At 67.2% G+C, this 102,472-nt stretch carries 100 protein-coding genes, 1 tRNA gene and 1 other RNA gene; 50 read left to right on the forward strand and 52 right to left on the reverse strand.

What is annotated here, in order from left to right; genetic code table 11:
* From QZX62_RS05140 to QZX62_RS05155, 4 genes are all read left to right on the forward strand, one after another.
* Positions 1-206: hypothetical protein (locus QZX62_RS05140; protein ID WP_294172688.1), on the forward strand; the 206-nt coding region annotated here is incomplete at its 5' end.
* Positions 207-720: 514 nt separating this feature from the next.
* Positions 721-1,749, forward strand: a complete 1,029-nt coding sequence (locus QZX62_RS05145; RefSeq protein ID WP_294172689.1) for an SDR family NAD(P)-dependent oxidoreductase — start codon at positions 721-723, stop codon at positions 1,747-1,749.
* Positions 1,750-1,888: 139 nt separating this feature from the next.
* Positions 1,889-2,557, forward strand: coding sequence for a hypothetical protein (locus tag QZX62_RS05150; protein ID WP_294172690.1), 669 nt, complete (start codon positions 1,889-1,891; stop codon positions 2,555-2,557).
* Between the two features lie 29 nt (positions 2,558-2,586).
* Positions 2,587-3,429 (forward strand): MoxR family ATPase, encoded by an 843-nt coding sequence (locus QZX62_RS05155; RefSeq protein WP_294172691.1) that lies wholly within the window; start codon positions 2,587-2,589, stop codon positions 3,427-3,429.
* 20 nt (positions 3,430-3,449) lie between these two features.
* Here the strand turns inward: QZX62_RS05155 and QZX62_RS05160 are convergent, their stop codons facing one another.
* A complete protein-coding gene (locus QZX62_RS05160) occupies positions 3,450-4,844 on the reverse strand; it encodes a methyl-accepting chemotaxis protein (protein ID WP_294172692.1) in 1,395 nt (464 codons plus the stop codon).
* 95 nt (positions 4,845-4,939) lie between these two features.
* On the opposite strand from QZX62_RS05160, the gene QZX62_RS05165 reads away from it, so the two are divergent.
* Positions 4,940-6,118 carry a VWA domain-containing protein gene (locus QZX62_RS05165; RefSeq protein WP_294172693.1) on the forward strand — a complete coding sequence of 393 codons (1,179 nt, stop codon included), beginning with the start codon at positions 4,940-4,942 and terminating at the stop codon, positions 6,116-6,118.
* A gap of 2 nt (positions 6,119-6,120) precedes the next feature.
* On the opposite strand, the gene QZX62_RS05170 is transcribed toward QZX62_RS05165, so the two are convergent.
* From QZX62_RS05170 to QZX62_RS05180, 3 genes are all read right to left on the reverse strand, one after another.
* Entirely contained in the window at positions 6,121-7,389 is a 1,269-nt protein-coding gene (locus QZX62_RS05170) for an HD domain-containing phosphohydrolase (protein WP_294172695.1), read from the reverse strand.
* 192 nt (positions 7,390-7,581) lie between these two features.
* The gene (locus tag QZX62_RS05175) at positions 7,582-8,784 is read right to left on the reverse strand and encodes a DUF1343 domain-containing protein (protein ID WP_294172698.1); all 1,203 of its coding nucleotides are present in this window, start codon (positions 8,782-8,784) and stop codon (positions 7,582-7,584) included.
* A complete protein-coding gene (locus QZX62_RS05180) occupies positions 8,781-9,308 on the reverse strand; it encodes a DOMON-like domain-containing protein (protein WP_294172700.1) in 528 nt (175 codons plus the stop codon). The genes QZX62_RS05175 and QZX62_RS05180 overlap by 4 nt, the downstream gene beginning before the upstream one ends.
* 72 nt (positions 9,309-9,380) lie before the next feature.
* Here QZX62_RS05180 and tyrS point away from each other — a divergent pair, with 72 nt between their 5' ends.
* Positions 9,381-10,619, forward strand: a complete 1,239-nt coding sequence (gene tyrS, locus QZX62_RS05185; protein ID WP_294172702.1) for a tyrosine--tRNA ligase — start codon at positions 9,381-9,383, stop codon at positions 10,617-10,619.
* Here tyrS and recG read toward each other — a convergent pair.
* A complete protein-coding gene (recG, locus tag QZX62_RS05190; protein ID WP_294172704.1) occupies positions 10,611-12,665 on the reverse strand; it encodes an ATP-dependent DNA helicase RecG in 2,055 nt (684 codons plus the stop codon). The genes tyrS and recG overlap by 9 nt on opposite strands.
* 112 nt (positions 12,666-12,777) lie before the next feature.
* Between recG and QZX62_RS05195 the strand changes: the two genes are divergently transcribed.
* The 6 genes from QZX62_RS05195 to QZX62_RS05220 all read left to right on the forward strand — a co-directional run bounded on the left by QZX62_RS05195 (position 12,778) and on the right by QZX62_RS05220 (position 21,368).
* Complete coding sequence (locus QZX62_RS05195) at positions 12,778-13,044, forward strand: succinate dehydrogenase assembly factor 2 (protein WP_294172705.1); 267 nt, start codon at positions 12,778-12,780, stop codon at positions 13,042-13,044.
* 5 nt (positions 13,045-13,049) lie between these two features.
* Positions 13,050-16,559, forward strand: coding sequence for a transcription-repair coupling factor (gene mfd / locus QZX62_RS05200; RefSeq protein ID WP_294172707.1), 3,510 nt, complete (start codon positions 13,050-13,052; stop codon positions 16,557-16,559).
* A gap of 296 nt (positions 16,560-16,855) precedes the next feature.
* Positions 16,856-17,584 (forward strand): ThuA domain-containing protein, encoded by a 729-nt coding sequence (locus tag QZX62_RS05205; protein WP_294172709.1) that lies wholly within the window; start codon positions 16,856-16,858, stop codon positions 17,582-17,584.
* A 17-nt stretch (positions 17,585-17,601) separates the two neighbouring features.
* Positions 17,602-18,786: a cystathionine beta-lyase gene (gene metC / locus QZX62_RS05210; protein ID WP_294172711.1), complete on the forward strand. Its 1,185-nt coding sequence runs from the start codon at positions 17,602-17,604 to the stop codon at positions 18,784-18,786.
* Between the two features lie 284 nt (positions 18,787-19,070).
* The gene (locus QZX62_RS05215) at positions 19,071-19,850 is read left to right on the forward strand and encodes a dimethylarginine dimethylaminohydrolase family protein (protein ID WP_294172712.1); all 780 of its coding nucleotides are present in this window, start codon (positions 19,071-19,073) and stop codon (positions 19,848-19,850) included.
* 60 nt (positions 19,851-19,910) lie between these two features.
* Entirely contained in the window at positions 19,911-21,368 is a 1,458-nt protein-coding gene (locus tag QZX62_RS05220; protein ID WP_294172713.1) for an AMP nucleosidase, read from the forward strand.
* A gap of 3 nt (positions 21,369-21,371) precedes the next feature.
* Here QZX62_RS05220 and QZX62_RS05225 read toward each other — a convergent pair whose 3' ends face one another.
* Both QZX62_RS05225 and QZX62_RS05230 read right to left on the reverse strand, forming a co-directional pair.
* A complete protein-coding gene (locus tag QZX62_RS05225; RefSeq protein WP_294172714.1) occupies positions 21,372-23,111 on the reverse strand; it encodes a bifunctional UDP-sugar hydrolase/5'-nucleotidase in 1,740 nt (579 codons plus the stop codon).
* Positions 23,108-23,908, reverse strand: coding sequence for a S1/P1 nuclease (locus tag QZX62_RS05230; protein WP_294172715.1), 801 nt, complete (start codon positions 23,906-23,908; stop codon positions 23,108-23,110). The genes QZX62_RS05225 and QZX62_RS05230 overlap by 4 nt, the downstream gene beginning before the upstream one ends.
* A gap of 52 nt (positions 23,909-23,960) precedes the next feature.
* Between QZX62_RS05230 and QZX62_RS05235 the strand changes: the two genes are divergently transcribed.
* The gene (locus QZX62_RS05235) at positions 23,961-24,404 is read left to right on the forward strand and encodes a cytidine deaminase (RefSeq protein WP_294172717.1); all 444 of its coding nucleotides are present in this window, start codon (positions 23,961-23,963) and stop codon (positions 24,402-24,404) included.
* On the opposite strand, the gene QZX62_RS05240 is transcribed toward QZX62_RS05235, so the two are convergent.
* Genes QZX62_RS05240 through QZX62_RS05260 form a run of 5 tightly spaced genes read right to left on the reverse strand, consistent with a single transcriptional unit; the run spans position 24,388 to position 29,376 of the window.
* Positions 24,388-25,536 carry a glycosyltransferase gene (locus QZX62_RS05240; protein ID WP_294172718.1) on the reverse strand — a complete coding sequence of 383 codons (1,149 nt, stop codon included), beginning with the start codon at positions 25,534-25,536 and terminating at the stop codon, positions 24,388-24,390. The genes QZX62_RS05235 and QZX62_RS05240 overlap by 17 nt on opposite strands.
* The gene (locus tag QZX62_RS05245; RefSeq protein ID WP_294172720.1) at positions 25,533-26,480 is read right to left on the reverse strand and encodes a 2-oxoglutarate and iron-dependent oxygenase domain-containing protein; all 948 of its coding nucleotides are present in this window, start codon (positions 26,478-26,480) and stop codon (positions 25,533-25,535) included. Before QZX62_RS05245 ends, QZX62_RS05240 begins: the two co-directional genes overlap by 4 nt.
* A gap of 31 nt (positions 26,481-26,511) precedes the next feature.
* Entirely contained in the window at positions 26,512-27,801 is a 1,290-nt protein-coding gene (locus QZX62_RS05250) for a nucleoside transporter C-terminal domain-containing protein (protein ID WP_294172722.1), read from the reverse strand.
* 19 nt (positions 27,802-27,820) lie between these two features.
* A complete protein-coding gene (locus tag QZX62_RS05255) occupies positions 27,821-28,390 on the reverse strand; it encodes a TIGR00730 family Rossman fold protein (RefSeq protein ID WP_294172823.1) in 570 nt (189 codons plus the stop codon).
* Positions 28,390-29,376, reverse strand: coding sequence for an adenosine kinase (locus QZX62_RS05260; RefSeq protein ID WP_294172724.1), 987 nt, complete (start codon positions 29,374-29,376; stop codon positions 28,390-28,392). The genes QZX62_RS05255 and QZX62_RS05260 overlap by 1 nt, the downstream gene beginning before the upstream one ends.
* 57 nt (positions 29,377-29,433) lie before the next feature.
* Between QZX62_RS05260 and QZX62_RS05265 the strand changes: the two genes are divergently transcribed.
* The 4 genes from QZX62_RS05265 to QZX62_RS05280 all read left to right on the forward strand — a co-directional run bounded on the left by QZX62_RS05265 (position 29,434) and on the right by QZX62_RS05280 (position 33,598).
* Positions 29,434-30,093, forward strand: a complete 660-nt coding sequence (locus QZX62_RS05265; RefSeq protein ID WP_294172726.1) for a queuosine precursor transporter — start codon at positions 29,434-29,436, stop codon at positions 30,091-30,093.
* A 189-nt stretch (positions 30,094-30,282) separates the two neighbouring features.
* Entirely contained in the window at positions 30,283-32,889 is a 2,607-nt protein-coding gene (locus QZX62_RS05270; protein ID WP_294172728.1) for a TonB-dependent receptor, read from the forward strand.
* A gap of 91 nt (positions 32,890-32,980) precedes the next feature.
* Positions 32,981-33,054, forward strand: a tRNA-Gly gene (locus QZX62_RS05275).
* 163 nt (positions 33,055-33,217) lie between these two features.
* Positions 33,218-33,598 carry a DUF4440 domain-containing protein gene (locus QZX62_RS05280; protein ID WP_294172730.1) on the forward strand — a complete coding sequence of 127 codons (381 nt, stop codon included), beginning with the start codon at positions 33,218-33,220 and terminating at the stop codon, positions 33,596-33,598.
* Positions 33,599-33,602: 4 nt separating this feature from the next.
* Here the strand turns inward: QZX62_RS05280 and QZX62_RS05285 are convergent, their stop codons facing one another.
* Entirely contained in the window at positions 33,603-34,367 is a 765-nt protein-coding gene (locus QZX62_RS05285) for a molybdopterin-binding protein (RefSeq protein ID WP_294172732.1), read from the reverse strand.
* Positions 34,368-34,430: 63 nt separating this feature from the next.
* Between QZX62_RS05285 and map the strand changes: the two genes are divergently transcribed.
* Positions 34,431-35,258 (forward strand): type I methionyl aminopeptidase, encoded by an 828-nt coding sequence (gene map / locus QZX62_RS05290; RefSeq protein ID WP_294172734.1) that lies wholly within the window; start codon positions 34,431-34,433, stop codon positions 35,256-35,258.
* Here map and QZX62_RS05295 read toward each other — a convergent pair.
* Positions 35,252-35,995 carry a phosphocholine cytidylyltransferase family protein gene (locus QZX62_RS05295; RefSeq protein ID WP_294172736.1) on the reverse strand — a complete coding sequence of 248 codons (744 nt, stop codon included), beginning with the start codon at positions 35,993-35,995 and terminating at the stop codon, positions 35,252-35,254. The two genes, map and QZX62_RS05295, sit on opposite strands and share 7 nt — an antisense overlap.
* Positions 35,996-36,072: 77 nt before the next feature.
* Here QZX62_RS05295 and QZX62_RS05300 point away from each other — a divergent pair, with 77 nt between their 5' ends.
* Both QZX62_RS05300 and QZX62_RS05305 read left to right on the forward strand, forming a co-directional pair.
* Positions 36,073-36,411 carry a P-II family nitrogen regulator gene (locus QZX62_RS05300; RefSeq protein ID WP_294172737.1) on the forward strand — a complete coding sequence of 113 codons (339 nt, stop codon included), beginning with the start codon at positions 36,073-36,075 and terminating at the stop codon, positions 36,409-36,411.
* Positions 36,412-36,515: 104 nt separating this feature from the next.
* Entirely contained in the window at positions 36,516-36,728 is a 213-nt protein-coding gene (locus QZX62_RS05305; protein WP_294172738.1) for a helix-turn-helix domain-containing protein, read from the forward strand.
* Positions 36,729-36,747: 19 nt separating this feature from the next.
* On the opposite strand, the gene rplS is transcribed toward QZX62_RS05305, so the two are convergent.
* Entirely contained in the window at positions 36,748-37,179 is a 432-nt protein-coding gene (gene rplS, locus QZX62_RS05310) for a 50S ribosomal protein L19 (RefSeq protein WP_294172739.1), read from the reverse strand.
* Complete coding sequence (gene trmD / locus QZX62_RS05315; RefSeq protein WP_294172740.1) at positions 37,176-37,913, reverse strand: tRNA (guanosine(37)-N1)-methyltransferase TrmD; 738 nt, start codon at positions 37,911-37,913, stop codon at positions 37,176-37,178. The genes rplS and trmD overlap by 4 nt, the downstream gene beginning before the upstream one ends.
* Positions 37,914-37,962: 49 nt before the next feature.
* Between trmD and QZX62_RS05320 the strand changes: the two genes are divergently transcribed.
* Positions 37,963-38,949 carry an NAD(P)/FAD-dependent oxidoreductase gene (locus QZX62_RS05320; RefSeq protein ID WP_294172741.1) on the forward strand — a complete coding sequence of 329 codons (987 nt, stop codon included), beginning with the start codon at positions 37,963-37,965 and terminating at the stop codon, positions 38,947-38,949.
* On the opposite strand, the gene rimM is transcribed toward QZX62_RS05320, so the two are convergent.
* The 4 genes from rimM to QZX62_RS05340 form a co-directional block, all read right to left on the reverse strand.
* A complete protein-coding gene (rimM, locus tag QZX62_RS05325) occupies positions 38,946-39,434 on the reverse strand; it encodes a ribosome maturation factor RimM (RefSeq protein ID WP_294172742.1) in 489 nt (162 codons plus the stop codon). The two genes, QZX62_RS05320 and rimM, sit on opposite strands and share 4 nt — an antisense overlap.
* A gap of 115 nt (positions 39,435-39,549) precedes the next feature.
* On the reverse strand, positions 39,550-40,152 hold the full coding sequence (gene rpsP / locus QZX62_RS05330; protein ID WP_294172743.1) for a 30S ribosomal protein S16: 603 nt from the start codon (positions 40,150-40,152) through the stop codon (positions 39,550-39,552).
* A gap of 25 nt (positions 40,153-40,177) precedes the next feature.
* Positions 40,178-41,665 (reverse strand): signal recognition particle protein, encoded by a 1,488-nt coding sequence (gene ffh, locus QZX62_RS05335; protein ID WP_294172744.1) that lies wholly within the window; start codon positions 41,663-41,665, stop codon positions 40,178-40,180.
* 235 nt (positions 41,666-41,900) lie between these two features.
* Positions 41,901-42,320: a hypothetical protein gene (locus QZX62_RS05340; RefSeq protein WP_294172745.1), complete on the reverse strand. Its 420-nt coding sequence runs from the start codon at positions 42,318-42,320 to the stop codon at positions 41,901-41,903.
* Between the two features lie 58 nt (positions 42,321-42,378).
* On the opposite strand from QZX62_RS05340, the gene dapF reads away from it, so the two are divergent.
* The 5 genes from dapF to QZX62_RS05365 are packed head-to-tail and all read left to right on the forward strand — an operon-like array spanning position 42,379 to position 46,409.
* Positions 42,379-43,182, forward strand: coding sequence for a diaminopimelate epimerase (dapF, locus tag QZX62_RS05345; RefSeq protein ID WP_294172746.1), 804 nt, complete (start codon positions 42,379-42,381; stop codon positions 43,180-43,182).
* A complete protein-coding gene (gene ftsY, locus QZX62_RS05350; protein WP_294172824.1) occupies positions 43,173-44,093 on the forward strand; it encodes a signal recognition particle-docking protein FtsY in 921 nt (306 codons plus the stop codon). The genes dapF and ftsY overlap by 10 nt, the downstream gene beginning before the upstream one ends.
* Positions 44,090-44,710 (forward strand): septation protein A, encoded by a 621-nt coding sequence (locus QZX62_RS05355; protein WP_294172747.1) that lies wholly within the window; start codon positions 44,090-44,092, stop codon positions 44,708-44,710. The genes ftsY and QZX62_RS05355 overlap by 4 nt, the downstream gene beginning before the upstream one ends.
* Positions 44,707-45,651, forward strand: coding sequence for an ABC transporter ATP-binding protein (locus QZX62_RS05360; protein WP_294172748.1), 945 nt, complete (start codon positions 44,707-44,709; stop codon positions 45,649-45,651). The genes QZX62_RS05355 and QZX62_RS05360 overlap by 4 nt, the downstream gene beginning before the upstream one ends.
* Complete coding sequence (locus QZX62_RS05365) at positions 45,648-46,409, forward strand: ABC transporter permease (RefSeq protein ID WP_294172750.1); 762 nt, start codon at positions 45,648-45,650, stop codon at positions 46,407-46,409. Before QZX62_RS05360 ends, QZX62_RS05365 begins: the two co-directional genes overlap by 4 nt.
* A gap of 33 nt (positions 46,410-46,442) precedes the next feature.
* Here QZX62_RS05365 and QZX62_RS05370 read toward each other — a convergent pair whose 3' ends face one another.
* From QZX62_RS05370 to pspF, 3 genes are all read right to left on the reverse strand, one after another.
* Positions 46,443-47,069, reverse strand: coding sequence for a superoxide dismutase (locus QZX62_RS05370; RefSeq protein WP_294172752.1), 627 nt, complete (start codon positions 47,067-47,069; stop codon positions 46,443-46,445).
* A 102-nt stretch (positions 47,070-47,171) separates the two neighbouring features.
* Positions 47,172-47,714, reverse strand: coding sequence for a tetratricopeptide repeat protein (locus QZX62_RS05375; RefSeq protein ID WP_294172754.1), 543 nt, complete (start codon positions 47,712-47,714; stop codon positions 47,172-47,174).
* 79 nt (positions 47,715-47,793) lie between these two features.
* The gene (gene pspF / locus QZX62_RS05380) at positions 47,794-48,852 is read right to left on the reverse strand and encodes a phage shock protein operon transcriptional activator (RefSeq protein WP_294172757.1); all 1,059 of its coding nucleotides are present in this window, start codon (positions 48,850-48,852) and stop codon (positions 47,794-47,796) included.
* Positions 48,853-49,015: 163 nt separating this feature from the next.
* On the opposite strand from pspF, the gene pspA reads away from it, so the two are divergent.
* The 7 genes from pspA to QZX62_RS05415 are packed head-to-tail and all read left to right on the forward strand — an operon-like array spanning position 49,016 to position 51,875.
* Positions 49,016-49,684 (forward strand): phage shock protein PspA, encoded by a 669-nt coding sequence (gene pspA, locus QZX62_RS05385; protein WP_294172760.1) that lies wholly within the window; start codon positions 49,016-49,018, stop codon positions 49,682-49,684.
* A gap of 3 nt (positions 49,685-49,687) precedes the next feature.
* Positions 49,688-50,020: an envelope stress response membrane protein PspB gene (gene pspB, locus QZX62_RS05390; RefSeq protein ID WP_294172761.1), complete on the forward strand. Its 333-nt coding sequence runs from the start codon at positions 49,688-49,690 to the stop codon at positions 50,018-50,020.
* Entirely contained in the window at positions 50,020-50,409 is a 390-nt protein-coding gene (gene pspC / locus QZX62_RS05395; RefSeq protein ID WP_294172762.1) for an envelope stress response membrane protein PspC, read from the forward strand. The genes pspB and pspC overlap by 1 nt, the downstream gene beginning before the upstream one ends.
* A 22-nt stretch (positions 50,410-50,431) precedes the next feature.
* Positions 50,432-50,722, forward strand: a complete 291-nt coding sequence (locus tag QZX62_RS05400; protein WP_294172763.1) for a hypothetical protein — start codon at positions 50,432-50,434, stop codon at positions 50,720-50,722.
* A complete protein-coding gene (locus QZX62_RS05405; protein WP_294172765.1) occupies positions 50,722-50,976 on the forward strand; it encodes a hypothetical protein in 255 nt (84 codons plus the stop codon). The genes QZX62_RS05400 and QZX62_RS05405 overlap by 1 nt, the downstream gene beginning before the upstream one ends.
* A gap of 57 nt (positions 50,977-51,033) precedes the next feature.
* Complete coding sequence (locus QZX62_RS05410; RefSeq protein ID WP_294172766.1) at positions 51,034-51,447, forward strand: SufE family protein; 414 nt, start codon at positions 51,034-51,036, stop codon at positions 51,445-51,447.
* Positions 51,444-51,875: a PaaI family thioesterase gene (locus QZX62_RS05415; protein ID WP_294172767.1), complete on the forward strand. Its 432-nt coding sequence runs from the start codon at positions 51,444-51,446 to the stop codon at positions 51,873-51,875. Before QZX62_RS05410 ends, QZX62_RS05415 begins: the two co-directional genes overlap by 4 nt.
* Here QZX62_RS05415 and QZX62_RS05420 read toward each other — a convergent pair.
* The 9 genes from QZX62_RS05420 to QZX62_RS05460 form a co-directional block, all read right to left on the reverse strand.
* Entirely contained in the window at positions 51,856-52,410 is a 555-nt protein-coding gene (locus QZX62_RS05420; protein WP_294172768.1) for a J domain-containing protein, read from the reverse strand. The two genes, QZX62_RS05415 and QZX62_RS05420, sit on opposite strands and share 20 nt — an antisense overlap.
* Positions 52,411-52,444: 34 nt before the next feature.
* An RNA gene (rnpB, locus tag QZX62_RS05425) (RNase P RNA component class A) lies at positions 52,445-52,841 on the reverse strand.
* A 116-nt stretch (positions 52,842-52,957) separates the two neighbouring features.
* Positions 52,958-53,590, reverse strand: a complete 633-nt coding sequence (locus tag QZX62_RS05430) for an N-acetylmuramoyl-L-alanine amidase (protein WP_294172826.1) — start codon at positions 53,588-53,590, stop codon at positions 52,958-52,960.
* A 99-nt stretch (positions 53,591-53,689) separates the two neighbouring features.
* Positions 53,690-54,538 carry a protein-glutamate O-methyltransferase CheR gene (locus QZX62_RS05435; RefSeq protein ID WP_294172769.1) on the reverse strand — a complete coding sequence of 283 codons (849 nt, stop codon included), beginning with the start codon at positions 54,536-54,538 and terminating at the stop codon, positions 53,690-53,692.
* Positions 54,532-55,608: a chemotaxis-specific protein-glutamate methyltransferase CheB gene (gene cheB, locus QZX62_RS05440; RefSeq protein WP_294172770.1), complete on the reverse strand. Its 1,077-nt coding sequence runs from the start codon at positions 55,606-55,608 to the stop codon at positions 54,532-54,534. Before cheB ends, QZX62_RS05435 begins: the two co-directional genes overlap by 7 nt.
* Before the next feature lie 10 nt (positions 55,609-55,618).
* A complete protein-coding gene (locus QZX62_RS05445; RefSeq protein ID WP_294172771.1) occupies positions 55,619-55,984 on the reverse strand; it encodes a response regulator in 366 nt (121 codons plus the stop codon).
* Between the two features lie 59 nt (positions 55,985-56,043).
* Entirely contained in the window at positions 56,044-56,481 is a 438-nt protein-coding gene (locus QZX62_RS05450) for a chemotaxis protein CheW (RefSeq protein ID WP_294172772.1), read from the reverse strand.
* On the reverse strand, positions 56,478-58,820 hold the full coding sequence (locus QZX62_RS05455) for a chemotaxis protein CheA (protein ID WP_294172773.1): 2,343 nt from the start codon (positions 58,818-58,820) through the stop codon (positions 56,478-56,480). Before QZX62_RS05455 ends, QZX62_RS05450 begins: the two co-directional genes overlap by 4 nt.
* A gap of 74 nt (positions 58,821-58,894) precedes the next feature.
* A complete protein-coding gene (locus QZX62_RS05460) occupies positions 58,895-59,545 on the reverse strand; it encodes a histidine phosphotransferase family protein (protein ID WP_294172775.1) in 651 nt (216 codons plus the stop codon).
* A gap of 80 nt (positions 59,546-59,625) precedes the next feature.
* On the opposite strand from QZX62_RS05460, the gene QZX62_RS05465 reads away from it, so the two are divergent.
* Complete coding sequence (locus QZX62_RS05465) at positions 59,626-60,582, forward strand: RluA family pseudouridine synthase (RefSeq protein WP_294172776.1); 957 nt, start codon at positions 59,626-59,628, stop codon at positions 60,580-60,582.
* Positions 60,583-60,642: 60 nt separating this feature from the next.
* Positions 60,643-61,545: an RNA polymerase sigma factor RpoH gene (gene rpoH / locus QZX62_RS05470; protein WP_294172777.1), complete on the forward strand. Its 903-nt coding sequence runs from the start codon at positions 60,643-60,645 to the stop codon at positions 61,543-61,545.
* Between the two features lie 79 nt (positions 61,546-61,624).
* Here the strand turns inward: rpoH and QZX62_RS05475 are convergent, their stop codons facing one another.
* Complete coding sequence (locus QZX62_RS05475; protein ID WP_294172778.1) at positions 61,625-62,932, reverse strand: YihY/virulence factor BrkB family protein; 1,308 nt, start codon at positions 62,930-62,932, stop codon at positions 61,625-61,627.
* Positions 62,933-63,093: 161 nt separating this feature from the next.
* Here QZX62_RS05475 and QZX62_RS05480 point away from each other — a divergent pair, with 161 nt between their 5' ends.
* From QZX62_RS05480 to QZX62_RS05490, 3 genes are read left to right on the forward strand one after another with little or no spacing between them, the layout of a single operon-like run.
* Entirely contained in the window at positions 63,094-65,124 is a 2,031-nt protein-coding gene (locus QZX62_RS05480; RefSeq protein ID WP_294172779.1) for an elongation factor G, read from the forward strand.
* Positions 65,125-65,177: 53 nt separating this feature from the next.
* The gene (locus tag QZX62_RS05485; protein WP_294172780.1) at positions 65,178-66,506 is read left to right on the forward strand and encodes a dicarboxylate/amino acid:cation symporter; all 1,329 of its coding nucleotides are present in this window, start codon (positions 65,178-65,180) and stop codon (positions 66,504-66,506) included.
* The gene (locus QZX62_RS05490) at positions 66,503-67,276 is read left to right on the forward strand and encodes an HAD hydrolase-like protein (protein WP_294172781.1); all 774 of its coding nucleotides are present in this window, start codon (positions 66,503-66,505) and stop codon (positions 67,274-67,276) included. The genes QZX62_RS05485 and QZX62_RS05490 overlap by 4 nt, the downstream gene beginning before the upstream one ends.
* On the opposite strand, the gene QZX62_RS05495 is transcribed toward QZX62_RS05490, so the two are convergent.
* Entirely contained in the window at positions 67,273-68,514 is a 1,242-nt protein-coding gene (locus QZX62_RS05495) for a Xaa-Pro peptidase family protein (protein ID WP_294172828.1), read from the reverse strand. The two genes, QZX62_RS05490 and QZX62_RS05495, sit on opposite strands and share 4 nt — an antisense overlap.
* Positions 68,507-69,133 (reverse strand): glutathione S-transferase family protein, encoded by a 627-nt coding sequence (locus QZX62_RS05500; RefSeq protein ID WP_294172782.1) that lies wholly within the window; start codon positions 69,131-69,133, stop codon positions 68,507-68,509. Before QZX62_RS05500 ends, QZX62_RS05495 begins: the two co-directional genes overlap by 8 nt.
* 325 nt (positions 69,134-69,458) lie before the next feature.
* On the opposite strand from QZX62_RS05500, the gene QZX62_RS05505 reads away from it, so the two are divergent.
* Positions 69,459-70,721, forward strand: a complete 1,263-nt coding sequence (locus QZX62_RS05505) for a multidrug effflux MFS transporter (protein WP_294172783.1) — start codon at positions 69,459-69,461, stop codon at positions 70,719-70,721.
* A 160-nt stretch (positions 70,722-70,881) separates the two neighbouring features.
* Here QZX62_RS05505 and recA read toward each other — a convergent pair whose 3' ends face one another.
* From recA to dapA, 8 genes are all read right to left on the reverse strand, one after another.
* Complete coding sequence (gene recA / locus QZX62_RS05510) at positions 70,882-71,928, reverse strand: recombinase RecA (protein WP_294172829.1); 1,047 nt, start codon at positions 71,926-71,928, stop codon at positions 70,882-70,884.
* Positions 71,929-72,126: 198 nt separating this feature from the next.
* Positions 72,127-72,672: an RNA 2'-phosphotransferase gene (locus QZX62_RS05515; RefSeq protein WP_294172784.1), complete on the reverse strand. Its 546-nt coding sequence runs from the start codon at positions 72,670-72,672 to the stop codon at positions 72,127-72,129.
* A 15-nt stretch (positions 72,673-72,687) separates the two neighbouring features.
* A complete protein-coding gene (locus QZX62_RS05520) occupies positions 72,688-73,041 on the reverse strand; it encodes a response regulator (RefSeq protein WP_294172785.1) in 354 nt (117 codons plus the stop codon).
* A 40-nt stretch (positions 73,042-73,081) separates the two neighbouring features.
* Positions 73,082-75,463, reverse strand: a complete 2,382-nt coding sequence (locus QZX62_RS05525; RefSeq protein ID WP_294172786.1) for a response regulator — start codon at positions 75,461-75,463, stop codon at positions 73,082-73,084.
* A 5-nt stretch (positions 75,464-75,468) separates the two neighbouring features.
* Complete coding sequence (locus tag QZX62_RS05530) at positions 75,469-77,556, reverse strand: M13-type metalloendopeptidase (RefSeq protein ID WP_294172787.1); 2,088 nt, start codon at positions 77,554-77,556, stop codon at positions 75,469-75,471.
* A gap of 4 nt (positions 77,557-77,560) precedes the next feature.
* Positions 77,561-78,148, reverse strand: a complete 588-nt coding sequence (locus QZX62_RS05535) for a DUF2062 domain-containing protein (RefSeq protein ID WP_294172789.1) — start codon at positions 78,146-78,148, stop codon at positions 77,561-77,563.
* Complete coding sequence (gene smpB, locus QZX62_RS05540; RefSeq protein ID WP_294172790.1) at positions 78,141-78,623, reverse strand: SsrA-binding protein SmpB; 483 nt, start codon at positions 78,621-78,623, stop codon at positions 78,141-78,143. Before smpB ends, QZX62_RS05535 begins: the two co-directional genes overlap by 8 nt.
* A gap of 52 nt (positions 78,624-78,675) precedes the next feature.
* Entirely contained in the window at positions 78,676-79,548 is an 873-nt protein-coding gene (gene dapA, locus QZX62_RS05545; protein ID WP_294172792.1) for a 4-hydroxy-tetrahydrodipicolinate synthase, read from the reverse strand.
* Positions 79,549-79,643: 95 nt separating this feature from the next.
* Between dapA and QZX62_RS05550 the strand changes: the two genes are divergently transcribed.
* Both QZX62_RS05550 and greB read left to right on the forward strand, forming a co-directional pair.
* Positions 79,644-81,608 carry a lytic transglycosylase domain-containing protein gene (locus QZX62_RS05550; protein WP_294172794.1) on the forward strand — a complete coding sequence of 655 codons (1,965 nt, stop codon included), beginning with the start codon at positions 79,644-79,646 and terminating at the stop codon, positions 81,606-81,608.
* Positions 81,609-81,616: 8 nt separating this feature from the next.
* The gene (gene greB / locus QZX62_RS05555; RefSeq protein ID WP_294172796.1) at positions 81,617-82,132 is read left to right on the forward strand and encodes a transcription elongation factor GreB; all 516 of its coding nucleotides are present in this window, start codon (positions 81,617-81,619) and stop codon (positions 82,130-82,132) included.
* Between the two features lie 56 nt (positions 82,133-82,188).
* Here the strand turns inward: greB and aspS are convergent, their stop codons facing one another.
* Positions 82,189-83,985 (reverse strand): aspartate--tRNA ligase, encoded by a 1,797-nt coding sequence (gene aspS, locus QZX62_RS05560; RefSeq protein ID WP_294172831.1) that lies wholly within the window; start codon positions 83,983-83,985, stop codon positions 82,189-82,191.
* 170 nt (positions 83,986-84,155) lie between these two features.
* Between aspS and rnd the strand changes: the two genes are divergently transcribed.
* Together rnd and QZX62_RS05570 are read left to right on the forward strand one after the other, a co-directional pair.
* A complete protein-coding gene (gene rnd / locus QZX62_RS05565; protein ID WP_294172797.1) occupies positions 84,156-85,334 on the forward strand; it encodes a ribonuclease D in 1,179 nt (392 codons plus the stop codon).
* A complete protein-coding gene (locus QZX62_RS05570; protein WP_294172799.1) occupies positions 85,331-85,633 on the forward strand; it encodes an I78 family peptidase inhibitor in 303 nt (100 codons plus the stop codon). Before rnd ends, QZX62_RS05570 begins: the two co-directional genes overlap by 4 nt.
* On the opposite strand, the gene QZX62_RS05575 is transcribed toward QZX62_RS05570, so the two are convergent.
* The 4 genes from QZX62_RS05575 to QZX62_RS05590 are packed head-to-tail and all read right to left on the reverse strand — an operon-like array spanning position 85,630 to position 91,122.
* Positions 85,630-87,096, reverse strand: coding sequence for a Ppx/GppA family phosphatase (locus QZX62_RS05575; protein ID WP_294172801.1), 1,467 nt, complete (start codon positions 87,094-87,096; stop codon positions 85,630-85,632). The genes QZX62_RS05570 and QZX62_RS05575 overlap by 4 nt on opposite strands.
* Entirely contained in the window at positions 87,093-89,243 is a 2,151-nt protein-coding gene (locus QZX62_RS05580) for an RNA degradosome polyphosphate kinase (protein ID WP_294172802.1), read from the reverse strand. Before QZX62_RS05580 ends, QZX62_RS05575 begins: the two co-directional genes overlap by 4 nt.
* Entirely contained in the window at positions 89,240-89,863 is a 624-nt protein-coding gene (locus QZX62_RS05585) for a DnaA/Hda family protein (RefSeq protein ID WP_294172804.1), read from the reverse strand. The genes QZX62_RS05580 and QZX62_RS05585 overlap by 4 nt, the downstream gene beginning before the upstream one ends.
* A complete protein-coding gene (locus QZX62_RS05590; protein ID WP_294172805.1) occupies positions 89,863-91,122 on the reverse strand; it encodes a heavy-metal-associated domain-containing protein in 1,260 nt (419 codons plus the stop codon). The genes QZX62_RS05585 and QZX62_RS05590 overlap by 1 nt, the downstream gene beginning before the upstream one ends.
* A 65-nt stretch (positions 91,123-91,187) precedes the next feature.
* Here QZX62_RS05590 and purM point away from each other — a divergent pair, with 65 nt between their 5' ends.
* The 3 genes from purM to QZX62_RS05605 are packed head-to-tail and all read left to right on the forward strand — an operon-like array spanning position 91,188 to position 93,722.
* The gene (gene purM, locus QZX62_RS05595; protein ID WP_294172806.1) at positions 91,188-92,273 is read left to right on the forward strand and encodes a phosphoribosylformylglycinamidine cyclo-ligase; all 1,086 of its coding nucleotides are present in this window, start codon (positions 91,188-91,190) and stop codon (positions 92,271-92,273) included.
* Positions 92,266-93,234, forward strand: a complete 969-nt coding sequence (gene purN / locus QZX62_RS05600) for a phosphoribosylglycinamide formyltransferase (RefSeq protein ID WP_294172807.1) — start codon at positions 92,266-92,268, stop codon at positions 93,232-93,234. Before purM ends, purN begins: the two co-directional genes overlap by 8 nt.
* A 50-nt stretch (positions 93,235-93,284) precedes the next feature.
* Complete coding sequence (locus QZX62_RS05605; RefSeq protein WP_294172808.1) at positions 93,285-93,722, forward strand: DUF6265 family protein; 438 nt, start codon at positions 93,285-93,287, stop codon at positions 93,720-93,722.
* Here the strand turns inward: QZX62_RS05605 and ndk are convergent, their stop codons facing one another.
* The 3 genes from ndk to QZX62_RS05620 form a co-directional block, all read right to left on the reverse strand.
* Positions 93,723-94,145 carry a nucleoside-diphosphate kinase gene (gene ndk, locus QZX62_RS05610; RefSeq protein ID WP_294172809.1) on the reverse strand — a complete coding sequence of 141 codons (423 nt, stop codon included), beginning with the start codon at positions 94,143-94,145 and terminating at the stop codon, positions 93,723-93,725.
* 76 nt (positions 94,146-94,221) lie between these two features.
* Positions 94,222-94,659, reverse strand: a complete 438-nt coding sequence (locus tag QZX62_RS05615; RefSeq protein ID WP_294172811.1) for a DNA polymerase III subunit chi — start codon at positions 94,657-94,659, stop codon at positions 94,222-94,224.
* A 70-nt stretch (positions 94,660-94,729) separates the two neighbouring features.
* Positions 94,730-96,187 carry a leucyl aminopeptidase gene (locus tag QZX62_RS05620; protein ID WP_294172812.1) on the reverse strand — a complete coding sequence of 486 codons (1,458 nt, stop codon included), beginning with the start codon at positions 96,185-96,187 and terminating at the stop codon, positions 94,730-94,732.
* 111 nt (positions 96,188-96,298) lie between these two features.
* Between QZX62_RS05620 and lptD the strand changes: the two genes are divergently transcribed.
* From lptD to rsmA, 4 genes are all read left to right on the forward strand, one after another.
* Positions 96,299-98,545, forward strand: a complete 2,247-nt coding sequence (gene lptD, locus QZX62_RS05625) for an LPS assembly protein LptD (protein ID WP_294172814.1) — start codon at positions 96,299-96,301, stop codon at positions 98,543-98,545.
* An 86-nt stretch (positions 98,546-98,631) separates the two neighbouring features.
* Positions 98,632-100,014, forward strand: a complete 1,383-nt coding sequence (locus QZX62_RS05630) for a peptidylprolyl isomerase (protein ID WP_294172816.1) — start codon at positions 98,632-98,634, stop codon at positions 100,012-100,014.
* A 33-nt stretch (positions 100,015-100,047) separates the two neighbouring features.
* On the forward strand, positions 100,048-101,061 hold the full coding sequence (gene pdxA / locus QZX62_RS05635) for a 4-hydroxythreonine-4-phosphate dehydrogenase PdxA (protein WP_294172818.1): 1,014 nt from the start codon (positions 100,048-100,050) through the stop codon (positions 101,059-101,061).
* A complete protein-coding gene (gene rsmA, locus QZX62_RS05640; RefSeq protein WP_294172821.1) occupies positions 101,058-101,870 on the forward strand; it encodes a 16S rRNA (adenine(1518)-N(6)/adenine(1519)-N(6))-dimethyltransferase RsmA in 813 nt (270 codons plus the stop codon). Before pdxA ends, rsmA begins: the two co-directional genes overlap by 4 nt.
* A gap of 51 nt (positions 101,871-101,921) precedes the next feature.
* Here the strand turns inward: rsmA and QZX62_RS05645 are convergent.
* Positions 101,922-102,472, reverse strand: a 551-nt coding sequence (locus QZX62_RS05645) for a tetratricopeptide repeat protein (protein WP_366926183.1), incomplete at its 5' end; no start/stop codon positions are given.

A 102,472-nucleotide genomic window follows, 5' to 3' on the forward strand; every position in this document is an offset into this window, starting at 1 on the left:
GCCGGGTCATTGCCGTGGGATCGATGAAGCCGTCGGACCTGCTCGTGCTGCGTGGCTCGCTGGACCAGCTCTGGCCGGTCGACGAATCGCCTTGCTTTGGCAGCTTGCTGCAAGCGATCGACAGTGCCGAAGGTGAAGCGCGCGGCGGCCGAGAAGTCGAGGAAAGTCCCGATCGGCCAACCCTGAGCATCAAGTCTTCCGGATAACCCGCCCAAGCATTTCACTTCGCCCCGGCGCGCTTTGTTCGGCCTGCTCCTGTTTGTATTTGATCAAACGGGCACAAATATTTCGCCATCATCAGCGACTTTCTAACCATGGTTAATTTCAACGTCGCTGCTGCTCCCTAGCTCTCTCCTTGCAAGAGGGTGAAGACGATGAGCGAACATCAGAGATTGCATGGCGTTCCGTATCACCGGGTCAGCAGCGAGGACTCGGTCCGGCGAGTAGTTCGCCGACCGCGGGAGACCGACTCCGCCTATTACTCGCGCCGGGCGTCCGAGGAATTGGCCTTGGCAACAGGGCGGGATGATGAAGTCGCGGCATCATTGCACCGCGACTTGGCGGCCCGTTATGAGCGACTCGCGGCTGCGAAGCGGGACGCACAAGAAGGTTTCTGATCTGCCTCCCGTCGTGAAGAGCAACGCCTGCCAACCCATGTTGTGGAACAGCCACTCGCGCGCTTCGTAGTCCTCTTCTCACCTTAAGTCGGAGAGGCCTTCCATGCAGGCTGTCCTGATGCGCGGCATCCTCGCCCTCCTTGCGGCGCTCGCCCTTCCCGCCTGCGCCACCACCGGCCGGCTCAGCGCGTCGGACCAGCGGCAGCTTTCCGGGCGCACCTTTGTGGTGCTCGGCGCCTCCAGCGGATTCGGACGAGGGGCCGCGGTCAAGCTTGGACAGAGCGGCGCCAATGTGGTTGTTGCGGCGCGCCGGGCGGAGCTGCTGGAGGAGGTCGCGGCCGAGATCCGCCGGGGTGGCGGCCAGGCACTGGTCGTGCCGACCGATGCGAGCCGGCCTGAGCAGGTGGAAGCGCTAGCGGACGCCGCGACCCGGCGGTTCGGCCGGATCGACGTCTGGATGAACATCGCAGGCGGGCTGGCGGTCGGCCGCTTTTGGGAGATCCCGGTCGCCGACTATTCCCGGCTGATCGACACCAATGTCAAGGGCGTGGTCCATGGCACGCACGCTGCGCTGCGCCGCTTCGTTCCGCAAGGCCATGGAACGATCGTCAACATGGGCTCGGTCGAAAGCGAGGTGCCGCTGGCCTACCACTCCGTCTACGCCGGCACCAAGGCGGCGGTGCTCAGCATGGGGCGCTCGCTCAATCAGGAGCTGCGTCATGCCGGGGTCGGACGGCGGGTCAAGGTGGCGACAGTCATGCCCTACGCAGTCGACACGCCCTTGTGGCACCACGCCGCGAATTACAGCGGGCGGACCCTGCGCATGGTGATGATCGACGATCCGTCCGTGGTGGTGAACACGCTGGTCCGCGCTTCCCTTCGCCCGCGTGAGGAGATGCCGGCCGGGTGGAAGGCCCGCGGCGCGCTGATCGCGCACGACCTGCTGCCCGACCTGGTCGAGCGGATCTCCGCGGACGTGCAGCGGTCGGAGCTGGCGGAGGGCCTGCCCGAGCCCGCCACCGCGGGCAACCTCTACCAGCCGATGCGCGGCACTGGAACGGTCAGCGGCGGCGTTCGGGAGCGGATCAAGGCGGAGGATGCGGCCAAGAAGCGCATGCAGGGACCGCGCTAAACGTCTGAGCCGTCCCGCTGCGGCACGGATCGTAACCTCTCCGAACAAGAGCTTACCGCCGCATAAACCGGCTCTTTACGCGCGGCGAGTAGGAGTGGCGCTCAACACTGTCGGCGGTTCGACGGAGGAAGGAGCAGGCATGGCGGCGGACTTACTGGCGGAGCGGGTGCTCCCATCAGCCGCCGACTCGCATGCCGCCCGGCTCGCCGCGGCCGGCAGTGGCTGCCATCCCTGGGTCGAGGACCTGGGCGCCGTTCCCGTGATCGTGGAGCCGCGCGACTTGGCGGACGCCGTTCATCTGCTAAGCAGCCTCCACGGCCGCCCTCCGGGGCTGGTCGAGCTTGCGGTTGCGGGCTCGCCTCTGTCCGCGCATGGCTGGCTGTCCACCGCGGCGGAGGGTTGGGAGCGCGAACGGCTGTACCTCCTTCGCCTCACCGCGGCGGTCGGCCCGCTGCCGTCGACCCACGGCAATGCGGAAACCGAGGCCGCCATCCTGGCCCAGCGCCACGCGCTCGAGACCCTCGCCCGCTCCGAACGGTGCGGATGCGCCCTTGGCGCGGCCGCCGCGCTGGTGAGCGACTGGCGGAGCATCCGCCCGCTGCTCGACCGCGCTGCGCTGCGCGCTGGAACCGACGTCCCGCCCAGCGAGCTCCCCGACGAACGCTCGATCGAAACGGTGCTGACTTCGGCCGCGACAGCCGTCGCCACCGAGCGCGCGATCCGCTTCGGCGCCGAGCAGATCCTGTTGCAGCATCGCGCGCTGTGGGACCTGCTGGAGGCGCGCAGCGAGGCACGCGAGGGCTTCTAAAGCCACGGCGTCCCCTCTAGGGCCGCCGCATGCGTTTCGAAGGCACATCCTCTTACGTCGCGACCGAGGACCTCAAGGTCGCCGTCAACGCCGCGGTGAAGCTCCGCCGCCCGCTCCTCGTCAAGGGCGAGCCCGGCACCGGCAAGACCGTGCTCGCGCATGAGATCGCCGATGCGCTGGGGGCGCCGCTGATCGAATGGCACGTCAAAAGCACCACCAAGGCGCATCAGGGCTTGTACGAATATGACGCGGTCGCCCGGCTTCGCGACGGACAGCTCGGCGACCCGCGGGTGCACGACATCGCCAACTACATTCGCCGCGGCAAGCTGTGGGACGCCTTCACCTCGCCGCAGCTGCCGGTGCTGCTGATCGACGAGATCGACAAGGCCGACATCGAGTTCCCCAACGACCTGCTCCAGGAACTCGACCGCATGGAGTTTCACGTCTACGAAACCGGTGAGACGGTGGCGGCGGCCGAGCGCCCGGTGCTGGTGATCACCTCCAATAACGAAAAGGAGCTGCCAGACGCGTTCCTCCGTCGCTGCTTCTTCCATTACATCGCCTTCCCCGACCGCCACACCATGGAACGGATCGTTGAAGTGCACTTTCCCGGCATCCAGCGAATCCTGGTCGGCAAGGCGCTCGACCTGTTCTACGACGTGCGCGACGTACCCGGCCTCAAGAAGAAGCCGTCAACCAGCGAGCTGCTCGACTGGTTGAAGCTCCTGCTGCACGAGGACATGCCGCTGGACGTGCTGCAGAACCGCGACCCGACCAAGGCCATCCCGCCGCTCCACGGCGCGCTGCTCAAGAACGAACAGGACGTGATGCTGTTCGAACGGCTGGCATTCATGGCGCGGCGCAAAAGCTAGGGTTGGGCTGCCGCCCAGGACTAGTCGTCGCGGTAGGCGACCTCGAAATTGCCCCACCGCCGTCCCTTGATGAACAGGGGGATGTAGAGGCTCTTGACCGGGATCTTCTCCTGGCCGCGCATCAGTCGGTAGGTCATCAAGGTCGGTTCTTTGCTGTTGAGAGCAAAGCGGGTCTGGTCGTCGATCATCACCCGCCGATTGCGGCAGTGCGCATCGTTCCACACCGGGTCGCTGCCCTGCGGCTGCGAGCGTTCGGACATGTGGGTGGGCAGGTACCCGTTCATGTCGCCGATGCTGGTCCCGAGCACTCGGCTGTCGCCGCGCTGAACCCGGTCCAGCACCGGGCGGATCGCGCGGTCGGCATAGTCGCAGAACGCAGTGTCGAACTGCTTGGGGTTGCTGCCCGGCCGCTCGCGGTAGTTGCGGTCGAACACCTCCTCGAGGCCGACCTCGCCTCGGTCGAGCGCCTGCTCGACGGTCGACGCGATCTCCCGTGCATATTCTTGCGACCTGGCCAGCAGCGGGGTGTCGTCAATCTCGGCGCCTGAGTTCGCCAGCGTATTCAGCATGACGTTGGACATCATCTCGAGCGAAGTCAGCCGCTTGTGCGCTTTCACCAGCGCGCCGCCATTTTCCCGTGCGTCTGCGGAGAAGTCGGTCAGACTCGCCTTGACCCGGTCGACGCTGGTCTGGATGAGGCTGGTCGAGTGGGCGATGCCTTCGGTTTGGCGATCCACCATGCCGACGATCTCGCTGACTTCGCGGACGGTCTCGCCGATCTGGCTGAAGCCCTGCTGGGCCGCCCGGCTCCGCTCCACGCCCGACTTGATCTCGGTCGTGACGGCGCCCGCTTCCCGGGTGAGCTCGCCCACGGTAAGCGCAATCTGGCTGGTCGCAGCGCGGGTATCGTGGGCCAGCTTTTTGACCTCGGCCGCGACCACCGCGAAGCTCCGCCCGGCGTCGCCCGCGCGGGCCGCCTCGATGGTCGCGTTCAGCGCCAGCATATTGGTCTTGCGCGCGATGGTCTCGATGGTCGAGGAGACGGCCTGCACCTGGTGCATTGCGGTGGCGAAGCTGGCCATCCGCTCGCCGAGCTGGACCACCAATTCGGTCAGGCCCTTGAACCCTGCAATCGTATCCTCGATGGCGAAGCGTCCGGCGTCGAGCTTGGCCTTGGCCTGCTCGGACAACAGCCGCGCTTCGTCCGTGCTGTCGGACACCCGGGCCTGGTCCGCCAGCAGGCGCGTGGTCACCTCCTCCAGCGTGTCCAGCGTTTTCAGGTGATCGCCGATCCGTGCCGAAACGTCCTCGACGTAGCCGGCCACATCCGAACACTCGATTGACAGGGAGCCGCAATCGCGCGCCACCGCCCTGATCGCTTTTTCCGTAACCTGATCCAAACCGGCAGTCGCCATCTCAATAACCCACGTTATGCTGTTCTTACAGGGAGGGTCTGCCGGTCAGGCCCTACTCTTTCGTTAACCGTGGCGGATCGCTACGGATTACACCCATGTTCATCAACTTCGTCGAAGCGCTGCGCCGCGGCGGCATCCCGGCCAGCCTCAAGGAACATCTGCTGTTATTGGAAGCGCTCGACGCCGAGGTGATCGGGCAGGAACCCGAGCAGTTCTACTATCTTGCCCGGTCCGTCTTCGTTCACGACGAGAGTCAACTCGACAAGTTCGACCGGGTGTTCGGCGAGGTCTTCAAAGGCCTGATCCCCGACCTTGACGACCCCATCGCCGAGATCCCGGAGGAGTGGCTGAAGCTCGTCGCCGAGAAGTATCTCACCCCCGAGCAGATGGAGGAGATAAAATCGCTCGGCTCCTGGGACGAGATCATGGAAACGCTCAAGAAGCGGCTGGAGGAGCAGAAGGAACGGCACCAGGGCGGCAGCAAGTGGATCGGCACCGGCGGCACCTCGCCCTTCGGGCACGGCGGCTACAATCCCGCAGGCGTACGCATCGGCGGCCCGGGCCGGCACGGCCGCGCGGTCAAGGTGTGGGAGAAGCGCGAATTCAAGGACCTGGACGGCACCCGCGAACTCGGCACGCGCAACATCAAGGTCGCGCTTCGCCGCCTGCGCCGCTTCGCCCGTGAGGGCGCCGCCGACGAGCTCGACCTAGACGCCACGGTAGACGGCACTGCGCGCAAGGGCTGGCTCGACGTCCACATGCGCCCCGAGCGGCACAACGCGGTCAAGCTGCTGCTCTTCCTGGACATCGGCGGCTCAATGGATGGGCACGTCCGCCAAGCCGAGGAGCTGTTCTCCGCCTGCCGCACCGAGTTCAAGCATCTGGAGCATTTCTATTTCCACAACTGCATCTACGAAGGCGTCTGGAAGGAAAACCGCCGCCGCTTCACCGACCGCACGCCGACTTGGGACATCCTTCACAAGTTCGGCCACGACCATAGACTGGTGATCGTCGGCGACGCGGCGATGAGCCCGTACGAAATCAGCCACCCAGGCGGATCGATCGAGCATATGAACGAGGAAGCCGGCGCGGTGTGGCTGCAGCGGCTGACGAATACCTATCCGAGCGCCGCGTGGATCAATCCCACGCCCGAAGCCTATTGGGGGCACTCCGCCAGCACGGCGATGATCCGCCAGCTGATGGACGACCGCATGTACTCGCTGACGCTTGAGGGTCTCGACGAGGCGATGCGGGAACTCAGCCGGAAGCGCTGACCTCAGTCGGTGCCTATGACGCTGGCGAGTGCTTCGTAACAATTCGGATCGATGGCGCCGCCCACCTCGGACCTGATGATGGCCATGGCTTTCTCGATCGGCAGGGCGGCGCGGTACGGCCGATCCGATGTCAGCGCGTCGAAATAGTCGCAGGTGGTGATGACCCGCGTGTCCCGGCCGATCGCCGCCTGTTGCAGCCCGAGCGGATAGCCCCGTCCATCGAGCCGCTCACGGTGCGCGGCGGCGACATCCGCGAACTCGGCCAATGCGCCGACCCGCTGGAGGATCGTCCGGGTGTGCGTGGCATGTTCGCGCATCTCCACCCACTCACGATCGTCCAACGTTGATGGCTTCTCCAAGATCGAACTCGACACACCCAGCTTGCCGACGTCGTGGAGCGCCGCGGCCCGCTGCAGCCAGCGGGTACGCGCCGGATCGATGCCCAGCGACCGTGCGATCTTGCCCGCGTACCCAGCCACCCGGGCCGAATGATTGGCAGTGTAGGGGCTCTTGGCGTCGACTACTCGGCCGAACGCATGGACGATGTCGTCGAGATAATCTTCGTCGAGACCCAAGCCTTGATCTGGCGGTGCCATACGGACGATCCGTTGTTCCAAGGTCGGTGAGCCAAGCGCCGACCAGAAGCTCGGTTCAGCGGAGACCTTCTCAAGGGTCCTCACCAAGCATGGATCGAACCAGCTGCCTGCCCGGCGCTGCGCTTCGTCCAAGGCAGCCGTCGGACCGGCATGCGTATGGAAGACATCTACAACCTGCGCCAGCAGCGCGAGCTGCGACCCGAGCGGTACTGCAGCCCCGCGCAAAGCCCCGGGTCGGCCCGACCCATCCCAATGCTCGTCGAGATGGTAGATGCCGTCGCAGCCCGACCCATCCCAATGCTCGTCGAGATGGTAGATGCCGTCGCAGACCACCTGAGAGAACCGCAGCATGCGAGCAACCTCGGCGCCGCGGGTGCACCGCGATACGATCAGCTCCTGCGCGATTTCGCGTCCATTCAGCAGGATGTTGCCGACAGCGCTTACGCGCCGGGGGAACCTACGTTCGCGCGCCGTTTGGCTGAACACGAAGTAGAGCGTCGACGCCAAGCTCGTGCCAACGGTCTTGTAGCCGTGCTTGAACGCCCTGTCGTCGGTTGCATACAGCTCGCAGATTCGCGCGGCGTTGCTGCTGCAGCCGAGGTCCTTCAGCAGCACCGTATAATAAAGGTCGCGGAGTTCCGGCCCGTTCAGCTGGAGTGCCTGCCCGACCCGCATCGCGATCCAGCACGAGCGCAGCGAATGGCCGGCCGGCTGGCCTTCCGTCAGGTCCAGGGCATAGCTGAATGCCGCCAGCAGCTCGGCCCGGCTTACCTAGGCGGCGAAGATCGGTTGGTGCAGCAAGCGCGGCTCCTCTACCCGCCGCAGCTACATAAGGTTGTTTAACGAAACTTTTCGCATCGGTGCTAATCAGTACATAAGCAGTGGGGCGATTTGGTCGCGCCACTCCGCTTCGTCCGCACCGACCGGCCGCTCCAGGTCGCCCGGCTCCGCCGCAGCATCGTCCACCCACTCGCGCAGGCCCGGGCCGCCGTTGATCACGTCTATGGCGAGCTTGTCGAACTCATATTCGTACGGGAACTCGCGCCACAGCGGGTAGTCGGGATGGAGACGGCGGATCGCTTTGAACGCCAGCGCCTGCAGCCGCCACGGCCGAAACGCCGCGTGATCGTAGAACGGCCCTTCCGCGTGGATCATCAGGCCGGCACAGAGCTGGTGCACGTGCTTGTGGAAGGTTGGCTCAAAATGAACCTCCCGGAGCTTGCAGCCGGCGAGCCACTCAGGCGCCATTCGGTTCATCTCGGCGAGCACCGCGCGCACGTTCAGGTCCGGCGCTCCGAAAAGCACCTCCAGCGGCCTTGTCGTGCCCCTGCCTTCACTCAGCGTTGCGCCTTCCAACATCACCGTCCCGGCATAAGCCCGCGCCATGTTGAGGCTGGCAGCGTTGGGGCTGGGATTAATCCACACCCGGTCCTCGGGCCAGCCGAGGCCCGGCCCCTCGTCCGGTCCCCAGCCCTCCATCTCGATCACGCGATAATCGACGTCGAGGTTGAAGTGGCGGATGAACCAATGCCCCATCTCGCCCATGGTCAGACCGTGACGCATGACCATCGGCCCCGCCCCGACGAAGCTCTCCCAGCCGGGCTGAAGCAGCGTGCCCTCGACCGGGCGGCCGGCGGGGTTGGGCCGGTCGAGCACCCATACGCTCTTGCCGTGCTCCGCCGCGGCCTCAAGCACGTAGAGCAGGGTCGTCACAAAGGTATAGATGCGGCAGCCGAGGTCCTGCAGGTCGATGAGGATGGTGTCAAAGGTCGACATCATCTGCCCCGACGGCCGCCGCACCTCGCCGTACAGGCTGAACACCGGGATGCCGAGGCGGGCGTCCACCTCGTCCGTTGTTTCCATCATATTGTCCTGCTTGTCGCCCTTCAGCCCATGCTGCGGGCCGAAGGCGGCCGATAGCCGAAGTCCGGTCGCGGTGAGCGCGTCGAGGCTGTGGAACAGATCCTGCGTGACGGACGCGGGGTGCGCGAGCAATGCGACGCGCTTGCCCTCGAGCGGGCGGCGGAGGTCGGGGTCGGCGAGGAGGCGGTCGATACCGAAGAGGGTCATGGCTGCTCGATTGGCGGCAGGGTCGCGGCGAAGCAAGCGTCATGGTGGAAGTCCGGTCTGCCGGGCGGGTGCGCGAGCGCCCAGTAGCTTTTGGTTCCGGAGACTTCCTCGATCACGGCGGAAAGGCCGAAGCGGCGCTCCCCAGCAAGGTCGATGATCACATCCACGATGAGGCTGTCGCCCAAATCATCTGCCCCGATCTGCGGGTGGTGCTCAGGCTCAAGCGCCCCCAGGCCGGAGCGATAGCCGTCGAAAGCATAGGCCGCCCACGCTCCGGACGGAGCGAAGTTGTACTCGCGGTACCCCCTGGTGTCCTGGAGGAAGAGTTCGAAGCAGGTCGTCCGCCATAGCTCATCCGCGCGGCCGCGGGCTGGTCCGCTCGGGAGCAAAATCCGGCCGGTATCTGCATGAAGATGATAGCTCAGCTCCGCCCGCCCGTCCGGCCAGCGGTCCAGCCATACTTCGATCGTCATCTCCCGGTCGTCGGGGGGGCTCTCCGGGTGGGGCTTCAATTGGAAGTGCATGGCTCCTTATGCCCGATCGGTTCTCCGCGAGAAGGGATGACGAACCGCATGTGCGTTGATAGGCACCGGCCGATGCCAGAACACCGCTCCACCCTCCTTCGCTTGCTCGATGAGCGCGGGTACATCCACCAGGCGACGGACATTGCGGCGCTAGACGCGCTGGCGGAGCGGGAAGTCGTGAGCGGCTACATTGGCTTCGACGCGACCGCGCCGAGCCTGCACGTCGGCTCCCTCGTGCAGATCATGATGCTGCGGCGGCTGCAGCAGGCCGGGCACAAGCCGGTGGTGCTGATGGGCGGCGGTACGTCCAAGATCGGCGATCCGAGCTTCAAGGACGAGGCTCGCAAGCTGCTTGGCGACGAGCAGATCGCAGCCAATGTGGCTGGTATTCGCCGGGTGTTCGAGCGCTTGCTCCACTTCGGCGACGGTCCGAGCGACGCCATGCTGCTGGACAACGCGGAATGGCTCGACCGGCTCGAGTACATCCCGTTCCTGCGGGAGATCGGCCAGCATTTCTCCGTCAACCGGATGCTGAGCTTCGACAGCGTGCGCCTGCGCCTCGATCGGGAGCAGTCGCTGAGCTTTCTCGAGTTCAATTACATGATCCTGCAGGGCTACGACTTTCTGGAGCTCAATCGCCGCGCGGGCGTGCGTTTGCAGCTTGGCGGGTCGGACCAGTGGGGCAATATTGTCAACGGCATCGAGCTGACCCGGCGTGTCGCGGGCGCCGAGGTGTTTGGGGTGACGACGCCGCTGCTCACCACGGCCGATGGGCGCAAGATGGGCAAGACGGAGAGCGGGGCAGTCTGGCTCAACGCCGACGGGCCCGAAGGCTACCGGCTGAGCCCGTATGACTATTGGCAGTTCTGGCGGAACACGGGGGACGGTGACGTCGGCCGCTTCCTGCGGCTGTTCACCGACTTGCCGCTGGAGGAGGTCGCGCGACTCGAAGCCCTGCCCGGCGCCGAGATCAACGCGGCCAAGGAGGTACTAGCGACTGAGGCAACAGCCTTGCTGCATGGGCGCGAGGCAGCTGCAGCCGCAGCCGCCACCGCACGGCAGACGTTTATGGCCGGCGGTGCGGGAGCCGACCTCCCGCGGCTGGAAGTGACCGGTGAGATCGGCATCCTGGCGGCGCTTACCGGCCTCGGCTTCTCCGCCTCGAATGGCGAGGCCAAGCGCAAGATCGCTGAAGGCGCAGTGCGGGTTGACGATCGGCCCGTGAGCGATCCTGCTCTGACCGTCCCGGTCACCGGCGAAGTGAAGGTCAGCCTGGGTAAGAAGAAGCACGGGCTGCTGGTCTCAGCCTGAGCGCAGCAGATCCACGGCCTGGTCCCGCTCGAACAGGTACAGGCACAATCGCGCCGCCTGCCCCCGCTCGCCCGCGAGCCCACCGTCCCGGTCGAGCAGCAGGCGAGCGTCGTCGGTCGCCAGCGGCGCCAGCTCGCCCAGCATTTCGGGCGTGGCCAGCCGGAAGGCCGCCTCGCCGCTCTGTCGCGTGCCCAGGATCTCGCCCGGCCCGCGCAGCTTCAGATCCTCCTCCGCAATGCGGAAGCCGTCGCTGGTCTCCCGCATCAGCGCCAGCCGCGCCCGCCCCGTCTCGCTAAGTGTCTGGCCGCGGATCAGCAGGCAGGTCGATTTGCCCTCGCCCCGCCCCACGCGACCGCGGAGCTGGTGCAGCTGGGCGAGCCCAAACCGCTCAGCGCCTTCTACGATCATCAGCGTCGCATTGGGTACGTCCACCCCGACCTCGATCACGGTGGTAGCGACCAGTACCGCCAGCTGGTTCGCCGCGAATGCCGCCATGACGGCATCCTTGTCCGGCCCCTTCATCCGCCCGTGCACCAAGCCGACCTGACCGTGAAAGCGCTGGCGCAGCACCGCTGCTCGTTCCTCAGCCGCCGCGGCGTCGCTGCCTTCGCTTTCCTCCACCAGCGGGCACACCCAATAGGCCTGTCCGCCTGCCGCCACATGCCGCTCCAGCCCGTCGATGACGTCGCCGAGCCGTTCGTCGCTAATCACCCGCGTCTCCACCGGCGAGCGCCCGGGCGGCATCTCGTCGATGCGGCTGACGTCCATCTCGCCATACTGTGTCAGGGTCAGCGTCCGCGGGATCGGGGTGGCGGTCATCACCAGCAGGTGCGGCGGCCGCTCGGCCTTGGCCGACAACAGCAGCCGCTGCGACACACCGAAGCGATGCTGCTCGTCGATCACCGCCAGGCCGAGGTTCCGGTAGCCGACCTTCTCCTGGAAGATCGCGTGGGTGCCGACGAGGATGTCGATCTCGCCCGAAGCGAGGCCCATCAGCACGCTGTCCCGTGCCCGCCCCTTCTCCCGCCCCGTCAGGATCGCGACCCGCACCCCAATTTGGTCAAGCTGCCGCAGCAGGGTCGCATGATGCTGCCGCGCCAGGATCTCCGTCGGCGCCAGCAAGGCCGCCTGCGCGCCCGCCTCCACCGCGTTCAGCATGGCAAGCAGCGCCACCAGCGTCTTGCCCGACCCGACGTCGCCCTGCAGCAGCCGCAGCATCGGCGCGGCCTGGGCCATGTCGCCGCGAACCTCCTCCACTACCCGCCGCTGCGCACCGGTGAGCTCGTACGGCAGGTTGAGCCGAGCGGACAGGCGACCGTCGCCCTGCAGCGGCAACCCGCGCTTGCGCCGGCTGACCTGCCGCAGCAGCTGCAACGCAAGCTGGTTGGCAAAGATCTCGTCGTACGCCAGCCGCTTGCGCGACGACCCTGCCTCCGGGTCGGCGTGCGCCTCGGCCAGCGCGGAGCGCCACGGCCGCCACCGCTCGCGGCCTAGCACGGACGGCTCGACCCACTCCGCCACTTCCGGCGCGCGCTCCAGCGCCGCCGCGACGAGCTCCCGCAAGCGCTTGTTGGTCAGCCCTTCGGTCAGCGGGTAGACCGCCTCCCGCAGCGGTGGCTCCGCTCCTTTACCCGGCTCCAGCACCTCCGGATGCACCATCTGCCACTGGTCGCCGTACGCCTCGAGCTTCCCCGACACGATCCGCGGCTCGCCCAGCGGCAGCTGCTTCTTGGCCCAGCCGCCCGCGTTGAAGAACGCGAGGGTGATTACATTACCCTCGCCGTCAGCAGCATAGATACGCGTCGGCCCGCGCCCGCTGCTCTGCCGCGCCTCGAACGGTTTCACCTCCAGCACCACGTTGCGCCCGAGCAGCACGGGGCTCGCCGCCGGCGCCCGGATCCGCTCGATCGCGCCGGTCGGCAGGTGGAATAGCAGATCGACGGCCCGCTCCAGCCCAAGCCGGCGCAGCGCCTTGGCCAGCTGCGGCCCGACACCCTTCAGAGCTTCCACTTCGGTGAACAGCGGATTGAGCAGTTCGGGGCGCATGTCTCCGTCATTGCGAGGAGGGAAGCGACGAAGCAATCCAGTGTTCTGCCGAAGTGACCTGGATTGCGTCGCTCCGCTCGCAATGACAAAGAAATCTCCCTATCTCGCCGCTATGCAATCAGACCACGAATTGAAGCGTCTGCATTGGCGCGCGCACCATCGCGGCACGCGTGAGGCGGACAAGATGATCGGCGGCTTTTTCGACCGGCACAGCGCCGGCTGGGACGCGGACGAGCGCGCCTGGTTTGCGGCGCTGCTGGAGGAGCAGGACGTCGATATCATGGCCTGGGCGATCGGAACGCAACCTGTTCCCGAGCGCTTCGCCGGCAAGCAGATGGGCGCAATGCAGCAACTCGATTTTATCCTCATCGCGCGGTGACCTGAGTGGCCGACCTAAACCGTATCCTTTCCGCCTCAGAACCGCTGACGCTCGCGGGCGCCCCCACCGGCTTCCTGCCGTGGCTCGCCGCAGATTTCGCGCGCGCCGCGCACGGCAGCGGCAAGGGCGCCCGCGCGGTCCTCATCGTGCCCGACGAGGCGGCCATGCGCGCGTTGGCCGACACCGCGCCGGTGTTCGCGCCCGAGCTGCAGGTCGTGACCTTCCCTGCCTGGGACTGCCTGCCCTACGATCGCGCATCCCCGTCGCTGCGGGTCATGGCCGAGCGGCTGGCCGCGCTCCAAGCGCTGCAGGCTAAACGGGATGGACCGCAGCTGTTCATCGCCACGGCTAACGCGGTCACGCAGCACACCCTTACGCCGTTCCGCATTCGCCAGCTCACCCGCCGCCTGGCGCCCGGCGAGCGGATAGAGCGCGACAAGCTGGTACAGCTGCTCAGCGCCAACGGCTATCAGCGCACCGAGGCGGTGGCGGACGCGGGCGACTTCGCGGTTCGCGGCAGCCTGGTCGACCTATTCCCCGCCGGGCAAGGCCACGCGATCCGCCTCGACTTTCTCGGCGACGAGATCGAGACCATGCGCGCCTTCGATCCCGCCGACCAGCGCACCACCGGGGCGGCAGACGCGTTTACGCTGATGCCTGCGTCCGAAGCGCTGATCGACGAGGACAGCATCAAGCGTTTCCGCACCCGCTACCGGGAGCAGTTCGGCGCAACCGCCACTGGCGATCCCGTCTACCAGGCGGTCAGCGACGGCCGTCGGCTTGCCGGCATGGAGCACTGGCTGCCCTTGTTCGAGGAGCGACTCGGCACGCTGGTCGACCACCTCAGCGAGGACGACATCATCGTCCGCGACGGCGGCGTCGATGGCGCGGTGGAGAGCCGCTACGAGTCGATCCACGATTACTATGGCAATCGCGAGCGGGCGATGGTCGCGGAGCCGGGTAGCTACCGCCCGCTCAAGCCCAAGGCGCTTTACCTCGGTCGCAAGGAATGGGCGGGGGTGCTTGCCGATCGCCCGGTGCACCTCGCGTCCGCCTTCCCCGAACCGGCCAGCGATCGGATCGTCGACTTCGGCGTCACCCCCGCCCGCGACTTCGCGCCCGAGCGCGCGCAGAATGAGAACATCTACGAAGCGGTCGTAGATCACGTACGCAAGCTTAGGAAAAGCAAGCACAAGGTCGTGCTAGCCAGCTATACCGGCGGCGGCCGCGAGCGGCTCGCCGGACTGCTCAAGGACCATGGCCTCACCAGCCTGAAGCTGGCCGACGGCTGGCAGGCTGCGCTAGGCGCGAGCAGCGACGCCACCCTGCTGGTGCTGCCCCTCGACCATGGCTTCACCACGCCGCAGGTAGCGGTGCTGACCGAGCAGGACATGCTCGGAGACCGGCTGGTCCGCCGCCGCAAGCGCAAGAAGAGCGCCGACGCCTTCCTGTCCGAGCTGGCGACGCTCACGCCGGGCGACCTCGTCGTCCACATGGAGCACGGCATCGGCCGCTACGAAGGGCTGACCCAAGTCCAGGTCGGCCGTTCGCCCCATGATTGCGTCGCACTCGAGTACGCCGGCGGCAACAAGCTCTACGTGCCGGTGGAGAACATCGACGTCCTCTCCCGCTACGGCTCGGGCGAGGAAGGCGTACTGCTCGACCGCCTCGGCGGCGAGGCGTGGCAGCGGCGCAAGGCGCGGATGAAGGAGCGCATCCGGGAGATCGCGAACGAGCTGATCGCCACTGCCGCCCTCCGCGCCACCCGCGCCGGAGTGGTCGCCGAGCCCGACAGCGCCTACCCCGCCATGGTCGACCGCTTTCCCTACGAGGAGACCGATGACCAGCAGCGCGCCATCACCGACGTGCTCGACGACCTGGAAGCGGGCAAGCCGATGGACCGGCTGGTCTGCGGCGACGTCGGCTTCGGCAAGACGGAGGTTGCGCTGCGGGCGGCGTTCGTGGCGGCTATGGCCGGCTATCAGGTGGCGCTGGTCTGCCCCACCACCCTGCTCGCACGCCAACACTACAGCAACTTCGTCGAGCGCATGAAGGGCTTCCCGATTGAAGTCGGCCGCCTGTCGCGGCTGGTGCCTGCGAACGAGGCCAGACAAGTCCGCGACGGCCTCGAAAGCGGCCACGTCGACATCGTTATCGGCACCCACGCGATTCTGGCGAAGGGTGTCAAGTTCAAGAAGCTGGGACTGGTCATCGTTGACGAGGAGCAGCGCTTCGGAGTCACTCACAAGGAGCGGCTCAAGGCGCTCAAGCACGATGTCCACATGCTGACCCTGACCGCGACCCCGATCCCGCGGACGCTGCAGATGGCGATGTCGGGCCTGCGCGAGCTGTCGGTCATCCAGACTCCGCCAGTCGACCGGCTGGCAACGCGCACCTACGTCACGCCTTGGGACCCGATCGTGGTCCGTGAGGCGCTGCTCCGCGAGCATTACCGGGGCGGGCAAAGCTACTTCGTCGTGCCGCGCGTCGCCGACCTTCCCGACATGGAGGATTGGTTGCGCGAGGAGGTGCCGGAGGTAAAGTTCATCTCCGCCCACGGCCAGCTCTCACCGACCGAGGTCGAGGAGCGGATGAGCGCCTTCTACGACCGCAAATATGACGTGCTGCTGTCGACCACGATCGTTGAGAGCGGGCTCGATATCCCCTCGGCCAATACGCTGATCGTGCACCGCGCCGACCGCTTCGGCCTGGCCCAGCTCTACCAGCTGCGCGGGCGCGTCGGCCGCTCCAAGACCCGCGCCTACGCCTATCTTACCACCCCGCCCGACCGGCAGATCACCGAGACTGCCGAGAAGCGGTTGCAGGTCCTCGCCAACCTCGACAGCCTTGGCGCCGGGTTCCAGCTCGCCAGCCACGACCTCGACATCCGCGGCGCCGGCAACCTGCTCGGCGACGAGCAGTCGGGGCACATCAAGGAGGTCGGCTTCGAACTCTACCAGTCGATGCTGGAAGAGGCGATCATGGACGTGAAGAGCGGCGGGACGGAGAAGCGCGAGGAGGAGTTCTCGCCGCAGATCAATGTCGAGGCGCCGATCATGATTCCCGAGGACTACGTCCCCGACCTCGACCTCCGCATGGGCCTCTACCGCCGGCTCGGCGAGCTGGAAGACGCCCGCGGCGTGGAGGAGTTCGCGGCCGAGCTGATCGACCGCTTCGGGCCGCTCCCCGATGAAACGCAGAACCTGCTGCAGGTGGTCGAGACCAAGATCAACTGCCGCCGGGCCCGCATCGCCAAGCTCGACGCCGGCGTCCGCGGCGCGGTGGTGACCTTTGCCGAGGGCGGCTTCCCCGACCTTCCCGGCCTGCTCGGCTACGTCGACCGGCTGAAAGGCACGGCCAAGCTGCGCCCCGACAGCAAGCTCCTCGTCAGCCGTGATTGGGCCGCGCCGAGCGCACGGCTCAACGGCGCACTGCAGATCTCGCGCGGTTTGGCGCGGGTGGTGGCTGCGGGTGAGAAGAGGGTTGAGCCCGCGCGGGAGAAGGTGGTGGCCTGACCGATCATTGGCTTTGCCACAGCTCTCCCAAGGGCGCCGCCAAGATGGCATGATGGAGCGGCTCTTCTCGATTGAAAGATGGCAGCGCGTCAGGGCTGACGGAGTGGTCTGAGGCGCGCCGTCGCCAAGATGTGCCGCAGCCTCCTCCAAGCTCTTCAGCGTTTCCGACGCCGGAGCACGGCCGGTGCGAGTGCCTATCTCTTCGAGAATCGCGTCGCTCGTCTCCATGACGGCTGCGGAAAGGGAGAAGCGCTTCGGACTTCCGGAGCGCCCTTTTCCCCTTTAGCGTTGCCGCCATGCGCGTTTTCGCTCCCCTCGCCATGCTGCTGCTCGGTGCCGCTCCCCTGCCCAGGGGCGAGGTGCTGATCTTCTCCCATACGACCGGCTACCGCCACGACTCGATTCCGGCGGGGATCACGGCGATGCGGCGGATCGGCCAACGCCAGGGCTTCTCAGTCCGCGCGAGCGAGGATCCGGCGATCTTCACGCCCCGCAGCCTGCGCGGCGTCCGCACGATCGTCTTCCTGAGCTCGACCACCGACCCTAAGGCGCCCTCATCCGAATGGCTGACGGGTGACCGCCGGGCGGCGCTCCAGACCTTTGTCCGATCAGGCGGCGGCATCATGGCGGTTCATGCCGCCGCGGACTCGCATTACCATTGGCCGTGGTACGGGCGCCTGATCGGCGGCCGCTTTGCCCGTCATCCGGAGGGCACGCCGACCGGCACCTTGGCCTTGGCCGACCGCAGCCATCCGGTAACCGCCGGCATGGCGGCGACCATCCGCCGCAGCGACGAATGGTACGACTTCGCCGACTACGACCCGACTTCCCGCCTGCTCGTCACGCTGGACCCCACCTCCATCGGCGAGGCGGACGTCAACCCGAACCCGATCAGCTGGGTGCGGCAGGTCGACGGCGGCCGGGTGTTCTACACCGCCATGGGGCACACAACCGAAAGCTACGCCGACCCGTACGTTCTTCGCCATCTGAGCAATGGTCTGGCCTGGGTGACCCGCCGCCGGTGACGGACTAGAGCGGCCCCATGACCGATCAGGACCGCCGCCCAGCTACCCGCCTCGTGACCGCCGGCCGCCGCGGCGAGTGGCTCGGCGGAATGGTCAACGTACCTCCCGCGCGCACCTCCACCGTGCTGTTCGACAGCGTCGCCGACCTCCACGCCGCCTATCCGCCACGCGACGGAACGCTCAACTACGGCCGCAACGGGACTGCGGTGCATTGGGGACTGGCCGAGGCGCTGACCGAGCTGGAGCCCGGCGCAACTGGAACCAAGCTCTTCTCGTCCGGTGCGGCCGCGGTCGCCATGGCCCTGACCAGCGTGCTGGAGCCCGGCGACGAGCTGCTGATGGTCGACAGCGCCTACGGCCCCACCCGGGCGTTCTGCGACGGAGAGCTCACCCGCTGTGGTGTCAGCACCCGCTACTACGACCCGCTGATCACGCCCGCCCAGCTCTACGCGCTCATCGCCGAGCGCACCCGGGCGCTGTTCTTCGAGAGCCCCGGCTCCCTCACATTCGAAGTGCAGGACGTGCCCGGCCTGTGCGGCGTGGCCAGGGAGCGCGGCCTGGTAACGCTGATGGACAACACCTGGGCAACGCCGCTCTTCTTCTCCGCGATCGCTGCGGGCGTCGACCTCAGCATCGTCGCGTGCACCAAGTACATCGCCGGGCACTCGGATGCCATGCTGGGCGCAGTCACCGCGCGCCCGGAGCGGTGGGACGCGCTCGACCGGACGGCTCGCCTGTACGGCACTGCGGTGGGGCCCGATGAGGCTTACCTCGCCGCGCGCGGCCTGCGCACGCTCCACGTTCGCCTCGCCCAGCATCAGACGAACGGCTTAACCGTAGCGCACTGGCTGGCGGAGCATCCGAAGGTCGCGCGGGTGCTCCATCCGGCCTTGGCCTCCTGCCTGGGGCACGAGCAGTGGCGATGCGACTTCCGCGGGTCCACCAGCCTGTTCTCTGTCGTCCTGGACGGGGGCACGGAAGCGGGTCGCGATGCTCTCGTGGACAGTCTGGACCTGTTCGGCATCGGCTACAGCTGGGGCGGGTTCGAGAGCCTGGCGGTGCCGGTCAGCCTGCGAGGCATGCGCACGGCGGGCGAGCGGACCTTCGCAGGCCCACTTGTCCGCCTGCACATCGGGCTGGAGGATCCGGCCGATCTGATCGAAGATCTCGACCGCGCCCTCGCCAGCTATCCGGGGCCCTGAAGCCTAGGAGTCCTGGACCATGATGCCGTCCTTGGCACCCGCCGGCACCAGCCGCCGCGTGCCATAAAGTCGGGGTCCAATGATTGCCGTTGCTGTCGGATGCGGTCGCACCGCCGCCCGAGACGATGGCATGGTGCGGGTTCTAGCTTGCTCGTTCCTACTGCCCGTTTGCAGTGTTTCGGCTGCCCGAGGCGTGCACCAATGCTCATCTTATTTCGGAACCGTGGCGGCGCCTGGCCATTAACAATAATGATCCCATCGAACGGTTGTTAAAGGAGACCAACTTGGCCGTTGCCTTCACCAGGCCGCTGAGCCCGCGCATAGCGGATTGCGAACTGACTCACCTTGGGCGCCAGCCGATTTCCGCCGAACGTGCGATCGAGCAGCACCGCGCCTATGAACAGGCGATCGCAAAGGCAGGGCTGGACGTGTTCCGTCTGCCGGAACTCGCACATCATCCCGACTCGGTGTTCGTGGAGGATACGGCGATCCTGCTCGGCGAGCATGCGGTGATTACCCGGCCGGGCGCCTCCTCGCGCCGGGCGGAAGCCGACAGCACGGCGGAGGCGCTGGCCGAGCGCTTCACCATCCACCGGGTTCGGCGCGGACGGCTGGACGGCGGAGATGTGCTGCGCATCGGTCGCACCATCTATGTCGGGCAGTCGCGCCGCTCCGACTGCGCCGGGGTAGTCGCGCTGGCCAATATCGCGGCACCGCTCGGCTATGAGGTCGTGCCCGTGCCGCACGAGCGCTGCCTCCATCTCAAAACGGGCGCCACTTATGCCGGCCATGACGAGGCCGGGCGGCCGACCGTTCTGATCAACCCCGACTGGATCGATCCTTCGGTGTTTACGGGTGTGGCGCTGCTTCCGTCCCATCCTGCCGAGGCCTTTGCCGCGAATGCGCTGCGCGTGGGCGAGCGCCTGCTCTATCCGTCGGCCTACCCGCGCACAGCCGAACGGCTCCGGGCGGTCGGCTTCGATGTCGAGGAATTGGACGTTAGCGAGCTGGAGAAGGCGGAAGCGGGATTAACCTGCATGAGCCTGATCGCCGAGGAGCTTTAGGTCCCGGTCGGGGATGAAGGACTTGCCAGCCGATGTCGCCTCCCGCATCGGCGGGCGGGCATGACCGAGCAGTCCTCCATCCCCGACATCATCGAACAACTCTGCCGCATCTACGACGAGTCCGTCGCCAACCTCCGCCGGGCACTGGGCGCTTACGTGAATGAGGGCATCCGTCCGGAGGCTAGCGCCCGCGCAGATGGCTGCTTCGCCTATCCCGAGCTGCGCATCAGCTACGATCCCGACAGCCCGCCCAAGGTGACCGCACGGGCCTTCGCCCGGCTCAACCAACCCGGCGTATACACCGCCAGCATCGCCCGGCCCGCCCTGTTCCGCGAGTACCTCAGCAATCAGCTGGAGCATCTGCTGCGGGATTACCCGGTGAAGGTCAGCGTCGGCCGCTCGGCCAGCGAGGTCCCCTACCCTTACGTCCTCGACGGCAGCGAGGACCTGCAGCTCAATGGCGTTGCCTCAGCCGAGCTCGGGCGCTGGTTTCCGACCACGGAGCTGGTCCACATCGGCGACGAGATAGCCGACGGGCTGTGGGACTCGGCGCTGCACAGCGGCCGCCCGCTGGCGCTGTTCGACGCGCCGCGGACCGACTTCAGCCTGGCGCGCCTCCGCCACTACACGGGCACCCCGCCCGCCCATTTCCAGCGTTACGTCCTGTTCACCAACTACGTCCGCTACGTCGACGAGTTCGTCCGCTTCTCCACGGACACGCTGCGGCGGCCGGGCACGCCGTACCAGGCGCTGTCGGTGCCGGGGGGATTGTACGACCGCGGCGTGCTGGAGAATGCGGAGGCGGAGATCGCCTCAGGCTCGTGGCGGCGCTATCAGATGCCGGCCTATCACCTTATCGGGCCGCATGGGGATGATGGCATAACGCTGGTCAACATCGGCGTCGGTCCCTCCAACGCGAAGACCATCTGCGACCATATCGCGGTGCTCCGACCCGAGGTGTGGATCATGATAGGCCACTGCGGCGGCCTTCGTCCAAGCCAGACGATTGGCGACTATGTCCTCGCCCACGCCTATCTGCGCGACGACCATGTGCTCGACGACGTCCTTCCGGTCGAAATCCCGTTGCCGGCGATCGCGGAGGTCCAGAATGCGCTGTTCAACGCTGCCGCCGCGGTGACGGAAGAGGACGAGGACGGGCTCAAGCAGCGGCTTCGCACGGGCACGGTGATCACCACCGACGACCGCAATTGGGAGTTGCGCTACACCCAGTCGGCGCTGCGCTTCAACCAGAGCCGCGCGGTCGCCATCGATATGGAGAGCGCCACCGTCGCCGCCCAGGGCTACCGCTTCCGCGTGCCCTACGGCACCCTGCTGTGCGTGTCCGACAAGCCGTTGCATGGTGAGCTCAAGCTGCCCGGTCAGGCCAACGCCTTCTACGAGCGCGCGATCAGCCAGCACCTGCGAATCGGGATCGAGACGCTGACACTCCTCCGCGAGGAGGGCGATGCCCTGCACAGCCGCAAGCTCCGCAGCTTCGACGAGCCGCCGTTTCGTTGATCTTCAGCGGCGCCCGGCGGCGTTCACGTCTTTGATCCGTCCGAGCCCCGGAGCTTCCGCGCCAGCCTTGAGGTAAGCCTCCAGTGCATCCACGTCGACATCCGCATCCACGGTGTTGGTACCCTCCGGCAGCACGGTGAACCCGTCCCCTCCCGAAGCAAGGAAGTTATTGGTCGTCACGCGGTAGCGCGTTGAGGGGACGATCGGTCGGCCGTCGAGCGTCGCTCCAACGATGCGCTGCCCGGCCAGGCGCTCGAGGTCGTAGCGGAATGTGAAGCCTGCGCTGGGCAGCAGGATCGCCGCGTCATCGGCTGAGTTCGCGCCGGCGAACTGCTGCTCCAGCAGCCGCAGCAGCTGCGCTCCGTCAAGCGTCTTCACCACCAGATTGTTGCCGAACGGCTGCATGGCGAAGATCTGGCCGAAGGTGACGGTCCCGTCCCGTCCCGGCACCAGGTCTGTCCTTACGCCGCCGGAATTGATGAAGGCCACTTGCGCCCCATGCCGGCGAGTTGCCGCAAGCTGCGCGTCCGCAACCAGGTTGCCGGCCGTAAACTCGCGGTCGGGAGATGCGTCCTTGGTAACGGGCGCTGACAATCGCCCGACCACTCGCTGCGCCTCGGCCTGGCTCGCCTGGACGTAGCGTGCGACTAGGGCGGCGGCCGCGGGGTCCGGATCGAACCGGCGGAAGGCCGGGCTGATCGCCACCTGCTTGCCGCCTGCCGTGAAGCCCTCGCCTTGCACGAGCACGTTGTCGACAGAACGCACCTCCGGCACCTGCCCGCCGGCACGCAGGCCGAGCCGGATGTCGGTGATCATCATTCCACTGCGCCCGGCGCTGGTCAGCAACACGTTGGTGCCGTCCGGCTTGCGGTAGGTGCAAACGTAGGACGCGTGGGTGTGCCCGCTGATCACCACCCGGATCGCGGGATCGAGCCGGTCGACGATCGGCAGCAGATCGCCTGACAGCTCCGGGCAGCTCTTGTCGTTGTACCCACCCTTCTGCCGTGCGCCCTGGTGGATGAGCAGCACGATTGCGTCGGCACCCGCCGCCCTGAGCGGCGCCACCGCTGCGTTCGCCGCAGCGGCCTCGTCGGCGAAAACCAGGCCTTTAACCCCGGCCGGAGTGACCAGAGTGGCGGTTTCCTTCAGCGTCATGCCCACGAAGCCGAGCTGCACCTGCCCGAAATCCTTGATTCCCGTGCCCGGGAACAGCGTCCGTCCGTCAGCGGTCAACACATTGGCCGCGAGCATCCGAAAGCCGGCGCCATCAAACGGCTGCACCCGGCATGGCTGGCGGCTGGTGTGTTTCTCGCACCCGCCCATCTGCATGCGCCGGAGTTCGTCCGAGCCCTTGTCGAACTCATGGTTGCCGATCGCGTTGAACTCGACCCCGACCAAGTCCAGCGCATCGATCGCGGGCTCGTCCAGGAACAGCGCGGAGGGCAGCGGCGTCGCACCGATGGTGTCGCCGGCCGACACGGTGACGCTATGCGCCTGCGCGGCCCGGAGTGCCTTGGCGGCGCCGGCGAGGTAGGCCGCGCCGCCGACCGGCACTTCCACGTCGCGCCCATCCAGGGACTTGGCCGCAACCAATAGCTTGGGCGGCTCGAGTGCGCCATGGAAATCGTTGATCGCCAGGATCTGCACCTCGACTGGGCCTGACGTTCCCTGCCGAATGGGCGTGGTCGCACAAGCGCTGGCAAGAAGCGCAACCGCCGCGGCGAAGAAGCGGCCCACAGTCATGGGGCAGGCGCTATTGGTGCCGTCGGGATCTCCAGCAGCTGGTTGAGGTAGGCCGCCAATCGGATGCCCGCGAGTTGCAGCCGGCGCTTAACCGTTGGCGTATGGCGGTAGACGTAATCGTACCCAAGCTCCGGCTTGTCCGGATAGATGGTGTCGCGGATCTGGGCGCTTTCGCTGATCCAGACCTGCGGGTTGGCGGCCCAATTCGCGATCGTATCCTCAGGAGTGCTGTGCCGCCGCAGCCGCTCCGCCCACTCGCTGAAGGAGAGCGCCTCTTCGTCGACCAGCGCTGAGTCCCATACCGCATGAAGGTTGGTCGAGCGTCCGAACCAGGTCACCTCCACGTCGTTGCCGCCGCGGTCGTCGCCCTTGCCGACGTGGAGCGGCTGGTGGAGGTCGGTGACGATATGAACGATGAAGCGCAGCGCGAGCTGCTGCTGCTCCCTGCTCGACGCCGGATCGCGCAGCACCGCGCTGAAGCGTCGAAGCGCGGTCACTGCGTCGCCCTCGGATGGAGCGCGATCGTAGGTGAAGCCGCCCACCGTCACATAATGCCAGGGAGAGGCGGTCTTCTGCCAGAACGGATCCGGGTTGGAGCGCTGCTCGTCCGGCCAAGTCGAGGCTTCGTCCAGGCTCTCGGCACCCAGGATCTGCTGCACCCGCGCCCGGGCAAGGCCGCTAAGATGGGTGTCGGCTACCGCCGCGGCGGCCCGGTGCCCGGTCTTGCCCCAGGCCAACGCAGGCGTGGGTGCGGCCAGCAGCATGGCGGCCAGGCCCGCGATCTTCCAGACGGTCATGGTCGTTCCTTGAAGGTGATTTCGCTTTGGAGACCGCCTAAGCGAAATCTCTATGACAGATGAAGAGCTAATCGCGCTCGCCCGCGCTGCCGCGCTCAAGGCCTATGCGCCCTACTCGGGCTTTCACGTCGGCTGCGCAGTTGTGAGCACCCGTGGCGAGGTCGTCTCCGGCGCCAACCTGGAAAACGCCTGCTACCGCCTCGGCATCTGCGCGGAGCAGAGCGCGCTGGCCGCGGCGCAGCATGCATTCGGCCTCGATCAGATCGCGCGTATCGTGGTTGCAGGCGGAACTCCCGGTGCGCATGGCTTGGCCGGACAGCAGCCGGTGACGCCGTGTGGGGGTTGCCGCCAGGCGCTGCTGGAAGCCGCGCAGCTGTCGGGCCACGACATCGAGATCCTGTCGGCGAGCGGCGATGGCCGTGCCATGCGGCGCGATACGATCCGAGGCTTGCTGCCTCATGGCTTCGGACCGGAAGACCTCAAGGATGCGGATTGAGCCGGCCGCACTCGTCTAACAAGGCAAGGTAGGAAGCCAGTGCGGCCTGGCGCGAGAAACGGTCTGCCCGGTCGGCGGGAAGCACCCGCTCGGTGCTGAGCTGGCGCAGGATGGCGTCGGCCCATTCCGCAGGATCAGCCGGATACGCCAGCAAGCCGAAGCGGCCCCTGTCCAGGATCAGCTCGGCATCGCCGGCAGTCCGGGAGGCTACGATCGGCGTTCCACAGGCCAGCGCCTCCAGCAACACGTTAGACGACCCTTCCCACAGCGAAGGCAGGGCGAACAAGCTTGCCTCACGCATGAAAGGAAAGGGATTGGATACAGGCGGCACAAAGCCGACATCGTGTTCCACGCCGAGCGCGGTAGCACGGGTTTGAAGTGGCGCGATCGCTTCTCTTATTCCCTCGCCCAGGAACAGCAGGCGCATGGCGCGTTGCTGCCGGGCGATGGCGAAGCCCTCCAGCAATAGCGCGAAGTTCTTCTGCGCGACATGCCGGCCGACCGCGAGCACCACCGGCGCTTGCCCGGCACCCAACCACGGGTGCGGGCACTCGGCCGCGGCTTCGCGCCGCACCCGCTCGACATCCACACCGTTCGGGATCACGACCGCCTTGCCGCTGGCGACCAAGGGCGCGAGCAGCGGGTCGCGGGCGAGGGCATGGGAGACCAGGACCAGCCGATCGGCGCGTGCGACCATGGCCTGAAACTTCCACCGCCGCAGCGGCCCGCTCGTCCTGCCTTTGCTCTCCAGGGCGTTGCTGATCCGCAGGACCTTGCACCCCGGCGCGCCGTGCCACGCCAGCGTGCTGAGCAGGTGCCCATGGTTGCCTGCAGAAAAGAGCACATCCGGCCGCCACCTGCCGAGCTGCCGCCGGTAGGGCAGCAGTGCGCGTCGTTGCCGGTGCTTGCGTTGCTGCCCGGACCCGGTGCCGAGCAGGGCGATCACTTCGACCCGGGCGTCGACCTCGCCTCGCAACGCCCCATCGTCGCGGGACGTCAGCAGCCGAACCGCCCAGCCCCGCTCCGCCGCGGCGTTGGCGATGCCGAGCGCGTTGCGGACTACCCCGGTGGCACCGAGATCGCCGACGTAGATCTGTAGCTTTAGCGGTCCGGGCTCGCTCGGCCCGGTCAAGCGAGCTTGATCTCGCGCAGGCGCTCGGCGAGGTAGTCGTGGCTGCTGATCGGCGGCCACTTCGGCTGCTCGCCCTGCGGCACCGTCCCGGGCAGCGCTTCGATTATGAAGTCCGGCCGGAAGTGCAGAAAGAACGGCATGGAATAGCGGGCATGGCTCGCCCGGTCCGGCGCGGGATTGACCACGCGGTGGGAGGTCGAGCGCAGCTTGCCATTGGTCAGCCGCTGCAGCATGTCCCCGATGTTGATGACCAACTCGCCCGCTCTCGGGGATACGGGTCTCCACCGCCCGTCCCTGGTCAGCAGCTCCAGCCCCGCCTCCTCTGCGCCGAGCAGCAGAGTGATCGTGTTGATGTCCTCGTGTGCGCCGGCGCGGATATGCTCGCCGGTCGGCTCCTGTTGCGGCGGGTAGTGGAGCAGGCGCATCACGGAGTTACCGTCGCGCACAGTATCGGCGAAGTAGTTCGCGTCGACCCCGAGGTAGCGAGCGGTCGCGGCCAGGATCTTCAGGCCGGTCCGGTCGAAGGTGTCGTAGAGCTCGAGGAAAGTTTCACGGAAGCCCGGCACCTCTTCAGGCCAGACGTTGTCGGCCATCACCTCGCGAAAGCGATGCCCCTCCGGCAGCTCGCGTCCGACGTGCCAGAATTCCTTGAGGTCGTGCGCCTTGTGGCCCTTGGCGGTCTCGATCCCGAACGGCGTGTAGCCGCGCGCGCCGCCCTGCCCCAGCGCGTACTTGCGCTTCACGACTTCCGGCAGCGCGAAGAATGCCTTCGCCTTCTCCTCCGCCCGCGCGATCAGCTCAGGCGGGATGCCGTGGTCGGCGATCACCGCGAAGCCATATTTCTCGAAACTGCGCCCGAGCTTGTCGGAGAACGCCTGGAGCGCGCGGTCGGCTTCGGTGAGCGAAACGGACGCGATGTTGTCGGCGGCAAGCGTGTCGATCATGCGCCGTTCGCTACGCCCGACCTCAGGAAAATCAACCCGGCAGCATGATTCCGGCCAGCGCCGCGCTCATCAGGTTGGCGAGACTGCCGGCGATCAGGGCGCGGATGCCGAGCCGGGCAATCACCGGCCGCTGGTTCGGGGCCAACCCGCCGGTCACCGCCATCTGAATCGCGATGGAGCTGAAGTTCGCAAAGCCGCACAGCGCGAAGGTAACGATCGCCCGGCTGCGCTCACTCAGGGCTGCGGCCGCACCCTGCGCGTTGCCGAGATCGATGAAGGCGACGAATTCATTGAGCACGATCTTGGTCCCGAACAGCCCGCCTGCGACGCCGGCCTCGTTCCATGGCACCCCGATCAGGAACATGAACGGCTGGAAGAGGAAGCCGACCAGCCGCTGGAAGGTCAGGCCCTCGATCCCGACCCAGCTACCAAGGCCGGAAAGCAGCCCGTTGGCGAGCGCCACCAGCGCCACGAACGCCAGCACCATGGCCCCGACCGCGACCGCCAGCTTCACCCCGGTCTGAGCCCCCTGCGCCGCGGCCATGATGATGTTGGCCGGCCGCTCACCCTCCTCAAAGGTCTCGGCGATCTCGACGGTTTCGGCTGGCGGTCCTGCTTCAACGACGGCCATCTCCGGGCTCGGCGCAGTCTCGGGCTCACGCGGGTCGGGCATGATGATCTTGGCCATCAGGATGCCGCCTGGTGCCGACATGAAGGCCGCCGCAAGGAGGAAGGGCAGGTAGCGTTCCCCAAGCAGGCTGGCGTAGGCCGCGAGGATCGTGCCCGCGACCCCCGCCATGCCTACGACCATCAGGGTGAACAGCTTGGCCGGGGGCAGCGCCGCCAGGTAAGGCCGCACCACCAGGGGGCTCTCGGACTGGCCAACGAAGATGTTGGCCGCGCTGCCCAGCGCCTCGACCCGGCCGACACCCGTGATCCAACCGATCGCGCCGCCGACCCAGCGGACGATCCGCTGCATGATGCCCAGATAGTAGAGGATCGAAACCAGCGCGGCGAAGAAGATGATCACCGGCAGGGCGCCAAGGGCGAAGGTGTTCCACAGCGCCGGGTTGGCCTCCCTGGGACCGAACAGAAAGGCCGTTCCCTGGCCCGCATAGCCGAGCAGGTTGGAGACGCCCGTAGCCATCCCGTTGATCGTTGCGCGCCCCCAACTCGTGTACAGCACCAGAAATGCAATTGCGGCCTGCATGGCGAACGCCGCGCCGACCACCCGCGGGCGAATGGCGCGTCGGTCGCTCGACAGCAAAAAGGCAAACAGCAGGATGGCGGCGACGCCGATCAGGCCGAACAGCTGATTCATGTGCGCGCGGTCTCCACCCCTACCAGACCATGCCCTGCGTAGCGCGCGCGAGGGCGGCGTCCACCCGGTCCAGCGCCGCGGCGGGCGAATGCGCCAGCAGCAATTGCTCGCGCCGTGCTGGGGACAGGAAGCCGCTGGCAGAAACATGGTCCATGAACCGGTCGAGCCCGCTCCAGAACCCGTTCACGTCCATCAGGCAGAACGGCTTTGCATGGTAGCCGAGCGCGTTCCAGGTCCAGGCCTCGAACAGCTCGTCGAGTGTGCCAATCCCGCCGGGCAGCGCGACGAACGCGTCGCACAGCTCGGTCATCTTGGCCTTGCGCTCGTGCATGCCCGCGACCTGATGGAGTTCCGTGCAGCCCGGGTGGGCGACCTCCTTGTCGACCAGCGCCGTGGGAATGACGCCGTAAACGCGCCCACCCCCTGCCAGCACCGCATTGGCGACCACGCCCATCAGCCCCAAGCGACCGCCGCCGTAAACCAGGTCAATGCCGCGGCCCACCATCTCGCGGGCGAGCTCCCGCGCCGCGTCCGCGAAGACCGGATCGGCCCCCATCGCGGAACCGCAATAGACCGCAAGGCGCCGGATCACAGCCTGACCAGCTCCGCAAGGTCCGCGATCGGCCGCGCGCCGAAGTGCGAGATGACCTCCGCGGCGGCGATCCCGCCCGTCATGAGCTGCCGCTCGATCCCATGCCCCTTGCAGCGGGCGGCAAGAAAGCCGGCGGCGAACAGGTCGCCCGCCCCGGTGGTGTCAACCACTTGCTGCACCGGCACTGCGGGTACATCGGTGCGCGCGCCGTTCTCCAGGGCCAGCGCCCCGGCCGCGCCGCGGGTCAGCACCAGCGTGGGCACCTTTAGTTGCAATGCCCGGACGGCGCCGTCCAAGTCCGCGGCTCCCGTCAGCTGGACCGCCTCCTCCTCGTTGGCGAACAGGAGGTCGATCCCGCCCCGGTCGATCATCGCTTGGAACCCTTCCCGCCGCCCGGCGATGCAGACGCTTTCCGACAGGGTGAAGGCGACCCTGTTTCCGGCGGATCGGGCGATCTCCACGGCGTGAAATAGCGTCTGCCGTGGCAGCTCGGGACCGAACAGATAGCCTTCCAGCATCAGGAGAGGCGCCGAGCGGATCAGCGCCTCGTCCAATGCGTCCGGCCGCAGCTGGTGGGAGGCACCCGGGCAGGTGTTCATGGTCCGCTGCGCGTCCGGCGTGACCAGGATGAGGCATCGCCCGGTCGGCAGCTCGCTTTGCAGCGGAGCGGTGTCGAACTGAACGCCGAGCGCCCGGATATCGTGGGCGAAGATGCTGCCGAGCTGGTCGGCCGCCACCTGGCCGACGAACGCCGCGCGGCCGCCCATCGCCGCAATGCCGGCCATAGTGTTGGCCGCCGACCCGCCGCTGGTCTCGCGCGCGGAGCCCATGGCATCGTACAGCCGGTCCGCAGCTTCCGGCCCCAGCAGCTGCATGGAGCCTTTGGGCAGGCCATGACGCGCCAGAAAGTCGTCATCGCAGGTCGCAATGACGTCGACGATCGCATCGCCGATGGCGACAATGTCGAGTTCTCGGGAAGTCACGAGGCAGCGCGCCTAGCCGTTGCCCGGGCGGACGGCAACCGTTACGGCCCGCTGCCCATGACCACCGCCTCCGCCGTGCAAGCAACGCCCCCGCTTTCCCGCTCGCTGTTCGCTTTCTCCGTCTTCTACGGCGGCATGGTGTGCATCGCGGGCGTGCTCGGCAACAAGCAGGTGGCGCTTGGCCCGCTGGCGGTCGAGGCTGGCATTTTCGCTTTTCTATTGCTGGTCGTCACCTCCAGCGCGGTGGCGGAGCTGCACGGGCGTACCACCGCCAACCGGCTCGTCCTGTTCGGCTTCGTGCCATTGCTGGCGAGCCTGGCTTTAACCCTGTTGGTGCTTGCCACGCCCGCAGCGGCCGCCATGGACCCGGCGCGCTTGTCGGCATTCGACACGATCATGACCGGCACGCCACGCATCTGGCTCGCGGGGATCGTGGCTTACGGCATTTCCACCTTCCTCAACGTATCCATCTTCAGCCGCCTCAAGGGCCGCGAGGGCAGCCGCCTGCTGTGGCTCCGGTCGGGCGTGGCCAGCGTGCTCAGCCAGATCGTCGATACGTTGCTCTTCATCTCGGTTGCCTTCTACGGCGTGTTCCCCATTGGCGAGCTGATGCTCGGGCAGATGATCGCCAAGGTCGTGCTGTCGATCGTGCTGGTTCCGCCACTCATTTACATCTTTGTGAGCCTGGGCCGCCGATTGAACGCCCCCGCCGGTTGAAACGGCAGAGTTAAGCTGCTGTACGCTCCGCCCGAGTCGCGGGGTGGCGACCGGCAAGTTGTTATTCTGCAACACGGATCCAGGCATCGGGTGAGCTCCTCGAGGTTGTCACCCGCGTGTCGCATTCCGGCCTTAGCGGCCCCGATGCTCGCATCTGACGAGACACTCATTCCAGCTCCGGGGATATCTGTGAAAAAGTCGCTTCTGCTTACCTCCTGCGCGCTGTTCGCCTGTCCAACAACGGCGTTCGCCCAGTCGACCGGCACCGTCGATTTCGAGAACGAGGCCATCGTCGTGACCGGGACGCGCGCCCGCGACGTAGGCGGCGTGCAGGCTCCCGATACGCCCAAGGCGAAGGCGGTGATCACCCAGGAACTGATCTCCCGCAGCAACCCTGGTCAGACCGTGCTTGACGTCATCAACGCCGTTCCCGGGGTCAGCTTTCAGAACAACGACGCTTATGGCAACTCCGGCGGACGCCTGACCATTCGCGGCTTCGACCAGACCCGCGTCAGCTACACGCTGGACGGCGTCCAGCTGAATGATAGCGGCAACTACGAGGTTTATTCCAACTTCTCCATCGACCCGGAGTTGATTGACCAGGTCAACGTCGGCCTCGGCTCCACCGACGTCGACAGCCCGACCGCCTCCGCCACCGGCGGCACCGTTAATCAGCGCACCCGCAACCCGGGCCGCGAGTTCGGCGGCCGTTTCGTGGGTTCGCTCGGGCAATTCGACTACCGCCGCCTATTCGGCCTGATCGACACTGGCGAGTTCACCAGCCTGGGTACCCGCGCCTTCATCTCGGGCAGCGTGTCGCAGTACGACAACCCTTACAACAACTACGGCAAGCTCGACCGCAAGCAGGTCAACGCCAAGGTCTACCAGCCGGTTGGCAGCAACGGCGACTTCGTCAGCGTCGCCGGCCGGTACAACCGCGATCGCAACAACTTCTTCGGATCCGTGGCACTGCGCAACGACCTGGACGCGCCGAGCGGCTTTCCTCAATCTCGGGACGGGCGCGAGTACGACATCAATTATCCCTGCACCATCGATCAGCCGGAAGCGGGTACTGCAAATCAGCCAAACGCCTGCGGGATCGAGTTCGACCGCCGCTTGAACCCGTCCAACAGCTACAACGTCCGCGGCAACTCGCGCTTTACGCTTGCGCCCAACCTCGTCCTCACGGTCGACCCCAGCTTCCAGTATACGAAGGCGAACGGTGGCGGTGTCACCACTTCGCTTCGGTCGGGCCTGCCTAGTGGCAGTGCGAACGAAGGCTTCACCACCGTGGGCGGTCAGCCCGCCACCGGCTTTGTCGGCGGGAGCTACTTCTTCGGCCGCGACCTCAACGGTGACGGCGACATCCTGGATCGCGTGACGCTCGCCAATCCGAGCCAGACCCGCACGCGCCGCTATGGCTTCATCTCCGGCCTGCGCTGGGACATCAACGAACAGCATAGCGCCCGCGTCACCTACACGCTTGACCGCGCCAACCACCGACAGACCGGGCAACTCGGTTTCCTGGAGATCGACGGCGAGAACGAGAATGCCTTCCCGATCGACGATCCGATCGAGGACGCGAACGGCAATGTCGTGCAGAAGCGTGACCGCAAATCGTACGCGATCCTCAACCAGGTCGCGGGTGAATATCGCGGCGAGTTCGGCGCGCTGACGCTGAACGCCGGGCTCCGCTTGCCCTTCTTCAAGCGCGACCTGGAGAATTATTGCTTCACCACCAGTGCCAACGGCTTCGTTGACTGCTTCGGTCAGGACGCCGAGCTGGAAGACCAATATGCCGGCGCGAACCCGACGGTCCAGGGCCCGCAGCAGCGAGTTCTGAAGTACAACAAGCTGCTCCCGAATGTCGGAGCGATCTACGACTTCACGCCACAGATCTCCGGGTTTGCCAGCTACGCCAAAGGATTGTCGGTGCCGAGCACGGATAACCTCTACAATGCGTTTTTCTTCCCTGCCGATGTGGATGAAGCTGAGCCAGACCCCGAAACGACCGACACGTTCGATGCCGGTGTTCGCTTCCGCAACTCGCGTATTCAAGCGCAGGTCGCCGGCTGGTTCACCAAGTTCAACGATCGCCTCGCTTCAGCCTACGATCCGGTGCTTGAGCGGTCGGTTTATCGTAACCTGGGCCGCGTGAACAAATATGGCATCGATGCTTCCGTGGCGTTCCAGGCTACCCGCAATCTGTTCCTGTACGCCTTCGGCTCGCTCAACGAGTCGAAGATCAAGGACAATCTGCAGATCGGCGGCCCCGCCGACTTCAGCTGCGACGATGCCACGGACGATGCGACCGGCCTGCGTAACTGCGCCTTCACCAAGGGCCAGCGGGAGTCGGGCGCTCCGCGCTACACCTTCGGCGGCTCGGCCCTTGCCACCATCGGCCTGTTCGATGTTGGCCTCACGGCCAAGCGCACGGGCCCGCGCTATGTCTACGACACCAACCTGCCGACCTTCCTTGGCGATGTGGACAATCTCGGAACAGCCGCCGCTCCGACGGTTATCTATGGTGCCAAGGCCCCGGCCTATTGGCTGGTGAACCTGGATGCCCGCTTCAACCTCAAGATGCTGCGCGGGCTCGAGACTAGCTATGTCCAGTTCAACGTCTACAACCTGTTCGACAAGTTGTACGTCGGCGGTTTCGGCGGCAACCTCAATCAGGGTGTTTCAGTCGACACGAGGAATCCGGTGCCCGCAGGCGGCGCTTACGCGAGCCCCGGCTTTGTTCAGATTGGTGCTCCGCGTACCGCGTCCGTGTCGCTGAACATCGGCTTCTAAGTCGCGCAGGAGCCAGGATAGGGGGCGTCGGCTTGGATTGGCGCCCCTTCCTTTTGCCGGCACGCTGGCGTAATCGCCGCCCACTGCCCGAGCGGGTATGATGTAATGGTAGCCTGTCAGCTTCCCAAGCTGAACGCGCGGGTTCGATTCCCGCTACCCGCTCCAACAAGCAGCCATAGCTGATTGTTGGAGCGCGCCGGGTAAGCAACATGCCGGCGGCATGTTGCCCGGCCGCGACCTTCCGCAGACTTCCTGTGCGCTCGGTGCGGAACCTGGAAACCTCTGCCCTCCCCTTCCGTTTCCCCCTGCAACCCACAGGAGGACCGCAATGGAAGACGCCCGCATCTGGGAGATGGAAGAAAAGCTCTGGCACGGCGGCGCCGAGGTCTACGAGTCCTTGGTCGATGAAGAAGTCGTCATGGCCCTGCCGGCCGAGCCCTTCATCTTCTCGCGCGACGCTGCCATCAACGCGGTCAAGAACACCCCGCGCTGGGAGGAAGTGCGCTTCTCCGACCAGAAGGTCTCGCGGCCGCAGGAAGGCATAATCGTGATCGGCTACCGGGTGGAGGCCAGCCGCGGGGAGGAGACCTACACCTGCTATGCCAGTTCGACCATGCGACGCCGCGAGCATGACGATTGGACGGTGGTGCAGCACAGCCAGGTCGTGCCGCCCAAGATCGGAATGACCGCGCAGGCAAGCGGCCGCTGACGGCCTAGATACCCCCGGGCACGGCGGGGTAGCCGGCGCTTTCCAGGCTTGCGGCGAGCAGGTCGGCACAGACCTGCGCCAGCTCCTGATCTTCCGAGCGGACGACGAAGTTGGCGCCGACCCGGCCTTCGCGGAAGAAGGGGTAGCTGCCGATGCTGACCCCGTCGTGCGCCCGCTCGGTTTCGCGCAACAGGTCAGCCACCTCGCTCTCCGGAACGAGAGCGCCGACCGTTGCAGAAATCAGCGGCCGCCCACCCTCCAGCGTGCCGGTGAGCGCGTCGAGCATGCCGGCTGTGATGTGCGGCACGCCGGCCAGAATGAAGATATCGTCCAGCTTGATGCCTGGCGCGCCGCTGACCTTGTTCACGATCAGTTCCGCGCCGTCGGGTACGCGCGCCATGCGGAGCCGCGCTTCGTTCACCCCGCCCCGCTCCGCGTAATAGCGTTCCAGCGCCGCCTGCGCATCGGGATGGACCACCACGTCGACGCCGAGCGCTCGGGCGATCGCATCCACGGTGATGTCGTCGTGGGTCGGCCCGATCCCACCGGTAGTGAACAGATAATCGTTCGCCTGGCGCAGGGCGCTGACCGCTGCCACGATCCGCTCCTCCACGTCCGGCACGATCCGCACCTCGGCCAGGCGGATCCCCTGAACGTTCAGCCAGCTGCCGATCTGGGCAACGTTCTTGTCCTGAGTCCGCCCGGACAGGATTTCGTCCCCGATAACCAGCAGGGCCGCGGTCCATATACGCGTGTCGCCTTCGCTCATGACCTTCCTTCACGGCCCCCACCGCCGCTTTGTTCAACGCAGCTCTACCCCTATATGGATGCCATGACTCAGTACATCACCGTCGCGCCGGGCGACATGAGCGAAGCGCGCAGCGGCGTCATCAAGCTGCACGGCCCCGACGACTTCGCCGGCATGCGACGCGCGGGCCGGCTTGCGGCGGAAGTGCTCGATGCGCTGGTGCCGCACGTCGTGCCCGGGGTGACCACGGCCGAGCTCGACCGGCTGATCCGCGAGCACATGCTGCGTGCGGGCGCCGTACCGGCGACCTTAGGCTACCGCGGCTACACGCACAGCTGCTGCATCTCGATTAACCATGTCGTGTGCCACGGCATCCCGTCCGACAAGCCGCTCAAGGACGGCGACATCGTCAACATCGACGTGACTCCGATCCTCGACGGGTGGCACGGCGATAGCAGCCGCATGTACTTGGTCGGCGACGTCTCGGTGAAAGCGCGGCGGTTGGTGGACGTCACCTACGAGTGCCTGATGATCGGGCTGGAGCAGGCCCGGCCCGGCAACCGCCTGGGCGACATCAGCGCCGCCATTCAGCACCATGCCGAGAAGCAGCGCTACTCGGTCGTCCGCGACTTCTGCGGCCATGGGCTCGGCCGGCTGTTCCACGACAGCCCGGAGGTGGTTCATGCGGGCCGTCCCGGCACCGGGCCCGAGCTCAAGCCCGGCATGTTTTTCACGGTGGAGCCGATGATCAACATTGGCCGTGCCGACTGCAAGATCCTTGAGGACGGCTGGACGGCGGTCACCCGCGACCGGTCACTCTCCGCTCAGTTCGAGCATTCGATCGGGATCACGGAAACGGGCTGCGAGATCTTCACGAAGAGCCCGGCCGGGCTGCAAAAGTCGCCCTACTGAGCGTCCCAGCCCCGGACCAGCTCAAGGCCACGCTGCACGTCCTCAGGGAAGTCCACCTCCCCCCAAGCCTCGCCTCGAATGTCTAGCGTCCAGACCGGGGTATGTTGGGCGAGATGGTGAATGACCCGCAGGTACCAGATGGTGGTGCCCTCCGGCGTGCGCATCGCCTGCTCGATCGCCTCGCAAAACAGCTCGGCGCCGCCCGCCCGGAATGCCAGCAAGCCGATCGACTCGGCGTTCACTCCCTGGTCTAGCCGCTTGCCGATCGCGCGCAGCCGGCCCTCGGAGTCCGCGACAACCTTCATATCGTCAGCGTCATACGTCTCCTTGCGGTCGATGGTGACGCAGACTCCAGGCTGCACGTTGCCCACCACTCGCGCCATCAACGCGGCAGAAACCATGGTATCGCCGTTCCAGACCAGCGTGTCACCGGTGAGATGCTCCCGCGCCATGTACAGGGAGCCCGTGTTGTCCGCGACCTTGAAGAAGGGGTTGAACACAGTCTTCACTTGCGGCCCGTCGCCGGCCGCCCGCCGCCGCTCCAGCGCCGCTTCGATCTGGTCGTCGCGAAAGCCGGTCACGACCACCACCTGCTCCACGCCGTTCGCCGCCAGCGTGTCGAGCTGCCGGTCGAGTAGGCTCCGGTTCCCGAACTCGATCAGGCATTTGGGCCGATCATGGGTCAGCGGTCCGAGCCTGGAGCCCTGGCCCGCGGACAAGATAATCGCCTTTTTCATGGGCGCGCGGGTTGCCGAGCAATTGCGGCAATCCGGTGACGCGCCTTAAGGTGCCGCCTGCAGGAGGGACTCAACCAGTGAAGAAGGTGGAAGCCATCATCAAGCCCTTCAAGCTCGACGACGTGAAGGACGCGCTACACGAGGTTGGCGTATCGGGCATGACGGTGACCGAAGTGAAGGGCTTCGGCCGTCAGAAGGGCCACACCGAACTTTACCGCGGCGCCGAGTATGTCATTGACTTCTTGCCCAAGGTTAAGATCGAGGTGGTGGTGGAGAATAGCCTGCTCGACAATGTGGTTGAGGCGGTCGCCGCCGCCGCACGGACGGGGCGGATCGGCGACGGCAAGATCTTCGTGTCGGATGTCGCGGAGGCGATCCGCATCCGCACAGGCGACCGGGGAACGGATGCTATCTGAGCTCCCGACGTCACCCCGGACTTCATCCGGAGTCCGCCTGCCTTTTAGCACGACCAGGAAGGAGAAGGCGGGTGCCGGGTCCAGCCCGGCATGACGCAGAACGAATGCCCCAGGACCCCCGCCTCGCCTCCATGTCGCCGGAAGAGCTGCGCTCCGCCATGCGCGCGCTCGGCTACCGGACGCAGGCCGACCTCGCCAACGCCATCGGTGTGAGCCGTTCGGCCGTCAGCCTATGGCTGGAGGGCAAGGTCGGGGTACCCCGGCCGGTGGCGATGCTGCTGCGGATGCTGCTCGCGGCGCAGCGGCGCGCCTTCTAGCGCCCGGCCGCCTACCCGCTTAGCCCTCGGCGGTCTCCGTGGCCGGCGTAGCGGTGTCCGCGACCGGCTTCTGCTGCGCCGCGCCGACCCGCGGGTCGCGGCGCTCGGCGATGCGGGCCGACTTACCGGTCCGGCCGCGCAGATAGTAGAGCTTGGCGCGACGAACGGCCCCGCGGCGGACGACTTCGATCGAGTCCACGGTCGGCGAGTAGAGTGGGAAGACGCGCTCGACGCCCTCGCCGAAGCTGATCTTCCGAACCGTGAAGTTCGAGTTGATGCCTTTGTTGGCGCGGGCGATGCACACGCCCTCGAAGTTCTGCACGCGGGCGCGATCGCCTTCGATCACCTTGACCCCGACGCGCAGCGTGTCGCCAGGCCGGAACTCGGGGATGGCGCGCTGGCCGGTCAGTTCGGCGATCTGCTCGCGCTCGATGGTCTCGATCAGGTTCACTTGGTCTTACCTTCGTTTCGTTGCCGCGCGCCAGAGGGCGGTGCCTGCGATGCGCCCCCATGGCGCTCGATCAGGTCCGGCCGCCGTAGCCGTGTGTCGTTGACTGCCTGTTCGTGTCGCCACGCAGCAATCCTCGCATGATCCCCCGATCGCAGCACTTCGGGGATCGTGCGCCCTTCCCACTCGAAAGGTCGGGTATAATGCGGATATTCGAGGAGCCCCTGTTCGAAGCTCTCCTCCTCTCCGCTGGAGGCCGCGCCCATTACCCCGGGGAGCAGCCGGACGCAAGCATCCAGCAGCACCATCGCGCCGAGTTCGCCGCCGGACAGCACATAGTCACCGATGCTGACCGGCTCGACTTCCCGGGCCTCGAAGATGCGCTCGTCGAAACCCTCGAACCGGCCGCACAGGACGATCGCGCCCTCACCCGCCGCCAGTTCCCGTACCCGCGCCTGGATCAGCGGCCTGCCCCGCGGAGTCATCGCCAGCATCGGCCGGCCGTCCGCCACGCTGTCCAGCGCCGCCGCGAGCACGTCCGCCCGCAGCACCATTCCTGCGCCCCCGCCGGCCGGGGTGTCGTCCACGCTGCGGTGCTTGTCGGTAGCGGAGGCGCGGATGTTCTGCGCCTGCAGGCTCCATACGCCCTCTACCAGCGCCCGACCGGCCAAACTCATGCCGAGCGGCCCCGGAAACATTTCCGGGTAGAGGGTCAGCACTGTCGCTTGAAAGGTCATCCCCGCGCGCTAGTCGGGAACAAGCGTAGCGCCAAGCCATTGGCGCTACATGGCTTCCGACGCACCTTACGACTGTTTGATCGTTGGCGGCGGCCCCGCCGGGCTGACCGCCGCCATCTATCTCTCCCGCTTCCTTCTCGACATCTACGTGGTGGATGGGGGCAACAGCCGCGCGGGCTGGATCCCGTGCAGCCACAATCATGCCGGCTACCCCGACGGGATAAACGGCAAGGAGCTGCTGCGGCTGATGCGCGAGCAAGCTCAGAAATATGGCGCGAAGATCGAGAACGGCCGCGTGACGCGCCTCGACAAGGAGGAGGACGGGCTGTTCACCGCCGAGTGGGGCGCGGGTCCCAAGCGCGCCCGCACCGTGCTGCTCTGCACCGGCGTCACCAATCGGCGACCGCCGATGGATCCGGAGCTGCACGATGACGCCATGGCCCGGGGACTGATTCGCTACTGCCCGATTTGCGACGGCTACGAAGTGACCGACAAGAAGGTCGGGATTATCGGCTCAGGCAAGGGCGGCGTGGGAGAGGCGATCTTCCTGCGCAGCTACACAGGCGATGTCACCCTGATTGCACCCGACAGCGCGCTGGAGTTAACCCCGGAAGAGCAGGAGCGGTTGAAGGCGGCCGGAGTGAAGGCCGTGGACGGCCCTGCCGAGGCGGTCGGGGTTGCAGGCGACTGCATCACGGTCGACACAGCGGAGGGTTTGCTGACCTTCGACAGCGTCTACCCCGCCCTCGGCTCCGACACGCACACGCAGCTGGCCGAAATGGTCGACGCGAAGCTGGCGGAAGACGGCTGCATCCTGTGCGACGAGAAGATGCGGACCACGGTGGAAGGACTGTATGCGGCCGGCGACGTAGTCCACGGCTTGGACCAGATCAGCCACGCGATGGGCGAAGGCGGCCAGGCCGCGACGACCATCCGCAACGACCTGGCTGCCAGTTCGCCGCTGTTCCGGCAGCCGCTCGAGGTGTCCGCCACCGGCGAAACGGAGCGGGAGACGGTTGAGGTTGGAGACTATTAGGCCAGGAAAGCCGGGTCGATCACCACCTGGCCGTTTTCCAGGTCCGCGATCCCCGGCTTGAACGGCACCAGCGCGCGCTTGCCGGCCGCATCTTCCACCTCCAGCAAGTCGCCCGCGCCGAAGTTCTCAACCGCCGAGATCGTGCCTAGCGCAGTGCCTTTCAGGTCGATGCAAGGCATGCCGGTGAGGTCGGCGTGATAGTATTCGCCTTCGTCCAGTGGCGGCAGGGAACCGCGGTCCACCTCAATCAAGCTGCCGCGGAGCGACTCGGCCGCGGCGCGGTCGTTCACCCCCTCCAGCCGGGCTGTCGCGCCCTTGCCGGCCGCCTTGGCGGAGAGCAGCCGACGCTCCCGGCCGCCGACGAACACCGCCGCATGCTGCGCGAGGCTCTCGGCGGTGTCCGTGAAAAGCTTCAGCCGGAGTTCCCCGCTGACGCCATGCGCGCCTGCGACCGCGGCAAGGGCGACGCGTCTTGCACCTCCCACTTGGGGGAGGTGGGCCGAAGGTCCGGAGGGGTCAGGGACAGAGCTATCGCTCACGCCTCCGACCCCTCAGTCAGCCGCGCTGACAGCTCCCCCAGGGGGGAGCAGCGGGGATGCACTACTCCGCCTTCTCGGCGCCTTCGGCCGGCGCAGCGTCCTCGGCCCCCTCAGCCGGCTGAGGCTGGGTCGGCGCGGACACGTCCTCAGCCGGAGCCGCCTCCGCAGCGCCCTCGGCCGGCTCAGGTTGCGTCGGCGCGCTCGCCTCTTCCGCGACCGGAGCCGCCGGTGCGGTCACCTCCTCCGTCGCAGGCTCAGGCGCGCTCGCCTCTTCGGCCACAGGCGCTTGCGGCTCAGGAGCGGCCGCCGCCGCGGCTTCGGCCAGTTCCGCCTGCTTTGTTGCACGCTCCTCGGCGCGCTCCTTGGCCTTGTCGCCCGGCTGACCCTTGTTGGGGTTATTCCGCGCGGCACGCTCCTTGAGGCCGGCGGCGTCGAGGAAGCGGGCAACACGGTCCGACGGCTGCGCGCCGACCTTCAGCCAATGCGAAACGCGCTCGGCGTCCAGTTTCACCCGCTCGGGCGAGTCCTTTGCCAGCAGCGGGTTGTAGGTGCCGACCTTCTCGATGAAGCGGCCATCGCGAGCGTTGCGGCTGTCGGCCACCACGATCCGGTAATAGGGACGCTTCTTGGACCCGCCGCGGGCCAGACGAATTGCAACTGCCATACTGAGTTCCTCTTCTAAGCTTCTGTTATCGCTTGCCAAACTTGTTGAAACCCGGCGGCATGCCGAACGGCGCCGCGCCGCCACCGGGCAGGCCCGGCAGCCCGCCGCCACCTGGACCGCCGATGCCTGGCGGCACCGCGCCCGGACCCATCAGCCCGCCCATGGCGCCCTCAAGCCCGCCCTTGCCGAACAGCGCCGCGAGTTTGCCGAGACCGCCCATCTTCTTGAGGCGCTTCATCGCGCCTTCCATCTCCTGGTGCATCTTCAGCAGCTTGTTGACCTCCTGAACGGTGGTGCCGCTGCCTTTGGCGATGCGAATCTTACGCTTGGCGTTGATGAGGGCCGGCTTTTGCCTCTCCGTCGAGGTCATCGACGACAGCATCGCCTCCAGGTGGACCAGCGCCTTCCCGTCCTGCGCCTTGTCCATCGCGCCCTTCATGCCCTTGAGGCCCGGCAGCATGCCCGCGAGCGCCCCGAGCCCGCCCATGCGCTTCATCTGGTCGAGTTGCATGCGCAGATCGTCGAGGTCGAACTTGCCTTTGGCCATCTTGGCCGCGAGCTTCTCCGCCTCGTCCATCTTGATGGTCTCGGCCGCGCGCTCGACCAAGCTGACCACGTCGCCCATGCCGAGGATGCGCCCCGCGACCCGCTGCGGGTGGAAGGGCTCGATCGCGTCCAGCCCCTCGCCCGTGCCGGCGAACTTGATCGGCTTGCCGGTGACCGCCCGCATGCTGAGCGCGGCGCCGCCGCGAGCATCGCCGTCCATCCGGGTCAGGATCACGCCGCTGATGTCGACCTCGCCGGCGAAGCCCTTGGCGACGTTGATGGCATCCTGACCGGTCAGGCTGTCGACGACCAGCAACGTCTCGGTCGGGCGCGAGGCGGTGGCGACGGCCTTCATTTCGCCCATCAGGGCATCGTCGACGTGCAACCGGCCGGCCGTGTCGAGCAGGACCACATCATAGCCCTGCAGCCGTGCAGACTGCAGCGCCCGCGCCGCGATTTCCACCGGCGGCTGGCCCGGCACGATCGGCAGGGTGTCGACGCTGGCCTGCCGCCCGAGCACCGCCAACTGCTCCTGCGCCGCCGGCCGGGCCACGTCGAGCGAGGCCATCAGCACGCGCTTGCGATCCTTCTCCGACAATCGCTTGGCGAGCTTGGCCGTGGTGGTCGTCTTGCCCGAGCCCTGCAGGCCGACCATCATCACCACGGCGGGCGGTGCAACGTTGACGTCGAGCTCGGAGGACTCCGCTCCAAGCATTTCGATCAGCGCGTCGTGAACGATCTTGACGACCTGCTGGCCGGGCGTAATCGAGCGCAGCACTTCCTGCCCGACCGCCTGCTCCGTGGCCTTGTCGACGAACTCGCGCGCGACCGGCAGTGCGACGTCCGCTTCGAGCAACGCCACCCGCACCTCGCGCATCGCCGAGCGCACGTCCGCCTCCGTCAGCGCGCCACGGCCCCGGAGCTGGTCGAACACGCCGCCAAGGCGGTCGCTGAGGGACTCGAACATACCAAAACTCCCGCGACGAGCCGGTCCGCAAAGCATAACGCGCCGGCGGGCGAAACCTCGCCGGCCAGCGTGCCCCAAGGGGCTTGTCGATGTTATGTCAAAAACGACGCCGCTGCGCTTAGCTCATTGTGGGCGGCAACTCAACTCCCTCATGCCAGCGAGGGCCGGCATCCAAGCGGCAGCATCGAGTGGCGAGGACAAGACGCAGTCTGAACCCCAACCGCGCCGGGTGACGTCAACCCTGCGGCTTTCGCGGACCCCGAGGTTTGCCGCTTGGCCCACCCGGTCCACCCGGACGATCGCCGCGCGGTCCGCCGCCTGGCCGAGCGCCCCGCACCGGCGGACGCGGTCCCCGCGCACCGCGGTCCACCACCTCGCCATGCCGCGGGGGCGGCCGGTTGGGCGCGGCGGCGTCGCGGGGCGCGACCGAGTAGCCTTCCTTGAGCAATTGGGTGAAAGCACTGCGGACGCTGGCGGTAATGGCGTCCTGCAGCTCCTTGGGCAGGTCTGCGAAGGTCACGTTGGGATGGATCGCCTGCACGTCGCGAAGCAGCTGGTTGGGCAGGCCCTTCGATGCGGTCTTCAGCGCCGCAACCGCGTCCAGCACGGCGGAGAAGATCACGGACTGCATGACGTCGGTGGCGGCTCTCGGCATGGCCCTGTAAACTCCTGCGCGGTGGACTTGGGTTCACGTGCCTCCTAAGTCGCCGCGGATGCCGCGGCAATTCGACAAGATGCATGGGCTGGGGAATGATTTCGTCATCCTCGATGCCCGTAGCGAGCCGCTGCAATTGTCGGGGCAACTAGCGCGTGCTTTGGCCGACCGGCGCCGCGGTATCGGCTGCGATCAGTTGATCCTGCTGGAGCCTTCTGCCGCTGCCGACCTGAAGATGCGGATCTGGAACCACGACGGAGGTGAGGTGCAGAGCTGCGGCAACGCTTCGCGATGCGTCGTTCAACTGACCGGCGCGAAGAGCATCGAGACGGGCGGCGGCCTCGTTACGGGCGATACTGCCGACGGAGAGATCGAGGTTGCGCTGACCGAACCAAAGTTCGCCTGGGACGAAGTGCCGATCACCTATCCAATGGACACCGATGCGGTGCCGATGGGCTGGGGCCCGCTGGAGAAGCCGATGGCGCTTAGCGTCGGCAACCCGCACCTCGTCTTCTTCGAAGAGGATGTGGACGCCATCGACCTCGTGCGGGTCGGCCCGAGCATCGAGCACGACCCCGCCTTTCCCGAGCGGATCAACGTCAACGTGGCGCAAGTGCTGGCGGACGGCAGCCTGAAGCTGCGCACCTGGGAGCGCGGCGCCGGCCTGACCCTCGCCTGCGGCACCGGCGCCTGCGCGACCGCGGTAGCGGCGATCAAGTCCAAGCGCGTGACCTCGCCCGTGCGCGTGACCATGCCCGGCGGCGAGCTGACGATCGCCTGGGCGCCGGGGGAGCGGGTTCGCATGATCGGGGCGGCCACACACGTTTTCCGCGGCGAGATCGATATGGAGCGATTCCAGTGAGTTGGCTGGAACGGCTGACTGGTGGATTCAAGAAAACCGCCGACCGGCTAGGTGACAATTTGACCGGCCTCGCCAGCCGCGCCGCGCTCGACACCTCGACCCTCGACGACATCGAGGAAGCGCTGATCGCGTCCGACCTGGGGCCGGAAGCCTCCCGGCGCATCCGCGACGCCATCGCCGCGCGCCGTTTCGAGCAACTCGACGAGCGCGGGCTGCGAACCATCCTGGCCGAGGAGATCGAGGCGATCCTCACGCCTGTTGCCAAGCCGCTCGACGTGTGGGGCTTCCCGCGCCCGCACGTCGTCCTGGTGATCGGCGTCAACGGATCGGGCAAGACCACCACCATCGGCAAGCTCGGGCACCTGCTGCAAGAGCAGGATTATGGCGTCATGCTGGCAGCGGGCGACACCTTCCGCGCCGCGGCCATCGAACAGCTGAGCATCTGGGGCCAGCGGATCGGCGCGCCGGTCATCTCCGGCAAGGAGGGCGGTGACGCTGCCGGAATCGTGTTCGACGGCGTCAAGCAGGCCACGGCGACCGGCATCGACGCGCTGATCGTCGACACTGCGGGGCGGCTGCAGAACAAGACCCACCTGATGGACGAGCTGTCCAAGGTTCGCCGCGTCCTTGGCCGCCTCAACTCCGAAGCGCCCCACGACGTGGTGCTGGTGCTGGACGCCACCACCGGCCAGAACGCGCTCAACCAGATCGAGGTGTTTCGCGACCTCGCAGGCGTCACGGGCCTGGTCATGACGAAGCTCGACGGCACCGCGCGGGGCGGCGTGCTGGTCGCGGCGGCGGAGAAGTTCGGCCTGCCGATCCATGCCATCGGCGTCGGCGAGGGCGTGGACGATCTGCGCCCATTCGACCCCTGCGCGGTCGCCCGCGCCATCGCCGGCTTGTACGAATGAGCAGCGCCGCGCCGCCTCAGGAACCGACCGGCGGCTCCAAGCTGCTGATCGACCTGGGGCCGCTGCTGGTCTTCTTCCTGGTGAACTTCTTCGCGCCGGTCCCGCCGATGCTGAAGATCTTCGCCGCTACCGGCGCCTTCATGGTCGCGATGGTGGCCGCGATGATCTACTCGGCCATCCGCTTTCGCCACATCTCGCCGCTGTTGTGGTTTTCCGGCGTGATGGTGGTGATCCTGGGCGGGCTCACCATCTACCTGCACAATGAAACCTTCATCAAGGTCAAGCCGACGCTCTACTACCTGCTGGTCGCGGGCCTGCTCGGCTTTGGCCTGTGGCGGGGCAAGCCGCTGTTGAAGTTGGTGCTCGGCTCCGCCTACCCCGGGCTGGACGAGGCGGGCTGGCGCAAGCTCACCCGCAACTGGGCGCTGTTCTTCGCCGGCATGGCGCTGCTCAACGAAGTGGTCTGGCGTAGCAGCAGCACCGACTTCTGGATCGGCTTCAAGCTATGGGGCGCGATCCCCCTCACCTTTCTGTTCGCCGCAATAAATATCCCCATGCTGATGCGGCACGGCTTGTCGACCGAGCCTGAGCCGGTCGAGCCAGGACCAGTCGAATGAGCGATCCGATCCTTTCCATCCGCGGTCTGCGCAAGGCCTACGCTAGCGGCACCGAGGCGCTGAAAGCCCTCGACCTCGACATCCAGCGTGGCGAGATCTTCGCGCTGCTCGGGCCCAACGGCGCAGGCAAGACGACCATGATCTCCATCGTGTGCGGCATCGTCCGCGCGACGGACGGCACGGTGCTGATCGACGGCAAGCACTGGCGGCAGAACTATCGCGAAACGCGGCGGCGGATCGGCCTGGTACCGCAAGAGCTGACCATGGACGTGTTCGAGCCGTTGATGAGTACGGTAAGCTTCAGCCGCGAACTATTCGGACTCAAGCCCGACCCCGCGCGCATCGAGCAGATCCTTCGAGACCTCTCGCTATGGGACAAGCGCAAGAGCATCCTCAAGGAGCTGTCCGGCGGCATGAAGCGCCGGGTCATGATCGCCAAGGCGCTGGCCCACGAACCGGACATCCTGTTCCTGGACGAACCCACCGCCGGCGTGGACGTCGAGCTGCGCAAGGACATGTGGAACCTCGTCCGCCGGCTCCGCGAACAGGGCGTAACCGTGATCCTCACCACCCACTACATCGAAGAGGCCGAGGAGATGGCCGACCGGGTCGGCGTGATCAACCGCGGCGAGCTGATCCTAGTCGAGGAGAAGCATGCGCTGATGCAGAAGCTCGGGCGCAAGATCCTCCACCTGCAGTTGACGGAGCCGCTGCAGGCAGTGCCGCCGTCCCTAGCCGATTGGCATCCGCAGCTCAGCGACGACGGCGCTACCCTCACCTATGAGTTCGACGCCAAGGCCGAGCGCACGGGCATTCCCTCGCTGCTCGCCGCGATGCGTGACGCTGGGATCGCGTTCAAAGACCTCGATACCAAGCAGTCGAGCCTGGAGGACATCTTCGTGGACCTGATCCACAATGGTCGCAAGGAGGCCGCGGATTGAACTGGCGAGGCATCTGGGCGATCTACAAGTTCGAACTGCACCGCTTTCGGCGCACGTTGTGGACCGGGCTGGCCGTACCCGTGATCACCACCAGCCTGTACTTCATCGTGTTCGGTGCCGCGATCGGCAGCCAGATGACCGAGATCAGCGGCATCCCCTACGGCGCCTTCATCGTGCCCGGGCTGATGATGCTCAGCTTGTTCACCGAGAGCATCTTCAACGCGAGCTTCGGCATCCACATGCCGCGCTTCACCGGGACCATCTACGAGATTTTGTCGGCGCCCTTGTCCGCCTTTGAAACGGTGCTCGGCTATGTCGGCGCGGCCGCGACCAAGGCGATGCTGGTCGCCTTGGTGATATTCGGCACCGCCCACCTGTTCGTGCCGGTGCAGGTGCTCCATCCCGGGCTGATGCTGCTCTACCTCGCACTGGTGGCGCTGAGCTTCTGCATGTTCGGCTTCATAGTCGGCATCTGGGCCAAGGGCTTCGAGCAATTGCAGGTGATTCCCTTGCTGATCGTCACGCCCCTGACCTTCCTCGGGGGCGCCTTCTACTCGATCGACATGCTTGCAGAGCCGTGGCGGACGATCACCCTGTTCAATCCCGTCGTCTACCTGATCAACGGCTTTCGCTGGACCTTCTTCGGCACTGCCGATGTCAGTTTCGGCGCGGCACTGGCGGCCACGCTCGCGTTCGCTGGGGTGTGCCTGGCCGGCATCTGGTGGATCTTCCGGACCGGGTACCGACTCAAGGCATAGCACCCCGGCAGACGCCGGGGTACTACACTCAGGCTACGCCGCCACACCTTGCCGCCCGACGCTCGCCAGCCGCTCGGACACCTTGTCCCAGTTTACCACGTTCCACCACGCCTTGAGGTAGTCCGCCCGCCGGTTCTGGTAGCGCAGGTAATAGGCGTGCTCCCATACGTCGTTGCCGAGGATCGGCGTTCCACGCACCTCGACCACGTCCATCAGCGGGTTGTCCTGGTTGGGCGTTGCGACGATCTCCAGGCTGCCCTCGCCCGTTGCGACCAGCCACACCCAGCCGGAGCCGAACTGGCCGACCCCGGCCGCGTTGAACTGCTCCTTGAAGCCGTCGAGCGAGCGCCACTTGCTGGTGACGGCATCGCGCAGTTCGCCTTGCGGCTCGCCGCCGCCCGGACCCATGATTTCCCAGAAGAAGCTGTGGTTCCAGTGCCCGCCGCCATTGTTGCGCACTACCTTGGGCAGGCTCGATGCTTGGCCAAGGATGTCCTCCAGCTCGCGCCCTTGCAGCGACTGGTCCGCGTCGACTGCCTTGTTGAGATTATCGACATACGCTTGGTGGTGCTTGTCGTGGTGCAGGCGCATCGTCTGCTCGTCGATGCTCGCCTCCAGCGCGGCATAGTCATAGGGCAGCGGCGGCACGGAATAGGTCATGGCTGATCCTCCTGGCGGTTCATGGCGACACAACGCGGTACGTGCCGGGGCTATCCCGCGGCAATCGCGTCGGTCAACCAGCCAGCCGTACCGCCGAACGGTTCAGCGGGTGCGGACCTGATAGCGAGCCAGTTCGGTTGCCACCTCGCGCCATTGGGGCGCGATAGCCTGTGCCTGCTTGAGGTCGCGGTAGGCGGCCCGGACATCGCCGCGGTCCTCGTTGGCGAGCCCGCGCGCATAATAGGCGAGCGCAGGCCGACTCGTGCGCAGCTGCAGCGACCGGTCGATCGGCGTCACGGCGTCCGCGCTCCGGCCCGACTTAATGAGCAGGATGCCCTTGTTTAGCCAAGCTTCCGGCTCGCGCGGATCCAGCCGAATGGCCTCGTTGAAGTCGGCTTCGGCGGCAGCGAAGTCGCGCTTCACCAATCGCAGGATGCCGCGATTAACGTGGGTTGCGACCCGATCATGGTCGGTCAATGCTTCGGTGAACGCAGCGTCACACTCACGCAACGCTTGCTGGTTAGCGAGGCGCGACTCGGCGGACCGGTAACAGCTAACGGCAAGCCCGTCGCCGATCACCGTAACCGAAGCGCTTGCCGGGAGTGCGACGAAAGCTGCTGCGGCAGCCAAAGCAAGGTTACGCATTCGAACCTCCTCATCGTTCTGAGCGCTAGCATCTTACGCCTTTTCCCATGCGATTGCGCGTTCTTTCCGCGGCAACCGGCTAGGCTGCGGCTTCGCTGTCCAGCAGCTTATGCCGTTTGAGCGCGTGCCGCAGCTGGTCATAGCTCAAGGACAGCGCCGCAGCGGTTGCCCGCTGGTTGTAGCGGTTTCGGGCAAGCGCGTCTTCTAGAAGGGCGCGCTCATAAGCCATGACGGCCCCGCGAAAGTCCGCAACGCCGGATGGCGGAGCCGGCTGGAACGCCGGTGCCTCCTCCACCCCGGTCCCGGCAGGCTCCGTTGACGCGCTCGAAGGAGTAGGGACTGAGCGCTCGGCATGGGTCAGCGCCCATGGCGACGCGAATGGGTCGAACTGGATGGCCGCGACCGGGCGCTCGGGGTCGTCGTGCCGGTACACCGCTCGCTCCACCGCGTTGCGCAGTTCGCGCACGTTGCCCGGCCAGCCGAACGCCTGCAGCTCCCCCATCGCCTCGCTCGAGAAGCCCGGCCAGCTCGGCCATTCGAGCTCCGCCGCCATCCGCCGACCGAAGTGCTCGGCCAGCAGCGGAACGTCGCCGGAGCGCATGCGCAGCGGCGGCAGGGTGACCACTTCGAAGCTCAGCCGGTCGAGCAGGTCGGCCCGGAACTTGCCCTGGTCGACGAGACGCGGCAGATGTTCGTTGGTCGCTGCCACGATGCGCACGTCGACCTTGACCGGCTTGGAGGCACCGATCCGCGTGATCTCGCCATATTCCGTCGCCCGCAGCAGCCGGTCCTGCGCCGGCGAGGACAGGGTTGCCAGCTCGTCCAGGAACAAGGTGCCGCCGTCCGCCTCCTCGAAGCGCCCGTGCCGGGTCTTGGCCGCGCCGGTGAAGCTGCCGGCCTCATGCCCGAACAGCTCGGCCTCGATCAGGTTCTCCGGAAGCGCGGCGCAGTTCATGGTGACCAATGGCCCCGCCCAACGCGAGGACAGGTGATGAAGTCGCTCGGCGATCAGCTCCTTGCCGGTGCCGCGCTCGCCGATCACCAGCACCGGCCGGTCGAGCGGCGCAGCCCGGCTCGCCCGCTCCACCGCATCGAGGAAGACGAGGCTCTGGCCGATGAAGTTCTGGGTTCGCTCCACGCCGAAGAGTTGGTGCTTTTCACCAGCGCTTGGCAAGTTGTTTCATGCGGGCAAGCGCAGGTGAGCGCAGCGCACGCGCTCTTCCGGTATAAACGGCTGATTGGCACGTGTCCTGCATTGTAAGCGGCAGACAGGGCCCGATAACGGTTCATGAGGTACAGGAATGAGCATTTTTTCCCGAACCCGGGATATCATGGCAGCGAATTTCACCGAGCTGCTGGACCGGTCGGAAGACCCCAGCCGGATGATCCGCATGATCATTCTGGAGATGGAAGAAACGCTGGTGGAAACGCGGGCGACCGCCGCCCGCTCGATCGCCGACGCCAAGGAAATGCGCCGGGCCATGGTCCGGCTGGAGGGCATCACCGACAGCTGGACCGAAAAGGCCGAGCTGGCGCTGAGCAAGCGGCGGGAAGACCTCGCCAAGGCCGCGCTGGTTGAGCGGCAAAAGGCATCGGACATGGCCAAAGGGCTGGAAGCCGAGATCGCGGTCGTGGAGACTACGCTCAAGGGCTATGAGGCGGACATCGCCAAGCTGCAGGGCAAGCTGCGCGAGGCGCGCGCCCGGCAGAACGCCATCGCCACCCGGATCGAGAGCGCCGTCACCCGCGCCAAGGCCCGCGAGCTGCTGAACGGCAGCCGCACGGACGATGCCTTCTCGAAGTTCGAGCTGCTGGAGCGCCGCGCCGACTTCGCCGAGGGCCGCGCCGATGCGCTGGGCATGACCGGGCCCAAGAGCCTGGAGGAGGAGATCGCCGAGCTGAAGTCCGAGGAAGCGGTCGACGCCGAACTCGAAGCACTCAAGGCGAAGCTCGCCGCAAGGGGGAAGTAAGTCATGGAAGAAGAATTCATGGGGATGATGATCGGCGCACTTGCCATCATCACCCTGTTCATCGGCCTGCCTTGGCTGATCATGCACTACGTCACCCGGTGGAAAACCGCCGCCACCCTGACCGGCTCCGACGAGAAACTGCTAGATGAGCTGCACGACCTGGCCCGCCGTCTCGACGACCGGCTGTGCTCGATCGAGCGGATCATGACCGCGGAGAACCCGAACTGGCGGCAGCAATGCCTGCCGGAGAACCCGCGGCTGGAGACTTCCACGGCCGACCTCGACGAGGAACTCGCCCGTTTTTCCTCGCGCACCCGCGACCGGGAGTATCGCTGATGGCCACGCAACCACCCAGCCGCACCCGCTTCTACAAGGACCGCCGCCACGGCAAGGTCATGGGCGTATGCGCCGGCATCGCCGACTACACCGGTTTCGATGTCACCCTGGTACGGATCCTGCTGATCCTCGGCATCTTCATGGGCGGTGGGGCGCTGATCCCTGTGTACTTCCTCACCGGCTGGATCGCGCAGGAGAAGCCGCGCGAACTTCGTAGCGAAGACCCGGAGGAGCGGCGTTTCTGGCAGGGCGTGCGTCAGTCGCCGACCCGCACCGCCCGCGACATCCGCGCCCGCCTTCGCGCAATCGACCGCCGCGTGGCTGACGTCGAAAGCTATGTGCTGACCAACAATCGCAGCCTCGACCGCGAGATCGAACAGCTTCGATAATAAGACGATTGGGAGAAGGTTGATGGAAAACCCGTGGTTCGTACTTGCCTTTTTCATGATCGTGGTCGGTCTGCCGGTGATCGCAGGCGTCCTTGCCGACATCTACAAACGGCAACTAAGGTTCAGGGAACGGGAGATGGAGCTCATCGGCTCGCAAACTGCGGAAAAGGCTGCGCAATATGCTTCGCGCACCGCCGAGCTCGAACAGCGGGTCCGAGTGCTTGAGCAGATCGTCACGGACGGTGGCATGCAGACCGCGGCGCAGATCGAGGCCCTGCGCGATCGGCCGAGCCTCGGCGAGAGGACCAACTGATGACCGGTGGACAGATGATGGTGGTGCTGATCGTCGCGGTCGTCATGATCGCTTCGATCATCAAGTCCAGGCATGGGGGCGGGCACGAGCGCCGCTCCTCCGGCCTGCCGGTCACCGCTGATCGTGGCGAAACCGAACGCCTGCGGGAAGAGGTCAAGCTCCTCAAGGAGCGGCTCCAGGTGCTCGAGCGGATCACGGTGGAAAAGGAGAACAGCCTGGCGCGCGAGATCGAGGAGCTGCGCGAGCGGCCGTGAGCGACCTCCGGGGGGCACGGGGCTGACGCCGAGGCGCGCCCACACTATCTCCCTGCCATGACCATGCTCCGCAATCTTTCCTCGATACTGGACGATTATCAGTTGCTTGAGGGTGAAGAGCGTTACCGCCTGCTGATCGACCTTGGCCGTACGCTGGAGCCGATGCCTGAGCCGCTGAAGACGGACGCTACCAAGGTCCGCGGCTGTTCCGCCTCGGTGTGGCTTTACCCGACGCCGCAGGAGGACGGCCGGCTGCACTTCCTCGCCGACAGCAACGCCGCCATCACCAAGGGGATCGTGGCACTGGTATTGAGCGCGGTGCAGGACCGCACGCCACAGGATATTCTAGGCACAAACATCACGGACGCGTTGGAGCCCTTCGACCTGTCGCGCCAGCTGTCCTCCAACCGGACGCAGGGCATTCCCAACATGATCAACCTCATTCGCGAGACGGCCGAGCGGCTGGCGTGAGCGACGGCTTCGATCCCGAGCGTTTCTTTCAGCTCGCCCGCAGCGTCGGCCACGGCCGCGCACTCGGTCTCGAGTATCAGGCTAGCGGCGTCGATTGGGTGGAGCTGGCGCTCCCCTGGCGCTCGGAACTGGTCAGCCTGCCTGAGACCGGCATTATGGCCACGGGCGCCATCGTCAGCCTAGTCGATACCTGCTCGGGAACTGCCGTCTGGACCCGGCTGGGCGGCTTCAAGCCGATTGTGACGCTTGACCTCCGGCTGGACTATCTGCGGCCGGCCGTGGCGGGCGAGACGGTGATCGCCCGCTGCGAGTGCTACAAGCTCACCCGCAAGGTGGCCTTTGTGCGGGGCGTGGCGCATGGCGGCGATGAAGCGCGGGCAGTCGCGCACAGCGTGGCTACCTTCATGATCACCGACCCGGCGGGCTGACGCACTCGGCCTCGCGGCGCTCTTCGGCCTTGCGCAGCACCTCGTAGGCGGCCTGCACCTTTTGAAAAGTCGCAGCGGCGTCCTTGTCCCCGGGCCTGAGGTCCGGGTGGTTCTCCTTGGCGAGCCGCCGGTGCGCGGCCTTTACGTCCGCGAAGCTGGCATCGCCCTCAAGGTCGAGCACCTCCAGCGCACGCATCTCGTCACGGCTTCGGCTACCGTCGCCCGGACCGCCCCAGCTCCAATGGGCGGAGCGGCGGAAGCCGTCGGTGCCAGCGCTCTCCGACTGTTCCCGCTCCGCTGCAGCTTCCGCGTCCAAGCCCTCGAAGTAGTTCCAGTTTTTGTTGTACTCGGCCGCGTGCCCCTCGCAGAAGTACCAGCGATCGCGGCTGTTTGGTGCCTTGGGGGCGGGCCGGTCACCAGGCAGGGTGCAGCCTTCGCGGTCGCACAGCCGGACCTGCGCGGCATCGCGCGCCGACTTGCCGTACGCCCGCCAGCGCGGAAAGCCCCAATCGTCCGATCGTCCCTGCCTAGCCATTAAGCGCCATGTAGACACTGGTGGGCAGGAGTGAAATGCCAGGGGACCTATAAGCCGGGTTCTGTCCATCCACCTGCGCCAAAGGCTTCGGCGGACTGGGCGACCATTCCTCTAGGCCCGTCCTTGCAGACGGGCTCAAGCGACCAACCCGGGCGGCGAGCCGAAACAAGGCTCATGTGCCGCCCCTATTCGGTCTTGCACCCGGTGGGGTTTACCGTGCCGCACCTGTTGCCAGGCGCGCGGTGCGCTCTTGCCGCACCCGTTCGCCCTTACCCAGCCGAGGCCAGGCGGTGTATTTTCTGTGGCACTGTCCCTGATCCGCCGACGCCAAGGCTTCGGCGAACCGCCGGGCGTTACCCGGCACCGTTGTTCCGTGGAGCCCGGACTTTCCTCGTTGAGCCGAAGCCCACCGCGGCCGCCCGGTCCCCTGACATGAATAGCATTACCGAGAAAAACTGCTCACGTCATCCCGGCCAGCCCGGATATTCAATCACTTGCCACCCTTCGCGTCTGGGCTCCCGGCCTGCGCCGGGACGAGGAAGGACGCTCACATCTCACCCATCGGCCGGGGCAGCAAAAGGGCTAACAGCTTCGCCCGGCATTCGCCGTCGATGATTCCGTCGATCCGGTTCGGCCGAAACCGCCGCTGAAAGGCGATCACCGCCTTCACTTGGTCGATCACGTCGTAGCCGAACCGTTCTAATGCCAACAGGAACGCCGCATCGGACCAATAAGGGTCGATCAGGCCGCGCGTCGGGCTTGGCAACGCGAGCCGCCGCTTGGCCAGTGCCTCCCACGGGAACAACTCGCCCGGGTCTTCCTTCCGCGCCGGAGCGATATCGGAGTGCGCAACCACGTTGCCGCGCCCGATCCCGTGCCGATCCTTGATGTCGGCCACTAGCGGGATCAGGGCCGCGATCTGCTCGTCGGGGAAGTCGCGATAGCCGAACTCGTGGCCCGGGTTGACGATCTCGATCCCGATTGAGGCAGAGTTCACGTCGCGGACACCCCGCCAGTAGCTCTTACCGGCATGCCAGGCGCGGCGCTCCTCCTCGACCAGTCGGTAAACCGTTCCATCCTCGTCGACGCAATAATGGCAGCTCACCTTAGCCTCGTGCGAGGTCAGCCGGCCAAGCGCGCCTTCGGAATCGGGCATGCCGGTATAATGGAGCACCAGCATGGTGATCGGCAGCTTGCGCTCATCATGATTTGGTGAGGGACGATCGACGAACTCCACGGCTCGCTGAAAGGGCACGAGCGAGCGTTCGCGGTCAAGCCCTCACGCGACGCGACGCTCCGCGGAGCCCGCGCTGCCGTCCAGCACGTAAAGGCCGCGATTCTCCTTGTCGGCGATCAGCTTCTTGGTCTGCCCGATAACCGTCTCGCCAGCGCCCAGCATCAGCCAGCCGTCCGGAGTCATGGCCGAGGCCAGCCGTTCGAACGCCCGCTCGCGAGTTTCGGTATCGAGGTAGAGCAGCACGTTGCGGCACAGCACGATGTCGAACCCGCCGGGGTGCGGCGGCGGTTCGAGTAGGTTATGAACCTGGAAGCGCACCGGCTTGCGTAAGCCCTCCACCGCTCTCCAGCCACCCGGTGCTTCCTCGAACCACTTGATCATCTGCGCAATGCCGAGTCCGCGCTGCACTTCGAATTGGGTGTAGGTGCCCGACCTCGCCCGCTGCACCACCGCGTCCGACACGTCCGTGCCGAGGATATCGACCGTCCAGCCCTGCCATTTCAGCGGCTCTTCGGCAAACAGCATGGCCAGCGAGTAAGCCTCCTGCCCGGTCGAGCAGCCGGCCGACCAGATACGCAGCCGCTTGGTGGATGCACGGCGTTTGGCAAGCTCCGGCAAAGCCGAGCGGGCCAGCGTGTCGAAGGGGGAGCGATCGCGAAAGAAATAGGTTTCGTTGTTCAACAGGGCCTCCACTACGCGGCCGGCGAGGCTGGGCTCCTTGCCCATGACGAGAATGGTGATGAGCTCATCGATGCTGGCTATGCCCCGCTCACGGAGCAGATGGTTAAGCGCAGTCTCCAGGCGCCAGCGCCGGTTCAGCGTCAGCTGCTGGCCCGTGCGCGCCTCCAGCAGGCCGGCGAGGATGCGGCTCGAACTGTCACTTATCACCACTTGATGTCTCCGGCCTTGGACGCAAGTCGCCGAGCAATCTTGTCAGGTGGCAGGACGGCGCAGGCGAGTCCCGCCTCCGTCACGGCCTTGGGCATTCCCCATACCGCGCAGGTCGCCTCATCCTGGGCAAGGACGGAGCCGCCAGCCGCAACCAGCCGGGCAGACCCGGCCGCACCATCACGGCCCATGCCGGATAGGATTACGCCTACCCCGGTAGCACCGTAGAATTCCGCCACCGAGTGCAACATCGGGTCGACTGATGGCAGGCAGCCGCTTGCCGAACGGGTCCGATCCAGCCGCACGGCAGCGCGCCCGCTACGGTTCTCCACGGTCAGGTGGGCATCGCCGGGCGCGATCAGGATCACGTCGCCTTGCAGCTGCATGCCATCCTGCGCAACGATCGCCTGGCGCCGAGCCGACGCGCCCAGCTGGCGAGCGAACACCGCCATGAAAGGTGCGGGCAGGTGCTGGGTGACGAGGATCGGGACGCCGATCGCTTCGGGCATAGCAGCGAACATCTGCCCTAAGGCGTGAATGCCGCCGGTTGAGGACCCGACTGCCAGGCAGCGCATTGGCTCGGCCGCCATGGCCCGCAGCGGGGTGCTGGTACCCGTCCGACCCGAGCTGCTGCCGGCGGCCATGCCGAGCGTCCGAAGCTTGCCGAGCAGCACTTCGGAGAAGCGACCATTGAAGCGGCCTATACCGGGCTTCGGCAGCGTGTCCGCCGCGCCCAGGCCAAGCGCCGCCACCGTCGCTTTTGCGCCCTCTTCGGCCAACGATGAAACCACGATGACCCGCGCTCCCCGCGAGCCGGCCAGGATCATTGGGAGCATCTTGAGGCCACCGGCCCCCGGCATTTCCAGGTCCAGCAGGATCACGTCGACCGCGACATGCTCGAGAGCATCGAGGGCGTCCTCCGCGGTACCCGCGACGGCCGCCAACTCGAACCCTCCGTCCGCCTCGACCATGCGCGAGAGAACCGCGCGGGCGACGGTGGAATCGTCGACGATCATCAGCCGGATGGGCCGGGGATGCCTCGCCGCGACCGGTCTGGCGATCGCAACAGTCATGCGTCGCCCCTCAGGCGACGCCGACGAGCTGAAGCTTGATGTGCAGCGTCTCGCGATCGAACGGCTTCATCACATATTCGTCCGCCCCGGCTTCAAGCGCCGCGCGGATATGCGCCATGTCGTTCTCAGTTGTGCAGAATACGACTTTGGGCTGATCCGAATGGCCGCGCTGGCGAAGCAGCTTCAGGAACTCCATCCCGCTCATCACCGGCATGTTCCAGTCGAGCAGCACCACGTCGGGCATGCTGGTCTCGCAATGATCAAGCGCTTCCTTGCCGTCGCTGGCTTCCTCCACGCTGAACTCCAGCGCTTCCAGGATGTGACGGGCGACCTTTCGGATCACCTTGGAGTCGTCGACGATGAGACAGGTCTTCATGATCTCGAGGTTCCCGAAACGCTGATAATAAACTGTAGAGGGCAAGTGTAACGAAGAGCTTAAGCCGCGCGCGCCTCCACGCCCTCGATCAGCGCGGCGACATCGATCAGCAAAAGAGGCGTTGCGCCCGTCTCCACGAGACCGAGACTGACCGCTTCCCAGCCGCGGCCCATGGCGGCGCGAAGGGGGGCCGGCTCGGAGCGGGCTTCGACCACGTCCTCGACACTGTCGACCAGCAGGGCATAATGGTGACCGTCGAGCTCGACCACCGCCGCCTCGTGGATGCCATCGCTGACGTCGGTGGCGCCCAGCTCCAGCGCCCGCATGCAGTCGATCACCGTCAGCACCCGGCTGCGCAACGCCGACAGGCCGGCCACGTGCGCTGGCGCCCTCGGGACGGGGATCAGGGTATCGAGCTCGACCACGCTCTCGACCGCGGAGGCCGGCAGTGCGACCTGCTGGCCGCCGATGGTGACCACAAGCAGCAACTGGTTCATCGCACGCCTCCCCCGACCGCCTTAAGCGCCGTCATCAGCCCGGCCCGGTCGTAACGGTAGATGCTGCCGTCGTTCGTCGGTGCCTCCGGATCGCTGCGCAGCCGGATGGTGGGGACCTTTTCGCCCGCCGGGTCCGCCGAGCCCTCTGCCGCGATAACCAGGTCGGCGGGCTCCTCGCTGTCGGTGCCGACCACGCGGTAGCCGGCGGCTTCCACGATCGGGCGCAGCATGTTCTGCATCCACGCGTCGTCAGTCGGCAACCGGCAGACTGCCTCGCGCTTGCCCTGCCCGGCCGTGCCGCAATGCCGCGCGAACAGCCAATGCACGTCGACCAGTTCGGCCGGTTCGCCGCCGATCAGGGTCACGCCAGCGACCTCACCCGGCACCTCGGCAGGAACGATCTCGCCCACGATCTCGGCCATGTCGATCACTTCCTTGAAGGCGAGGCCCATCTCCGTGCAGCCGTCGCTCAAGCGGAACATGCGCAGTTTCTCGCCATGCGCAGGTCGAGCGTCGCAGCCGCCCAGCGGCAGGATAGCCTCGCCTAATTGTACCCTGAGCTGACCGGCAGCCCATTGAACCGCGGCAGCGCTTACGTCCTCGATCCGGTCCACGGTGGCGAGCCGCACCGCACGCCGCGCACCGTCTAGGGTGCGGAACAGCAACACCGGAACGCTGACCCGCTCGCTGGTGACCGGCGCGGTTTCGAGCGCCCGGCCGACCCGTTCCTGACCCTCCAGCTTGACACCACCCACCCGGGCCAGCCCCGCGGGATCGAACAACAGGATGGGCGAGCCGTCGTCGGCCAGCGTGGTTCCGGCATAAAGCCCCGTCGCCATGACCGCAGGGGCAGCCGGCTTGACCACGAGCTCTTCATGGTCGTGGACCTTGTCCACCGCCAGCGCGAATACGTCGCCGCCGCCGGGGCGCAGGACGACCAGCGTCCGCTGCTCGTCGCTGAGGCTGCTTGGCAATTCCAATATGTCCGCCAAAGCCACTTCGGGAACGCGCCGCCCGCGGATGGTCGCAACACCCGCGCCGCCCAGCTGGCTCAGAGTGACACTGTCGCCGTTCGCCCGAACGATCTCCTCGATCGCGGAACGGGGGATGGCGAAATGCTGGCTGCCGATGCTGACGGTCAGCGCGGGGATGATCGTCAAGGTCAGTGGCACGCGCAGCGTCATGCGGCTGCCGACGCCGAGCCGGCTGTCCACCTCGACAACCCCGCCGATCCGCTCGATGTTCGAGCGGACCACGTCCATGCCGACGCCGCGTCCGGAGATATTGGTCACCTGCGCCGCGGTGGACAGGCCCGCTTCAAACATCAGCTCGAACTGCTGGGCCGGACTCAGCCGGACGGCGTCCGCGGCCTCGATCAAGCCGGCGGCCACGGCTTTCTCGACCAGACGTTTGCCATCGATCCCGCGGCCGTCGTCGCAGATATCGATCAAAATCTGGTTGCCCGATTGGCGGGCGGACACGCTCAGGAAGCCGATCTCGCGCTTGCCTGCCTTGAGGCGCTCTGCGGGCCCCTCGATCCCATGGTCCACCGCGTTGCGGACAATATGCGTCAGGGGATCGCGAATCATCTCGATCATCTCGCGGTCGAGTTCCACGTCGCCGCCTTCAACATCGACCAGCACCTGCTTGCCAAGCTCGGCCGACAGGTCGCGCACCATGCGCGGCAGACTCACGAACAGGTTCTCAATACGCTGCATGCGGGTGCGGGTGATGGCGTCGCGCATTTCGGCGATGATTCCGGAAAGCCGCTCAAAGGCTCCGTCCACTGCCACGTCCGCGGCGTTGTCGCGCAGGCGTCGGGCAAGCTCGTTGCGCGCCAGTACCATGTCAGACACGCCGCTCATCACCCGGTCGAGCAGCTCCACCGACAGCCGGATAGTCCTGGGCGCGACGCTGGCGTTCTTGACCTCGCCAACCACCGCGGCGGCCGGGACGGCTACGCTGCCATCGGCGCCGGGCGCCAGTCCCTGAATCAGCTTAGCGTCGTCGCCCTCCGGCAGCGATTCCCCGGCGGCGATCACTTCCACCATCTCACCGATCCGGTCGATCACGGCCAGCACCGCGCTGACCAGGGCCCCGTCGGCCTGGCGCCGACCGGCCCGCACGTCGGCCAGCGCGTCTTCCGCGGCATGGCTCAACGCTTCCAGCCGCGGAAACTCGAAGAAACCGCAATTACCCTTCACCGTATGGACGAAGCGGAAAATGCTATCGAGCCGCGACCGATCTTCGGGCTGGGCTTCCCAGGCGACGATCTCCCCGCCCAGGCTTTCCAGCATCTCCCGGCACTCGGCCACGAAATCCGCAATGAGATCGTCCATCAGCCCCAGCTCGAACAGTTACGCCGGCCAGCTTAGGCGTGGACAAGTTAAGGCGCAGTTATCCCTGCCAGGCCTCAGCGGGCAGTTTGCCGCTCGGGCAGTTCCACCCCGATCAGCAACACGTCGGAATCAGGGTCCGACAGCTTGATCGATCCGCCGGACTGGTTTGCGAGCCCATGGGCCAGCCACGCGCCTGCCGCGCGAGGTTCGATCGCACCGCCGGCAGAGCCGCGCAACAGCGTCTCGCGTAGCGCGGGGTCAAGCAGGATGCGGGGGCCCTCCGCCCTGATCACCATCTCGATGCCGCGCGGGGAACGCTCGCCGCCGACATCGAGCCGCCCTCCCCTGACCAGCGCGTCGCCGGCGATCAGGGCCAGGTTCAAAAGCAGTTTGACCGCATCCTTGGGCAGCTTCTCATCCGCGATCATCCAACCGAGCGTGATCCGCTTCTCTGGCGTGAGCAGGCCTTCGATCGCGGTATGGGCTTCCCGCGTGTCGATCGTGGCGCCGAACCCGCCGCCGGCCCCAAACGCGAGCCGGAAGAACTTGAGCTTAGCCGCCGACGCCCGCGCGCTCTCCGCCAGCAGCTCTAGGCAGCGCTCGCGCATATCGGGGTCCTGCTCGTCGCTGAGCAGTTCGATGCCGTTATTGAGCGCTCCCACCGGTGACAGCAGGTCGTGGCACAGGCGGGAGCAAAGCAGACTGGCGAGATCGATCGCGTTCATGGGCCAACGTGTTGGGGCAAGGCGCGGGCGCTTGCAAGCCGCCTTGAAAACCGCCGTTCTGCCCTCCACATCGCTCGGCCATGACCGGGGGGTCGCAGATCATCGACATTGCGCTTCGGCCCGACCACGCCGGCTGGCGGCTGGACCGTGCGCTGGCCGATGCAGTGCCGACTATGTCGCGGGAGCGCCTGAAGGTGCTGGTCCGTTCCGGCGCGCTGGCGAACGGCGATGCAGCTCTTCGCGATCCAGCGAGCAAGGTTCTGGGTACCGAGCGCCTGCGGCTGGCGGTGCCGGAGCCCGCGCCCGCGCACAACCGGGCACAGGACATTCCGCTCGCGGTGGTTCACGAGGACGAGCACCTCCTGGTGGTCGACAAGCCCGCGGGACTGGTGGTTCATCCGGCGGCAGGCAACCTCGACGGCACGCTGGTGAACGCATTGCTGCACCATTGTCGCGGGCAACTCAGCGGCATCGGTGGGGTGGCCCGGCCCGGGATCGTGCACCGGATCGACAAGGACACGTCAGGCCTGCTGGTGGTGGCCAAGACGGACCGGGCGCATGAAGGGCTCGCCAGGCAGTTCGCCGCGCACAGCATTGACCGGCGCTATTTGGCGGCAGTGTCGGGTGTGCCAGCAGCCGCCGAGGGTACCGTTGACGCGCCGCTAGCCCGATCAAGGGCCGATCGAAAAAAGATTGCTATAGTGAAGGATGGACGCGGCAAGCGGGCGGTGACTCACTGGCGTAGGCTTGGAACTTGGCGTGACGCCGCATCGTTGGAGTGCCAGCTGGAGACTGGGCGGACACACCAGGTGCGCGTCCATATGGCCTCCCTCGGGCATCCGCTGCTTGGCGATCCGGTTTACGGCCGGTCGCCGCCGAAGCGACTGCAAGAGCTGCTCAGTTTACTGCATTTCCACCGCCAAGCGCTTCATGCAGCGGCGTTGGGCTTCATTCACCCGATAAGTGGCAAAAAACTATCGTTCGAGAGCCCCGTTCCAGCCGACATGCAGGAACTGTTCAAGGCGCTCGGTGTATAGAGAAGTATGAGATAGGCCGTCGCTCAAGACTCGCGCGGCTTGGAGAGGACGCTTCATCCCATGGCACAGGCGAAGGCACTATCGATCCCGGCGACCGGCGGTGAGGCTGGCCTCAACCGCTATCTATCGGAGATCAAGAAATTTCCCATCCTCGCCCCTGAGGAGGAATATATGCTCGCCAAGCGCTGGAAGGAGCATGGGGACACCGATGCGGCAGCCAAGCTCGTCAACAGCCATCTGCGGCTCGTGGCCAAGATCGCCATGGGCTACCGCGGCTATGGCCTGCCGGTCAGTGAACTGATTTCCGAAGGCAACATCGGTTTGATGCAGGGCGTCAAGAAGTTCGAGCCGGACCGCGGCTTCCGCCTGGCGACCTATGCCATGTGGTGGATTCGCGCGTCCATCCAGGAGTTCATCCTGCGCAGCTGGAGCCTCGTGAAAATGGGCACCACGGCCGCGCAGAAGAAGCTGTTCTTCAATCTGCGGCGGATGAAGAACCAGATCGACGCGTTCGAGGAAGGCGACCTCAAGCCTGCGGACGTAGCCAAGATCGCGACCGACCTCGGCGTGACCGAGGACGAGGTCATCTCCATGAACCGCCGCATGTCGATGGGCGGCGACACCAGCCTTAACGCGCCGCTCAAGGACAGCGAGGGCGAGAACCAATGGCAGGACTTCCTGGTCGACAACGGCCCGCTGCAGGACGAGATCGTCGCCGAGGACGAGGAGCGCCGGGTGCGCCATGAGCTGCTCAACAGCGCAATGGGCAGCCTCAACGACCGCGAGAAGCACATCTTGGCCGAACGGCGCCTGGCCGACGATCCGAAGACCCTGGAAGAGTTGAGCCAGGTCTACGGCGTCAGCCGCGAGCGTATCCGTCAGATCGAAGTTCGGGCGTTCGAGAAGCTTCAGTCTTCGCTGATGAAGCTGGCGGGCGAGCAGCGGCTGCTGCCGGCGGCTTGAGCACTGCCGTGCTCCTGCGTAGGCAGGAGCCCAGTGCCTGAACCAAAAACAATGGGCTCCCGCCTACGCGGGAGCCCATTTATTTCCTTCTGAGCAGCGCCAAGCCGGCTGCCGCGGCCAGCAGTGCCGCGCCCGTCCCTTCCTTGCCGCGACGCCGCAAGAAGCCAAGCCCCAAAGTCGCCAGCGCCGAGCCGATCATGCCGACCTTGGCCGTACCCGCCAAGCGCCCGGCCTTGTTGGTCACCCGTGAGGTGAGGAACGGGTGGCCATCCCCGTCGCGATCCGCCGCCGCGCTCGCCGCAGGCGCTGCCCCGGCGAGGACTCCGCTGCCGCCGCTCGAAGTAGCTGCCGGTGATTGAGGCTGGGCGCGTGCACCGTCCTGCTGCTTGGAAGCGTCCGGATCCGTAGTTCCGGCGGCCACATGGTCCGCCGACCAGGCGCCGCGCGCACCCAGCGGCTTGTCGTTCGGCCGATCGGTGGTGTCCCTCTCCGTCTGGTGCTCGATTTCCGAATTGAGCTCCGCGGCGAACAGCAGCACGTAGCTCGACAGGAAGAGCCAGGTCAGCAGCACGACGATCGCGCTCAACGACCCGTAGGTGGCGCCGTAATTGCCGAAGTTCGATACGTAGAAGCCGAAGGCCAGTGTCAGGACGATCCAGGCGATCGCAAAGGTCAGCGACCCCGGCGTGAGCCAGGTCCAGGTCGCCTTCTCGCGCGACGGACCGTAGCGGAACAGGGTAGCGGCGGCCCCAGCGGCAATGCTGCCCAGCAGCAGATAGGTCAGCACCCGCCAGAAGAACGCTCCCATCGGCCCCAGGCCGGGAAACAGGTGCTGGAGGTAGCCGAGCATGCCGATGGCGCCACCCGCCATGATCGCCAGCAGCACCGCCCCGACCGTCATGGCGATCGCCAGCAGGTTGGTCTTGATGAACCCGCGCTTCTCCTCCTCCTCGTAGGCGATGTTGAGCGCGGTGACCACGGAGCCGGCGGCGTTGCGCGCCCCCCACAGGGAGATCGCGAGGGCGATCGCCAGACCAAGCCCCTTCTTGCCCCCCGAAGTCTGGACCACGGTGATCAGCTGCTGGCTGATGAGCTGGGCGACGTCGGTGGGCAGCATGTCCGTCAGGGAGGAGGCATGCTGCATCACCGTTTGCGGCTCGGCGACCAGGCCGTAGATCAGCACGGTGGCGCCCAGCAGCGGCACCAGCGCGAGGAAACCGTAAAAGGCAACGCCCGCGGCGACGATCCCGATGTTGTCGTTGCCGGCTTCCTTCCAGGTGCGCAGCAGGATTTCCTTCCAGCCGGGCGCCGGAATGTCCGTCGGCTTGTCCGCACTCCGGCCTTTGTCGTCGGCTGCGGCTTGGTTCGGGTGTGCGGCGGTCGCCATGGGTGCGTTCAAACTCCTCCCTGCGCCCAACCGACTTGGACCCGAGCCGTTCCCCACTTGCCATGGCCGGCGAACGGGCCGACGCTGCCTGTCTTCAGCGGCGCGTGAGGCGCCCCCTCGGCGGCTCAGCGCCCTGCACAACAGGACGGGAGGAGTTTCGCATGCACGAGGTTGTCGACGGCACCCGAGCCATCGCGCTGGTCGGACCGGCCGGCGCTGGCAAGACCTCGCTGGCCGAAGCGCTGCTGTTCGCCAGCGGGACGATTGACCGGCTGGGATCCACCGGTGGCCGAACCAGCGTCGGCGACGCCGTTGCTGAAGCGCGGGCGCGAGGCGGTTCGACCGAGCTCAACCTGCTCCGCTTCAATCACCTTGACGAGAGCTTCGCGCTGATCGATTGCCCTGGCTCCGTCGGCTTCGCGGCGGACGGTGCGCGCGGCGTCGCAGTTGCGGACCTGGCGATCGTGGTGGTCGACCCCGACCCCGCCCGCGCCCCGCTCGCGGCTCCTGCCCTGCGCATGCTCGACGAGCTGGGCATCCCCCACCTCATCTTCGTCAACCGCATCGACCAGGCACGCGGGTCGATCCGCGATCTCCTGTCGGCGCTGCAGCCGATGAGCGTGTCGCCGCTGATCGCCCGCCAAATCCCCATCCGAGAAGGCGAGCGGGTTACCGGCTTCGTCGACGTTGCCCTGGAACGCGCATTCCATTACCTACCCGGCGGTAAGGGCTCCGAACCGATCGGCATCCCGGACGAGCTCGCCGAACGCGAGGGCCAGGCGCGGGCGCAGCTGCTGGAGCAGCTGGCCGATCACGACGACGCGCTGCTCGAACAGTTGCTAACCGACCAGGTCCCGGATGGGAGCACGGTGTTCAAGGACCTCGCCCGGGAAACGGGGGAGAGTCTGGGCGTGCCGGTGCTGTTCGGTTCCGCCGGCAACTGCTGGGGCGTGCGCCGCCTGCTCAAGGCCCTCCGCCATGAAACGCCGGCGCCTGCCGCCACCGCCCGCCGCCTCGGCGTCACCGACCCGACCCTGTTCGCATTCAAGGTCAGCAACGCCACCGCGCTCGGCCGGATCGCGCTAAGCCGCGCCTTAGACGGTTCGGTCAGCGAGGGCGCCGAAGTGCAGGATGCCGCCGGCCGCCGGCAGCGGCTGGGCGCGCTGTTCTCCTTGCAGGGGGAGAAGACGAGCAAGCTGGCGCAGGCCGGGGACGGCGAGGTGGTCGCCCTAGCCAAGCTGGACGGCGTTCGCGCGGGCCAATGGCTCGGCGTCGACAAGCTGCCGCCGGAGGTGGAGGTATCCATTCCTGCCCTTAACTGCACGATCGCGATCGAGCCGGCCGACCGCAAGAACGATGTGAAGCTGTCCGGAGCCTTGTCCCGCTTGCTGGAGGAAGACCCGGCGCTCAGGCTCGAACAGGACGAGGCCAGCCACGAACTGCGGCTCCGCGGCATCAACGACGAGCAGCTGCAGACTCTGCTCGCCAAGCTCAAGCGCCGGTACGGGGTTGAGGTCCGGCAGCGACCGCCGACCATCGCCTACCGCGAGTCGATCCGGCGCTCCGTCACGCAGCGCGGCCGTCACAAGAAGCAGTCGGGCGGGCACGGCCAGTTCGGTGACGTGGTGATCAAAGTTGCGCCCCTGCCCCGCGGCGAAGGCTTCCGCTTTACCGAGAAAATACACGGCGGCGCCATACCGCGGCAGTACATCCCCGCCGTCGAGCAAGGCGTTCGCGACGCGCTCGCAAAAGGCCCGCTCGGCTTTGCGGTGGTGGACGTAGCCGTCACCCTGACAGACGGCAGCTATCACAGCGTGGACAGTTCGGAGCTCGCCTTCCGCACCGCAGGGCGGATTGCCATGCAGGAGGCGCTGAGCGCCGCCGCGCCGCACCTGCTGGAACCGGTGCAGCGCGTGCAGGTGGTAACCCCGAACGGCTCCACCAGCCGCGTCAGCTCGGCCGTAGCGGGCCGGCGCGGGCAGATGCTCGGCCTCGCTCCCCATGATGGCTGGAACGGTTGGGACCGGGTGGAAGCGCTAATCCCCGAAGCCGAGCTGTCCGGCCTTGAAGCCGAGCTGCGCTCGCTCAGTCAGGGGCTCGCCACCTTCGAGGCCGAGTTCGACCATCTAGCCGAACTCAACGGCACGCTGGCAGAGCGCGTGATCAAGGCCCGCGAACCCGTGCACGCTTGACAATCCCGCCCTCCCCCGCGACCCGAAACGCTTAGGCCAAGCGGGGGACCGGCATGATCGACGAAACGCAGGCCAAGGGTCTCGGCCTGCAATGGCAGATGCTGATCGGCTTCCTGGTCGGCCTGGGTGCGGGGCTCGTCGCCAATGCCGCGGGCGGCGGGGACGCGCGCTGGGTCGAAGTGGTGACCACCTACGTCACCGGGCCTATCGGCCAGATCTTCCTGCGCCTGCTATTCATGCTGGTGATCCCGCTGCTGTTCTCGGCACTGGTGGTCGGCATCGCCGAGATGGGCGATGTAGCCGCCCTCAAGCGCGTCGGCCTGCGCACCCTGTTCTTCACGGTGCTGGTGTCGTCTCTGGGCGTGGTCATCGCGCTGGCCTACGCCAACTTGCTGCAGCCGGGCGTCGGTTTCGACCGCGCGCTCGTCGCGGAGCAGATCGAGGGCGCGCGCGAGCGGGCGGGCGCCATCCTGTCGAGCCAGGCCGAACGTCCGTCCGGGGTCGAGGCGGTGCTGGCCATCATCCCGTCCAACGTCATCACCGCCATGAGCGAGAACGACATATTGGCGGTGATGTTCTTCGCCCTGATCTTCGGCATCGGCCTGCTCATCACCAACACCGAACCCGCTGAGCGGCTGCAGCGCGGGATCGAGGGCCTGTTCCACGTATCCATGCGCCTCATCAGCCTGATCATCCGCTTCGCACCGATTGCGGTCGCCTGCTTCATGTTCAATCTCGCCGCGGTGTTCGGCTGGGACCTGTTGCTGCGGCTGGCCATCTATGTCGGCGTGGTGCTGCTCGCGCTCGGAACCCACATGTTCGTGGTCTACCCGATCCTGCTGAAGCTGTTCGCCGGCGTGTCGCCCTTGTGGTTCTTCCGGCAGAGCCAGGAGGCGATGCTGATGGCCTTCTCCACCGCATCGTCCAACGCCACCCTGCCCACCGCCCTGCGCGTCGCCGAAACCAAGCTCAACCTGCCGCCGCGCGTGTCCCGCTTCGTGCTGACCATCGGCGCCACCGCCAACCAGAACGGCACCGCCATCTTCGAGGGCGTCACCGTGCTGTTCCTGGCCCAGATTTTTGGGGTCGAGCTCAGCCTGTCGCAGCAGGCCGTCATTCTGATGATCTGCATCTTGGGCGGGATCGGCACCGCCGGGGTGCCGGCCGGATCCCTTCCCGTGGTGGCGCTGATCCTTGGAATGATCGGCGTGCCGCCTGAGGGCATCGGCCTGGTGCTGGGCGTGGATCGCTTTCTCGACATGTGTCGCACGACCCTGAATGTGACCGGCGACCTGACGCTTGCGACCGTGGTCGCGAAGGGGGAGCCTAACGCCGCTGAAGCCGAAGACCCGGAACCGCTGGCACCGCCGCAGCCGGTATGAGCGTCCTCTCGGCGTTGCCCGAGCGGTACCGGCTGATCCTGTGCGACCTGTGGGGCTGCGTTCATGACGGCTACCGGCTGCTTCCCGGTGCGGTGGAGCGTCTTGGGCAGTGGAGGGAGGAAGGTCGGGTCGTGCTGTTCGTGACCAACGCGCCCCGCAGCGCGGCTACGGTCCGTCGGCAGCTCGGAAGCCTCGGCTTGCCCGACACGCTATACCGAGGGGTGGTCACGGCCGGAGAGGTCGGACTGGCGGCGCTGCTCGGGCGTCCGGTCGGCTTTTGCGGAACGCTCGATGACCGCGCGGACCTGGAGGCGGGCGGGCTGCGAGTGGCCAAGGGCAGCTTCATCGAGCTCGCCTGTGCCGGCCTCGACCGCGGGGAGAAGGTGGCGGACTACCAGGACCGGCTCCGCGGATGGCGCAGCCGCGACGTGCTGCTCCACTGCCTCAACCCCGACCGGGTGGTGATACATGGCCCGGAGCGCATGGTCTGCGCCGGAGCGCTGGCCGATGCCTACGAAGCGCTGGGCGGGCGGGTCTGCTGGTACGGGAAGCCGTTCGAGACGACCTACGTCCATGCGCTGGAGCTTGCCGACAACCCGCCGAAAGACGCGGTGCTGGCGATCGGCGACGGCTGGCACACCGACATGGCTGGCGCGGCCCGCCTCGGCATCGACGCGGTCTTCGTGGAAGGCGGCATCCACGCCGGTGAGCCCGCGCCGGCCTTCGACAATGGCTGGCGTCCGCTCGCCGTCGTACCCTTGCTCGCCTAGGCGAACGGCCGGTCGATCGACGGCGGCGGAACGGTGAACCACTCGGGTCCACCGGCTGTCATGTAGAAGCAGTCCTCCAGCCGCACCCCGAATTTGCCGGGCAGGTAGAGGCCGGGCTCGTTGGAAAAGCACATGCCTGGCGCCAAGCGAGTGGTCTCGCCGCGCACCAGGTTCACGGGCTCATGCCCTTCCATGCCGATGCCATGGCCAGTCCGGTGCGAGAGCCCGGGCAACCGGTAACCCGGACCATAGCCCCAGCGCTGGTAGGCACGGCGGACCGCGTCGTCGACGCTGCCTGCGGGCACCCCCAGCTTGGCGGCGTTCATTGCGATGTCCTGCCCACGTCGAACCTGCTCCCACACCCGCCGCTGCTCGCGGGCCGGATCGGCGTCCCACACGAAGGTGCGGCTGATGTCCGCCTGGTAGCCGCCGACATCGCAGCCGCAATCCATCAGCACCATGCTGCCGCGCCGGACTTGCTGCGGCCGCCCGGTGCCGTGCGGGAGAGCCGCCGCTTCGTCGATCAGTACCAGGCTCCAAGGCGAGCCACCGCCCAGCGCACGGACGTTGCGTTCGAACCGCTCGCCGATCTCGCCATTGCTCATGCCGAGCCCGACCTCCCGATGCGTCTGGCGCAAGGCGGCGGCGGTGATGGTGGCCGCATGCTGCATCAGCGCCAGCTCGGCCGGCGACTTCACCATCCGCAGCGGACGGACCACCGGGTTGCCGCTGACCAGCCGCACCGCCGGCAAGTGGTGCCGCAGCCCGTCGGCAGCGAAGAAGCGGACGCTCTCCTCCAGGGCAATTAGGGCAGCGGCCGCCCGCCGATCGCGCAGAAAATCGGCCACTAAAGCGAACGGGTCCTCATGCTCCTGCCAGACCCGGATCTCGGCGGGCACCTTGAGGCTCTCCGCCACCGAGGGCCGCTCGAAGAAGGGCGTGACCACGATCGGCGCACCGATCGCCGGGATCACCGCGGCGGTCAGCCGCTCGCTGCGGCGCCATTGGACGCCGGTCAGATAATCGAGGCTGGCCCCCGGCTCGACGATCAATGCACCGAAGCCTAGTGCCTGGAGGCGAGCTTGCGCCTTTGCCAGTCGGGAGCGCCGCTCCTCCGGGCCGATCGGCGGCGGCGGTGCCGCCACAGCACCGCCGGGTTGGGCGGCGAGCGGCAGCGTGCCAAGCAGCGCCGCACCCAACCCGCCCGCAAGCGTCGTTCGCCGGTCGATCTCAAGCATAAGCATAGGGTCCGCCCGCGGCGAGGGCGCGTGCGTAGGCCGGCCGCTCGCGGATCCGCGCCATCCAGTTCCACAAATGGCGGTGCCCCGGCCCAAAACCAGCCCGCGACCGGGCGGCCTCCAGCGGAAAGCTCATCATGATGTCGGCGCCGGTCAGCTCGTCGCCGGCGAAGAAGGGCCGGCCACTCAATTCATTATCGCAATAGTCGAGATGCCGGGCGAACATCTTGAGGAGCGGCTTGCGCGCCGGCAAACCGAGCAGCCCCAGGCGGCGGACGACCAGCAGGGCCAGTAGCGGCGGCATCAGCGATCCTTCCGCATAGTGGAGGAACTGCCGGTAGCGCAGGCAATTGCACTTGTCCGCGGGTGCGCCGAGCCGCCCGCCCGCCTTGGCCGTGAGATATTCGACGATCGCGCCGCTTTCGCCGACGACCATGCCTTCGTCCTCGATCACCGGCGACTTGCCCAGCGGATGCACCCGGCGCAGTTCGGGCGGCGCAAGCATGGTTTTCGGGTCGCGGGAATAGCGGCGGACCACATAGAGCAGCTCCAGCTCTTCCAGCAGCCAGAGAATGCGCTGCGAACGGCTGTTCTCGAGGTGGTGGACGATAATGGTCATGGCGCGATCACCCCTCAAACAGGGATGCAGATTGACTCAGGTTGACGGTGGATGCGCTTCGTTCGTGCCGGAAAACAGCCAAAGCTCCAAATGGGCCCGTGACCCTTGTCACCTTTGTGACCCGCCAGTTGCGCGACCTCGACCCTCGCCGCACCGTGTCGGCGGCTTGATCCAGTAACCGGGTCGAGGGCTTCGGTCGGCAACATCGCCCAGCATGATTGCAGAGCGGTTCCTACATTGCCAGCTATTCCGCCAGTCTGCTCATCGTCGCAGCCGCGAGCACGGAACCTTGCAGCCGCTGCTTCGCTCGGGCAAGGCCATCCCCATGCCCTTCAGATTGAAACTTCCGCCCGGTTCCGGGCCGCGCCCCGGCGCGCGTGAAACGGTTGCGCTGCTGGCCGGCCTGATGGCGCTGAACGCGTTCGCGATCGACGCCATGATCCCGGCACTGCCCGAGATCGGCGAGCAGCTCGGCGTGGCGGAGGAGAACCGCCGCCAGCTGGTGGTGGTCGCCTACACCTTCGGCTTCGGTTGCGGCCAGCTGGTCTGGGGCCCGCTCGCCGACCGGTTCGGGCGCAAGCCGGTACTAGCGATCGGCATCGCCCTTTATACCTTGTTCGCCGCGCTCTGCTCCGTTGCGCCGAGCTTCGAGCTGCTGGTGGCGGGTCGCGTGCTGCAGGGTGCGTCGGCCGCCGCAACCCGGGTGCTGGTGGTGGCAATGGTCCGCGACCTGTTCGAGGGCGAAGCCATGGCCCGGGTGATGAGCCTGGTCTTCATGGTGTTCATGCTGGTGCCGGTGCTGGCGCCGAGCGTCGGCCAGGCGATCCTTACCGTCGGTCCATGGCAAGCGATCTTCTGGGTGCTTGCGGGCTATGGCCTGCTGATGGGCTCCTGGAGCTTCCTGCGGTTGCCGGAAACGCTGCATCCCGAGTTCCGGCGAACGCTCCGCATCAGTGAACTCGCCGTTGCCGCCCGCTCGGTGCTGACCGAACGGCAGTCGCTGGGCTACACGCTTGCCCAGACCGCGATCTTCGCCGGCCTCGTCGCCTACATCGCGTCGATCCAGCAGATCGTGTTCGATGCCTTTCGCCAGCCGGACGCGATCGGCTGGGTGTTTGGCGCGGTTGCAGCGCCCATGGCGCTCGCCAGCTGGCTCAACAGCCGCCTGGTCGGCCGCCATGGGCTGCGCCGGATCGGGCACCTGGGCGTGCTGGCCTTTGTGATCCTGACGCTGAGCCATGCGTTGCTGGCGACGGCATTCGGCGAGAGCCTGGCCGAATTCGTAGTGCTGCAGGGATTGGTGATGGCGAGCTTCGCCTTCACCTCCTCCAACCTCAACACGCTGGCAATGGAGAAGATGGCGCCGATCGCCGGCATGGCGTCGTCCATCCAGGGCGTGGTCGGTACGGTAATCGCGGCAGCCGTGGGCTTCATGATTGGCCAGCGGTTCGACGGGACCCAGCTGCCGTTCCTGTGGGGCTTCGCGCTATGCGGGCTGGCTGCCGCCGTGCTGGTGGTGCTGACAGAGCCCCGAAGGTTGTTCGAGCAGTTGCCGAGCGCAGAACTGCGCCCGGCGCCGGCGGAGTAGGTCGGCTCGCTCAACGGAACACAAGGCGGAATGCCCGTCACGGGAGTAAGTCCCGGGTGACGTCGGTCGGGTTCGGCACGCCCACCCGCCGCCCGGCCTTCGCGCTCTCTGCGCGCTGGCTCAGGATCGCTTGCGCGATCCTTCACCTACGCTCGGGCGCTCAGGCTTCATCCTCCGCTTCCGGGCCGACCATCAGTGCCTCGCCGACCTCGTCCTTGCGACCGCGGATGGCGTTCTCGAGGCGCTGCGCGACGTCGGGATGCTCCTTGAGGAAAGTCTTGGCGTTTTCACGGCCCTGGCCGATGCGGGTCGAGTCGTAGCTGAACCAGGCGCCCGACTTCTCAACCAGCCCAGCCTTGACGCCCAAGTCCAGGATCTCGCCGACCTTCGACACGCCCTCGCCGTACATGATATCGAACTCGACCTGCTTGAACGGCGGGGCGACCTTGTTCTTGACGACCTTCACGCGGGTGGCGTTGCCGACGATGTCGTCGCGATCCTTAATCTGCCCGGTGCGGCGGATGTCGAGACGGACGGACGCGTAGAACTTCAGCGCATTGCCGCCGGTGGTGGTCTCCGGATTGCCGTACATCACGCCGATCTTCATCCGCACCTGGTTGATGAAGATCACCGTGCAGCGCGAGCGGCTGATGGAGCCGGTCAGCTTGCGCAGCGCCTGGCTCATCAGACGGGCCTGCAGGCCGACGTGGCTGTCGCCCATCTCGCCCTCGATCTCGGCCCGCGGAACCAGCGCTGCGACCGAGTCGATCACCAGCACGTCGATCGCGTTCGAACGGACCAGCGTGTCGACGATCTCCAATGCCTGCTCACCCGTGTCGGGCTGCGACACGATCAACTCGTCGATGTTGACGCCCAGCTTCTTGGCATAGACCGGATCAAGCGCATGCTCGGCGTCCACGAACGCTGCCGTGCCCCCGACCTTTTGCGCCTCGGCAATGGAATGCAGCGCCAAGGTTGTCTTGCCCGAGCTTTCCGGTCCGTAGATCTCGATGATCCGGCCGCGCGGCAGTCCGCCGACGCCGAGCGCGATGTCGAGGCCGAGCGAGCCGGTGGACACCGTCTCAATCTCCATCTTCTCGCGGCTGCCCAGCTTCATCGCCGAGCCCTTGCCAAAGGCCCGGTCGATCTGCGCCAACGCCGCGTCCAATGCCTTCTGCCGATCCGTCGTCACAACATCCCCGCCCATTCCAACAACCTTGAGCTGCGTTGCCACCTTTGCTCTCCTACCGCTCGGCGAATGTCACCGTTTCGGAGCCTACGTACACTCCTCGTTCTTGAAGAACAATAGGAGAACATAGTAAGCGCCGCAGAAAGGATCGGCATGGCACGCGTTTAGCCGAGCACCGCCTGAATAAAGCGCTGGGGCTGCACGGCAACGGCAAATCTAGGTGCGGCGGATGTATTCCGGCGATACCGCGCCCACCAGCCACACTCCATTCTGGGCGCGGTAGAATTGGTGGCCGTCGCGCATCATCGTGGCTGCGGCAATCTCCAGAACGGCGGCAACGCCGTGGCGTCGCCCGACCTGCCACGCCGTGCCGGAGTCCGTTGATAGGTGCACGTGTTGCCGCCGGCCGGAATGGAGCCCATTTGCCATGATGCTCGGCAGATTGCGGCCGGCAGTTCCATGAAACAGCAGGTCGGGCGGGCGGACCGCGGCCAGTGTCAGTTCGACCAGCGGAGTCGAATGGCCCTGCACGGCGCGGATATGCTTGCCCCCAGGCAACAGGGCGAAACGCTGCTTGTCGTTCCCCTGCACGACGCGGCTCACATCATCCGCTGACTTCGCCAAGCTGCGGGCGACGGCGGCGGCGACCACCGAGTTGAACTCCGCCCAGCCCTCGCGATCAAGGGTCAGCCCGGCGCTTTCGGGAGCATGGCGTAGAATGCGTGCGAGGTATTTCGACAGCCGGACGTCGGGCAGATCCAACTTCGGCACCGGCGTTCAGGACGCAGCCCGCTCCAGCGCCGGAGTGATCCGATCGATGGTGTAGGGCTTCTCCAGCAGCGGCACCGCTGCGAACTGGGGCGGCGGCGGCTCTACGTGACCACCGCTGGCGAGCACGAACGGCAAGCCGCGTTCCCGGAGCTTCTCGGCGACCGGCCACACCGCTTCGCCCTTCAGGTTCACGTCCAAGATGGCGAAGTCAAAGCTGCCCGTGCCCGCCTCGGTCAGCGCATCCGAGAGATTATCGCAGCTCGCGTGAACCCGGTGACCGAGCGTCTCAAGGAAGTCCTCGAGCATCATCGCGATTAGCGGCTCGTCCTCGACGACGAGAATGTTTCGCCCCTGTCCCACAATTGCGCTGCATAACCCGACAAACGTGCGACGCAAGATTTTATTTCGTTGCCAGAACCTTACGGGCCGCTTCCGCAAGCTCCTGAACCGAAAAGGGCTTGGGCAGAAAGGCGACGTGGTCGATGTCGATCGACTTCCTGAGATGCTCCTCGGCATAGCCCGACATGAACAGGATCGGGATCTCCGGCCGGACCTTGCGCGCCTCGCGGACCATGGTGGGGCCGTCCATCGCGGGCATCACCACGTCGGAGATGAGCAGGTCGATGGGCTCTCCGCGGTTGATCACCTCCAGCGCATCCTCGCCATTGTTGGCGGTGATCACCGTATAGCCCTGGCGGGTCAGCGCCCGCTCGGCAACGGTGCGGACCATCGGCTCGTCCTCGACCAACAGCACCGTGCCCGAACCCCATAGCTCCTCCGCCTTAGCCTTGGGCGGCGGTGGCGCGGGGCGGCTGGCGTCCTCCTCGTCCTCCTGGTGGACGGGCAGGTAGATGACGAAGGTGGTGCCCTCTCCGACCTTGGAGTCGGCGAAGATGTACCCGCCCGACTGCTTCACAATGCCGTACACGGTGGACAGGCCAAGGCCAGTGCCCTTGCCGACCTCCTTGGTGGTGAAGAACGGCTCGAATACCTTGCCCAGCACGTGGCTGGGAATGCCGCAGCCGGTATCGCTGATCGACAGCGCGGCATAGTTGGCAACGGGCAGGATCTCCGATCCGATCTCCGCGACCTGGTCGGCGCGCACCGGATAGGTTTGGATGGTCAGCGTGCCCCCGCCGGTGCCGGCCATGGCGTCGCGGGCGTTGACCGCCAGGTTGACGATCACCTGCTCGAGCTGCCCGGGGTCGGCCCGGACCGAACCCAGGTCGCGGCCGTGCTTGGTATGCAGCACCACCGTTTCGCCCAGCAGGCGCTTGAGCAGGTGGGAAACCTCCGACACCACGTCGGGCAGCTGCAGCACCTGCGGACGCAAGGTCTGCTGGCGGGAAAAGGCGAGCAGCTGGCGGGTCAGGCCGGCGGCGCGGTTCGAGTTCGACTTGATCTGCTGGATGTCGTCGTAATCGCTGTCGCCGGGCGTGTGGCGCATCAGCATGAGGTCGCAATGCCCGATGATCGCGGTCAGGATATTGTTGAAATCGTGCGCGACGCCGCCTGCCAGCTGGCCGACCGCCTGCATCTTGGTCGCTTGCGCGATCTGCCGCTTGAGCTTGGCTTCCTCGCTGTTGTCCTTGAGCAGCAGGAGCACGGCGGCGTCCCCTAGGCCGCGCAGCCCGGCAATGGTCAGGGCGACCGGTTCGGTCGGCTGGTGGACGAGGCGCACGGCCATGTCGCTCGACATCGCCGGGCCACGGGTGTTGCGGCGGACGGCGTCGGCCACCGCGCCCTTGTCCTCCTTGACCACCAGGTCGCCGGGGTAAGCGGGGCAGCCTTCGTCCGCGATCCCGCCGGCGGTCCGGAAGGCGCGGTTGGTGGTGAGAAAGCGGCCGTCGCGGTCGACCAGCGCCAGGCCGATCGGCAGCACGTCCAGCAGCGCCTGCACGTTGGCGCTGTCGGACAGGCCCGCTGCCTCGGGCGTGTCGAACAGCAGGGTGGTCCCAGCCTGGCCGAGCCGCTCCGAGTCGAGCGGGATGTGGAGCAGCCGCATCAGCCGTGCGCCCTCGCCTTCCTCGCTCAGACGGACGCGTCCGTCGTTGCCTTGCAGCAGCAGTTCCGGGAAGTTGCGGCCGTCGGCTGCCGCGGGCAGCGAAGCGCGCTGCTGCAGGAGCGTGTTGGCCGCCAGCAGCTCGCCCTCCGGGCCGGTGACCGCGGCCATCACCCCCGCCTTAACAAGGATCTCGCCTTCCAAGCCGCTCATCCGGCGGACCAGCGTGGACAGCGGATCGCGACGCGGGCGGGGAAAGCGCCACAGCAGCTGGTCGCCGAAGGCGCCGACGCGCCGGACCTCGACCGCCTGTGGACCGGCAGCGGTGGCGATGTCCGCGACACCCTCGCCATCGCGCAGGGCGTTCATCCGCGTACGCTCCAGCTGCTCGGCGGCTTCCCCATCGCTGCCGAGGGCGATCGGCTGCGGAGCGGTGGGGAAACGGGCTTCATAGCCGGCGTTGGCGACGACCAGCCGTCCGGAAGCGTCGGTCAGTGCAGCCGGATCGGGGCATAGCGCGAGGCTCGACGCGATCAGCCCATGGTCGGGCGGCGCCGGCGCGACCGGCTCTGGAGCCTGCCTGCGCCGGCTCGCCAGGGAGCCGATCGCAACGGTCAGCAGCATGCCGGCGGCAAGCAGCGCGCCGATCAGGGGCTGCCCGCCAACGAAGGCGATAACGGCGGCAGTCGCCAGGGCCGCGGCGATCAGGATCGGAAGCAGCCAGGGCTCGCCGCGGCCGACCGGCTGAGCGTCAATCGCGGCGAGCCTGGTGTGCAGCATCTATCCTACCAGACGCGGACGCGCTGTTCGGGCGCGAGGTACAGCTTCTGGCCGGGCTGAACGGCGAAGGCCTGGTACCAAGGGTCGAGATTGCGCGCGACATAGGGCCGGAAGTTGCCCGGGCTGTGCGGCCCCGTCACCAGCTGCTGCCGCATCGCATTCTCGCGGTACTTGGTCCGCCAGATCTGCGCATGGCCCAGGAAGAAGCGCTGGTCGCCGGTGAAGCCCTCAATGACCGGCGCCTCCTTGCCGCCGAGCGACAGCCGGTAGGCGTCATGCGCCACCAGCAGCCCGGCGAGGTCCGCGATGTTCTCGCCAAGCGCCAGGCGCCCATTGATGAACTGCCCTTGGAGCGGCTCATACTTGCTGTACTGGTCGGCCAGCTGACCGGCGTAGACCTCAAAGCGCCGCACGTCCTCCGTCGTCCACCAGTCGGTTAGCCGACCTTGGGGATCATACTTGCGGCCCTGATCGTCGAAGTGGTGGCTGATCTCATGGCCGATCACCGCGCCGATGCCGCCGTAGTTGATCGCGTCGTCCGCGTTCGGGTCGAAGAACGGCGGTTGGAGGATGGCGGCTGGAAAGACGATCTCGTTCATCGTCGGGTTGGCGTAGGCGTTGACCGTCATTGGGGTCATGAACCACTCGTCGCGGTCGACCGGCTTGCCGAGCTTGGACAGCTGGCGCGCATAGTCGAAGGCGGTAGCCCGCTGCACGTTGCCGTAAGCGTCGCCCGGAGTGACGGTCAGGGCCGAATAGTCGATCCACTTGTCCGGGTAGCCGATCTTGGACCGGAAGCTGGCGAGCTTGGCGCGGGCCTTGGTCCGGGTGTCGGGGGTCATCCACGGCAGGTTGGAAAGTCGTCGGTCCATCGCAGCGGTGATGTTCTTGACCAGCTCGTCGGCCTTGGCCTTGGTTTCGGGCGGGAAGTGCTTGGAGACGTAGAGCTCGCCGACCGCTTCGCCGATCGCGCCGTTGACCGCGTTGACCCCACGCTTCCACCGCGGCTCGATCTCGGGCGTGCCCTGGAGGGTGCGGCCGCTGAAATCGAAGCGTTCCTCGGTGAACGCCTTGGGGAGAACCCCGGCCGCGTCGCGCGCCGTGTGCAGCGTCGCCCAGTCCTTGAGCGTCTGCAGCGGAGTGGACGCGAACGCCTTGGCCATGCCCGCAAAGGCGCTCGGCTGCGAGGCGATGAACTCCCCCTGCTGTTCGAGTCCGGCGGCTGTCAGATAGGCATTCCAATCGAACCCGGGCGCCCGGCGCGCGAAGTCCGCGCGGGACCACTTGTTGTAGGTCTTGTCGTCGTCGCGGCTCTCGACGCGGGTCCAGTGCACGCGAGCCAGCTTGGTCTCGAAGTCGAGCACGCTCTGCGCCGCGGCCGTCGCCCGCGCTTGCGGCACGCCGGACAGGGCCAGCATGCGAGCAACGTGCGGCACATATTTGGCGCGCGCGTCCGCCAGCTTGGCATCCTTGGACAGGTAGTAGTCGCGGTCCGGCATGCCGAGCCCGCCCTGCAGGAAGATCGGGATGTAGCGGTCGGGCGCCTTGGCATCCTGGTTGATGTAGAAAGGGAACAGCGCAGGCCCGAAGCCGTCGAGCGAGTCGCCCAGCGCTCGCGCGAACTCGCTCTTGCTGCCCGCCTGCTGGAACGGCTGCAGGCTTTCGGCCAGCGGCGCCGCGCCGCGGCCCTCGATGGCCGCTTCATCCATGAACGCCTTGTAGAAGTCGCCGACCTTCTGCGCGTTGGTGCCCGCCGCAGCCGGCGCGGCGGCAGCGGCATCGATGATCTCGCGGGTGCGCTCCCGCGACAATTCATCGAGCCGGTTGAACATGCCGTAGGAGGCCTTGTCCGCCGGGATCTCCAAGGTTCTGGCGTATGTCCCGTTGGCGAACTGAACCCAATCCTCGCCGGCGGCGGTCGACCGGTCCATGCCCCCCACGTCGAGGCCGAAGGTGCCAATCTCCGGCTTGGCCGGCGCAGCGGCGGCCGTCTCGGCAGGCATCGCGGGAGCTGCTGCCGTCTCCACCGGGGTCGGGGTCGTTGCGCACGCGGCAAGCGCGGTGCTGGCGGCAAGGATGGCAAGACGCTTCATAGAATTACAGGTCTCCATTTGAGAGTCGGTGTTTGAAGAGTTCGGGCCGGGCACGTCTGCGCCACTTGCGGTGAACCCACCAGCGCCAGACGACGATCGACACGCCATAGCCGACCAACGCGCATGCCAGCGCGATGATGAACAGCCCTGAAATGACTGCCGGAGCCGCATCGGACAGCAGCCAGCTTAGCCACCGGCCGGCCGAAGCCCGACTTTCGTAGAGCGCGCTGAAGGTGGCGAGGTCGGCATGGAAGCCCAGCTTGTTCCCGACTAGGATCGACGCGCCCAGGAAGAAGGGCGTGGTCGCGGGATTGGACAAGAAGGTCATCGCCGCGGCGATCGGCACGTTGGCCCGCAGCGGCATGGAGAGCAGCGCCGCCCCGACGATCTGCAGGCCGGGGATCATCAGGAAAATGCCGATGAACAGCCCGGCGAACACCCCGCGGGGAACCGAGCGCCGGGTGAAGCGCCACAATTCTGAATGGCGGATGCGCTGGCCAAAGGGTTTGAGCCAGCGGCTTTCCAGCACTTCCTCACGGGACGGCGTAGCCTTGGCGACGAGACGCGAGAAAAAGGAAGCGCGCTCAGCCATGGGCACGGAGCAGCCGCCCCTGCTCACGCTTCCAATCACGTTCCTTTTCCGTTTCGCGCTTGTCGTGCATCTTCTTGCCCCGAGCGACCGCCAGTTCAATCTTGGCCCGGCCCTGGCTGTTGAAGTAAATCGACAGCGGCACAAGCGTCAGCCCCTGGCGAGTCACCGCCCCCTGCAGTTTCGCAATTTCACGGGCCTTGAGCAACAGCTTGCGCGGCCGGCGCGGCTCGTGGTTCATCCAACTGCCCGCGCCATATTGCGGGATGGACGAATTGATCAGGAACACTTCGTCGCCGTCGACGGTCGCGTAGCTTTCCGCAATCGACCCCTCGCCGGTGCGCAGCGCTTTCACCTCCGTGCCCTGCAGCGCAATGCCAGCCTCCAACCGCTCCTCGACGAAATAATCGTACCGCGCGCGCCGGTTCTCGGCGACGATCTTGGCCTTGTCGAACGGTGATGGGAGGGGCTTGGACATGCTGCGCCCGCACGTAGGACGCGGACCGAGCGAAAGCTAGGCTGGCCTCGTGCTAGGCCAGGCTCGCATGCTCCAGCGCGGAGTCGATGGCCCTGCGCGATGCCTCCGACGCCGGGGTCATCGGCAGGCGCAGCTCTTGCGGGAAGTCCGGCCGCACCCGACCGAGGGCATATTTGGCCGGCCCCGGCGAGGCGTCGCTGAACATCGCGGCGTGGAGCGGGTACAAGCGGTCCTGCAGCTCCAGCGCGCGATCCCAGTCCCGCTCGAGCGTCGCCCGCTGGAACTCGGCGCAGAGCCGCGGCGCGACGTTGGCGGTGACGCTGATGCAGCCGACCCCGCCCATGGCGTTGAAGCCGAGCGCCATGTCGTCGTTGCCGCTAAGCTGGCAGAAGTCGGCGCCGCAGGCGAGCCGCTGGGCCGTGACGCGCGCGAGGTTGCCGGTGGCGTCCTTGACCCCGACAACGTTTGGCAGCTGTGCCAGGCGCGCCATAGTGTCGACCGCGATGTCGGTGATCGTGCGGGCGGGCACATTGTAGAGCATGACGGGGATCCCGACCTCGGCCACCGCGGCGAGATGCGCGTAGATGCCGTCCTGGTTGGGGCGGTTGTAGTAAGGCGGAACGTGCAGCGCGGCGTCTGCTCCTGCCTCCAAGGCGCTGCCGGTCAGCGCGATCGCATGCGCAGTGTTGTTCGACCCGCACCCAGCGATCACCGGCACCCGGCTACCCGCGATCTCGACCGCTGCTTGGACAAGGATGCGATGCTCCTCGGGCGAGAGCGTTGCCGCTTCCCCGGTCGTTCCGCACGGCACCAAGCCGGTCGTCCCTTCCGCGATCTGCCACTCAACGAAGTCGCGAAAAGCCGCCTCATCGACCTTCCCTGCGGTGAACGGAGTCACCAGCGCGGTGATTGACCCGGAAAACATGTGAGTGCCCCCTTCACCCGGATTAACTCCGTTCTGTAGAACAGGAGCCTAACTGTTCATGGACTGATAAGGACCGGGGGGTGATCATGTCCAGCATGAGGAAAGCCGCTTTCATTCTGCCGCTGCTGCTTGGCTCGGCCGCAACCGCGTCATCAACCCAGATCGCCGGACAGCCGGTGTACGCGCCCGCGCCGGCGCGGGCCTACGCACTCGCCGGGAACGTCAGCTGGGCCATCGCCGACTGGCGGCGGCTGCGCTCGCCAGGCTATAGCTTTGCCGATTACGCCCGCTTTCTGCTCACCAATCGGGACTTTCCGGGTGATACCGCGATGCGCCGCAACGCCGAGCGGGCAATGCGCCCCGGCGAGGACCCGCGCACGGTGGTGGCCTTTTTCCAGACGGACCGGCCGGTCACCGCCAGCGGCTATGCCCGGCTGGCCGAAAGCTTGGCCGCGCACGGCCGCGGCGCTGAAGCACTGCAGGCAGCGCGCGACGCCTGGGCCGCCCCCGGGCTGAGCGCCGCGGACGAGCTGGCGCTCTACCAGCGGTTCGGGGCGGGCTTCACCGCGGCCGATTTCGACCGGCGCGTAGACCGGCTGCTGATCGAGCGCGACCCGCAGAACGCGCAGCGGCTGCTGGCCTCGGCGAGTCCGGCGCGGCGTGCCGCGTTCAATGCCCGCGTTGCCATGCAGTTGCGCTCGCCCGCGACTGAGGCGCTGTACAACCAGGTGGCCGGGCAGGTCACCGTCGATGCCGGCCTGATGCAGGACCGGGCGCGCTACCTCCGCGAGGCAGGGTGGACGGCCGCGGCGCAGCAGCTGCTCGCGCGGCCCCACAGCTTCGTTCACCGGCCGATCGATGCCGAGAAATGGTACGAGCTGCAGCTGCTGGTCGCGCGCGAAGCGGCGGCGAATCTGCAGTCGACGCTGGCCTTCAACATTGCGCGGCAGGTGGACGATGCGCTGCCCGCGGGCGCCAGCCTCAGCCTCCAGCCGATCGGCGTGCGCGACGATTATACCTCCCTGACCTGGCTGGCGGGCACGCTGGCGATGCGCTCGCTTGGCCGGCCCGGCGATGCGGTCGCCATGTTTGACCGCTACTCGCGCGGCGGCCGCTCGCTGCAGGTAGTGAGCAAGGGCGCCTATTGGGCAGGGCGGGCCGCGACCCAGTCCGGGCGTTTCGCCGAGTCGACCGGCTATTTCAGCCGGGCGGCCGCCTACCCCGAACTGTTTTACGGACAGCTGGCCGCCGAGCGGCTCGGCCGGCAGATTACCGGGCCGGGCATGGCCTTCGCGGTACCCACGCCCATGCAGCGGCAGGCGTTCCACTCGCGTCCGCTGGTACAGGCGCTCCGCTCGCTCCATGCCGGCGGGCTGCGGCAGGAGGCCGCGCTGTTCGTCCGCGCGCTCAGCGAGGCGGTTCATACCGACGCCGACCGGGTGCTGGCGATGGAGCTGGCGGGGCAGATGGGGCGACAGGACCTCGCAGTCTGGACCGCCCGCTCGGCCCGCAACGACGGGGCGCCCTTCTACGTGCGCGCGGGCTACCCGACGATTCCGTCCGGCCTGTCCGACCAGCGGCTGTGGAGCCTGGCCCACGGCATCACCCGGCAGGAGTCGAGCTTCGACCGCAGCGCGGTAAGCCACGCCGGCGCCCGCGGGCTAATGCAGCTGATGCCGGGCACCGCGGCCGAGCAGGCCGGCAAGATGGGGTACGGATACGATTACGGGCGGCTGACCACCGATCCGGCCTACAACGTCATGCTGGGGTCGGCCTATTTTCAGCGGCTGCTGAACCAATGGGGCGGCAACTATCCGTTGGCGGTGGCGAGCTACAATGCGGGCGCGGGCAACGTGCGCAAGTGGATCAACGCCAACGGCGATCCGCGGCGCCCGGGCGCGGACATCGTCGCCTGGATCGAGGACATCCCGTTCCTGGAGACTCGCGGCTACGTCCAGCGGGTGCTGGAGAACAGCGTGGTCTACGACCGGCTGAACCCCCGCCCCGCGACCCAGCCGCGGCAGCTCAGCTACTTCCTCGGCAAGGACCGGCTCGGCTAGGGAGGCGCATGGCCGACCAGCGCCCGCCCCGCTTCATCACCCCGCATGGCTTCGCCCGCATCCGGGCGGAGTACCAGCAACTGTTCGGTGAGGAGCGGCCGAAGCTGGTCGAGACGATCAGCTGGGCCGCGGCCAACGGCGACCGGTCGGAGAATGGCGACTACATCTACGGCCGTAAACGGCTGCGCGAGATCGACCGGCGGCTGGGCTACCTTTCCAAGGTGATGAAGGGGGCCAAGGTGGTCGATCCTGCGGCGCAGGCGAGCCGCGACCAAGTGCGGTTCGGAGCGACGATCGAGCTGGCCGACGAGGACGACGCGCGGCGGGTGCTGACGCTGGTCGGAGATGATGAGGCGGATGCGTCGGCCGGGCGGATCGGTTGGAGTGCGCCGCTGGCCCGCGCGCTGGTGGGGGCTCGGGTCGGGGACGAGCGGGTGGTTCGGCTGCCCGCGGGGGAGAAGAGCTACGAGGTGGTAGGGATCATGTACCCATGTGCTCCCGCGAAGGCGGGAGCCCAGTCCTAAACAGAAGACAGGGTGCGGCAGCAGCCTGCCCGCTGTCGGGCTTCGCTTGTCGAGGTCTAGGCTCCCGGCTTCGCGGGAGCACTGGGTTCTCCCACCACCCGAATGCTCAGCTCCTTGAGCTGCTTCGCGCTGACCGGCGCCGGCGCGTTCATCATCAGGTCCTCGGCGCGCTGGTTCATCGGGAATACCACCACCTCGCGGATGTTGGGCTCGCCGGCGAGCAGCATGACGATGCGGTCGATGCCCGGCGCCGATCCGCCGTGCGGCGGGGCGCCGAACTTGAAGGCGTTGATCATGCCCGAGAAACTCTCATCGACCTCCGCCTGGGTGTAGCCGGCGATCTCGAAGGCCTTGTACATGATGTCCGGTCGATGGTTCCGGATCGCGCCCGAGCTCAGCTCCACCCCGTTGCAGACGATGTCATACTGCCAGGCGAGAATTTCCAAGGGGTCCTTGGTCTCCAGCGCCTCCAGCTCGCCCTGCGGCATGGAAAAGGGGTTGTGACTGAAGTCGACCTTCTTCGCGTCCTCGTCATATTCGAACATCGGGAAATCGACGATCCAGCAGAACTCGAAGCGGTTCTCGTCGATGAGGCCGAGGCTCTGCCCCAGCCGGGTCCGCGCCGCGCCGGCGAGCTTGGCCGCTTCCGCCTCCTTGCCGGCGGCAAAGAAGATGCTGTCGTCCGGACCCAGGCCCATCTCGGCCGCGAGCCGGTCCATGCTCTCGGTGCCATGGTTCTTGGCGATCGGCCCGCCCCACTCGCCGCCTTTGCGGGTGGCGTAGCCGAGGCCGGCATAGCCCTCGCCGCGGGCCCAGTCGTTGGTGTCGTCGAAGAACTTGCGGCTTTGCCCCGCGGTGTTCGGCGCCGGTATTGCCCGGACCACCCCACCGCCGTCCACGATCTTGGCGAACAGCCCGAAGCCCGAGCCGCGGAACTGCTCGCCGACGTCGCTGATCACCAGCGGGTTGCGCAGGTCGGGCTTGTCCGAGCCGTACTTTAGCATCGCTTCGCGATACGGAACGCGGGGAAACGCGCCCTCGGTCACCTGCCGCCCGTCCGCGAACTCCCGGAACAGACCGACCAGCACCGGCTCGATCGCGTTGAACACATCGTCCTGGGTGACGAAGCTCATCTCGAAGTCGAGCTGGTAGAACTCGCCCGGTGAGCGGTCGGCGCGGGCGTCCTCGTCGCGGAAGCAGGGGGCGATCTGGAAATAGCGGTCGAAGCCGGCAACCATCAGCAGCTGCTTGAACATCTGCGGCGCTTGGGGGAGTGCGTAGAACTTGCCCGGGTGAATGCGGCTCGGCACCAGGTAGTCGCGCGCGCCTTCGGGTGAGCTGGCGGTCAGGATCGGGGTCTGGAACTCGGTGAAGCCCCCCTCCATCATCCGGCGGCGGATGGAGGCGATTACCGCAGAGCGCAGCACCATGTTGCGGTGCACCGACCCGCGGCGGAGGTCGAGGTAGCGGTACTTGAGCCGGATCTCCTCCGGATACTCCTGGTCGCCGGCGACCGGCATCGGCAGCTCGGCCGCCTGGCTCTGCACGGTGACCCTGCGCGCGAACAGCTCGATCTCTCCGGTCTGCAGATTGGCATTGGTCGTGCCCTCCGCCCGCGCTTTGACCTCGCCGTCGATGGTCACCACCGACTCCACCCGCAACCGGTCGAGCACCGGCAGTGCCGGGCTATCCGTGTCAGCGACGATCTGTGTGATGCCATAGTGGTCGCGCAGGTCCACGAACAGCACCCCGCCATGGTCGCGCTTGCGGTGGATCCAGCCGGACAGGCGGACGGCCTGGCCGACGTCCGAAGCGCGCAGCTGGGCGCAGGTGTGGGTGCGGTAGGCGTGCATTCGGTTCGACTTTCTTCGTTTCGTCATCCCCGCGAAGGCGGGGACCCAGCAAGGAAGAAGAAGTTCTGGGTTCCCGCGTTCGCGGGAATGACGAGCAATGGTCGGCCGCGCGCTTCCCTTCACCCTTCCCTTTTGTCAACCCGTGCGCCCCGCGCTAGAGGCCGGGTAACATGCAGATTCACCCGCTGATCACCGACACCGCCACCCTTGCCGCGCTCGTCGAGCGGCTCGCCAGATCGCCATTCGTCGCCGTGGATACCGAATTTATGCGCGAGAATACCTATTGGCCGGAGCTTTGCCTCCTCCAGATCGCGAGCACGGAGGAGGCCGCCGCGATCGACCCGCTTGCCGAAGGGCTGGATCTGACACCCCTGTGGGACCTGCTGGTCGACAACGAGGAGGTACTCAAGGTCTTCCATGCCGGCGGCCAGGACCTGGAGATCGTCTACAACATGACCGGCAAGACTCCGCATCCGCTATTCGACACGCAGGTCGCGGCGATGGCGCTCGGGTTCGGGGAGCAGGTCGGCTACTCCAACCTGATCGAGTCGATGCTCGGCCACACGCTGGATAAGGGCGCGCGCTTTACGGACTGGAGCCGGCGGCCGCTCGACAAGCGCCAGATCGACTATGCGATCGGCGACGTGACCCACCTCGTCACCGTGTTCCCGCGGATGGTGCAGAAGCTGAAGAAGAACGGCCGGGGCGTGTGGCTGGACGAGGAGATGGAGCGGCTGGCCGACCCCTCCTCCTTCGCCTTCGCGCCCGAGGACGCGTGGAGGCGGCTGAAGCTGCCGAGCCGGAACCCGGCCGTGCTCGGGCGCTTAAAGGCGCTCGCCGCCTGGCGCGAGTCGGAAGCGCGGGGCAAGAACCTGCCGCGCGGGCGGATCATCAAGGACGACACGCTGAGCGAGCTCGCCGGTCATCCGCCCAAGAGCCAAGACGGGCTGGGCCAGGTGCGCGGGTTGTCGCCGGGCTGGCGAACCAACGACATCGGTGCGCGGCTGATGCAGGCGCTGGCCGGGTCGCAGCCGCTGGGGCCTGACGAGCTGCCCGACCGCGAGCCGCGCCGGCCAGGCCTGACCAAGGATGCCGCGCTGGTCAGCGATCTCCTGAAGCTGCTGCTCAAGATCCGCGCCAAGGAGGCCGGCGTCGCGCCCAAGCTCATCGCCCGCTCGGATGAGCTCGAGTCGCTGGCCGCGGGGGTGCGCGAAGGCCTCGCCATTCTCAGCGGCTGGCGATTCGAGGAGTTCGGCCGCGACGCGCTCGACCTGGTCGAAGGGCGGCTTGCCTTTGCCACTGAGAACGGCAAGCTGAAGATGACCCGCGCCCTGGAGAACGCCGCATGAACCGCCTTCTTGTCCTCGTGCCCGCGTTCCTGCTGAGCGCCTGCGTCATCTTCCCGGTGCCCGTGACCGTGCCTGCAGCCCAGATTGCGGGTGGCGGCGAGTGCCGCAACGAGGGGCTGGAGCGCTTCGTCGGTCAGCCCGCCTCCCAGCAGATGGGTGCGGAGATGCAGCGGGCGTCCGGCGCCAGGGTGCTGCAGTGGGTCGGTCAGGACTCGGCGGTAACCATGGACTACCGAATTGAGCGGCTGCGGGTCCGCCTCGACCGGCTCAACCGCGTCGAATCCGCTCGCTGCGGCTAAGCCACCTCGACCACCGGCGACAGGTCGAGCACCGAGCCTAGCTGACGGAAGCGCTTGGCCACTGTATCCGAATACAGCCCCTCGTCGCCTTTGCGCAGGGTGAGTACCAGCTGTTGGTCACGGGGCGCAATTCGGGTGCGTTGAAGCAAACTGGCGGTGCCGCCGCTCAAGCGCTGCGCAAGGCGGATCGCCCGCCCCCAACGGTCGGCATGGTCCAGCACCCGCGCGTCCACCAGGGCTCCGACCTTATCGTTGTAGATGCCGTTGCCGCCGAACGCGCTGCACAGCGCCCGGCCGAGAATGGCACGGCCGTCCGCGTCGATCCCGACCCAATTGCCGTGCACCCCCATGTCGACCGCCCACTCGGCGCGGAAATCGGGGTGGGCGTTCCAGGCGACGTCGGCCAGTAGGCAGGAGGCAAGCCTCAACCGCGCGGCTTCGGCCGAGTCGTTCGGGAACAGCGGCACGATCCAGCGGTCGAGCAAGGCGCCATGGTCACCGAACCGGCCGAGCCGCTCGCCCACCTCCAGCGCGGCGGCCAGCAGGGGGTCCTCTGCGCGGCGCTCGTCCGACAGGTCGTCGAACAATATGCCTTCGCGCAGGCCGAAGGCGCTGACCGCCACGCGGGCGGGCTCCAGCACCCGGCACAGCCCGTCGAGCACCGCGGCGGCGGCGGGCAGCGTCTGCAGGCGCGAGGACGAAAACCCTTCCACCTTGGTCCGCAGCTCCGCCGTGCCGGTCGAACGCACCATCTCCCGCAGTTCGCGAATCCGGGCCGGGGTCAGGCAATGCTGGTGCACGATCGGCAGCGGATGGCCCGTCAGCTGCAGGTCTAGCTGGCCGAACGCCCGGAACGAACCGCCGACGAGATACAGCGTGCCGTTCCGCGCCGTTCCGGTCAGCGCTGACGGAACGCCGGCCTTGAGCGACTGGACGATCGCCCGGGCCGAGTTCTTGCCCTGCAACCGGAGCACGCCCAGCGGCAGGGACACGCCAGCGCCGGCCTGGCCGCCGGCCACGGGGGTCAGCTCCAGGCTCCCTCCGCCCAGATCGGCGACGATGCCGCGAGCATCGGGAATGGCGGAGATGACGCCCAATGCGGCCAGGCGGGCCTCCTCCGCGCCGCTGATCACCAATGGGCGGATGCCGGCGGCGGCGGCGCGCTTTATGAAATCGCCGGCGTTGCTCGCGTCGCGCACGGCAGCGGTCGCGACCGCATGCAGCTTGTTCAGCTTCATTTCCTTGGCCAGCAGGCGAAACCGCGCGAGCGCCTCCACCGCCATGTCGATCGCCTCGTCGTCCAGCCGGCCGGTCTCCGCCAGTCCGCGCCCGAGGCCGGCCATCACCTTTTCGTTGAACAGCATGGAAGGCACCCGCTCGGACCCGCCGTAGGCCACGAAGCGGACGGAATTGGAGCCGATATCGATGATGCCGACGGGGCCGAAGGAGCGGGTGGAGGTCATCCCCCTTGGTCCAGCAGCAGCTTGGGCACCTTTCTGCCCTCCAGCGCCTGGCCACGGCCGGACAGCGAGGGGTTGGTCATGAAATATTGGTGGAGATTGAAGCTCTTCTTGCCCGGCTTCACCCGCGTGTAGTTGCCGTCGCCATCGAGCACCCAGCTCTGCTGATTGTCGATGAGGTTGGCGACCATCACCTGATCGAGCACCTGGGCATGGACGGTGGGGTTCTCGATCGGCACAGCAGCCTCAACGCGCCGGTCGAGGTTGCGTGGCATCCAGTCGGCCGACGAGATGAACACCCGGGCCTTGCGGTGCGGCAGGCGGGCGCCGCAGGCGAAGGCCCAGATGCGGCTGTGCTCCAAGAAGCGGCCAACGATCGACTTGACTCGGATGTTGGTCGACATGCCGGCCACGCCTGGGCGCAGACAGCAGATGCCGCGGATCACGAGGTCGATCGACACGCCCGCCTCGCTCGCCTCGTAGAGCTTTTCGATCACCTGCCCGTCGACTAGGCTGTTCATCTTGGCCCAGATCGCCGCCGGCTTACCGGCCCGGGCGTTGGCGATCTCCGCGTCGATCAAGGCCGTCAACCGCTCCCGCAAGCCCCGCGGGCTCAAGGTGAGGAGCTCCAACCCTTTGGGCGGCACATAGCCGGAGATGTAGTTGAACAGCTTGGCCGCGTCGCGCGCCGCCCGGCGGGAAGCGGTGAAGAAGCTGAGGTCGGTATACACCTTGGCGGTGGTCGGATGGTAGTTGCCCGTCCCGAAGTGGCAGTAGGTGCGGAACATTTCGCCCTCGCGCCGGACGACCATCGAGACCTTGGCGTGGGTCTTCCATTCGACGAAGCCATAGACGACCTGCACGCCGACCCGCTCCAACCGTGAGGCCCACAGGAGGTTCTGCTCCTCGTCGAAGCGCGCTTTGAGCTCCACCACCGCCGTGACCGACTTGCCCGCTTCCGCCGCGGCGACCAGCGCGTCGATGATCGCCGACTGCTTGCCCGCCCGGTACAGCGTCTGCTTGATCGCGACCACGTCCGGGTCGCTCGCGGCCTGGCGGAGAAAAGCGACCACCACCTCGAAGCTCTCGTACGGATGGTGGACCAGGATGTCCTTGGCGCGGATCGCCGCGAAGCAGTCGCCGCCATGCTCGGCAATGCGTTCGGGGAAACGCGGCTGGTAGGGCGGGAACTTGAGCTCGGGCAGCTCCTCCTCGACCAGCTGGCCAAGGTCAGCGATGCCGATGAAGCCGCCGCTTTCGGCGATGATCGCATGTTCCGCGTCGAGCCCCGAGCGAACCAGCCTCTCCAGGTCGTCGGGGGTGCCGGCCGAGAACTCCAGCCGGATCACCCGCCCGCGGCGCCGCTCCTTCAGCGCGCTGCGGAAATGGCGGACCAGATCCTCGGCATCTTCCTCGATCTCGATGTCGCTGTCGCGCAGCACGCGGAAAGCGCCCGCGCCGATCAGCCTGAAGCCGGGGAATAGCAGGTCGAGGTGCGCCGCCACCGCCCAGTCGATGCTGATGAACCGCGCCCGCTCACCCGGAATGCGAATGAAGCGCGGAATGGAGGCTGGGATCATCACCACCTCGTCGACGGTTTCCCCGTCCGACGGGTCGATCATCGCGAAGATCAAGGAGAAGCCGCCGTTGGGGATGAACGGGAACGGGTGCGAAGGATCGATTGCCTGGGGCGTCAGGATCGGCAGCATCTGCTTGGCGAACCAGTCGCGCAGCCATGCCCGCTCCTCGTCTTCGAGCTCGGCCGGCGTGATCGCGGAGAGCCCCTGTTCCGCCAGCAGGCGCGACAGCTCAAGCCAGGCGCGCTGCTGTTCGCCGGCCAGCGCGTCGGCCTCCCGGCTGATGGCAGCAAGCTGCTGGGTCGGAGTCAGGCCATCGTAGGACGGCTGCTCCACGCCTTCGAGCTGCTGTTCCTTGAGGCCGGCGACCCGGACCATGAAGAACTCGTCCAGGTTGGTGCCCGAGATGGACAGAAAGCGAAGGCGTTCGAGCAGCGGGTGCGCCGGATTGGCCGCTTCCTCCAGCACCCGCCGGTTGAAGGCGAGCCACGACATCTCGCGATTGAAAGTGCGCACCACCTTGGCCGAAGAAGCAGGCGCCTTTGACCGTTTGATGTCGGTCGGGGCATTCATGCGGACTCTCCGTCGATCAGACCGGCCTGGACCAATGCACGGCGAACGGTCGGCAGCGTCAATCGTGCCCGCTCCGCAATGGCGAAGCCGTCGATCGCATCGACCACCCGCTGCGCGGTCCAATAGTCGCGGGTCACCCGGGCCGCCGCGTAGCGCAGCGCCTCGTCGCCCAAGTGGAGGCCGCGGTCCGCGAACAGTCGGCGGATCAGCGCCGCGAACAACTGGTCGTCGGGCTCGGCAATGCGCACGGTCGGGGTGACCGCCAGCCTGGTCCTGAGGTCCGGCAGCTTCGGGTTCCAGTCGGGCGGCAGCCGGTCGGCGACCATCACCAGCGGCCGGCCGGTCTCCTGCGCGTGATTCCAAGCATGAAAAAGCGTTTCCTCGTCATGCCGCTCGGCATCGTCGAACAAGCGCCCGCCGACCCGGACGACAAAGCTCCGCGCCAACAGCGAGCGACCCGACCGGCGCGGGCCGCTCAAAAGCGTCGCCTTGACCGGCCAAGTGGACCAGCGCCCGAAATGCTCGAATGCCGCGCGGTTGGCGTCGGACACGATGAACCGGCTTTCGTCGCGCCCTTGCGGCCAGTCCAGCGGGAGCGCGAACTGGTCGGGCCGTTTCATCAATCGGCGGTTCCGGGAGGGGTCAGCGCCGGCGTCGGCTGCGGCGCCGGCGGGGTTGGAGCGGGCGGCGGCGGCGCAGGTTGAGGCCGCGGCGGCGCATAGCCGGTGATCCGGAACACGCCCGTTGCCGTATCCGACTGCCACCCGCGCGCCGCGAGCGCCGCCTGCAGCTGTCCAGGCGTGCCGCGATAGTTCACCACCAGCACCGTGGACCCGATCTCCCGCACGCCGGTCACGCCGGGGATCGAGCGGAGCCAGCCGACCGGCGAGTAGGGACTCGTGACAACGACCTGGATCGGGCGGAACACGGGCCCGGTGGCCTGCGGCTTCTCCGTCACTTCTTCCTCAGCCGGGGGCGGGGGCGGTTCGGGGACGATCAGGCTCGGGTCGGGGACAAGCTGTCCGGCCGCCAGGTAGCGCGTAAACAGCGCATCCATCTGCTGCACGCCTTCCGCCATCATCTGCGGCATGCCCGCGCTGTTCGTGGCGCGCAGGGTGAAGGTTCCGAGCGGCTTCTTGTCGGGACCGATGTAGCCGATGAAGGTCCCCGACGCCGGTCCGCCGGGGTAAAGGCGCTTCAGCCGCACCTCCGCCGTCAGCACGTCGGCAGCGCCGTAGAGATCGATGATGTTGCGCCACCAGTCGCGGCCGGGCCGCGCGGTTTGCGCGGCGTTGATCAGCAGCGGGTCGGCACCAAGCCCGGACACGCGGACATAGTCGACCGGGCTTTGCGAGGTCCGGAACTCGGCCCAGGCCCGCTGCCACGGATTGCGCGTTTCGACCGCCGTCATGGTGCCGCCGCTGACCATCACTGGGATCAGCAGCAGCGGCGCCGAGCGGCGAACCTGTCCAGCCACGCCGAGCAGGGCGCCGGACCGCGCCCGGTCGAACAGCACGCCCAGGCTCGCGACATAGCGGCCGGGCGCGATCTGCTCGCGTTCGACGATGATGGAGCTGACCAGCCCGTCGAGCGTCGAGTCCGGCAGGTTCGGCGCTTCGCTGATCGGCCGCCGGTTGGTCTTGGCCCACAGCGCCTTGAAGCCGAGGCGCTGGGCCTGCCGCCAGCCGTTGAACCGTGCTTCCGCCGCATCCTTGCCGGCCGTGTCTACCTTGATCCCGCCGATCTCCAGCGTGTTGGAGCTGTCGAGCGGCAGGATGCCGCGGTCGCCGGACTCGAGCTGCGCTACCACCGCCCCGCCGGTCAGGGCGGAGACGAGCAGCGCGGCAATGAACAGGCGGACCGGCCGGGTAAGCAGCATGGGCAGGCCTTGTGGCGGCTGTTCGCTGGATTTCCAAGCGGCTTGTGGTCTAGGACCTGCCTTCCATGGGGCTGACATATGAACAGGCCGGGGTGAACATCGCCGCCGGCAACGCGCTGGTGAAGGCCATCGGGCCGCTGGCGAAGTCGACGCGCCGGCCGGGCGCCGATGCGGAGCTGGGCGGCTTCGGCGGGTTCTTCGACCTCAAGGCTGCGGGTTACACCGACCCGCTGCTGGTCGCGGCGAATGACGGGGTGGGCACCAAGCTCAAGCTGGCGATCGACACCGGCCAGCACGGCGGAGTCGGCATCGACCTTGTCGCCATGTGCGCCAACGACCTGGTGGTGCAGGGCGCCGAGCCGCTGTTCTTCCTCGATTATTTCGCGTGCGGGCGGCTCGACAACGCCGTCGCGGAGCAGGTGGTCGCGTCCATCGCCAAGGGCTGCCGCCAGGCCGGCTGCGCGCTGATCGGCGGGGAGACGGCGGAAATGCCCGGCATGTACGCGGCCGGCGACTACGATCTCGCCGGCTTCTGCGTCGGCGCGGTGGAGCGGGGCGAGGCGCTGACCGGCGAGACAATCGCGCCCGGCGACGTGGTCCTCGGGCTCGCCAGCTCGGGCGTGCACAGCAACGGCTTCAGCCTGGTGCGGAGGATCGTGGCGGACAACGGCTGGAAGCTCGACCGCCCTGCGCGCTTCGACCCGGAAGTACTGCTTGGCGACGCGCTGCTGGAGCCGACGCGCATCTACGTGAAGAGCCTGCTGCCGGAGGTCCGGGCCGGGCGAATCAGGGGCTTGGCGCATATCACCGGCGGCGGACTGCTCGAGAATATCCCGCGGGTGCTGCCTGAAGGTGCGCACGCGGTGGTGGACGCCGATTCGTGGGAGCTGCCGCAGCTATTCGCCTGGCTCCAGGCCGGTGGCGGGATCGAGCCGGAGGAGCTCGCCCGCACCTTCAACTGCGGCGTCGGCATGGTGGCGATCGTCGCGCCGGAGCAGGCCGTGGCGGTCACGGCCAACCTCCAGGCTACGGGCGAGCGGGTGCATTCCATCGGGCGCATCGAAGCGGGGACACGCGGCTGCACCGTTCGCGGCTCCGACGAGACTTGGAGCGCCCGCGGCGTGTGGAGCGCCACGCACAACCATGGCTGAGCGCGCCCGCGTGGCGGTGCTGATTTCAGGCACCGGCAGCAACATGGCCGCGCTGATCTACGCCAGCCGGGCCGAGGATTGCCCCTACGAGATCGTGCTCGTCACTGGCGACAACCCCGACGCGCCCGGTCTTGCCCTCGCGGAGGCAGAGCAGGTCCCGGTCGCCCGCCTCCCCCGCCCCACCAAGGACAAACGCGCCGACTTCTTCAAGACCCTCGACCGCACCCTGCGCGAGGTCGGGGCCGACACAGTTGCCCTGGCCGGCTTCATGCGCATACTCCCCACCGAGTTCGTCGAGCGCTGGTCGGGGCGGATGCTCAACATCCACCCTTCGCTCCTGCCCAAGTACCGCGGCCTCGACACTCACGCCCGCGCGCTGGAGGCGGGCGACAGCCAAGGCGGCTGCTCCGTCCACCTGGTCGTGCCGGAGGTCGACGCAGGCGAGGTCCTCGGCCGGGTAGCGGTGGCGATCCTGCCCGGCGACACGTCCGAGACCCTCGCCGCGCGGGTGAGAATCGCCGAGCACCAGCTCTACCCGCGCGTCCTCGCCGACTACGTCTCGCGCGCGTTCGACGCCGGGTGGATCGAAGCCCAGGTCGACGCCCTCGCCAGCCGCCTCCCCGAGGTCACCCGCAAGACCAGCCACGGCTCCCCTGGCTGGGCGGTCGGCCCTGAGAGGACCGCCAAGCTGTTCTCGATCATCGCCGACCACCATCATGGCGAGGAGTCGGTCGGCCTGCTGATCAAGGCCAGCGGCCCTGACGAGATGACCGGCCTGATCGAAGCCCAGCCGGACATATACTACTGGCCCAAATACTACGGCGCGAGCGGCTGGCTCGCCCTCAAGCTCAACCGCCGCGACGTTGATTGGGAGCAGGTCGCCGAGTGGCTGGAGCGCAGCTGGCGAGCCTGCGCCCCGCCGCGGCTGACCAAGCTGATGCGGGCGGCGTCGGAGTTTTAACGCCGCGAGACCCGTATTGGGATAGGATTGCGGCCTCAGAGGAGCGCTGAATGCTGATCACGATGATCGCGGCACTGGCGTCCGCGGCCGAGCCGATGCCAGAATTCCTGAACGGTTGCTGGGAGAAAGCGGAGGGATCCCGCTGGACGGAAGAATGCTGGATGGAGCCGCGCGCGCAAGTCATGCTTGGCGCAACGCGGGAGGGCGACGGCGACCGACTGACAATGTGGGAATTCGCTCGGATCGCCCCAGACGCTCAGGGAAGGCTAACCTTCTACGCCTCGCCTCGCGGGGCACCAGCTAGCGCCTTTCCGCGCACGAGCTCCGGCAAGAACCACGTGGAGTTCGCCAGCCCCGCCCACGACTATCCGCAGCGGATCCGGTACGAACGCAAGGGCGACGGACTGGAGGCGACCATCTCCCTGCTGGACGGAAGCAAGGCTGTCCGATGGAGCTACCGGCGCAAGGGCAGCTCCACCGGTCGGTAATCAGCCGACGATTTCTTCCGGCTTGAAGAAGAATTCAATCTCGATCCGGGCGTTCTCTTCGCTGTCCGAGCCGTGGACCGAGTTGGCCTCGATGGACTCCGCCAGTTCCTTGCGGATGGTGCCGGGCTCGGCATTCTCCGGGTTGGTCGCGCCCATGACGTCGCGGTTGCGCTGCACGGCGTTCCCGCCTTCGAGCACCTGCACCACAACGGGTCCCGAGGTCATGAAGCTGACCAAGTCGTTGAAGAAGGGCCGCTCGCGGTGGACGCCGTAGAAGCCTTCGGCCTGCTCGCGGGTCATCTGGATGCGCTTGGAGGCGACCACGCGCAGCCCTGCCTCCTCCAGCATCTTGGTGACCGCGCCGGTCAGGTTGCGGCGGGTGGCGTCGGGCTTGATGATCGAAAAGGTGCGCGTCGCGGCCATGACCGGGCGATCTCCTGCTTGATGGGGTGAGTGGATTGGCGCGCGCCCTAGCGGCGGGGGGCGGCGAGGGCAAGGTTTACGCCTTCTGCACCCAGCGTGCGTCCTCCTGCGCCCAGTAGCGGCGCTCCACGCCCTCCCGGCCTGCCAGCAGCTTCCAGGCGAGCCGCGCGCCTTCCAGGGTCCCTTCGTCGAACAGGTAAAAGGCGCGGTCGAACGCCAGCGCCGCCTCGCGCCACTCACCGTCGGCGATCGCCAGGTTGCGCGCGAGATTGGGCGCGTCTGGGGTGGTCGAGAGGAGGACCGGCTGCCGCGCATCGTCCGCCCCGCCGGCGAGCCCATGGGGAAGGAAGCTGGCCGGCCCCTGGTCCCATAGCAGCCGGTCGAGCCGGGCGAGCTGGGCTTCGTCGGAGGCGACGATCAGCAGCCGCTGGTCGTCAGCCAGCAGGCGCTCGGCCAGGCGGGCGATCACCGCTTCAGCGGGAGTGCCGCCTAGTTGGTAGAAGTCAACGCGCATGACAGCAGCTTAGCTGCGCTCCCGCGAAGGCGGGAGCCCAGTACTGGACCCCGGCCTTCGCCGGGGTACATCATCCTGCCGTTGCCTCCACGAACTGGTCGAGCAACCGCACCCCGAAGCCCGTCGCCCCCTTGTCGTACGTCGTGCCGGGCTTGTCGCTCCACACCACGCCGGCAACGTCGAGGTGGGCCCATTTGACGCCCTCCTCCACGAACCGCTGGAGGAATTGGGCGGCGGTAATGGAGCCGCCTTCACGGGGCCCGACGTTCTTGATGTCGGCGATCGGGCTATCGATCAGCCGGTCATAGGCCTCGCCCAACGGCATGCGCCACAGCTTGTCGCCGCTCGCCGTGCCCGCCGCCTGTAGATCGGCCGCAAGCTGGTCGTCGTTGGAGAAAACGCCGGCAAACTCGTGGCCCAGGCTGATCACCATCGCGCCTGTCAGCGTCGCTAGATCGACCATCACCTTGGGGCTGAACTGCTGCTGCGTGTAGGTGATGGCGTCGGCCAGCACCAAGCGCCCCTCGGCGTCGGTGTTGATCACCTCGATCGTCTGACCGTTCATGCTGGTGACCACGTCGCCCGGGCGCTGCGCTTTGCCGTCCGGCATGTTCTCGACCAGCCCGCAGACCCCGACCACATTGGCCTTGGCCTTGCGCCCCGCGATGGCGAGCATCGCCCCGACCACCGCGCCGGCGCCGCCCATGTCCCACTTCATCGACTCCATGCCGGCCGCGGGCTTGATGGAGATGCCGCCGGTGTCGAAGGTCACGCCCTTGCCGATCAGCGCGATCGGCGCGGTGCCGTCCTGCCCGCCGTTCCAGCGCATGATCAGCAGCCGCGGTTCGCGCACCGAGCCCAGGGACACGCCCAGCAGCGCGCCCATGCCGTGCTGCTCCATTGCCGGTCCGTCGAGTACCTCGATCTCCAGCCCCGAACCTTCCATCGCCGCGCGACAGCGGTCGACGAAGCTCTCGGGGTAGATGACGTTGGCCGGCTCGGTCACCAGTTCGCGGGTCAGCGCCGCGCCCTTGGCCACCGGCTGATAACGCTCCGTCCAGCGCGCTTCCGCATCGGCCGGAGCACCGACGATCGTCAGCTCGGTCAGCGTCGGCTTCTGCTTGTCCTTGAGCTTGGTCCGATAGCGGTCGTAGCGCCACGCCCGCAGCGTCGCGGCCAGCGCCACCTTGCCCGCGGCATCGGCGCTGAAGCCGGCGCCGCTAAGGTCGAGGGCGCCGTGCGTCTCGCCCGACAGCAGCAACTTGGCCACTGCCGTGCCACCGAGCTTCTCCGCCGACGCGTCGCCATTCGTGCCGGTGCCGACCAGCAGCACGCGGCGCGCACCTTCCTCGACGAACGCCTCCGCGCTCCCGCCCGCTTCGCCTTCGAACCGCTGCGACCTCGCCGCCGTCTCGACCGCGGCCCGCTCCTCGCCCAGGCTCGCCAGACTGTCGCGATTGCTGCCGGCGACCGGCAGGATGAGCGCGTAACTGCCGGTCGGACGGCTGCCGGCGAAGCTGATCTGCATGGATGTTCCTCGGGCCAAAGGTGAAAAAGCCCGCGGCTCTTAGGCGGTCGTGCCCCTCATGCAAAGCATTGCCGCATGCCGGATGAGGTGCGATAGGCCACATGGCGGGCTATGGGTTCCATCAAGGGCGGGGTTGTTTTGCGCGGGGTGACTGGCTGGACGGCTCTGCCGCTCATCTTGGGGCTCGCCGCGCCGGCGCTCGCCCAGACCGAGCCTGCGCCCGCACCCGAGCCGATTGCCGCGCCGGCGCTGCCGGAGGGGGAAAGCGTCAGCTTCAGCGCGGACAGCGTGACCTACGACAGCGAAGGCGAGACCGTCACGGCGACCGGCCGCGTCCGGCTCAGCCGCGACGGCAATTATGTCGCGGCCGATCAGGTTGTGTGGAACCGCACCACCGGCGAAGTGGTCGCGACTGGCAACGTGGTTGTGCTGAGCCCGGCCGGCGACCGGCTGGTCGGCGAGCGGGTGGTGCTGACCGACACGCTGCGCGACGGAACGATCTCGGACCTGCTGGTGGTGCTGGAGACCGGTGGACGGCTGGCCGCCGAAGAGGCGACGCGCAGCGGCGGGGTGACCACCCTGGACAACGCCGTCTACTCGCCCTGTCCCGTCGTCAGCCCGGCCGGCTGCGCGCCCCAGCGGCCTAAGTGGCGGATCCTCGCCGCCCGCGTGGTCTACGATCAGAACCGCGACCGGGTCCGCTTTGAGCGTGGCCGCCTGGAGATCCTGGGCCTCACGCTGCCGCTGCTGCCCATCTTCAGCATCGGCACCGGGGCGGGCGACCGCGGCGTGACGGGGGTGCTATTCCCCGATTTCCGGCTGAGCGGCCGCAACGGGCTGGAGCTTGGCCTGCCCTACCATGTCTCGCTCGGGCCGAACCGCGACGCTACCCTGACCCCGCGCGTGTACACCAACTCGCGGCCCTCGCTCGAAGGCAGGTACCGCGAACTCAACAGCCTGGGCGCGTTTCAGGTCGGCGGCTTCCTGACCTATGGCGATACCAGCGACGCCAGCAACCTCGACGAGAACGGCATCCGCGCCTACCTCGACGCCAACGGCCGGGCGCAGTTCAACCCGCTGTGGAGCCTGACGGGCCAGGTCCGGCTGGCGACTGACAAGACGGTGCTGCGCCGCTACGACATCAGCCGCGAGGACAAGCTGCGCAGCTTCCTCAACCTCGAGCGGATCGACCTCGACAGCTATCTTAGCCTGGCGGCCTGGCACTTCCAGGGACTGCGCACAACCGACGACCAGGAGACCATCCCGCTGGTCCTGCCCGCGCTGGACGCGCGCTGGCGCTTGAAGCCGCCAGTCCTGGGCGGCCGAGTCGAGCTTCAGGCGAACAGCTTGGGCATCCTCCGCCGCGACGGCCAGGACACCCAGCGGGCGTTCGCGGGCGCCCGCTGGGACCGCCGCTTCCTGACCCGCTTCGGCCAGGAGCTGATGTTCACCGGCTACGCGCGGGCCGACGCTTATCACACGGACGAGGCGGAGAAGACCCAGACCGAGATCTACCGGGGCGAAAACGGCTGGCACTTCCGCGGGATTGGCGCGCTTGCGGCGGAAGGGCGCTGGCCGCTGATCGGCCCGCTCGCGGGCGGGCTGCAGCGGCTCGTCCCGCGGGTACAGCTGGTGGTCACCCCGCCGACGCCCAACCTCGACATCCCCAACGAGGACGCCCGCTCCGTCGACCTCGAGGACAGCAACCTGTTCGCCCTTAATCGCTTCGCCGGCTACGACCGGTGGGAGGACAGTTCGCGGCTGACCTACGGGTTCGACTGGTCGTACAATCGCCCGCGGCTGGCGATCACCTCGACATTCGGGCAGAGCTACCGCCTGCGCCGTGACGAACGGCTGTTTCCCGAGGGCACTGGCCTCACCGACCGCTTGTCCGACTTCGTCGGGCGCACCCGCGTGCAGTGGGGCCGGTTCATCGACTTCACCCAGCGCTTCCGGCTGGACAAGGACAATCTCGCGATCCGCCGGGCCGAGAGCGACCTGACGGTAGGCACAGTCGAGACCTACGCCCGGGTCGGCTACCTTCGCCTGAACCGCGACGTCGACGCCTCGGTGGAGGACCTGCGCGACAAGGAAGAACTGCGGCTCGCCGGTCGCTGGGCGTTCCGGCCGAACTGGTCGGTGTTCGGTGCTACCGTGCTGGACCTCACCGACGGGAGCGAGGACCCATTGTCGCTGGCCGACGGCCTTGAGCCAGTCCGCCATCGCCTCAGCCTTGATTACGAAGACGAATGCCTGGCGATTGGCATATCCTGGCGACGGGATTATGAGCGGCTCGGGACCGGCCGCGAGGGCAGCACTTTTCAGCTGCGCTTCAACCTCAAGGGCCTGGGCCGCTGACGGGCGCATCGCTCATCGGCCGTTCAGCGGCCCAGCGGCATTTGACCACTGTATCGTACCGCTTCAGCAACAAGGGATTGTGATTAGTGGCAGCTCGCTCCAAGCTTCTTTCCGGCAAGGCTCGCCTCGCGCTGGCCGCGGCCGCGATCACGACCGGCACGGTGGCTGCCGCCCAAACGGCGCCGCAGACCTCGGCCCGGCAAGCCCCGGCGCCGGGGCGGAACAGCACCAGCGCGCTGCGCCTGCCCGAGAACCCGCAGGTATTCGGTGCCGGCATCCCGTCGGTCGTTAAGGCCAGCGCGATCGTCAATGGCGAAGTGATCACCCAAACGGACATCGCCCAGCGGCTGGCGTTGCTCGCAATCTCGCAAGGCGGCCCGATCCCGGCGGAGGAGCTCGAGCGTCTGCGCGTGCAGGTGCTGCGCAACCTGATCGACGAAACGCTGCAGATCCAGGCCGCCAAGACGGCCGAGATCAACATCCCGGCGGCGGACATCGACAAGACGGTCGCGCGGGTGGCCGGCAACGTCAAGCAGACGCCCGAGCAGATGGCGGTCTATCTCAAAGCCAATGGCTCGTCCCTGCGCTCTATTCGCCGCCAGATCGAGGGCGAGATCGCCTGGCAACGGCTGCAAAGCGCCAAGATCGAGAGCCAGATCAGCGTCGGGGACGACGAGGTCAAGGCGGTGATCGACCGCATGAACGCCGACAAGGGCACGCAGGAATATCGCGTAGGGGAAATCTTCCTTTCGGCGAGCCCGGCCAACCAGGGCGAAGTGCTGGCCAACGCCCAGAAGATCGTCGCCGCGCTGCAGGGGGGCGGTTCGTTCGTCGGCTACGCGCGGCAATTCTCGGAGGCTTCCACCGCTGCCGTCGGCGGCGATCTTGGCTGGGTTCGGCCGCAGCAGTTGCCGGAGCAGCTGTCGGCCGTGGTTGCCCAGATGGGTCCGGGCGAGCTCAGCCAGCCGATCCAGGTACCCGGCGGCTATTCGATCCTTGCCGTTCAGGATACCCGCAAGGTCCTGACCGCCGACCCGCGCAACGCCGAGCTTAGCCTCAAGCAAGTCTCGATCAGCTTTCCCAAGGGCACCAGCCGCGCTCAGGCCGAGCCGATCCTCGCCCGCTTTGCCTCCGCCGCTCAGGATGTCGGCGGTTGCGGCGGGGCCGACAAGCTCGCGGCCGACTTCCGCGGAGAGGTGGTTTCCTCCGACCAGGTCAAGCTGCGCGAGCTTCCGCCCGCGCTGCAGCAGATGATGCTGCCGATGCAGGTCGGCCAGGCAACCCGGCCGTTCGGCAGCCTGGACGAAGGCGTGCGCGTGCTGGTGATGTGCGGCCGCGACGAAGCTGACGATGCCAGCGCGCCGAGCGCGGATCAGGTGTTCGCGCAGCTGACGGAGGAGCGCGTCAACATGCGTGCGCGCCGCTACCTTCGCGATCTCCGCCGGGACGCGATTATCGACTTCCGCTAGGTTGCGGACCGCGGTTGTGACGCGAAGGCGTTGATGGTGCGCTCTCCCTCCCCGCCCCCCATCGCCATCTCGCTTGGCGATCCGGCCGGCATCGGTCCGGAGGTCGTGGCCAAGTGCTGGGACGGACGGCACGTGCTCGGCCTTCCGCCTTTCGTCGCGGTCGGCGACCCTCGGTCGCTCACCGCGGTGTGGGACGGCGAGATCGCGCAGATCGACGACCCTCGCGAGGCTGACGCCGCTTTCGATTATGGCCTGCCGCTCCTGGCCGTCCCGGCCGCGGAGGCCGGGGTGCCAGGCTGCCCGACGATAGCGGGTGCGCATTGCTCGCTAGATTCTCTGGAGCTTGCGGTTGGGCTGGCCCGGGCGGGCTCGGTCGCGGCCGTGTGCACCGGCCCCGTCAGCAAGCAGCAGCTCTATGCCATCGGCTTCACTCACCCCGGCCAGACCGAGTTCGTCGCGGAGCGCTGCGGGGTGTCGCCGGGCAACGTCGCCATGATGCTCGCGGGACCGACGCTCCGCACCGTGCCCGTCACCACCCACCTCCCGCTGGCCGACGTTCCCGCCCGGCTGACCGCCGCAGTCGTCGAGGCTAGGGGCCGTGCGGTTCTGCGGGGACTTCAGCGCAACTTCGGGGTCGCCGAGCCGCGGCTGGCGGTCGCGGGCCTCAACCCCCATGCCGGTGAAGGCGGCGCGCTCGGGCGGGAGGAGATCGAGATCATCGCGCCGGCGGTGGCGGCGCTGCAGGCCGAAGGCTGGCGGGTCACCGGCCCACACCCCGCGGACACCCTGTTCCACGGCGCGGCCCGCGCCCGCTATGACGCCGCCCTGTGCATGTACCATGACCAGGCGCTCATCCCCTTGAAGGCGCTGCACTTCGAGGAAGGAGTGAACATCACCCTTGGGCTGCCGATCGTCCGCACCTCGCCCGATCATGGCACCGCCTTCGACATCGCCGGCGAGGACCGGGCCGACCCGCGGGCGATGGCGGCGGCGATCCGCATGGCCGCGGCCTGCGCCGCTCACCGAGCCTCGGCTGCGGCGGCGTGAGCCTGCCGCCGCTTCGGGACGTCATTGCCCGGCACGGCCTCAGCGCCTCCAAGTCGCTCGGCCAGAACTTCATCCTCGACCGCCAGCTGCTCGCCCGCATCGCCGCCGTGCCAGGCTCGCTAGACGGGGAAACCGTCTACGAAGTCGGCCCCGGCCCCGGCGGGCTCACCACCGCCCTGCTCGGGGCTGGCGCCAGGGTCGTGGCGGTCGAGCGTGACCGCCGCTGCCTCCCCGCGCTGGCCGAGTTGCAGGCGACCTTCCCCGATAGGCTGCAGCTGATCGAGGACGATGCGCTGGCGATCGACGAGCGGGCCGCGGTGGGTGAAGGCGCGCACGTCGTCGCCAACCTTCCTTACAATGTCGGCACGGCCTTGCTGCTGCGCTGGCTCCAAGGACCGTGGCTGCCGTGGTGGCGAAGCCTCACCTTGATGTTCCAGCGTGAAGTCGCCGAGCGCATCGTCGCGGCGGCCGGGACCGAGCATTACGGGCGGCTGTCGGTCGCCGCGCAGTGGCGTGCGCAGCCGCGGATCGCCATGGCGGTGCACCGCTCCGCCTTCACCCCGCCGCCCAAGGTCGCCTCGGCGGTGGTGCATGTCCTGCCGGGCGAGGAGCCGTCCGGCGTAGATGCGACCGTGCTGGAGGGCCTCACTGCCGCCGCTTTCGGGCAGCGTCGCAAGATGCTGCGCCAGAGCTTGAAGGCGGTGGCCGGAGCGTTGGACGCGCTCCAGCCGCTGGGGATCGCGCCGGAGCGCCGCGCGGAGACGGTCAGCGTCGAGGAGTGGGTCGCGTTAGCCAGGCAGCTGAGCTGAGTCCTTGCTGGGCCCCGGCTCGGCCGTCGGGGTGACGGCCTTTGGGGGGCGTCAGTTTTGCTTGGTCGCCGGAGTGGTCGCCTTTTGCGCCACGGCCGGCCCGCGCGCGATAACAGCGGCCAGCGTGGTGGCCTGCGCGCAGCTGTTCCCGCCGCATAGCTGCCGCACCTTGGCCAAGTTCTGCTGCGCGCGGGCGCTTGCGCCGAGCTGCACCATGGCGTCGCCCTGCAGCGCGAGCGCGTTCACGTCGTTCGGCTCCAGCGCCAAGGCCTTGTTGGTGAAGCGGATCGCCTGACCGTACAGCTTCTGCTTCATCGCCACGCGGGCGAGCGCGTGCAGCGCATCCCGGTTGCGCGGGTCGATCACCAGAGCGGTTTCCAAGGCGTCGTCGGCGGCTTGGAACTGCCCGGCGGAAAGGGCTACCTCGCCCTGCTTGACCAACGCGGCCGATTCGGGACGGATCTGATTGTCGGGAGTTTGCCCATTGCCGCTCGAAGCGATCAGGGCGGCTCCCAAGCCAGCGGCAACGGCAATCGGCAACAAGCGCATCGCAATCTCCAGCCACTCGGCCCCGGACCGGTCTATCATCTGACCCCGAACCG

The sequence above is a fragment of the uncultured Sphingomonas sp. genome, assembly GCF_902806265.1.
Lineage (GTDB): Bacteria > Pseudomonadota > Alphaproteobacteria > Sphingomonadales > Sphingomonadaceae > Sphingomicrobium.

What these genes read in the sequence shown, in the direction of transcription:
- QZX62_RS05530 (WP_294172787.1), bottom strand. Translation starts at nt 77,556, where the DNA reads ATGAAGCGTCTTGCCATCCTTGCCGCCAGCACCGCGCTTGCCGCGTGC.
- dapF (WP_294172746.1), top strand. Translation starts at nt 42,379, where the DNA reads ATGCCGCGGCAATTCGACAAGATGCATGGGCTGGGGAATGATTTCGTC.
- QZX62_RS05575 (WP_294172801.1), bottom strand. Translation starts at nt 87,096, where the DNA reads ATGACCTCCACCCGCTCCTTCGGCCCCGTCGGCATCATCGATATCGGC.
- QZX62_RS05320 (WP_294172741.1), top strand. Translation starts at nt 37,963, where the DNA reads ATGGCTTCCGACGCACCTTACGACTGTTTGATCGTTGGCGGCGGCCCC.
- QZX62_RS05500 (WP_294172782.1), bottom strand. Translation starts at nt 69,133, where the DNA reads ATGACCATTATCGTCCACCACCTCGAGAACAGCCGTTCGCAGCGCATT.
- QZX62_RS05430 (WP_294172826.1), bottom strand. Translation starts at nt 53,590, where the DNA reads ATGCTGGTGCTCCATTATACCGGCATGCCCGATTCCGAAGGCGCGCTT.
- metC (WP_294172711.1), top strand. Translation starts at nt 17,602, where the DNA reads ATGACCGATCAGGACCGCCGCCCAGCTACCCGCCTCGTGACCGCCGGC.
- QZX62_RS05460 (WP_294172775.1), bottom strand. Translation starts at nt 59,545, where the DNA reads ATGAACGCGATCGATCTCGCCAGTCTGCTTTGCTCCCGCCTGTGCCAC.
- cheB (WP_294172770.1), bottom strand. Translation starts at nt 55,608, where the DNA reads ATGACTGTTGCGATCGCCAGACCGGTCGCGGCGAGGCATCCCCGGCCC.
- QZX62_RS05250 (WP_294172722.1), bottom strand. Translation starts at nt 27,801, where the DNA reads ATGAATCAGCTGTTCGGCCTGATCGGCGTCGCCGCCATCCTGCTGTTT.
- QZX62_RS05585 (WP_294172804.1), bottom strand. Translation starts at nt 89,863, where the DNA reads ATGAAACGGCCCGACCAGTTCGCGCTCCCGCTGGACTGGCCGCAAGGG.
- QZX62_RS05590 (WP_294172805.1), bottom strand. Translation starts at nt 91,122, where the DNA reads ATGCTGCTTACCCGGCCGGTCCGCCTGTTCATTGCCGCGCTGCTCGTC.
- QZX62_RS05450 (WP_294172772.1), bottom strand. Translation starts at nt 56,481, where the DNA reads ATGAACCAGTTGCTGCTTGTGGTCACCATCGGCGGCCAGCAGGTCGCA.
- QZX62_RS05170 (WP_294172695.1), bottom strand. Translation starts at nt 7,389, where the DNA reads ATGCGGGTCGGGCAGGCACTCCAGCTGAACGGGCCGGAACTCCGCGAC.
- rpsP (WP_294172743.1), bottom strand. Translation starts at nt 40,152, where the DNA reads ATGGCAGTTGCAATTCGTCTGGCCCGCGGCGGGTCCAAGAAGCGTCCC.
- QZX62_RS05175 (WP_294172698.1), bottom strand. Translation starts at nt 8,784, where the DNA reads ATGACCCTCTTCGGTATCGACCGCCTCCTCGCCGACCCCGACCTCCGC.
- QZX62_RS05455 (WP_294172773.1), bottom strand. Translation starts at nt 58,820, where the DNA reads ATGGACGATCTCATTGCGGATTTCGTGGCCGAGTGCCGGGAGATGCTG.
- QZX62_RS05495 (WP_294172828.1), bottom strand. Translation starts at nt 68,514, where the DNA reads ATGCTTGAGATCGACCGGCGAACGACGCTTGCGGGCGGGTTGGGTGCG.
- QZX62_RS05235 (WP_294172717.1), top strand. Translation starts at nt 23,961, where the DNA reads ATGACAGATGAAGAGCTAATCGCGCTCGCCCGCGCTGCCGCGCTCAAG.
- QZX62_RS05445 (WP_294172771.1), bottom strand. Translation starts at nt 55,984, where the DNA reads ATGAAGACCTGTCTCATCGTCGACGACTCCAAGGTGATCCGAAAGGTC.
- QZX62_RS05370 (WP_294172752.1), bottom strand. Translation starts at nt 47,069, where the DNA reads ATGACCTATTCCGTGCCGCCGCTGCCCTATGACTATGCCGCGCTGGAG.
- aspS (WP_294172831.1), bottom strand. Translation starts at nt 83,985, where the DNA reads ATGCACGCCTACCGCACCCACACCTGCGCCCAGCTGCGCGCTTCGGAC.
- QZX62_RS05410 (WP_294172766.1), top strand. Translation starts at nt 51,034, where the DNA reads ATGACCATGCTCCGCAATCTTTCCTCGATACTGGACGATTATCAGTTG.
- QZX62_RS05280 (WP_294172730.1), top strand. Translation starts at nt 33,218, where the DNA reads ATGGAAGACGCCCGCATCTGGGAGATGGAAGAAAAGCTCTGGCACGGC.
- QZX62_RS05505 (WP_294172783.1), top strand. Translation starts at nt 69,459, where the DNA reads ATGCCCTTCAGATTGAAACTTCCGCCCGGTTCCGGGCCGCGCCCCGGC.
- QZX62_RS05160 (WP_294172692.1), bottom strand. Translation starts at nt 4,844, where the DNA reads ATGGCGACTGCCGGTTTGGATCAGGTTACGGAAAAAGCGATCAGGGCG.
- QZX62_RS05195 (WP_294172705.1), top strand. Translation starts at nt 12,778, where the DNA reads ATGCAATCAGACCACGAATTGAAGCGTCTGCATTGGCGCGCGCACCAT.
- pspB (WP_294172761.1), top strand. Translation starts at nt 49,688, where the DNA reads ATGGAAGAAGAATTCATGGGGATGATGATCGGCGCACTTGCCATCATC.
- QZX62_RS05245 (WP_294172720.1), bottom strand. Translation starts at nt 26,480, where the DNA reads ATGATCGACACGCTTGCCGCCGACAACATCGCGTCCGTTTCGCTCACC.
- QZX62_RS05485 (WP_294172780.1), top strand. Translation starts at nt 65,178, where the DNA reads ATGATCGACGAAACGCAGGCCAAGGGTCTCGGCCTGCAATGGCAGATG.
- QZX62_RS05620 (WP_294172812.1), bottom strand. Translation starts at nt 96,187, where the DNA reads ATGCAGATCAGCTTCGCCGGCAGCCGTCCGACCGGCAGTTACGCGCTC.
- QZX62_RS05230 (WP_294172715.1), bottom strand. Translation starts at nt 23,908, where the DNA reads ATGACCGTCTGGAAGATCGCGGGCCTGGCCGCCATGCTGCTGGCCGCA.
- QZX62_RS05550 (WP_294172794.1), top strand. Translation starts at nt 79,644, where the DNA reads ATGAGGAAAGCCGCTTTCATTCTGCCGCTGCTGCTTGGCTCGGCCGCA.
- QZX62_RS05220 (WP_294172713.1), top strand. Translation starts at nt 19,911, where the DNA reads ATGACCGAGCAGTCCTCCATCCCCGACATCATCGAACAACTCTGCCGC.
- QZX62_RS05155 (WP_294172691.1), top strand. Translation starts at nt 2,587, where the DNA reads ATGCGTTTCGAAGGCACATCCTCTTACGTCGCGACCGAGGACCTCAAG.
- pspC (WP_294172762.1), top strand. Translation starts at nt 50,020, where the DNA reads ATGGCCACGCAACCACCCAGCCGCACCCGCTTCTACAAGGACCGCCGC.
- QZX62_RS05605 (WP_294172808.1), top strand. Translation starts at nt 93,285, where the DNA reads ATGCTGATCACGATGATCGCGGCACTGGCGTCCGCGGCCGAGCCGATG.
- recG (WP_294172704.1), bottom strand. Translation starts at nt 12,665, where the DNA reads ATGCGCCCCGAACTGCTCAATCCGCTGTTCACCGAAGTGGAAGCTCTG.
- QZX62_RS05525 (WP_294172786.1), bottom strand. Translation starts at nt 75,463, where the DNA reads ATGCTGCACACCAGGCTCGCCGCGATTGACGCTCAGCCGGTCGGCCGC.
- QZX62_RS05205 (WP_294172709.1), top strand. Translation starts at nt 16,856, where the DNA reads ATGCGCGTTTTCGCTCCCCTCGCCATGCTGCTGCTCGGTGCCGCTCCC.
- ndk (WP_294172809.1), bottom strand. Translation starts at nt 94,145, where the DNA reads ATGGCCGCGACGCGCACCTTTTCGATCATCAAGCCCGACGCCACCCGC.
- QZX62_RS05145 (WP_294172689.1), top strand. Translation starts at nt 721, where the DNA reads ATGCAGGCTGTCCTGATGCGCGGCATCCTCGCCCTCCTTGCGGCGCTC.
- QZX62_RS05480 (WP_294172779.1), top strand. Translation starts at nt 63,094, where the DNA reads ATGCACGAGGTTGTCGACGGCACCCGAGCCATCGCGCTGGTCGGACCG.
- QZX62_RS05165 (WP_294172693.1), top strand. Translation starts at nt 4,940, where the DNA reads ATGTTCATCAACTTCGTCGAAGCGCTGCGCCGCGGCGGCATCCCGGCC.
- QZX62_RS05355 (WP_294172747.1), top strand. Translation starts at nt 44,090, where the DNA reads ATGAGCAGCGCCGCGCCGCCTCAGGAACCGACCGGCGGCTCCAAGCTG.
- pdxA (WP_294172818.1), top strand. Translation starts at nt 100,048, where the DNA reads ATGGTGCGCTCTCCCTCCCCGCCCCCCATCGCCATCTCGCTTGGCGAT.
- dapA (WP_294172792.1), bottom strand. Translation starts at nt 79,548, where the DNA reads ATGTTTTCCGGGTCAATCACCGCGCTGGTGACTCCGTTCACCGCAGGG.
- map (WP_294172734.1), top strand. Translation starts at nt 34,431, where the DNA reads ATGACTCAGTACATCACCGTCGCGCCGGGCGACATGAGCGAAGCGCGC.
- QZX62_RS05475 (WP_294172778.1), bottom strand. Translation starts at nt 62,932, where the DNA reads ATGGCGACCGCCGCACACCCGAACCAAGCCGCAGCCGACGACAAAGGC.
- QZX62_RS05570 (WP_294172799.1), top strand. Translation starts at nt 85,331, where the DNA reads ATGAACCGCCTTCTTGTCCTCGTGCCCGCGTTCCTGCTGAGCGCCTGC.
- ffh (WP_294172744.1), bottom strand. Translation starts at nt 41,665, where the DNA reads ATGTTCGAGTCCCTCAGCGACCGCCTTGGCGGCGTGTTCGACCAGCTC.
- QZX62_RS05285 (WP_294172732.1), bottom strand. Translation starts at nt 34,367, where the DNA reads ATGAGCGAAGGCGACACGCGTATATGGACCGCGGCCCTGCTGGTTATC.
- tyrS (WP_294172702.1), top strand. Translation starts at nt 9,381, where the DNA reads ATGCCAGAACACCGCTCCACCCTCCTTCGCTTGCTCGATGAGCGCGGG.
- smpB (WP_294172790.1), bottom strand. Translation starts at nt 78,623, where the DNA reads ATGTCCAAGCCCCTCCCATCACCGTTCGACAAGGCCAAGATCGTCGCC.
- QZX62_RS05375 (WP_294172754.1), bottom strand. Translation starts at nt 47,714, where the DNA reads ATGCGTAACCTTGCTTTGGCTGCCGCAGCAGCTTTCGTCGCACTCCCG.
- QZX62_RS05150 (WP_294172690.1), top strand. Translation starts at nt 1,889, where the DNA reads ATGGCGGCGGACTTACTGGCGGAGCGGGTGCTCCCATCAGCCGCCGAC.
- QZX62_RS05180 (WP_294172700.1), bottom strand. Translation starts at nt 9,308, where the DNA reads ATGCACTTCCAATTGAAGCCCCACCCGGAGAGCCCCCCCGACGACCGG.
- QZX62_RS05405 (WP_294172765.1), top strand. Translation starts at nt 50,722, where the DNA reads ATGACCGGTGGACAGATGATGGTGGTGCTGATCGTCGCGGTCGTCATG.
- lptD (WP_294172814.1), top strand. Translation starts at nt 96,299, where the DNA reads ATGGGTTCCATCAAGGGCGGGGTTGTTTTGCGCGGGGTGACTGGCTGG.
- QZX62_RS05490 (WP_294172781.1), top strand. Translation starts at nt 66,503, where the DNA reads ATGAGCGTCCTCTCGGCGTTGCCCGAGCGGTACCGGCTGATCCTGTGC.
- QZX62_RS05225 (WP_294172714.1), bottom strand. Translation starts at nt 23,111, where the DNA reads ATGACTGTGGGCCGCTTCTTCGCCGCGGCGGTTGCGCTTCTTGCCAGC.
- QZX62_RS05615 (WP_294172811.1), bottom strand. Translation starts at nt 94,659, where the DNA reads ATGCGCGTTGACTTCTACCAACTAGGCGGCACTCCCGCTGAAGCGGTG.
- QZX62_RS05340 (WP_294172745.1), bottom strand. Translation starts at nt 42,320, where the DNA reads ATGCCGAGAGCCGCCACCGACGTCATGCAGTCCGTGATCTTCTCCGCC.
- QZX62_RS05295 (WP_294172736.1), bottom strand. Translation starts at nt 35,995, where the DNA reads ATGAAAAAGGCGATTATCTTGTCCGCGGGCCAGGGCTCCAGGCTCGGA.
- QZX62_RS05580 (WP_294172802.1), bottom strand. Translation starts at nt 89,243, where the DNA reads ATGAATGCCCCGACCGACATCAAACGGTCAAAGGCGCCTGCTTCTTCG.
- rnd (WP_294172797.1), top strand. Translation starts at nt 84,156, where the DNA reads ATGCAGATTCACCCGCTGATCACCGACACCGCCACCCTTGCCGCGCTC.
- QZX62_RS05420 (WP_294172768.1), bottom strand. Translation starts at nt 52,410, where the DNA reads ATGGCTAGGCAGGGACGATCGGACGATTGGGGCTTTCCGCGCTGGCGG.
- purN (WP_294172807.1), top strand. Translation starts at nt 92,266, where the DNA reads ATGGCTGAGCGCGCCCGCGTGGCGGTGCTGATTTCAGGCACCGGCAGC.
- QZX62_RS05535 (WP_294172789.1), bottom strand. Translation starts at nt 78,148, where the DNA reads ATGGCTGAGCGCGCTTCCTTTTTCTCGCGTCTCGTCGCCAAGGCTACG.
- pspA (WP_294172760.1), top strand. Translation starts at nt 49,016, where the DNA reads ATGAGCATTTTTTCCCGAACCCGGGATATCATGGCAGCGAATTTCACC.
- QZX62_RS05360 (WP_294172748.1), top strand. Translation starts at nt 44,707, where the DNA reads ATGAGCGATCCGATCCTTTCCATCCGCGGTCTGCGCAAGGCCTACGCT.
- QZX62_RS05465 (WP_294172776.1), top strand. Translation starts at nt 59,626, where the DNA reads ATGACCGGGGGGTCGCAGATCATCGACATTGCGCTTCGGCCCGACCAC.
- purM (WP_294172806.1), top strand. Translation starts at nt 91,188, where the DNA reads ATGGGGCTGACATATGAACAGGCCGGGGTGAACATCGCCGCCGGCAAC.
- QZX62_RS05305 (WP_294172738.1), top strand. Translation starts at nt 36,516, where the DNA reads ATGCCCCAGGACCCCCGCCTCGCCTCCATGTCGCCGGAAGAGCTGCGC.
- recA (WP_294172829.1), bottom strand. Translation starts at nt 71,928, where the DNA reads ATGGGCGGGGATGTTGTGACGACGGATCGGCAGAAGGCATTGGACGCG.
- rpoH (WP_294172777.1), top strand. Translation starts at nt 60,643, where the DNA reads ATGGCACAGGCGAAGGCACTATCGATCCCGGCGACCGGCGGTGAGGCT.
- greB (WP_294172796.1), top strand. Translation starts at nt 81,617, where the DNA reads ATGGCCGACCAGCGCCCGCCCCGCTTCATCACCCCGCATGGCTTCGCC.
- QZX62_RS05400 (WP_294172763.1), top strand. Translation starts at nt 50,432, where the DNA reads ATGGAAAACCCGTGGTTCGTACTTGCCTTTTTCATGATCGTGGTCGGT.
- trmD (WP_294172740.1), bottom strand. Translation starts at nt 37,913, where the DNA reads ATGACCTTTCAAGCGACAGTGCTGACCCTCTACCCGGAAATGTTTCCG.
- QZX62_RS05265 (WP_294172726.1), top strand. Translation starts at nt 29,434, where the DNA reads ATGACCACCGCCTCCGCCGTGCAAGCAACGCCCCCGCTTTCCCGCTCG.